Genomic DNA, 108254 nt, shown 5'->3' with positions numbered 1-108254 from the left:
GGAGGCGGCAGCCCGCCCAGCGGCGGCGGCGGCCCACCCAACGAGGGCGGCCCAGACATCATCGCCGCCCCGCTCGCGGAGTGCTGCACCGTCGCCGGCGCGTGCGGATCACGAGGCAGATCATCGAGGGACTGCACCGCCTGGATCGGCATGGTCGGCAGCCGCGGCGAGCGAGTCACGATGCCCGCGTGGGGATCCTGATCATAGCGGCCGCTGTGCTCGGACTCGGACTCCTCCCACACGAAACGCATCTCGAGCTTGCCAACCGTGACGCTCAGCCCGTCGCCAAGCTGAAACGACTGGTTGGCCTCGATCCTGCGCCCGTCGATCGCCGAGCCGTTGGTCGAGCCGAGATCCGTGAACGACCCGCCGTTCTCGTTGAAGTCGACCTTCGCGTGCCAGCCCGAGACAAAGCCGAAGCTCAGGCACAGATCGTTGCGGGGGTTACGACCGATCCGAACCGGTGAGCGCGTGTACCTTTCCTCGCGCGTCCGGCCGGTCTCCGAGTCATATACGTGGACCTTGAGCGATCGCACCGCTCACCGTCCTCCTCGTGCGTCTTCTTCTTCGAGCAGCTTCTTGGCCTCGTCGAGAGACACGATCACCCGGGTCTCTTCGCGTTGCAACTCTACATCGTCACCCTTCGCCAGCCATGCGTCGTCGCCGATCCGGCTCTTGCCCAGGATCGCCCCCACCTGCGACTCACGGCCCAATATCAGCTCGAGCTCGAATTCGATGAGCTCGTAGCTGAGCAGATCGAGCAGCTCGCGCACCGCGAAGAACGCGTCACCGCCGGCCATGAAGCGACGCAGGCCCTCTTGATCCAAAGGCCCAACGACGACCTGGGCCTTGCCCGCGCGGTGCAAGCACAGGTCCCCGATCACCGCGCTGACCCCCAGCCGCGAGTTCTCGATCGCCAGGCGGATCTTGTGGGCCGGATCGATGTCGGCGTAGGAGCCCTGGAACTGCTTGACCTTGACGTCGGCGCCCTCGAGCTGATGATCGAGGATCTCCATGACCGCGAGCTCGACGGTGCGCGCGGTCCGAGCGGGGCTCGCCAGCAGCGGAGCGATGCGCAGTAGATCCAGCGGCTTGATGTACTCGAGGGTGCGCGTCTCGTAGTCGTCGATGCCCAGCATCGCGAGCAAGCGCAGGCTCCACACGTCACGGCCGTCGGTCGAGAACTCGCGCGGCCAGTCGTACTTGCGGACGCCGCGATACAGCAAGCTGTGCAAGCGGTGGTGAAACAGATCGAAGAAGTCGGCCTTGATCCGCCCCTCTTCGTCCTGGCTGGCCGCTTCGCTGGCGAGGTAGGTTGGCAGCGGGCTGCTGGTGCCCATCAAGCCGACGATGTTGAGGGTCATCTCGACCAGGTCCGCCCGCTGGCCTTGGGCGTTGCGGCCGTCCGCGCGCAGCTCGACCGCCTCGACGTCGCCGGGCTTGAACGCGAGCGAGCGGGCGTGACGAAAGCGCACGGCCTCTTCGTCGTAGGGGCCATCGCCGCCGATCCGCTTGGCGCCGCGGGTGAGCTCCTCCAACAGGCCGATCGCGACGAAGGGATCGATCGCCCCGGGCTGATCGAGCAGGCGCTGGAACCACGCCGGGGGGTCGCTCAGAGAATCCTGTGGTGGCCGTTCCTGGGGTCCCATCGGAACTCGATCTTCGACGGGTGCAGGCGCACCCGCAGCTCGTGAAAAGAGTTGATGCTGCAGTAGGTCGAGAGCAGCTCGTCGAGCACGATCCCGAACAGGTGCGCGTCGCCGATGCTGGCGAAGCGGGTCTCATCGAGCTCGACGGTGGTCTCGGCCCCGCGCACGGGCGCGCCGTCGAGCATGCGGGTCACCGCGCGAAACTCCGTGCCACGGATCGCCTCGACCTTGAGCTCGTTCGCGCGGCCGGCGGGTGAGCCCGAGCCGGCGAGGAAGTTGTAGAGCGACAGCAGCAGCTTGAGGGTCTCGGGCTCGGTCACGCGGCGGCGGTTGAGCGCGAGGTGGCCGAGCAGCCGCCACTGCAATTCACTTGCGAGCGGGGCCCGGACCGCTGGGCTGACCGCGGTGATGTTGGCGAAGTCCGGGACCGAGCTGCCGCGGACCGGCTTGCAGATGTCACCGATCTGCAGCTCGAGCGGCAGCGTGCGATTCGTGCACAGCAGCTCGATCGACAGGGTCTCGTCCTCCTCGCTGGCGTCGGTGTCACGCGGGCGCGCGACCTGAACGTAGGTGTCGGTGCCCTCGTCGAGCGGGGACCGAGTCCGCCGCAGCACGTAGTAGCCGTCCGCGTCGGCGCCGATCTTGGTGTGCTTGAAGGTGTAGAAGTTGCTGTAGTTGCGCCGGTTGCCCCGGCCCGGCCGCACCCCGACCACGCTGTCGACGTCGTAGATCTCCATGTGCGCCGGCTTGGCTCCGGCCGCGCGCAGCAGGTGATCGGGCATCAAGGGGTCGAGCTTGACCGGCTCGGCGGTGGCCGAGAACAAGTTGACGACCGGCGTGCAGTGGAGCCGAAAGCTCTCGCCGCCGATCGGCGACGAGAGATCTGGCGGCCGCTCGAACACCATGGCCAGCTCGATGTAGTCGCCCGTGAACTCGAGCCCTTCGAGCCCGCGGATGTCGAAGAACAGGTACTTGGACGGGAGCGCGAAGTACTCCTGAACGAAGCGCGAGCCCTCGGGCGCGAACTTGGGCCAGGGCAGCACGGCCTCGTCGTCGCGCAGGCCGACCGGCTTGATCTTGTCGCGGTCGAGCACGCGCAGCGGCTCGCCGCGCGGGGTGTTGCGCTCTTCGGAGCAGCGCACCTCTACGTGCTTGCAGTGGCGAAGCACCCACAGGTGCAAGGTGGCCGCGAGCGAGATGTCGCCAGACAGGAACAGGCGAATCCCCTCTTCACGCGCGATGATCGGCCGCCCGGCCTCTGTGGTCTTGAGCTTGATCCGAATGATCGGCCGGGCCGCGACCGACTCGTCGTGGTCGATGTCGACGATCTCGATGGGCAGCAGATCCGTGTCGAAGCAGGTCTGGAACGTGCAGGCCGTGCCCTCGACCGGGACGCTGCCGACGGCCCGCCCACGCGGCACCGTTCGCGCCCCCCGCAGCGCGCGGATCTGCGGCTTGAACTCGATGACCGACATCGCCGGCAGCGGCCGCAGGTACTGGGGCAGCAGCATCTCGGCGAGCCCGTGCACGACCTCTGGGACCGCGTCGTCGACCCGCTCCCGGATGCGCGCGCTGAGGAACGCGAACCCCTCGAGCAGGCGCTCGACGTCGGGGTCGTCGCTGCGCTCGGACAACAACCCGGCGCTGGTCGGGTGCGTGGCCGCGAACTCGCGCCCCATCTCGCGCAGGTAGGTGAGCTCGCTTTGGTAGAACTTGGCGAACATGATCAGGACTCTGCGTAGCCTAGCGCCCCCCGCGGGTTGCTAGGCCCAAGATGATACGGTTTTAGACCTCCACATGCACCGTGGACTTTGGCGACGGCGAGCCAGCTCGCGGCGGGTCGCTTCGCGGCTCGCAGCCCGTGGTGCAATGCATCGTGTCGCCTCGCGCCGGAATTTTCGTCGAGGGCGCGAAGCCAAAACGCCGCTGTGGTGGGCCCACTGCAAGTTTTGGCGACAAAGCCCTCGGCGAAAAGGCCAAGCGAGGCGGCGCGAGGCATTGCACCACGGGCTGCGAGGGACTGTGCACGCGCGCGGGCACGCGTGGGCCCCCTGAACGGGCTCGAAGATAACGCTTGCGTGCGCGGGTATGGATCGGGGTTGCGCTCGCTCGTGGGCTTGCGTGCGTGGCCCTCGATCGGGCGGCGCTCGCTGCTGGGCTGGTCGTTGGGAGGGGGTCTCGGGGTTCGCTCAGGCCACGGTCACGCGACCACCGTGGGTCATCTCGCTGCGCAGACGAACGACGCCGCGGCGACGATCGCCGATCAGGCGGCCGGAGATCTCGAAGGTGAGCATGAGCGGGTCGTCGCTGGGTACCGTGCGCACGCTGACGTTGCGCAGGCGTGGCTCGTACTTGGCGATCGTCGCACGGATGCTGCGCTGCATGATCTGAGCGGCGGCGGGGAAGTCGTGGATGATGTCGACGAGATCGACGACGCCGAAGCCCTCGGCCGAGACCGCGTCGCCAAGCCGGGTGTTGAGCAGCGCCTGCAGGTTGCCAACGATCAGCTCGATGTCGTCGACGCCCCGCGTCGCCTCACCTGTGATCCGAGAAAGGATGCCCCGAGCAGCCATGGTCAGCTCGCCAATGATGGCCTAGCGGTGGGTCTGAGACAAGCTCAGTTCAGCTTCACGAGTGACCCCGAGATCGTCGCCACGCCGGTCGCGTTCACGTCGACCTTGGCCCCGGCCACGGTGACCCCTGAGGCGTCGATCTTCACCGAGTTGCCGCCAACGCTGATCGTGACCTCGCTGGGCGAGCTGATCGTGATCGCCCCACCTTCGATCACGACCGCCCCGCCGCTGTTGCTGAACTCCACCTTGGACGAGCCCTTGCCGGTCAACGCACCCCCGGTGGAGTCGAGCAGCAGGTCCCCATCCGCGACCACGCTGAACACCCCGCAGGTGTAGTGATCCGCGTTGCCACCCTCGAGCTTGACCGTTGCCGAGCCAGCCTGGCTGAGGAACACCTTGGTCGTCGCCGTGACCACGAAGTTGTTGGCGCAGTCGATGCTGCTGTCGCCCGGACCGGCCTCGCCTGGGTTGACGCTGATCTTGCTCGACCCGCCAACGACCTGCACGTAGTCCTTCTTGGCCTCGAAGTGGACCGTGTCACCCGAGATGATCGTGGTCTTGCCCAGGACCTCGAGCAGCTCGTCAACCTCGACGGTGGTGCTGCGGCTGGCGTGATAGGTGTTGGTCTCGTCCTCGGTGATCTCGGTCGTGCGGGTCTTGAGCACCGACATCGACTGATGACCTTCTACGGTCTCGGTCTGATCCACCTTGACGGTCTGGGTTTGGTTGCCGCTGACCGTGTTGCTCTGATCCGCGCCAACCGAGGTCGAGTGACAGTTCTCGACGACCTCGTTGTAGTCCTTCTGCGCGTGCACGAAGATCTCTTCGTTGCCAGCCGCGTCCTCGAAGCGCATCTCGTTGAAGCCGTCGCTGTCTGGCGAGCTCTTGGTTCGGATCGTGCTCTGGGTCTTGTTGTCGGGCACGCCAACGCTGATCGCGTTGTCGCCGTTGTAGACGCAGCCAGTGACCAAGGGGCGATCCGGGTTGCCTTCGAGGAACTCGACCACGACCTCCATGCCGACCCGCGGCAAGAAGAAGGTGCCGAACCCCGGCCCGGCCCAGTGGTGCGCCGGGCGGATCCACATGGAGGTGTCGTCGGTCAGGCCGTTGACGCGGTCCCAGTCAAACCGAACCTTCACGCGGCCGTGCTCGTCGGTGTGGATCTCTTCGCCGTCGGGCCCGGTGACGATCGCGGTCTGCGGCCCGTAGATGCGCGGGCGCGGAGTGACCAGCGGCGGCCGGAATGGTTTCTCGGGCTCGAGCACCAGGCACTCGAAGCGGTTCTGGTAGCGCGGCGACGCGCTGGAGTCACCCATGACCACGTCGGGGCAGTCGCCGGTGTGGACGACACGACGGACCAAGTACTCGCGGTCGAGATCGCTGCGCTGGTGCTCGACGACGGCGAACTTGCGACCGGGGAACAGCCCGGTGACGTTGCTGAACCCGCGGGCGACCTTGTCGCGCTGGGTCCGATGCACCAGCTTGCGGATCGTGCGGGGGTCCGGGTCGTCCTCGACGAAGCGGCCGTGGTGATAGACCTCGCGGCCCTTGCCACGATCGTCGGTGTTGGGGTCGCCCTCGGGCGGGGCGCCGGACTCGACCGGCTCGATCGGCGTGAGCCAGTCGAAGATCCGCTGGTAGACCGCCGTAGAGGTCAGCTCGCGGGTCCAGTCGAAGTACTGCAGGCTCTCCATCTCGATCCGATCTGGCCGGTCGACGACGATGTGGAGCTCTGGCTGATCGTCGATCGTGGTGAGATCCACGTAGTTGTCGTTGCTGTCCTCGAGGACCATCACCTCTTTGCCGGTCCCGCGATCGCAGTCGAACCAGTAGGTGATGCCCTCGGCCTCGAGCAGGCGGCTGACGAAGTCAAAGTCGCTCTCGTGGTACTGAACGATGTACTCGCGGCACGCGTAGGTGCCGGCGAGCCCGGTGTCGTCGAGCTCGCGCTCATAGTCGGCGAACCCGAGCTCGAGCACCTCTTTGACGACGTCGGTGACGCTGACGTCCTGCCACAGGCGCGTGTCGACCCGCTGCGTCATCAGGTACAGGGCCGGCACGATCTCCACGCGGACCTGCAGCCGATCATCGGCGACGCCGACGTACTCGACGAGGTGGATGATGCCGTTGACCGTGCGCACGATCGTCTCGCGGTCGATCGTCAGCTCGATGTTGGCGCCGAGCAGCAGCTCGGTGTCGGCCGCAAGTTCTTCGCTGACCAGGTCCAGGGTCAGGAGGTAGGGTTCGGACAGGGCCTCGACGAACTGGATGCTGCGCACGGTCCAGTGGGCATCGGGGCCGTCTTGGACGGTGAGGATGTAGTTGACCTTGGGCAGCGGATCGTCGCTGCCGATCAAGTCTGCGATCGCGTCGACGACACGCTCGAGCCCGTCTTCGACCACGCCGCCGAGCGCGTCGGCGCCCGCGCTGGCGATCTCTGGAGGCAGGCCCAAGGCCTCGAGGCCATGCTCGATCTGATCTTCGATCGCGTCGGCTGCCTTGGGCACGCCAGCGTGCATCGCATCGCCAACGAGATCACCGAGCGTGTCACCGTGGACCTCGGGCGCGCTCGATGAGCTTGGCGCGGCGGGTGTGTCGGGCACGTTCGGCAGGGCGCTGCCCGCCGCGGCCACAGCCGCATCGGTCGCCTGCTGTTCCAACTCGTGGGGCGCGTTGTCGTCGCTCATCCTCGGCCTCGCGTGGCGTCACGACAGCTTCACCGCCGACGGCCAACGACGCAGACGCTACCACGGACTTGGCTGGTTGATGCCCCCACGTGACGTCGACTTCGCCGACTGCAGCCGCCTCGAGACCGTTCGTTCGCGCGGGCATGTAGCCCCCCGCGAAGTCGGCTCTGAACCTTCTGCCCGCGAACTCCCTGCGAAAAAATCTAGCTGCGCTGCGCGGCGCTGGTGCGCTCACCCGCCACGCGGCTGGCCATCCTATCGACGCGCGCGTGCGAAGCTTGGCCACGAAATCCAACACGATCGGTGGGGCCACACCCAATCGCTCCAACTCGCGATCTGGCCATTTTAACCCAGAGATCGCGGCCCCGCGGGCAATTTCAATGGGCACCGGCGCGGGCGCGCCCCCCTCCTCCGTGGGCGCGCCCGCATCGGCACCGGCCATCACGTCCGATGATCGAGATGCCCATGCCGCGAGCTGCGAGAGCCCGACATGGACAACCTTTCTGATCCAACACTCGCGTCCAAGCGCGAGCGCGAGCCCGAAGAGATCACGCCCGAGCACGCGAGCGCTCGAGTCGAGATCTGTGAGCGGGACCCGACGACTTGCGTGACCCCAAGCCGACGCGAACGCGAGCGAGCTTGGTGAGAAGTGACGCGAGCGAAGTCAGACCAGACACCAGAGCAGCCAAGTGATCCGAGCACACCCAACACATGCGCGCGCGTGCTGGCGCGTGGTGTTGGTCGTGCGTGGCGTCGCTTGGTCATGATGACGTCGAAATCATAGGCCGATGATCTGCGATCGAGCCAGCGATTTTTTTTGCACCGCCGCGCGGACCCTCGCCGACATCGGTCGCGACGACGACACAACACCGATCGCGGCGCTCGAACTGCTCGACGCTCGGGCGAGCCTCGTCGTCGTTGCGGACTGCACTTCAGCTTGGGTGCGGCTTGTCGCTCGCGCCGAAACCAGGTCGGTGCCCACGGCGAACCGGTCTACGAATGCGACCGCGAGCAGCCGGGAAGCCTCGCCCGCGCTGCAACCAGTCCCGACGTCGGTCGTCGAGCGTGACGCCCGATCACCTGCGTCGCCGTGCATCACCGACGCGGCAGTCCTTCGGCCGCTGTGACCAACCATGCCCGGGAGGTCACCCGAGCCAGCAGGCGCAGCTCTCGCCAACGAGATGCGCGCAGTCGCTCAGCACTTCGCTGCCAAGCGGCCGAGTCGCCCTCGCCCGAGCTGAAACCATCCACCCAAACCGGCCAGAGAGCGGGGCTCGCGATGAACTTCGCATGCTACTGTGAGCGCTCGCGGTTGAGCGACAACCGACGACCACGAGAAGCAGCGATGATCTGCGGCAAGTGTCTTCGGCCGGTCGACGTAGGCGCCCAACGATGTCCCACCTGCCAGGGCGATCCCTTCGTCATGGCGCGCTACCGACTCGATCGGCAGCTTCGCGACGAGCCCAACGCAGCTGGTTACCGCGCCACGCGAACCGACGACGCGCTGCTGGTCCGCGCGCTCGCGTTGACCGTGCAAGACGCCCCGCTGATCGAGCCCGCGCTCGCCGACACGACGGCGCGCCTGCGAGCGCTACAGCACCCCGCACTGCCGCGCGAGATCGAGATCGAGCTCGAGCACACGATCGAGACGGGCCACGCTCGCCTGTGGTTGATCCGCGAGCAAGTTCGCGGCGAGACCCTCGCCGAGCGGCTCGAAGCTGGCGGCCCACGCGAGCCCGGGTTCGCGCTGCGGGTCCTGTTGGGCGTCGCCGAGGCGCTCGCGTACTTGCATGCCCAGCGCCCGCCGATCATGCACGGCCGCATCTCACCCACGACGATCCTGATCCGCGACGAGAGCCGCAGGCACACGAACCCCCACGGGATCTGCCTGCTCGATCTGCAAGCCACGCTGGCGTCGCCCAGCGACGCGCTGTCCCCCGCGACAGACCTGCGTGACCTCGGCCTCGTCGGCGCCGCGCTGCTCGAGCTCGACACGTCTGCACTCAGCTCGGGCGAGGCCCCTGGTCCGCGCGCGGACGGCCTTCGTGCACCGCTTCACTCCGGGCAGGTGGCCGCCCTCGCGACCCTCGTCGAGCGCATGCTCGAGCCAGACCCATCGCTGCGGATCACCAGCGCCGAGCTGCGCGACGCCCTGACCGCGCTGCAGTCGTCGACCCCAAGTCGCGAGCGCCGCGCCTCCCCGCCAACTGCTGCGCGAGCCACCACCCCCGGCCCGCGCTTCATGATGCTCGAGCCAACCACCCCCGGCCCGCGCTTCATGATGCTCGAGCCAACCACCCCCGGCCGACCCGGCCGACCCAGCCGACCTGACAACAACCCGCGATCGAACGCGAACCGGTCCACGAATCCGTCAGCGAGCGGCCGAGGGCCCCAAGCCCGAGCTGAAGCCAGCAGGCCCGTCCGTCCACGCACGGCCAGCCGCAGCCTCGGCTCCTTTCATGCCCACCTCGCAAAGCCCCAGGGTCCCGACATCCCGATCATGCGCCCCGAGGAGCTCAGCCGCGAGCTCAGCCAGGCCTACCAGGCCACCGCCGCCCTCCAAGATCGCCAGCGCAAACGCCTGAGCGTGGCGCGTGTGCTCGTGGTGCTGGTCGCCGCCATGATCGCCGCGCTGACCACCTACCTCGCAATTCACCTCTAAGCGCAGTCGTCGAGCTCCCCTTTCAGGGCGAAGTCCAAGGTCCATGTGGGGGTTAAAATGAAACAGCCGCTCTCCGAGGAGAGCGGCTGAAGCTGAACCTGTCGGTTCGGACTTGTCAGTTCGGACTAGTCGCGCCGACGCCGACGGATCAGGCCAGCGAAGCCGAGGGCCAAGAAGGTCCCAAGCAAGCCGCGGGTCTTGTCCGTGCCGGTGTCGGGCGTGCTGCAGTTGCAGCCGTCGTCAATGCCGACCTCAGCGCCAAGATCGCCGCCCGTGCCGGTGTCGCCGGTGTCGCCGCCGTCGCCGAGCGTGGTGTTGCCGGTGTCGCCGTCGCCGTCGCCGGGATCGCCGTCGCCGTCGCCGGGATCGCCGTCGCCGTCACCGGTGTCGCCGTCGCCGTCACCGGTGTCGCCGTCGCCGTCGCCCGTGTCGCCGTCGCCGTCGCCGTCGCCCGTGTCGCCGTCGCCGTCGCCGGTGGTCGGGTTCGGAACCGGGTCAGGCTCGTTGGTGGTCGGCTCGGGGTTCTGCGAGCAGTCGTTGAAGGCGCAGCAGGGGTCGAAGTTCAGGGTCCCGAAGATCGACGCCAACGCGGCCTCGAGGTCGGCCTGGTTGTTGGCGTCGAAGTACATCTCCGTGCCGCCCGAGCCCCAGTTCGCCATGTTGTCCAGCTGCGCGATGGCGGCGGGCTGATCCACGCCGTCACCGAAGCCGATCACGTAGGTCGTGATCCCGTCGTTGTACATCTGGGTCAACTCCGACATGACCTGAGCGTCGGTCGAGTACAGGTTGTACTGGCCGTCGGTGATCAGGATGTTGAAGTAGATCGTAGAGTCGTTCGCGGGGAACTGCGCGCCCATCATCTGGGCGTTGGCGTGGTAGGCCTGCTGGTTGGTCTTGACCAGCTGCAGACCAAGGTGCGTGTAGGTGCCCGAGCCCGAGCAGAACGCGGCGACGCCACCACACTGCGGCATGTGGCTCTCGGTCGGGTTGTCGAACCCTGGCGGATCCTCGACCTGCCCGTCCTTGAAGCTCCACGCGATCGGCGGACCGCCCCATGGATCGTCACAGCCCGGCATGTCGCACGAGGTCGCGGGATCGAGCGCCCAGCCGAAGTTGTCCTTCATGCAGGGGCCGTACTGGACCAGGACCTTCTGCTCACCGGGGGCGGGCTGGTTGTGCCCGAACACGGCGAGGCCGAGGTGCGTGACGTCTTCGGCGGCGCCGATGCCAACGTCGATGTCGAACAGCGACATGTTGCCAGAGAGGGCGTCGCGGGCCTGATCCCAGCCAGTCTCACCCATCGCGCCGGCAACCGTGCCGCCGTTGACGTTGAGCATGGAGGACGACGCGTCGAGCAAGATCATCACGCGCGGCAAGCCGCCGATGCACTCGGGCGCGACGACCGAGTTGATGATGTTGTTGACGACGCCGGTGAGCGCCATCGCGAGGAGCTCGGGCGTGGCGCCGTCGATTGCCTCGGTGGTACCACCAGCGGCGGCGGTCTCGTCGGCGGCCATCTCGGCGGCGGGATCACCAGCCACGGCGACGACGAAGGTCTGGATGTTGCTGTTGTCAAACAGATCCGCGGCGGTGATCGCCGGGTTCTGCTGCGCGGGCGACAAGGCCGAGGTGCCGTCGATGCCGGTCCACGCGCCGTCCGTGAGCAGCACGTTGACGTACGCACGCGCCGGCATGTCCTGGTCCTCTGGGTGATCGGCCTTGGTCTGGTTGATCTCGAGCTTGACCGCCTCGAGGGCGCCCCGGGTCCAGGTGCCGATGCCGAACGCCATGCCTTGCATGGGCGCGTCGACGTTCTGCAGCGAGTCGACCAGCTCCTGGCCGTTGCAGGGCACGTACTCGTTGTTGTCGTCGTCCCAGTGAACGTCGATCCGGTTGCCGTCGACGATGCCCGACTGGTCACCCTGGATGACGGTGTCGGCCGAGTTGGCGTTGGGATCGTGACCAAAGCGCATCAGCGCCAGGTGGGTGTTCTGGCTGAGGAAGCTGCCGGGCTGAATGACCTGCTGCACCGCGGCGACCGTGACCTCCCAGCGGGTGAGGTTGTTGTCGAGATCCCACAGCGTGTTCATGGACGTCGAGTAGTCCATGATGAACATCACGTTGGGCTTCTTGAAGGTACAGTCACCTTCTTCTGGGCAATCTGGATTGCCTCCAGCGGTCGCTTCGTCACCTTGGGTGCCAATTGCGAACGCGAGGCCGATCCCCATGAGGAGGCCCACTTGCAGTCCAATTCGTTTCCAGTTGTCGCCAAGTAGTCGTTTCATTTCAGTCCTTCGGTTTGCGGGCCTGTTGGGAGCCAGTTGGGGTGTGTGATGGGTGTCCTCCCGCTGCTCGTGGCACGAGCGAGTCATCGCGGGCGGATGAAAATTCGATTTTTCTCGAACGCAGGCCAAGGCCCGCGGGACACTGGGGGACATATTCGGTCAAAAGCGGCGGCGCTGTCGACCCCTAAAAATTTCCGAACGCGCATAATGCTCACGCTGTCGAACGAGCATCGACCACGGTTTGCGACCCTTCCATCGGAATTCCTGCCCGCGTGCGCTGGGAGCGGTAAGCCAAATCACTTAGGTCCGATCAACGTGACGTGCTAGGCAACAACACACCATGCATCGGGTCTGGAGACTCCTCGGCTTGTCCGCCTGCATCACCGCGTGTCTGGCCGACGACACGCCCCCCAAGCGAGGTGGCACTGCCTCGGGGGGGGTGACGATCTCCTCCGCGTCTGGTCCCGACACTGCGGACACAGACACGGACACAGACACAGGGGACAGCGGTGAGTCGGGAGATCTCGGCACCGACGGCGAGCTCGATCTCCCCGGTTGCGATCCGCTCGCCGATCCAATCGAGGCCTGCGGGCCAGCCATGGCCTGCGATCCCCAGACCCTCGCGTGTGTGCCAGCCAATGGAGCGGGGCTCGTAAACGACGGGTGCATGAACGACGGCGAGTGCACGCCCGGGCTGGTGTGCTTCGACATGCGCTGCCGGGAGCTGTGCGGCCCAGATATCCCTGGCGAGGAAATGTGTAATGACGATCGCGTGTGCACGCGGGCCAGTGACCCGCTGCCCGGTCTGTGCCTCGAGCCCTGCACGCTGCTCGAGCAGGCGTGCAGCGTCGCGTTTGATGCGTGCAACGTGGCGATCAGCTCCGGTGGATCGCTCGTGAGCGTGTGCACCGCAAACCCCGGCGCGGGCGTTGACGGGGACATGTGCGAAGCCGACGGGGAGTGCCTGCCGGGGTACCTGTGCACAGCCGCGGCTCAGCACTCGCTGCCCTGCTCGGGGGACGCCGCGTTCTGCTGCACGCCCACCTGCGACGTGTTCGAGCAGTCCTGCTTTGGGCTCGAGCCCATCTGTCACGTGTTGGGTCTGGCAGATCAACCCGGCGCTGGATTCTGCGGCCCCTAGAGCGCCAATCACGACGCGACTCCAAACTGATCGGCGCTCTAGCGCGACGCGGTCCCCAGGCCCAAGGTTGCAAACTCTTTCAAGTAGGTCGCCCGTCCCGCGTCGAGATCCACGATCGAGATCGTGCTGTCAGCGGTGTTCGCCACCAGGAGCCAGTCGCGCGCGTCGTCGATCAAGAGCTCGTTCGGCCCGTCGCCAAGGTCGAGCGTGGCGACCACGACGAACACGTTGAGATCCACAACCGCGATCTGGTCGCTGCCGTAGCAGCTGACCAGCGCGAGTGAAGGCCCAGGCTCGCCGTCGAGCCCCGGCCGATGCACGCTGACGAGGTTGGGGTTGGTGCACAGGCTCACCGTCGCCAACACCCGAACGAGCACGTTGTCGTCTTCGTCGAGGCTGGTGTCGACCCGGCTGAGCGCGGGCGGAGTCGTGTGCACGACCAGCAGGCGATCGCCCTGCTCGGGATCTTCGTAGGCCATGCCGCCCATCAGCGGCTTGGGCTCCGCGGCCTCGAGGTTGGGCCCGATCACCGTGGACTCGTTGCCAGCGATCAGCACGTCGAGCCCCGGCGCCACCCGAAACGATCGCAGGCCCCACCAGTAGCGCTGCGTCGCCAACAAGAACGGGCGCGTGCAGTCCTGCGACAGCGCGGGGACGTTGCCCGTGTCCAGATCACAGGGGCGCTGGATCACCGAGAACCCGCCGGCGAGGCCCGAGTCGAACAGAGCGTCCTCGCGGAAGAACTGCGTGTGAAAGTCGACGACCTCGGGGCCGCGATCGCCGTCGAGGGCGATCAGGGTCAGCCGACCCCCGAGCAAGTGCGGCAGGTAGGCGTAGCGAAAGCCCTGGTTGTCGATGCTCAGCCGCGAGGGATCGTCGCCGATCTCGCCGAGCCGATGCCCGCGATCGCAAGCTTGATCCTCTGCCTGCCCACAGTCGAGACGCAGCGGGCCAGCGTCGCCAAGGCCCTGGCCGAACACGTCGACCCAGGTCACCCCCGGCTCGACCCGGGTCGGGATCAGCAAGCGCAGCGGCCCCTGCTCGCCGCCGGGACGATCGATCGCGATGTTGCCCGCCCCCGAGGGCAGCCGGACCCCGAGCTCGGGATCGATCAGCAGGCTCGGATCACACTCGAGCCGATCATCGACAGCGTGGTCACGGCACGGGCGCGAGGCGTCGAGCGCCGCACCAGCGGCGCGAGGCTGGCCAAGCGCGACCTCGAGCGCGGCGAGATCGAGCACGACCAGGCCCGAGCTCGCGTGGCTGCGATCCCAGTTGCCGTTGGTCACGAACAGGTGATCGCCACTCGGGCTCTGGGCCAGGCCGGTCGGCTGCAGCAGACGATCGAGGGGCGCGAGCTCGTCCTTGCTGCAGCCCGTGACGTTCACGGCAGCCCCGATGAGGCCCATGAGCCCCATGAGCCCGATGCTCCAGCTGCGCGCCCGCACGCCGAGACCTTCTCACATCCCCCGGGCGAATGCCTCGGGATACGCCGACCAGGCCGCGCCCAGAGCCACCAGCGCCGCCGCCAGCCGCAGCCCCGGAGCCAGCGCCGCGACTAGATCAGCCCCGCCGCCTCCACGACCCAGGCTGACCACGCACACCTGCAGGACCGCCCGGGTCAGCAACACCGGGGTCGCCAGCGCCAGCGCCAGCACGGTGATCCCCGCCGCGTGCTGGATCAGCCAGCCCGGCAGGGCCGCGAGCGTGGGCAACCACGCGCCCGGATCCGCGAGCGCGAAGCGATCGAACAGCCCAAGCAGCCCGGCCAACAACGGCGCGTGCAGCCCCAAGCTCAGCCCCGCCGCCAGCGAAGCCGCGACCACCAACGCAGACAGCGACGCGCCCGCGTCCCCGCGGAGCCCCAGCGCCTGCTCGCTCTGTTCACCCGCGCCGATCAACGCCCAGCCCGGCAGCGACACCGCGAGCCCAACTACGCTCCCAAGCAGGAGCTCGAAGCCGACCCAGACCCCAAGCACGTACGGGTTGTCGACGGCCGGCGCGCCCACCTGCCCGCCCACCTGCCCGCGAAGTAACGCCAGGCCAGCCACTACAACCGCCAGCGCCGCGGCGATCCACCCCCAGGTGGGTCCGATCGCGCGCCGCCAGCTGGCCTGAACCCGCAGCAGCGCCCACACCCGCGCGCTCGCCAGCGCCAACCCAACCACCGTCGCGTTCACGGCTCGAGGTCGCCCCGCATTGTCCAGCAGCGCGACGCGAACTCCAGCGTCGACCCAGCCACGCTCGAGATCACCACCGCCAGCGCCAGGACCACCGCCAGCGCCCGCACGATCTGTCCCAGCGCCGCGTCGCGGATCCCCAGCGCCCCGCACAGCAGACCCAGCAAGATCGCGGCCACCGCAGCCACTGCGATCAGCGGCAGCACGCCTGTGATCACCAGCGCGAAGCCCTCGCGGATCGCCACGCCCAGCGCGTCGATCGTCTCGGTCATCGGTAGCCCTCGACCAGCCCAACGATCACCGTTGTCCAGCCATCGGCCGCCAGGAACAGCAAGATCTTCGCCGGCAGCGCGACCACGGCCGTCGGAGTTTGGTTGAGCCCAAGCAGCACCAGGACCTGCGCGCAGATCAGATCCACGACCACGAAGGGCAGCAGGATCATCACCGCCAACGACAGCCCCCGCGCGAGCTCGCTCAGCAAGAACGCCGGCACCAGCACCGCGGGCTGCTCCGGCCCGCGCTCGCTCAGATCGCTGAACACCTCGATCTGGTTGGGATCCGCGTGGTCCGCCAAGAACCCCCACAGCGGCGACAGCACCTGGCCCCCAACCTCCAGCGGCGCCACCATCACGGCTTCGATCCCGCCGGCCATGTCGAGCGCCGCCAAGCAGCCTTCGGCCACCGGCGCCATCACCAGGGTCGTCACCACCAACGCCAGCGCGAGCATCGAGCCATAGGGCAGCAGCCGCTCGGCCCCCAGCCCCAGGCGCAGCGCCGCCAACACCACCGAGATCTTCGTGAACGCCGTGCACGCCGCCAGCAGCAGCGGCAGCGCGCCGAGGATCAACCAGACCGAGACATTCGCTGGGAGCTCAGCGCCCACCCTCGACTCCAAAGCGCCCCAACAGCTCCGCCCACGGCCGCGCCAACGCGGGCTCCGGCCGCGTCTCCTTCAGCTCGACCTCCCCGAGCGTCGCCAGCACCGCTGGCGCCCCGCTCGGCCCGGTCCCCACCAACAATCGAACCCCGGCGATCTCGATCACCTGAACCGTGTGCTGGGCCGTCAACGCCATCCGCTCCCTGCTCCCCAAGGTCCCCAACGCACCGCCGCCACGAACCCGGCGCGTCAGCCAGGACAGCACCGCGAGCAGACAAACCAACGTGAGGCCCACGAACATGAGGGGATCGACACCTGCGCCCATGGTCACGGACCATACGGTCACCCATCCAAACCACGAATTTTTCGACAAGAACCGGCGCCCGTGCCTGCCCGCTCATCGCAAGCCCTTCACCAAGCCCTCCAAGCCGTTGTGCTTCACCTCCAGCGCCAACGCCATCGCCTCGCCCAGCCGCCCGTTTGGAAACCCCTTTTGCGAGAACCACACCAGGTAGGGCTGAGGCAGATCGATCAGCGTCACCCCTTCATACTTTCCAAACGGCATCCGCATCCGGACCAGATCCATCAGCCGCTCGGGATCGGGAGTAGGCAGCTCGCTCACCCCCGCAGTCTCGCACCCAATTCAGTTTTCAGCTCGGGCGAGGGCTTCTCGCCCGCTTGCAGGCGGCGTACGTAGACTGGTTCACCGTGGGCAGCGAAGCCCGCCAACCAAAAACAAAGCCCGCGTCCAAGGACGCGGGCTCTGTTCGAAGCAGCAGCGGTGATCAGCTGATGGAGTCGCCAGCGCCGTCGGACTCGGGGATCTTCCGATCCACGAGCTCGATGATCGCCATCTCCGCCGCATCACCCCGGCGCTGTCCAAGCCGGATCACGCGGGTGTACCCGCCGGGCCGGTTGCGCACACGCGGCGCGATGTCCTCGAACAGCTTGTGCACGATCTCGCGGTCTTGCACGGTCTTGGCCACGTGGGCCAGTGCGTGGGCGTAGCGTGCCTGCTCGTCGCGGGTCCGCTCGTCCTTGGGCTTGTCGAGCAGATCCCCCAGGCGGACGCCTACAGTGATCGCGCGCTCGACCTCACCACGCAGCTCCTTGGCCTTGGCCACGGTCGTGGTGATGCGCTCGTGCCGAAGCAGCGAGGTGACCATGTTGCGATACATGGCCTTGCGGTGTGAGGAATTGCGACCGAGTTTACGGCCGGATTTTTGGTGACGCATGGGTCATTCCTCCCGGGCGGGGGGTGGCCCCTGCCAGCCTTCGATCTTCATGCCGAGCGACAGTCCCATCTGCGCAAGGATCTCTTTGATCTCCTTGAGGGACTTACGGCCGAAGTTCTTGGTCTTGAGCATCTCGGCCTCGGTGCGCTGCACGAGGTCGCCGATGTAGTGGATGTTGGCGTTTTGCAGGCAGTTCGCGGACCGAACCGACAGCTCGAGCTCGTCGACGGAGCGCCACAAGATGTCGTTGAGCTTGTCCTGCTCCGACTGCGTGGGCGCGAGCGTCTCTTCGATCTCTTCGTGGTTGATGAAGATCGACAGCTGCTCCTTGAGGATCTTGGCCGCGTAGGCGACCGCGTCATCGGGCCGAACCGAACCGTCGGTCCAGACCTGCAAGCTGAGCTTGTCGTAGTCGGTCTGGTGACCGACGCGGGCGTTGGTCACCCGGTAGTTGACCTTGCGGATCGGCGAGAACAAGGAGTCGATTGGGATCACGCCGATCGGCATGCCCTCGGTCTTGTTCTGGTCGGCGGTCGCGTAGCCGCGACCCATCGCGCACGTCATCTCCATGTGCAGGCGGCCGCCCTTGCTGAGCGTGGCCACGTGCTGATTGGGGTCGAGCACGTGGACGCCGGCGGGCGCTTGAATGTCCGACGCGAGCACCGGACCCTCGCCGGTCTTGTCGATCAGCAGGGTGCGGGGGGTGGCGTCATCCATGCTCAGGCGCAGGGCTTTGACGTTGAGGATGATGTCGGTGACGTCCTCGACGACGGCCGGGATCGAGGTGAACTCGTGGAGCGCCCCTTCGATCCGAACCGTGGTGATGGCCGCCCCTTGCAAGCTGCTGAGCAACACGCGTCGCAGGCTGTTGCCCAGCGTGATGCCGTAGCCACGCTCGAGCGGCTCGCAGGTGAACTTGCCGTAGGCTTCGTTCAGCGAGTCGCTGTCAACGTCTAGCTTCTTGGGGCGAATCAGATCCCGCCAGTTGCGGGCAATGGTGTTGTAGTCCTGCATGCGGTCCCCTTACTTGCTGTAGAGCTCGACGATGAGCTGCTCGTCGATGTCAGCGGCGACGTCCGTACGCTGTGGAACGTTCTTGATCTTGCCCTTGTAGTTGTCGCGATCGATGTCGATCCACAACGGCAGGGGCGAGCGGTCGAGCTTGGCCAGCGCCTCGTTGATCTTGGCGATCTTGCGGCTCTTCTCGCGGACCAAGATCTCGTCGCCCTCGCGCACGAGGAAGCTGGGGATGTTGACCCGCTGACCGTTGACGGTGAAGTGACCGTGACGCACGAGCTGGCGCGCCTCGGCGTGGCTGCTGGCGAAGCCGCAGCGGACCGCGACGTTGTCGAGGCGACGCTCGAGCAAGCTCAGCAGGTTCTCACCGGTGATGCCCTTCATGCGGGCAGCCTTGAAGTAGTAGCCGCGGAACTGCTTCTCGAGCAGCCCGTACATGCGCTTGACCTTTTGCTTCTCACGAAGCTGGTGGCCGTAGTCGCTCGGGCGCCGGCGCCGACCCTGGCCATGCTGGCCCGGTGGGTACTGACGACGGTCGTAGGCGCACTTCTCCGAGAAGCAGCGATCACCCTTGAGGAACAGCTTCTGATCCTCGCGCCGGCACAAGCGGCACACAGGTCCAATATAACGTGCCATGGCTTAGACCCTCCTCCGCTTGGGTGGACGACAACCGTTGTGGGGGATCGGCGTGACGTCCTTGATCGAGGTGACGCGCAGACCCGCGGACTGGATCGCCCGCAGCGCCGACTCGCGCCCGGCACCGGGGCCGGACACGCGGATCGCCACGGTCTGCATGCCGTGATCCTGGGCCGCGCGCGCGGCCTGATCCGCGGCGAGCTGCGCCGCGAACGGCGTTGACTTGCGCGAGCCCCTGAACCCACGGATGCCCGACGAGGCCCACGAGATCGCGTTGCCGTTGACGTCGGTGACCGTCACCAAGGTGTTGTTGAAGGTTGACTGAATGTGAACGATCCCGGTGGGGATGTTCTTTTTGACTTTTTTCTTGCCGCGTGTGGATGCCATCGGGACTACCTCGTCATTTCTTCTTCATGGCCACCTGGCCACGCTTGGGACCCTTGCGGGTGCGCGCGTTGGTGTGGGTTCGCTGGCCACGGACGGGCAGACTTCGGCGATGACGAAGGCCGCGGTAGCAACCGAGATCCATCAGTCGCTTGATCTTGGTTTGGACTTCTCGGCGGAGGTCACCCTCGACCTTGTAGTCCGTCTCGATGACCCGACGAATCGCCGTGAGCTGCTCGTCGTTGAGGTCGTCGGTACGGATCGACTGGCCGACGCCAGCCTTGTCGAGGATCTGACGGGCGGTCGTGTTTCCGACGCCGTAGATGTACGTCAGCGCGATGACGACGCGCTTGTTACGAGGAAGGTCGACTCCAGCTACGCGTGCCATGTCAGCCCTGCCTCTGCTTGTGTTTGGGGTTTTCGCAGATGACCCGAACGACTCCTCGTCGCTTGATCACCTTGCACTTGTCACAGATTTTCTTGACGCTTGATCGCACTTTCATTTGCTCTGCTCTCGCCGGGTGGGAAGAGGGTGCTCTCGCTAGCGCGCGAGACCGAGGATCACACCGCGGCCCGGATCGAGGCTGGCCCTGCGGCACAGCACACGTTGCCCCGTCCGAACGGGAACCCCCAGACGCTTACACTCCTCGGATGGGCCAGCGACGAGCTGGCCTTCGGAGGTATCGAGACGAAACAGCTGCTGGGGCAACTCAGCGACGACGGTCGCCTCGAAGGTGGGGGTGGGTTGCATGGAAAAGCCAAATCCCCGGTCGGGGCCGGGGGCGGTGGAGGATGCCACTGGGGGTGGGGGGTGTCTAGGGGATCGGGGTTTGGGCATGGGAGGATCTTCACGGGGTTTGGGGGCGGATGGGGCGCTCTTGGTTGGGGTTGGTGGAGGGTTGGTTGAGGGTTGGGTGGTTGTTTGCGGGGAGTGGGGTGCCGGCGGTGCACCGCGCACTGGCTGCAGACAACCCCAACCGGGCTACGGTCTACTTCAGTCTCGGTTTGCAGCTTCCTGCTGGGGGGTGGGTTGGCCCGACCTTGGGTGGCTTCGATAACCTCCACGTGCGTAGATACGCCCGGTTGGGGTTGTCTGCGGCCTTTCGTGCGCTCGTCCTCGGGCCGAGGGTCTCTCCGATCCCTGCGGGCGGGGGTCGTGTTCACGATCCCTTCGGGGGTGTTCACGATTCCGGCGGGCGGGGCGTGTGCACGATCCCTCAGGGCGGGGGGCGTGTGCACGATCCCTGCGGGGGTGTTCACGATTCCGGCGGGCGGGGCGTGTGCACGATCCCTGAGGGCGGCGGGCGTGTGCACGATCCCTGCGGGGGTGTTCACGATTCCGGCGGGCGGGGCGTGTGCACGATCCCTGAGGGCGGCGGGCGTGTGCACGATCCCTGCGGGGGTGTTCACGATTCCGGCGGGCGGGGCGTGTGCACGATCCCTGAGGGCGGCGGGCGTGTGCACGATCCCTGCGGGGGTGTTCACGATTCCGGCGGGCGGGGCGTGTGCACGATCCCTGAGGGCGGCGGGCGTGTTCTCGATTCCGGCGGGCGGGGCGTGTGCACGATCCCTCAGGGCGGGGGGCGTGTGCACGATCCCTGCGGGGGTGTTCACGATTCCGGCGGGCGGGGCGTGTGCACGATCCCTGAGGGCGGCGGGCGTGTGCACGATCCCTGCGGGGGTGTTCACGATTCCGGCGGGCGGGGCGTGTGCACGATCCCTGAGGGCGGCGGGCGTGTGCACGATCCCTGCGGGGGTGTTCACGATTCCGGCGGGCGGGGCGTGTGCACGATCCCTGAGGGCGGCGGGCGTGTTCTCGATCGGGTGTTCACGATTCCGGCGGGCGGGGCGTGTGTACGATCCCTCAGGGCGGAGGGTGTTCACGATCCCGGCGGGCGGGGGCGTGTGCACGATCCCTCAGGGCGGGGCGTGGGCACGATCCCTCAGAGCGGAGGGTGTTCACGATCCCGGCGGGTGGGGGCGTGGTGGCGCGAGCGTCATGCCGCTCGGGGGGGCCGCGATTTTTTTGCGGTGGGCGTGCGGACTCCGAACTACTTGCGGCCGCGGATGCGGGGGCCCTTGGGGCCGGCGAAGCCTTCGTAGCTGCGGGTCACCAGGTGGCTCTCGATCTGCTGGGCGGTGTCGAGGGCGACGCCCACGACGATCAGTAGAGAGGTGCCGCCGTAGTAGAACGGGACGTTGAAGTCCTTCTGCAGGAAGACCGGGAGCACGCAGACGGCGGAGATGTACCAGGCGCCGGCGAAGGTCAGGCGGGTCAGGATGAACTCGATGTACTCGGCGGTGCGCTTGCCGGGGCGGATGCCGGGGATCGAGGCGTTTTGCTTCTTCAGGTTGTCGGCCAGGTCAACGGGGTTGAACTGGATCTGCGTGTAGAAGTAGCAAAAGAAGATGCACAGCGCGACGTAGACGGTGAGGTACAGCCAGTTGCCGTAGTCGAAGGCGGCGGCGAAGCGCTGCAGGTAGGGGTTGCCCGTCATGCCGGCGATCTGGGCCGGGAACATGATGATCGACGAGGCGAAGATCGGCGGGATCACGCCGGCGTTGTTGATGCGCAGCGGCAGGTAGTTCTGGCTGCCGCCGAACATTTTGCGGCCGACGACGCGCTTGGCGTAGATGACGGGTATCCGCCGTTGGCCGCGCTCCATGATGACCACGAAGGCGATCACGGCGATGACCACGACCAGCAGGATCGCGAGGGGGACCGGGCCGAAGTTCTCGGGGTCGTCGATCGCTTTTTGGTAGAGCTGGTAGCTGCCGGCGGGGAGGTCCGCGATGATGCCGGCGAAGATGATCAGCGAGATCCCGTTGCCGATCCCGCGCTCGGTGATCTGCTCGCCGAGCCACATCAAGAAGCAGGTGCCTGCTGTCAGCGACAGCATCGTCATGAGCTTGAAGCCCAGGCCGCTCTCGAGCACCAGCATCTGGCCGGGGGTATTTTGGCTCTCGAGCCAGCTACCCATGAAGTAGCCCTGGACCAAGGCCAGGCCCACGGTGCCGTAGCGGCTGAACTGGTTGATCTTGCGGCGGCCCGACTCGCCCTCTTTTTGCAGCTGCTCGATCTTGGGGACGACGACCGTCATCAGCTGCATGATGATGCTCGCGCTGATGTACGGCATGATGCCGAGCGCGAACACGGACAAGTTCGAGAGCGCGCCGCCCGAGAACATGTTGAAGTAGCCGAGGAAGCCGCCGGTCTGCTGCGAGACCAGCTCCGCCATGACGTTGCGATCAACGCCGGGCACGGCAACGAACACGCCGAAGCGGTAGACCGCGAGCATGGCCAGGGTGAACAACACGCGGCGCCGAAGCTCGGGCAGCTTGAAGATGTTGATGATGACGCCCATGGCAGATGACGAAGGTCGAGTCCGAGTCCGGCGAGTTGCGCGGAGAGTGAGCTATTGTGCCGGCCGACTCGGGGTATCTGACGTCCGAGCTGGCCTTGCGTGGCCCGTATGTACACTGTCAGGCGCGCGCATGCAGCGCGACGCGCAAAGTCGGCCCGGAGCTAATGCAAAAGCCCCAAGACCGACGGTGTTGGGGCTCTGCTTGGCTCCGAAGAGCGCTCAGGTGCCGGCTTTGGCGGCAGGCTCGATGAGCTCGATCGTGCCGCCAGCGGCCTCGATCTTGGCGCGGGCGCTGCCGCTGATGCGGTGCACGCGGATCGTGAGCTTCTTGCCGAGCTCGCCGTCGGCGAGGACCTTGATGATCGTCGCCTTCTTGGGCACGTAGCCGAGCTCGTGGAGCAGCTCGGGGGTGACCACGGTGCCGTCCTCGAGGTTGTCGAGGCGACCGACGTTCACGCCGTGAACCTCGACCCGGTGGATGTTGACGAAGCCGCGCTTGGGCACGCGGCGGTGGATCGGCAGCTGGCCGCCCTCGAAGCCGGGCGCGACGGTGTTGCGCTTGCGCGTACCCTTGGAGCCTCGGCCGGCGGTCTTGCCGTTGCCCGAGCCAGGACCACGGCCGATCCGCTTTTTGCGGTGGCGGGCGCCGGCGGGCGGCTGGAGCGTGTGCAGTTCCGTACCCATTTGCGTGTCTCTTTCTGGCCTGGGGTTCAGGCGGCGTCGTCGGCCGGAGCGACCGCGACGAGATGCTGAACCTTGCGGATCATCCCGCGGATCGACGGCGTGTCCTCGAGGACCACCGAGTGGTGAAGGCGTCGTAGGCCGAGGCCGCGGACCGTGTCTTTTTGCTTCTGCGTCCGATCGATTGCGCTACGGACGAGCGTGACCTTGAGCTTGAGCGCCATGTCCTAGGCCTCCATCAGCTGGGCGACCGTCATGCCGCGGCGACGGGCGACCTGCTCGGGGCTGCGAAGCTCCTGAAGCGCGGTGACCGTGGCTTGGATGACGTTCAGCGGGTTGTTGCTACCGATGCACTTGGTCAGCACATCGTGGATGCCGGCGCACTCGACGACGGCACGAACGGCGCCGCCGGCGATGACCCCAGTACCGGCCGAGGCCGGGACCAACAACACCTCGCCAGCACCGAAGTGACCGACGACGCGGTGAGGGATCGTGGTGCCCTGCAGCGGGACCTGAAACATTGCCTTGCGAGCGATCTCGTTGGCCTTGCGGATGGCCTCTGGGACCTCGCGGGCCTTGCCGTAGCCGAAGCCGACCCAACCGTTTTCGTTGCCAACAACGACCAGGGCAGAGAACGCAAAGCGGCGTCCACCCTTGACCACCTTGGCCACGCGGTTGATGTCGACGACGCGGTCGACCAAATCTCCGAGTGATTCGACGTCAATCATGAGCTTCTCTCAGAAGTCGAGGCCAGCCGCGCGGGCCGCTTCGGCGAGGGCGCGCACGCGCCCGTGATAGAGGTAACCGTTGCGGTCGAACACGACCTTCTTGATGCCCTTGTCGAGGCAAGCCTTGGCGACCGCGGTGCCCACGACCCGAGCGCGACGCATCTTCGCGCCGTCGGGGGAGGTGCCCTCTTCGGTCTCTTGGGTCTCGGCGGGCGCAGCCTTGGCCGCTTCGAGCTCGGCCGCGAGGGCCTTGGTCAGATCCGAGACCAACAAGATCGAGCGCGAGTCGGTGTCATCGATGACCTGCGCGTAGATGTGCTTGTTGCTGCGGTACACCGACAGGCGAGGACGCTCCTCGGTGCCAGCGATCCGCTTGCGGATGCTCTTCTTGCGACGCGCCCGCGCTTCGTTCTTGTCTTTCTTCGACATGGTCCTGGTCTCGTCTTTGGATACCGCTGCGAGCTGTCGTCAGCGGGACTCTCGTGTCGCCCGGTGGCTTCGCACCGGGTGACTAGGCTATTTCTTGCCGCGCGCCTTGCCCTCTTTGCGGATGATCCGCTCGCCCTGGTAGCGCACACCCTTGCCCTTGTAGGGCTCCGGGGGACGATAGCGGCGAATATCAGCGGCGACCGAACCGAGCAAGGCCTTGTTGGCCGAACTCAGGTGGAGTTTGCCCTCTTTGTCGACCTCGGCGTCCACACCGTCGGGCAGCGGGTAGCTGATCGGGTGTGAGAAGCCCAGGGTCAGATCGATGTTGCGGCCCTTGACCGTGGCGCGATAGCCGACGCCGATGATCTCGAGGGTTCGCTTGAAGCCCTCGGAGCAGCCGACGACCATGTTGTTGGTCATCGCGCGGGCCATGCCGTGCAGCGCGCGAACGGTGCGCTGGTCATTGGGCCGCTTGAAGCTGATGACCTGGTCCTCGATCGCAAAGCTGATCGGATCGGGCACGACGAAGCTGAGCTTGCCCTTGGGCCCCTCGACCCCGATGGTCTGGCCCTCGGTCTGGATCTTGACCCCCTTGGGGATCGCTATGGGTGCGTTGCCGATGCGTGACATGCTTGGCTTCTTTCAGGGATGGGTGGGCGGCGCGAGCTCGTGAGCTCGGCTCACCACACGCTGCAGACCAGCTCGCCGCCGATGCCGGCGCGACGAGCGGCGCGGTCGGTCATCATGCCCTTGGGGGTGCTGATGACCATGATGCCGAGCCCGTTGCGGACCTTGGGAATGTCTTTGCTACCAGCGTAGCGACGTTGGCCGGGCTTGCTGACCCGAGCGATGCCTTCAATGGCGGGCTGATCACCGACCCAGCGCAGCTGGATCGTGAGGCTGCCTTGACGGTCATCGTCGGCCCACTCGAAGCCCTCGATGTAGCCCTCTTGCTGAAGAATCTCGGCGATGTGCCGCTTGCTCTTCGAGCCAGGGATGGTGACGGTACGGTGGCCAGCCTGCAGCGCGTTGCGGATGCGGGTCAGCATGTCGGCGATGGGATCAGTCATGGACATGGTGCACGCTCCTCATGATCGGAAGGGCATCCCCAGCTGCTTGAGCAGGGCCCGGCCTTCGTCGTCCGTTTTCGCCGAGGTGTGGATGCAGACGTTCATGCCCGGCACCTCGTTGAGCTTTTCAATGTCGACCTCGGGGAAGATCAGGATCTCTTTGACCCCGAGGGTGAAGTTGCCCCGCCCGTCGAAGGCCTTGCGGCTGACGCCGCGGAAGTCACGGGTACGCGGGAGCGCGACGATCAACAGACGGTCGAGGAAGTCCCACATCTGCGTGCGTCGCAGCGTGACCATCGTGCCGATCTTCATGCCTTCGCGCAGCTTGAAGGTTGCGATCGACTTCTTCGCGCGGGTCACCACCGGCCGCTGGCCCGTGATGTTGCCGAGGCACTCGAAGGACTGCTCGAGCAGCTTGGGCTGCTTGATGGCCTCACCGAGGCCAATGTTGAGCACGATCTTCGTGACCCGCGGAACCGTCAACCGGTTCGTGTAACCAAACTCCTCGATGAGTGCCGGGACCGCCTTGGTCTCGTAGCGCTCGAGGATCTGGGATCGGAACCCACCACGCTCTGGCATGGCGGCTCGGACCTGGGGAAATTTGAAGGCGTATCCCGCCTCCGGCTTCTTTTTGGGGGTCGGAGCCCCACCTTTCGCCTTGGCCATCGCTATAACCTCAACTGTCGATCTGTTCGCCTGATTTGACGGCCACGCGGACCTTGCGGCCGCCCTCGAGGGTCTGAATTCGGACCCGGGTCGGCTCGCCGGTCTGCGGATCGGCGATCATGACGTTGGAGATGTGAATCGGGGCCTCGCGCTTTTCGATGCCGCCGCGTTGGTTTTGCCGAGTGGGCTTGACGTGCTTGGTGACCACGTTGACCCCGGCGACCAGGACCCGCTTGTCGGCGGGGATGACACGCAGGACCTTGCCCTTGGTGCCCTTGGATTTTCCGGCGATGACGACGACGTCGTCACCTTTGCGAATCTTCTGCATTACAACACCTCCGGAGCGAGGCTGACGATCCTGAGGAAACGCTTCCACCGCAGCTCGCGTGCGACCGGCCCGAAGATGCGGGTACCGATCGGGTTGCGATCGGCGCCGATCAGAACGGCGCTGTTGGTGTCGAAGCGGATCAGGCTGCCGTCATGGCGACGCATGCCCTTTTTGGTCCGCACGATCACGGCCTTCATGACCTGCCCCTTCTTGATCTTGGAGTTGGGCAGGGACTCGCGGACCGAGACCACGATGACGTCGCCGATGCCGGCATAGCGGCGCTTGCTGCCGCCGAGCACCTTGATGCAGCGGAGCTTGCGGGCGCCGGAGTTGTCGGCGACGTCGATGACTGATTCGACCTGGATCATTGGCTACACGATGCCCTTCTCGAGAATCGCCTGGACCGCCCAGCGCTTGTCTTTGGACCGGGGCCGCGACTCGATGATGCGGACCTTGTCCCCGATCTTGGCCTGGTTGGCCTCGTCGTGAGCCTTGTAGCGGATCCGCTCCTGCACGTACTTCTTGTAGCGGGGATGGCGGTAGCGACGGATGACCTGCACGACGACGGTCTTGTCCATCTTGTCCGACACGACCTCGCCGAGCAGGATTCGGCGTCGAGACTTAATTGCTGTTTGTGTTTCGCTCATGGCGGCACCTACTCAGGCTGGTGTTTCAGCTGCTTCAGCCTCAGCTGGGGTCAGCCGCGCGCAAGCCGTTCGCGCGCTCGTGCAGGATGGTCTTGATCCGAGCGATATCCCGACGGATTCGCGGGAATTCGGAGGTGTTGGAGGCGCGGCTGGTCGCCTTGGCGACCTGCAGCTTGACGAGGCGGCCGCGGAGTTCGGCCTCGAGCTCGGTGAGCTCTTCGTCGGTCTTGTCTCGTAGTTCGGAGGGCTTCATCGCGTTCACTCTCTAGACCACGCGCTCGCGCTTCACGAAGCGGGTCTTGATCGGCAACTTGTGATGGGCGAGCAGGAACGCTTGACGCGCCAGGGTCTCTTCGATGCCCTCGATCTCGTAGAGCACGCGACCGGGGCGGACGACGGCCACCCAGTACTCGGGTCCACCCTTACCTTTACCCATGCGGGTCTCGGCAGGCTTCTTGGAGATGGGCTTATCGGGGAACACCCGAATGTAGAGCTTGCCGCCACGCTTGACCTTGCGGTTGATGGCGATACGAGCGGCCTCGACCTGGCGGGCCGTGAGCCAGCCGCACTCGAGGGCTTGCAGGCCGAAGTCGCCGTACGACACCTGGGTGCCGCCCTTGGCTTGGCCCCTCATCCGGCCCTTGTGGACCTTGCGATACTTGACTCGTGAAGGCAGAAGCATGTTGACCTCGTTTGGTAGCTAGAGCGCGTTACTAGCGCTTGCCTAGCGCTTGGTAGCGGGGCGCGGGAAGCGGGGGTCGACGCCGGACATGTGCCCGTAGACCTCACCCTTGAAGATCCAGCACTTGATGCCGATCCGGCCTGCTGGCGTGCGTGCCTCGTGGAAGCCGTAGTCGATGTCGGCGCGGAGCGTGTGCAGCGGCACCCGACCTTGCAGGTACCACTCGCGGCGACCCATCTCGGCGCCGCCGAGGCGACCGGCTGCGTTGACGCGGATGCCCTTGGCCCCGAACTTCATCGCGGTCTGGACGGCCCGCTTGAGCGCGCGGCGGAACGCGATCCGGCGCTCGAGCTGCTGGCCGATGTTCTCGGCGACCAGCTGCGCGTTGACCTCGGCCTTGCGGACCTCTTGGATGTTCAAGAACACCTTCGAGTCCGTCATCTTCTGGACCTCGCGGCGGATCTTCTCGACCTCGGCGCCACGCTTGCCAATGATGATGCCGGGCCGCGCGGAGAAGATGTTGATCTTCACCTTGTTGGCGGCGCGCTCGATCGTGATCTCGGAGATCGACGCCGAGTGGAGCTTGCGCTTGAGGAAGTTGCGCAGCTCGAGGTCCTCGTGCAGCCACTGGCGATAGCGGCCTTCCTCGAACCAACGCGAGTTCCAGGTCTTGACGATTCCGAGGCGGAACCCGATTGGATGAGTCTTCTGGCCCATGAGTGTCTCTAATCCTGAAGTCGGAGTGTCAGGCGGCCTTGACGGCCGTGACCTCGAGGGTGATGTGGCTGGACTTCTTCTCGACCCGCGTGCCGCGGCCCTGGGCGCGCGGGCGCCAGCGCTTGAGCGTGGAGGCTTGATCGACGGTGACCTTGGAGATCACCAGGGTGTCGACGTCTGCCTCGCCCTGGTCTTCGGCGTTGGCGACGGCCGAGACGATCAGCTTGAAGAACTGTTGGGCCCCCGCCTTGTTCATGAAGCGCAGGGCGTTGATCGCCGAGGTCACGTCCTTGCCGCGAACCAGGTTGGCGATGATGCGAGCCTTGCGTGGCGCGAGGCGAATGTGACGAAGCCGTGCGACAGCCATGACTAACGCCTGCCCCTCTTGTCAGCCGCGTGCCCCTTGAAGGTGCGCGTTGGCGCGAACTCGCCAAACTTGTGGCCGACCATGTTCTCCGTCACGTAGATCGGGATGAACTTGTTGCCATTGTGGACCATGACGTTGGCCCCAACGAACTCTGGCGAGATGACCGAGCGGCGCGACCAGGTCTTGATCGGCTTGCGCCCGCCCTCTTTCAGAGCTTGCATGATTTTGTTGTAGAGGCTCTGCTCGATGAACGGCCCCTTCTTAATTGAACGCGGCATGACTACTTCTTCCTCCGCGAGACGATGTACACGTCAGTTCGCTTGTTGTGGCGGGTGCGGTAGCCCTTGGTCGGCTTGCCCCACGGGGTGACCGGGTGACGACCACCGGAGGTTCGGCCCTCACCACCACCCATCGGGTGATCGACGGGGTTCATGACCACGCCGCGGTTGTGGGGGCGACGGCCGAGCCAGCGGGTCCGGCCAGCCTTGCCGATGTGCACGTTGCCTTGCTCGCCGTTGCTCAGGGTGCCGATCGTCGCGCGGCACTTGACGTGGACGCGGCGAACCTCGCCGGACGGGAGCCGAATCTGGGTCCAGCTGCCCTCGCGGGCCATGAGCCGGGCGCCGACGCCAGCCGAGCGGACCATCTGCGCCCCGCGGCCGATCTTGACCTCGAGGTTGTGGATGATCGTACCGACCGGGATCGCCGAGAGCGGCATGCTGTTGCCAGGCTGGATGTCAGCCTTGGCCGAGCTCACGACCGTGTCGTTCACCTTCAGCCCCTCGGGGGCGAGGATGTAGCGCTTGTCGCCGTCGGCGAAGTGGATCAGCGCGATGTAGGTCGTACGGTTGGGGTCGTACTCGATCGTGGCGACCCGTCCGGGCACGCCGTAGTTGTCGCGCTTGAAGTCGATCGTCCGATACAGCCGCTTGTGCCCGCCACCGCGAAACCGCGAGGTGATGCGGCCGTAGTTGTTGCGACCGGCCGGGTTGTGCTTGTTCGAGACGAGCTTCTTGAACGGCTTCTTGGCCGTGACCTGGACCTTGTCCACAGTGGTCATCCCACGGCGGCCAGGAGAGGTCGGCTTGTACTTCTTGATGCCCATGGCTCTGCTCCTAGTCCTCGCCGTAGAAGTCGATTTGGTCGCCCGGGTGGAGGCTGACCACGGCCTTTTTCCACTGCCGGGTCTTGCCGTGAAAGCGGCCGACGCGACGCATGTCCCCGCGCACCACCATGGTGCGGACCTTGTCGACCCGCACGCCAAACACGATCTCGACGGCCTTGCGGATCTCGATCTTGTTGGCCTGCTTGTGGACCTCGAAGGTGTACTGGTTGAGGTCCGCCTCGAGCTCGTTGGACTTCTCCGTGAGGATCGGACGCAGGATGATTTGTTGCGGCAACATCAGGCGGCCCCTTCCTGGATCGTGTCTGAAGCACCCGCGGCCAGCAGTCGACGCTCGACCTCGCGCAGGGCGGCCTCCGAGATCAGCAGCTTGGGAAAGCGCAGGATGTCGTAGACGTTGAGCCCCTCGGGCACGAGGTGCTGCGCCGTCGGCAGGTTGCAGGAGCTGCGACCCAGCGAGACGTTGCCCGCGGCGTCGACCAGCAGCGCCTTGCGGGCGTCGAGCTTGGTCAGCGCGGTCACGAGGTTGCGGGTCTTGCCGCCCGCGACCTGGAAGTCACGGATGACGGTGAGGTTGCCCTCGGACGCGCGCAGGCTCAGCGCCGAGCGCAGCGCCCCCGCGCGGGCCTTCTTGTTCATGCTGAACTCGTAGCTGCGCGGGCGCGGTCCGTGGACGACGCCGCCGCCACGGAACACGTTGACGCGGGCCGAGCCGTGACGGGCCCGACCGGTGCCCTTTTGCTTGAACATCTTGGCGTGCGTCCCGTGGACGTCACTGCGCTCTTTGGTGGCTGCCGTTCCGGCGCGGGCTTTGGCCCGCTGCCAGCGAACGACTTCCCAAAGAAGGTGCTCTTTGACCTCGGTCGCGAACACCTCGTCGGCGACGTCGATGCTATCGACGTCGTTGCCCTCTAGGTCTTTGACGTTGAGCTTGGCCATGGCTGTTGCCTCAGGTCTTAATCTCGACGTCGACGCCGGCGGAGAGGTCGAGCTTCATGAGCGCATCCAGGGTCTGCTGGTTGGGCTCGATGATGTCGAGGAGACGCTTGTGGGTGCGAATCTCGAACTGCTCGCGCGACTTCTTGTCGATGAAAGGTCCACGCAGGACCGTGTACTTGTTGATCTTGGTCGGCAGTGGGATCGGTCCCACCACCTGGGCCCCAGCCCGCCGCGCGGTCTCGGAGATCTCGGTCGCCGACTGCTCGAGGAGCTTATGGTCGTACGCCTTTAGTGTGATGCGAAGCTTGTTGGCCACGATGAAATCCTTGAGTGAGGTCTCGAATGTCCAGCGGGGCTATTCGATGATCTTGGTGACGACGCCGGCACCCACGGTGCGGCCGCCTTCGCGGATGGCGAACTTCGAGCCCAGCTCGCACGCGATCGTCTTGCCCAGCTGCACCGTGAACGTCACGTTGTCGCCTGGCATCACCATCTCCGTGCCTTCCGGCAACGTCACCGCTCCCGTCACGTCCGTCGTGCGGAAGTAGAACTGCGGCCGGTAGCCCTTGAAGAACGGCGTGTGGCGACCGCCCTCGTCCTTCTTCAAGATGTACACCGACGCCTCGAAGGTCGTGTGCGGCGTGATCGAACCCGGCTTCGCAAGCACCTGCCCGCGCTCCACGTCCTCACGCTTCACGCCACGCAGCAGGCACCCGATGTTGTCCCCTGCCTGACCTTGGTCGAGCAGCTTGCGGAACATCTCGACGCCCGTGCACACGCTCTTTTGCGTCTCTTTGAGCCCGATGATCGAGATCTCTTCGCCGACCTTGACGACGCCGCGCTCGATCCGACCGGTCACGACCGTGCCACGACCCGAGATCGTGAACACGTCCTCGACCGGCATCAGGAACGGCTTGTCGAGCTCGCGCGCGGGCTCCGGAATCCAAGCGTCGCAGGCTTCCATCAGGTCGAAGATGCACTTCGCCTCCGGCGCCTCCCACGAGTCCGCGTTCAACGCCTTCAGCGCCGAGCCACGGATGATCGGGGTGTTGTCACCGTCGTAGTCGTACTTCGACAGCAGCTCCTGGACCTCGACCTCGACGAGCTCGAGCATCTCCTCGTCCTCGTCCTCGAGCTGGTCGACCTTGTTCAAGAACACCACGATCTGCGGGATGCCGACCTGACGACCGAGCAGGATGTGCTCGCGCGTCTGGGGCATCGGGCCATCCGGCGCCGACACGACCAGGATCGCGCCGTCCATCTGCGCCGCGCCCGTGATCATGTTCTTGATGTAGTCGGCGTGCCCGGGGCAGTCGACGTGCGCGTAGTGGCGCTTGTCCGAGTTGTACTCCACGTGCGCCGTCGAGATCGTGATCCCGCGCTCGCGCTCCTCGGGAGCCTTGTCGATGTTGTCGAAGTCGACCTTCTCGGCCCAGCCGCGCGACGCCAGCACCTTCGTGATGGCCGCGGTCAGAGTGGTCTTTCCGTGATCCACGTGACCGATAGTCCCGATGTTCACGTGGGGTTTATCCCGGACGAACTTTTCCTTCGACATGACTGGACCTTTTGTCTTCCTGAGTGGGGACTTGGGATCCGCGCTAGTAGCCGCGGACCTTCGTGATGATTTGTTGTTGGAGGTCCGTTGGGACTTCCGAGTAGGCGGCGAACTGCATCGAGTGGCTCGCCCGGCCCTGGGTCACAGAGCGAAGCGAGGTAGCATAGCCGACCATCTCTGCCAAGGGCACATGGGCCTGGACGACCTGAGCATTTCCTCGCGGGCCGAGACCCAACACACGACCGCGCCGGGTGTTCAGGTCCGTGTGCACGTTGCCAATGAACTCTTCGGGGCCCACGACCTCGACTGACATCATGGGCTCGAGCAGGCGCGCGCCGGCTTGCTCGATCGCCTTGTTGGTGCCCATGGTGGCCGCTGCACGGAAGCTAGCCACGCTGGAGTCACCTTCGATGAAGGTCACCGCCAGCAGCCGCGCGCGGACGTCGACGACTGGGTAGCCGAGCAGCGGGCCGCGCGACAGCGAGTCGCCGATGCCCTCGAGTGCCGCGGCGAGGAGATCCTTCGGGAACTTGAGGATCTCCTCCGTCGCCGGCAGCGCGTTCTCTACGCTGTTGCCCGATCCGCGCTCGCGGGCCTCGAGCTCGAGGGTCAGCTTGGCGTAGGCGCGCTTGTTGCCAACTTCGCGGTCGTACTCGAACTCGACCTGGGCCGGACCCGCGATCGACTCGCGGTAGGCGACCTGCGGCCTGCCGACCCGGGCCTTGACCCGGTAGTCGCGCTCGAGCTTGTTGACGATGACCTCGAGGTGCAGCTCACCTTGACCGGCCATGAGCATCTGACCGGAGTCGGGATCTTCGTAGACGGTGAACGAGGGATCTTCGAGCTGGATGCGCGCGAGCGCCTGGTCGAGATCCTTTTGGTCGCCGGCGCTCTTGGCCTCTACGGAGCGGAAGATCACCGGGTCGGGGATCTGCATGCCCGGGAGCACGACCAGCTGCTTGTCCTTGCTGAGGATCAGCGTGTCACCGGTGACCGTGAACCGCAGACCGACGGCGGCGGCGATGTTGCCGGGGCCGATCTCCTCGATCTCTTCGGTCTTGTTGGCGCGGACCAACAATAATTTGTTGATGCGCTCTTTTTTGTCGCGGGCGACGTTGAGGATCTGATCTTTGACCCGGAGCACGCCGGAGTAGACCCGGAACATCACGACTGGGCCGCGGTGCGAGTCCTGGACAACCTTGAAGGCCAGCGCCAGCAGCGGCTCGGTGGGCTCGGGCTTGCGGGTGACGAGCTCGCCGGACTTGCTGCCGGTTGTGAGCACGGCCTCGACCGGGGGCATGTCCAGGGGCGAAGGCAGGTAGTGGACCACCGCGTCCAACAGCGGCTGGATCCCGCGGTTCTTGAGGGCCGAGCCGCACAAGACCGGGAACCCGCGCAGGCTCAAGGTCGCGCGGCGCAGGCCGGCGCGGATGTTGGCGATGCTCTGGGGGCTGAGCTCGCGCAGCTCGTCGACGGCGTCACTGAGGAACACCTCCATCAGCTCGTCGTCGACCTCGGCGAGGGACTCGAGCATGGACTCGCGCGCGGCCGCGGCCTCGGCGAAGATCGGATGATCGGCGCTGAGGAGCGTGCGCTCGAAGCTGCGGCCCTTGTCCTGCTCGTCGTCGGCCAGCGGCCAGGTCACGAGCTCCATCGTGACGAGATCCACGACCGCCTCGAACTCGCTCTCGGCCCCGACGGGGAGCATGACGACGATCGGGTGGGCCCCGAGCCGCTCGCCCATCATCTCGACCGTGCGGGTGAGGGTTGCGCCGACGCGATCGAGCTTGTTGACGAAGCAGATCCGCGGCACCGCGTAGCGCTCGGCTTGGCGCCACACCGTCTCGGACTGGGCCTCGACGCCGGCGACCGCGTCGAACACCGCGATCGCGCCGTCGAGCACCCGCAGGGATCGCTCGACCTCGATCGTGAAGTCCACGTGGCCGGGGGTGTCGATCAGGTTGATGCGGTGCGCGCCGGACTCTGGGGTGTGGGCCTCGGGCTCGCCGGGCTTCCAAAAGCAGGTGGTGGCGACCGAGTAGATCGTGATGCCGCGGCGCTGCTCTTCGGCGTCGAAGTCCGTGTGCGCCGCCCCGTCGTGGACCTCGCCGATGTAGTGCGAGCTGCCCGTGTAGAACAGCACCCGCTCGGTCGTTGTCGTCTTGCCGGCGTCAATGTGCGCCATGATCCCGATGTTGCGGGTCATGCCAATGCCGGCCGCCGTGAGGGCAGCTGAGTCGGCGGTGGCTGGGGTCGAGGCGGCCATGGCGAAGGACGGGTTCAGGGGTATCGAAAAATTGCGGGACGCACATCAGGGCCGCGAGAGCTGCCACCCGGCTCCAAATGGGGAGGGGGTATGACAGGCGCCGGGCCCGGTGAGGCTGAGCCCTGGCACCTGCGGAGCGCGGTGCGAGGGCGACATCGCCATCGAAGAATGTGCGGTCGGTGGGGTCAGCTTGGCGAGATCACCACCGGTAGTGGGCGAATGCCTTGTTGGCGTCCGCCATCTTGTGCACGTCCTCGCGTCGCTTGACGGCGAGGCCGCGGTTCTGGGCGGCGTCGAGCATCTCGTTGGCGAGGCGCTCGCGCATGGTCTTTTCCGGGCGGTTGCGGGCGAAGTTCACCAGCCAGCGGAACGCGAGCGCTTGGCTCCGCTCGTTCCGAACCTCCATGGGGACCTGGTAGTTCGAGCCACCCACGCGGCGAGCGCGAACCTCGAGCCGGGGGCGAACGTTGGCGACGGCCTTCTCGAACACCTTGACCGGGTCGTCTTTGGTCCGGGCCGAGATGATCTCGAACGCCGAGAACACGATCTTTTCGGCGATGGACTTCTTGCCATCGTGCATCACCACGTTCACGAACTTGGCGATGTTGCGGTTCACATCCGCGGGGTTGTCAGTGTAGCGGACATCGTAAGTGATCCGCTTCCGCTGCTTGGCCTTGATTCCCTTGCGCGACATATCAGTTCTCGAGTTGGTAGCCGATCACTTCGGACGCTTGGTGCCGTACTTGGACCGGCGCTGACGCCGACCGTCGACCCCAATGGTGTCCAGGGTGCCGCGCACGATGTGGTAACGAACGCCCGGAAGGTCCTTCACGCGACCGCCCCGGACCAGCACGATGCTGTGATCTTGGAGGTTGTGCCCCTCGCCGGGGATATAGCTGGTGACCTCGATACCGTTGGTAAGCCGCACGCGGGCGACCTTGCGCAGGGCCGAGTTCGGCTTCTTGGGGGTCGAGGTGTAGACGCGCACGCACACGCCTCGCTTTTGCGGGCAGCCCTTGAGGGCCGGGGCCGTCTCTTTCTTGGGCTGAGCCGTGCGTCCCTTGCGGACGAGCTGCTGGATCGTGGGCATGTGTGTCTCTTGCTTGCTTCCGGCGAACTTGGCGCGATTGTCTCTGAAGACCAACCGTGCGCTGTAACGAAGTGCCGCCGCGGCGGGGCCACGGCGGTTGGGAGGCGGAGTATATAGAAGGGCGGATGTTGATCAAGGGGATCAAGGCCGCTCAACCGGGGGTTTCACACGCTTTTCCATTCGGCTCGCGGATCTCGAAAGCTGCGCTAGATCCGCTGTGTGCTACGTTGCGCTGCGTGGCGCGACTGGTCGAACTTCGGGTTCGCGGGCTCCGAACGCTGGCAGACGTGACGCTGTCGCTCTCGGGGCTCACCGTGTTGATCGGTGACAACGGCAGCGGCAAGTCTTCCTTGCTCGAAGCGCTTCGTATCGCGCAGTTGGTGGCAGGGGGCAAGTTCATGGAGAGCCTGAGCCGCGAGCACATGCTCGGCTCGGCGGTCCGGGCGGACGTTGGCGAGCTGAAGCTCGACCTTCGCGTCGAAGCGGGCGGACACAACCTCGTCTATTCCATGTCGGTCAACCCGGCGGGACAGTCCATCACGCATGAGGCCATTCACGAGCTTCCGATTGGGCTGGATTTGGCTCGCGGGGCAGCTTCATCGTCCGTCGCTCGGCCATTGGTTGTTCGCAGTCCCGAAAAGTTTTCGGTTACCGACGTCGGTCGTGAGCAATCCGTTAGCCCGCTCAACACGATCTTCGAGTATTTCGGCCGCGCACCCGACATCGAGAGCGTCGCTATCATTCGCGAGGCCCTCGAGGGCATCGATGTCCACCTTCCCTTCGAGGTCTCCGCGACCTGGGCAGCTCGGGCTTTCGGCCGAGGGGCGGGAGCTCGCGAACCGCAGGTGATCCAGCCCAGCGACCGGCTCGAGCTGTTCGGAGCCAACCTCGCCAACGTCTATCAGACGCTCAAGAACTCTGGCTCTGATCGTTGGCGCGAGACGATGGAATTGCTGGGACTCGGGCTCGGGCCAGAGCTGAAGGATGTCCTGCTTACCGCCGTCGCCGGCGGTGGGCATCTAAGCCTCGGCCTCGAGCTTCGTGGCCGCGGCCGTGTCCCGGCCTTCCACCTCGCCGATGGTCAGCTCACCTATCTGGCTTTCGTTGCGCTGGTTCAGCTCGAACGCGGCCGCACGCTGCTGACATTCGACGAGCCCGAGCAACACCTTCACCCAGCCCTGCTCAACCGCGTCATGCAGCTGTTCGAGGATGCGAGCACGCGCTACCCGGTCATCCTCGCCACGCACTCCGATCGACTGCTCGACTTTCTCCCCGATCCCGCCACCACCGTCCGAGTTTGTGAGCTCGACGCCCAGTACCGTACCCACTTGCGTAAGCTCGACGCCACCCAACTCGACACGTGGATGCGACGGTACAGCGGTCTCGGTGAGATTCGAGCAGCGGGTCAGCTTCGCTCGATCATCTTGGCCGACGAGGACGCTGCATGAGCAACCGGTCGGTACCGATCCTCTACGAAGACGATCGCGGCCCGGTGAAGGAGTTCGGCCTGCACGAGCTGATCGTCGCCTGCGTCGCAGATGAGTGGGGACAAGATTGGTGGGCGGTCAAAGGCCAATTTGACGCGATCCCGTTGAAGGGCGCTGCCAAGCTGCTCGCGGCCTGTGAGCGCGATGTCCCCGACATGCCCGATGCACTGATCTTCGCGGTCTTCGACGCCGATAAACTCCATCGTCTTCTGTTCACCTCTGGCCGCCCCAGCTCCGATGAGCTCCTCGCGGAGCTCCGTCGTCGCTGCTCAGACCCACGGCTCAGCATGTTCTTGCTCGACCAGAACACCGAGACTGTCGTCGATGCAGTCGCAGATTGCCTCGGCGAGCCTCGCCCTGAGAAGCGCAAGCTCCTCCGCGACCGATTTTTGAACCGCACTGCCAAGGGTCTCCGTCAGCATCGTGACTGTGTGCGTGCGGCCGTTCCCACGCTTGACGCGTGCGTCCGCGAGATCGCGGCGCTCACTCGTCAGTGATACGTCCGGGTGCTCGTGATCTGTCCACGAACATGATCACGAAAAAGGGCCACCCGCCGAAGCGGATGACCCTCTCGAACGAAGCAAGCAGCGCCCTACTCGAGCCCAGCGAGCTCGCGGTCGGTCGCGCGGCGAACAACCGGCTCCCCAGACTCGCCAGTGCGATCGTCGGTCTCCATGTGCAGGCGCTCGTAGACCGACAACCCAGTACCAGCTGGGATCAGCCGGCCCATGATGACGTTCTCCTTGAGCCCGCGCAGGTGATCGACCTTGCCCTGCAGCGCAGCCTCGGTGAGCACCTTCGTGGTCTCCTGGAACGACGACGCCGAGATGAACGACTCCGTGCTCAGCGAGGCCTTGGTGATCCCGAGCAGCAGCGGCTGCGCGGTTGCCTGGGTCCCGCCAAGCGCCGAGACGCGCTGGTTCTCTTGCCGGAACAGCTTGCGCTCGACGTGATCCTCCGCGAGGAAGTTGGTGTCGCCCGGATCGATGATCTTCACGCGCCGCATCATCTGGCGGACGATCGTCTCGATGTGCTTGTCGTTGATACCGACGCCCTGCAGCCGGTAGACCTCTTGGATCTGGTCGAGCAGGTAGGTCGCCAGCGCCTTCTCGCCGAGCACCGCCAGGATGTCGTGCGGGTTGGCCGGGCCGTCCATCAGGTGCTCGCCCGCGCGGACGCGGTCGCCCTCGCGGACCTGCAAGTGACGCAGCTTGGGCACGAGGAACTCGTGGATCTCGCTGCCGTCGTCGGGCGTGATCAACACGCGCCGCTTGCCGCCCTTGTCCTTGCCGAACGACACGATCCCGTCGGTCGTCGCGATGATCGCGTGCTCCTTGGGCGTGCGGGCCTCGAACAGCTCGACCACGCGCGGGAGACCGCCGGTGATGTCCTTGGTCTTCTGCGCCTCGCGCTGGATCAGCGCGAGCACGTCGCCGGCCTGGACCTTGGTGCCCTCTTGGATCGTGAACTCGGCCCCGACCGGCAAGAAGTAGCGAGCCTCGTGGCGGCCGATCATGATGGTCTCGCCGTCGTCGCCCTTGATGACCAGGCGCGGACGCGCGTCCTTGTCGCGCGACTCGACGATCATGTTGTGGCTGTGGCCGGTCTGATCGTCGGTCGCAACCCGCATGGTCACGTTCTCGATGATGTCGCCGTACTCGATCGAGCCGCTGGCCTCGGTGAGGATCGGGATGACGTGGGCGTCCCAGCGCGCGAGCGTGGTCTTCTCTTCGACCTTGCTGCCCTCGGCGACCAGCAGCTGGGCGCCGTAGAACAGATCGTAGCGCTCGCGCACGCGGCCGCGCTCGTCGAGCAGCTGGATCTGCGAGTGGCGGTTCATGACCACCCAGTAGTCCATCTGCTTGCCGGTCTTGGGATCGACGCGGGTCCGGTGGACGAGCTCGGCGTCGACCATCTTGACCTCACCACCGAAGCGGGCCTCGAGCTCGGTCTTGGCCGCTTGGGTGATCGACGCGCCACCAAGGTGGAAGGTACGCATCGTCAGCTGGGTGCCGGGCTCACCGATCGACTGCGCGGCGATGATGCCGACAGCCTCGCCGATGTCGACGAGCTGCCCGCGCGCGAGGTCACGGCCATAGCACTTGGCGCAGATGCCCCGCATCGCGTCACAGGTCAGCACCGAGCGCAGCGCGACGGTCTGGATCCCGGCCTCGTCGATGTCGATCGCGGCCTTCTCGTCGATCAGGTCGCCCTCGTCGACGATCACCTCGTCGGTGCCGGGCTTGTAGATTGGCTCGAGCGCGACGCGACCCAGGATGCGATCGCCGAGCGCCTCGATGACCTCGGTGTCCTCCATCAGCGCCGTGCACTCGACGCCCTGGATCGTGCCGCAGTCGAACTCGGTGATCACGGCCTCTTGGGCGACGTCGACCAAGCGGCGGGTGAGGTACCCGGAGTTGGCGGTCTTGAGCGCGGTGTCGGCCAGACCCTTGCGCGCGCCGTGAGTGGAGATGAAGTACTCCTGGACCGTCAGGCCCTCACGGAAGTTGGTCGTGATCGGCTGCTCGATGATCTCGCCCGAGGGCTTGGCCATCAAGCCACGCATGCCGGCCAGCTGCCGCATCTGCTGCTTCGAGCCACGCGCGCCAGAGTCGGCCATGATGTAGACCGAGTTGAACGACTTTTGCGTGACCTTCTCGCCGCTGCGCGAGTCGACCATCTCTTCGTTGGAGATGCCGTCCATCATGGCCTTGGTGATCTCTTCCGAGACCTTGGCCCAGATGTCGACGACCTTGTTGTAGCGCTCACCAGAGGTGATCAGACCCTCGGCGTACTGCTCGGAGATCTGCCGGACCTCGGTGTTGGCCTCGTCGAGCAGCTTGGCCTTGGCGTCCGGGATCGCCATGTCGTCCATGCAGATCGAGATGCCGGCCTTGGTCGCCTCGGTGTAGCCGGTGCTGCGCAGGTAGTCGGCCATCAGCACGGTGGCCTTCTGGCCGCACACGCGATAGCAGTGGTCGATCAGCGCGCCGAGCTGCTTCTTGCCGAGCGGCAGGTTGACCATCTCGAACGGGATCTGCTTGTTGATGCCGCCCTCGTAGAGCAGCACGCGACCGCAGGTCGTGTCGATCATGTCGCCGCCGGGGACCAAGCGGACCTTGATGCGGGCCTGCAGGTGCAGCGACTGGTGGTCGTAGGCCATGCGGACCTCGGCGGGTGAGCCGAAGTATCCGACGTAGTAGCCATCCGACTTGGGATCGGGGTTGCGCTCGCCCGGCGCGAAGTAGCGCTCGCGGGTCATGTAGTAGAGCCCAAGCACGATGTCCTGCGAGGGCACGATGATCGGCCGACCGCTGGCGGGGCTGAGGATGTTGTTGGTCGACATCATCAGCACCCGGGCCTCCATCTGGGCCTCGATGCACAGCGGCACGTGAACGGCCATCTGGTCGCCGTCGAAGTCGGCGTTGAAGGCCGTGCACACCAGCGGGTGGAGCTGGATCGCCTTGCCCTCGATCAGCACCGGCTCGAACGCCTGGATGCCCAAGCGGTGGAGCGTGGGCGCGCGGTTGAGGAACACCGGGTGCTCCTTGATGACCTCTTCGAGGATGTCCCAGACCTCTTCGGCCTCGCGCTCGACCATGCGCTTGGCGCTCTTGATCGTCGTGACCAGGCCGCGCTGCTCGAGCTTGTTGTAGATGAACGGCTTGAACAGCTCGAGCGCCATCTTCTTGGGCAGCCCGACCTCGTGGAGCTTGAGCTCGGGGCCAACGACGATGACCGAGCGGCCCGAGTAGTCGACGCGCTTGCCGAGCAGGTTCTGGCGGAACCGGCCCGACTTGCCGCGCAGCATGTCCGAGAGCGACTTGAGCGGTCGCTTGTTGGGCCCGGTGATGGTCTTGCCGCGGCGGCCGTTGTCGAACAGCGCGTCGACGGCCTCCTGCAGCATCCGCTTCTCGTTGCGGATGATGATCTCTGGCGCGGCCAGCTCTTGCAGGCGCTTGAGCCGGTTGTTGCGGTTGATGACCCGGCGGTACAGATCGTTGAGATCCGACGACGCGAACCGGCCACCGTCGAGCGGCACCAGCGGGCGCAGATCCGGCGGCAGCACCGGGATCACGTCGAGCATCATGTGCTCGGGCTTGTTGCCGCTGTTGCGGAACGCCTCGAGCACGCGCAGGCGCTTGGCCAGCTTCTTGCGCTTGGCCTCCGAGGTCGCCGCGGCCAGCTCGGCGCGGGTCGTGCGGGCCTCGACCACCGGGTCGATCCGCGCGAGCAGCTCCTTGATCGACTCGGCGCCCATGCCAGCGTCGAACGCGTCGGGGCCGATCTCGTCATAGAGCTGATCGAAGCGCTCTTCTGACAGGATCTCGCGCTCCTCGAGGCCCGAGTCCTTCGGGTCGATCACGATGTAGGCCTCGCAGTAGAGCACCTTCTCGAGCTTGGTCAGCGGGATGTCGAGGATCGTGCCGATCCGCGAGGGCAGGCTCTTGAGGAACCAGATGTGCGCGACCGGGGTTGCGAGGTCGATGTGGCCGGCGCGCTCACGCCGAACCTTGGAGTGGATGACCTCGACGCCGCACTTCTCGCACACGACCCCGCGGTGCTTCATGCGCTTGTACTTGCCGCACAGGCACTCGTAGTCCTTGATCGGTCCGAAGATCTTGGCGCAGAAGAGCCCATCTTTTTCCGGCTTGAAGGTCCGGTAGTTGATGGTCTCGGGGTTCTTCACCTCGCCGTGAGAGCGCTCGCGGATTGATTTGGGTGACGCGATTCCAATGCGCAAGGCGTTGAAGACCGCGGCCTCCTTGGGCTTTTCGAAGAAGCTGAAGATATCCCGCATCTGAGGTTCCCTTCCGGTAGTTGCTGACCCTGGTCGCCTGAACTGAAAAAATTGAAGTCACGGGCGAGCGGCGCGCTCGCCCGTGACCAAGCGCCGCTACTCGGCGGCCGACAGCGGACCACGGGTCCGATAGCCGGGGTCCTCGACGTTGATCAGCTCGACGTCGAGGCACAGCGCCTGCAGCTCCTTGAGGAGCACGTTGAAGGACTCGGGCACGCCGGGCTGCATGGTGGGCTGGCCCTTGACGATCGACTCGTACATCCGCATGCGACCGACGACGTCGTCGGACTTCACGGTCAGCAGCTCTTGCAGCGCATACGCGGCGCCGTAGGCCTCGAGCGCCCAGACTTCCATCTCGCCCAAGCGCTGGCCGCCGAACTGGGCCTTGCCGCCAAGCGGCTGCTGGGTGACGAGCGAGTACGGGCCAATGCTCCGCGCGTGGATCTTGTCGTCGACGAGGTGGTGGAGCTTGAGCATGTACATGATGCCCACGGTCACATCCTCTTCGAACGCCTCACCGGTACGACCGTCGAACAAGATCGCCTGGCCCGAGGTCGGCAGGCCGGCCTTGGTCAAGAAGCCCTTGACCTCGGTCTCGAACGCGCCGTCGAACACGGGCGTGGCGACGTGGACGCCGCGGCGCAGCTTGTCCGCGAAGCTGATCACGTCGTCGTCGGGCAGCGTGTCGATGAAGCGCATGGCTTCCTCGGTCTCGTAGATCTTCTTGAGCTGGTTGCGGAGCACCTCTGGCGAGTAGTTGGTCTCCATGTAGGCGTTGATCTGGTTGCCCAGCTCACGCGCCGCCCAGCCCAAGTGGACCTCCAAGATCTGACCCACGTTCATGCGTGACGGCACGCCGAGCGGGTTGAGCACGATGTCGACCGGGGTGCCGTCCTCGAGGTAAGGCAGATCCTCGGTCGGCAGGATCCGCGAGATCACGCCCTTGTTGCCGTGACGGCCGGCCATCTTGTCGCCGACCTGCAGCTTGCGCTTGATCGCGACGTAGACCTTGACCATCTTGATGACACCGGGCGGCAGCTCGTCGCCCTTGGTCAGCTTGGCCAGCTTCTCGCGGTAGATGGTCTCGATCTCGTCGAGATCCTTCTCGAGCCGGCGGCCGAGCGCTTCGATGAGCTCGGTGTCCTCGGCGGTGGTCAGCGAGAACTGCGGCCAGTACTTGCGCGGGACCTTGTCGATGTCCTCGAGCGCCAGCACGGCCCCCGAGTCGATCAGCACGGCGCCGCCGTCGTCGACGAGCTTGGCCGCGGTGGTCTTGCCGACCAGGATCTCCTTGATGCGGTTGTAGTAGCCGGCAGAGACGATCCCGACGTTGTCGCGATGGTCCATGCTGAGCTTCTCGCGCTCGGCGTCCTCGATCTGCTGGGCGCGGACGTCCTTGTCGACGCCCTTGCGAGCGAACACCCGCGCGTCGATGATGATGCCCGAGACACCCGGCGGCAGGCGCAGCGAGGTGTCGCGCACGTCGCCGGCCTTCTCGCCGAAGATCGCCCGCAGCAGCTTCTCTTCCGGGGACAGCTGGGTCTCGCCCTTGGGCGTGATCTTGCCGACCAGGATGTCGCCTGCGTGGACCTCCGCGCCGATCCGCACGATCCCGGCCTCGTCGAGGTTCTTGAGCGCCTCTTCGCCGACGTTGGGGATGTCGCGGGTGATCTCTTCTTTGCCGAGCTTGGTGTCGCGGGCGACACACTCGAATTCTTCGATGTGGATCGTGGTGTAGACGTCCTCGCGGATCAGCCGCTCGGACACCAGGATCGAGTCCTCGAAGTTGTAGCCCTGCCAGGGCATGAACGCGACGAGCAGGTTCTGGCCGAGGGCGAGCTCGCCCCGCTCGGTCGCGGCGCCGTCGGCGATCACGTCGCCGCGCTTGACCCGGTCACCGACGTTGACGATCGGCTTTTGGTTGAGCGCGGTGTTCTGGTTGGAGCGCCTGAACTTGACCAGGTTGTAGATGTCGGGCTTGGCCCCGAGGATGCCGCGGTCTTCCTCGCCGCGGTTGGCGACCGGCTTGACCACGATGCGGCCGCCGTCGACCTGCTCGACCACGCCATCGCGGACCGAGACGACCGTGGAGCCACTGTCACGCGCGACGTGGGTCTCCATCCCGGTGCCGACCAGCGGCGCGTCCGTGCGCAGGCACGGAACGGCCTGCCGCTGCATGTTGGAGCCCATCAGCGCCCGGTTGGCGTCGTCGTGCTCCAAGAACGGGATCAGCGAGGCGGCGACCGAGACCAGCTGGTTCGGCGAGACGTCCATGAGCGTGACCTCGGCAGGCGAGACCATCTCGAACTCCTCGTTGTGCCGACACTGGACCATGTCGTTGACGAAGCGGCTGTTCTCGTCCATGGCCGAGTTGGCCTGGGCGATGTAGTGACCCTGCTCCTGCAGCGCCGAGTAGTACGCGACGTCGGTGGTGGCCTGGCCACCCTCGACGCTGCGGTAGGGCGTCTCGATGAAGCCGAACTCGTTGATGCGCGCGTAGGTGGAGAGCGACGCGATCAGGCCGATGTTTGGACCTTCCGGGGTCTCGATCGGGCAGATGCGACCGTAGTGCGTGGCGTGGACGTCACGAACCTCGAAGCCAGCGCGCTCGCGGGTCAGACCGCCCGGCCCGAGCGCCGAGAGCCGCCGCTTGTGGGTGACCTCGCTCAGCGGGTTGGTCTGATCCATGAACTGCGACAGCTGCGAGCTGGCGAAGTACTCCTTGACCACCGCCGAGACCGGCTTGGCGTTGATCAAGTCCGCGGGCATCAGCGCGTCCATCTCTTGGGACATGCTCATGCGCTCTTTGATCGCCCGCTCCATGCGAACCAACCCGATGCGGTACTGGTTCTCCATGAGCTCGCCGACGGCGCGGACGCGACGGTTACCGAGGTGATCGATGTCGTCGATCTTGCCGCGGCCGTTGCGAAGCTCGATCAGGTAGCGGACCGTCTCGATGATGTCGCGCTTGGTCAGGACCTTGGTCTCGAGGTCCTCGTCGATGCCGAACTTGTGGTTGAGCTTGAGCCGACCGACGGTCGAGAGATCGTAGCGGTCCGAGCGGAAAAACAGCGACTCGAACAGGTTGCGCGCGGTGTCGATCGTGGGCGGATCACCCGGGCGCAGGCGCCGGTAGATCTCCATGATCGCGTCCTCCGAAGAGGTGAGCTTGTCGGCGATCAGGGTGTCACGCAGGAACGGCCCGACGTTGAAGTCGTCGATGTAGAGGATCCGCAGCGACTCGACGCCGGTGTCGCGCAGCGCGGCGAGCAGCTCCTCGGTGATCTCTTCGTTGCAGTTGAGCAGGACCTCGCCGGTGTCCATGTCATAGACATCTTCGGCGGCGACCTTGCCGATCAGCTCCTCGGGCTCCATCGGGATCTCGGAGATCCCGGCGTTGCGCATCTTCTTGATGTTGGCCTTGTTGAGCTTCTTGCCCTTCTTGACCAGGATCTCGCCGCTCTCGGGGTCGCGGATGTTCTGGGTCGCGCGCTGACCCGAGATCAGGTCGTAGTCGATGTCGCGCGTGATCTGATCGTCCGCTTTGAGGTGGATCAGCTCCTTGTCGTAGTACATGTCGAGCAGCTCGGCCGTGGAGTAGCCAAGCGCCCGCAGCAGCACGGTCCCGTGCAGCTTGCGACGACGATCAATGCGGACGTAGATGAAGTCTTTGTGGTCGAACTCGAAGTCGAGCCAGCTACCGCGGTAGGGGATCACGCGGGCCGAGAACAGCTTCTTGCCAGACGCGTGGGTCTTGCCGCGGTCGTGATCGAAGAACACGCCGGGCGAGCGGTGCAGCTGCGAGACGACGACGCGCTCGGTGCCGTTGATGATGAAGGTGCCGTGCTCCGTCATCAGCGGGATCTCACCGAAGTAGACCTCCTGCTCTTTGACGTCGCGGATCGACTGGGTGCCGGTGTCGTCGTCGACGTCCCACACGACCAGGCGGACCACCACCTTGATGGGCGCCGCGAAGGTCATGCCGCGGGCGCGGCACTCGTCGACATCGTACTTGGGTCGGTCGAGCGCGTAGCTCACGAACTCGAGCGAGGACGTCTCACCGAAGTCCTTGATCGGGAACACGCTGGTGAACACGGCCTGAAGGCCCACGACTTCCCGCTCGTCAGAGGGGACATCGGCCTGAAGCAGCTTGTCATACGAGCGCTTCTGGATGTCGATGAGGTTCGGGACCTCAATGATCTTCTTGAGCTTCCCGAAGTTTTTCCGGACCCTGAAGTTGTTCTGGATTCGCGCCATGCGGTGTTCCTCGCTCGTCTGTCGGTCTTAGACCGCCCTAGCGGGTAATTCAGTTGTAGGCGTGGAAGATTGGACTGCTGAAAAATGGGATCGCGGGGGCCCCCCATCCACACGGGGAGCCACCGCGACAGTCGAGCTCACTTGAGCTCGACTTCGCCGCCGGCCTCTTCGAGGGCCTTCTTGAGCTCTGCGGCCTCTTCCTTGGACACGGCCTCTTTGACCGCGACCGGAGCGCTCTCGACGAGGGTCTTGGCCTCCTTGAGGCCGAGCCCGCTGATCGCGGCGCGGATCGCCTTGATCACGTTGATCTTCTTGTCGCCGAAGCTCTTGAGCACGACGTCGAACTCGGTCTGCTCCTCGACGGGGCCGGCGTCTGCCGCCGGGCCCGCCATCATGACGGCGCCGCCGGCTGCAGCCTCGACGCCCCATTTGTCCTCGAGCTCTTTGACGAGGTCCGCCATGGCCATGACGGAGAGGTTGCTGAGGAAGTCGATGACCTGTTCGCGGGTGATGTTCTCGGACATTGTCTTGTTCTCTTTCGTAGGAAGCTGAAGTGAGGGACTGGGGAACCTGTGACCACTGAGTGGTTAGGCCGCCGCTTCGTCCTTCTTCTTCTTGGCGTTGAGCACACGGAGGAAATCCCGCGGCGCGGCCTGCATGACCTGAACCATGCGGGTTGCCGGGGTCTTGAACAGCATGAGCAGCTTGGCCTTGATCTCGCGCGGGCCGGGCATGTCCGCCAACTTGCCGGCGTTGTCACCGGCGAGCATTTGACCCTCGACGACCGCGCCCTTGAGGCGAAGCTTGTCGTTGGTCTTGGCGTACTCCCGAGCGACGCGGGCCGGAGCCCCTGGATCGTCGGCGTTGTACGCGAGCCCCGAGACGCCCTTGAGCAGCGGCGTGATGGGCTCGTGACTGGTCCCGGTCACCGCGTAGCGGATGACCGAGTTCTTGAAGACGCGATAAGTGCAGCCAGCCTCACGAAATTTGCCGCGGAGCTCTTCGGACTCTGCAACCGTGAGACGGGAATACTCCACGAGCACGAGGGCCGTGAGGTCCTCGACTTGCTCGCGCAGCGCGGCGGATTGGGCGTGTTTGGTGTCTTTGTGCATTCGGGTCTCCCTGCTCCGCTCTTGGTCCGGTCGGCCTTGATGGGTCCTCTCGCGGGGCCGCTCGCCCGGGGGCGAGTTGGTGCGAGAAGAGGCCGGCCGCTGCACTGGTCGCCCCACTTGGTGTGGGCTTCCAGCCGCTCTGCCGTTCGAAGTTCCTCTCCCCCACCTCGGCCGGTTGCAGCGCCATCCCCGAAGTTCGGGTAGGGAGCGCCGCGATTGAGGTCCAAAATGGACCGCCGGCTGTCTCGAGCAGGAGTGCCCCCGATGAACGGGCCCAACCATTGAATGATCGGGTGCGGGGGCGTGTGGGTTCTATACCGTTGAGTTCACCTTGCGGTGTGTGGCCTCCTGTTAGTCGTCGTCTGTCTGCGGGTCTCGGTTACTCGGTCACCATGGCCTGGACCTCGTTGGTGTCGAGGCGGATGCCCGGACCCATGGTCGTCGACACGGTGACGCTCTTGAAATACTTGCCCTTGGCCGTGGACGGCTTGAGCCGCTGCAGGGTGCGCAGCAGCGTGGCCAGGTTCTCGTCGAGCTTGTTCGCGTCGAAGCTGACCTTGCCGATTGGGGCGTGGATGATGCCGGTCTTGTCGGTGCGGAACTCGATGCGGCCTGCCTTGCGCTCGGCGACGGCGTTGGCGACGTCCATCGTGACGGTTCCGACCTTGGGGTTTGGCATCAAGTTACGCGGCCCGAGCACGCGCCCGAGCCGACCGACGAGACCCATCATGTCCGGCGTGGCGATTGCGACGTCGAAGTCGAGCCAGCCACCCTGGATCTTCTCGACGATGTCGTCGGAGCCGACGAAGTCGGCGCCAGCTTCGGTCGCCTGCACCGCGCGGTCGCCCTTGGCGAACACCAGCACGCGGACGGTCTTGCCGGTGCCGTTGGGCAGCGCGACCGAGGACCGGATCATTTGGTCGGCGTGGCGCGGGTTGACCCCGAGCCGCACCGCACAATCGACGCTCTCGTCGAACTTGACGAAGGAGGTCTCTTTGACCAGCGCGCAGGCGTCGCTGAGGCTGTAACGTTTGTCGCGGTCGACCTTGGCCAACGCTGCTTTGTATTTCTTGCTCATCTTGCTGTGCTCCCCGGGGTCCTAGCGGACTCGCGTCCTCCCCCGCTCTCGAACTGAGCTCGGCAACTGCACCGAGTGGCGGGCGCAGTCGTTGCTGCGCCCAAAAACCTGGCTAGAAAATCAGTTGACCTCGAGGCCCATCGAGCGCGCCGTGCCCTCGATGCTCTTCATGGCCTGCTCGATCGTGAACGCGTTCATGTCTTGGATCTTGGCCTCGGCGATCCCGCGAATGTCGGCCTGCGTGACCTTGCCGACCTTCTTCTTGTTGGGCTCGCCCGAGCCCTTCTCGATGCCGGCGGCCTTGAGCAGCAGCACCGCCGCTGGCGGGCTCTTGGTGACAAACGTGAACGAGCGATCCGAGTAGACCGTGATGACCACCGGGGTGACCATGCCCACGTCCTTCTGCGTCTTGGCGTTGAACTGCTTGCAGAAGTCCATGATGTTGACGCCCTTGGCGCCGAGGGCTGGACCGACGGGAGGGGCTGGATTGGCCTGGCCCGCCTTGATCTGCAACTTGATTTGCCCGGTGACCTTCTTCATGAAAAATCCTGATGATCTGAACTGACGTGACGTGACGCGGCGAGCGGCCGTGTACGGAGTGACTCGAGCCGGATGACTGGCAGGGTGAGGACTGACGGCCCAGCTCAGCCGGGCTCGACCTCGTTGAAGTCGACCTCGACCCGGGTCGGACGCCCGAAGATCGAGACGGAGAGCTTGATCTTGCGCTTGTCGGTGTTGAGCTCTTCGACCTCGCCGCTGAAGTTGGCGAAGGCGCCGCTCTTGACGCGCACTTGCTGGCCGACGAAGTAGTGGACGTCGGGTTGCTCGACGGCCGCCTCTTCTTTGGGCTCCGTGCGGCCGAGCATGCGGTCCATCTCTGACTGAGAGACCGGCTTGGGGGTCTTGCCGCTGCTGAGAAAGCCGCTGACCTTGGGGGTGTTCTTGACGAGGTGCCAGGCTTCTTTGGTCAGCGCCATGCGCACGAACAAATAGCCGGGGAAGAACTTGCGGGTCTGCTTGACCTTGCGCTTGCCACGTTGCTCGAGCACCTGCTCGGAGGGCACGAGGATCTCCTCGAAGCACTCCTCCAAGTCGTTGGCCTTGATCCGGTCTTCCAGCGACTTCTTGACCGTGTTCTCATACCCCGAGAAGGTGTTCACGATGAACCACTGCATCGGCTGGACGGTCTGCGCTTCGGTCGACATGAGAGCTCGAGTTGGGCGGTCGGTGATCGGGTGATCAGATGATCAGCAGGTCAGGCTATAGACGGGCTATAGCGAGTAGAGCCAGTCGGTCACGCGAGACCAAAATGCGTCCATCAACGAGAGGATGCAGGCACAGATCAGCGTGATGACGATGACGACGATCGTCGCGGCTCGGGTTTCGGCGCGGGTTGGCCAGATAATCTGCGAGACCTCGGTGGCGGTCTCGGCGACAAATTTGAAGTAGCGCTCGCGCGACCACACCCAGATCATCAATGTGATCCCGATGATCGCGCCGAGGCCTTGGGCGTAATACTCGTTGGGCCGACCGATGTAGAGCGGCCAGTTGGCCCAGCTGAAGCCCCACAGGTCCTCGACCATGTGCCCGAACATCCACGCGGCGATGCCCGCGAAGACTGCGAACACTGCGTGGGCCCAGCGCGACGGATCGAATTCCTTCGAACCGGTTCCGGATCCGCCTGCTCCACCTGGCTTGTTTCGTTTGCGCGCCATGCTCGAGTTCACTCCCGCGGCCAAGATGGCACTGCTGTGCCCGGATCTGACTTGCGGTGGGTGGGGTTTGGAACCCCAGTCAAAGGCCGGATGGCCCTAGAGCCGCGCACGTCCTGATGCCTGGTGGCATGGACGGGGCGGCCTGCTGATGGAAGGTGGGGGATCGGCTGAAGAATCTGTTTAGAGGTAGCAGGGCGTGCAGGGATCGAACCCGCGGCCTGCGGATTTGGAGTCCGCTGCTCTACCAGCTGAGCTAACGCCCTTGAAGAGAAGTGAGATGGCGCGCCGAGACCCCAGAAGAAGTGAGGTCCCGGACGCTCTGGACCGTAGCCCCGAGCCGGGAGTGACCCCGACGAAGGAGTTACTTGGTCTCCTTGTGCTCGGTGTGGCGGCGACAGAAGGCGCAAAACTTCTTGAGCTTGACCTTCTCTGGAGTGGTCCGCTTGTTCTTGGTGGTCGAGTAGTTGCGACGTTTGCACGTCTGGCACTCGAGCGAGAAAATGATTCGGTTGCCAGCTTTGGCCATTTGGAGTCCTCGGCTGAAGGGAGGAGGCTTGTAGCAAGCCCCGTTCCAGCATTCAAGGTGTGGGGATGGTTTTTTGTCAGAGCCGTGGTTGGGCCTGCTCGGAGCCCGTTCACGCCGTTTCTGACAGGTTCTGAGATTGTCAGTGAAAATTGCGCTGCGGGGTGGTGAGCATCGCAGCAGGGAAAAGCGAAATCCGCGCGCCCCGAGAGGTAGAACGCGGAAGACGTGACGCTGTGGGCGCCACGTCTTCGGCAGGTCGAAGCCCGAAGGCTATTCGATGATCTTGGTGACGACGCCGGCACCCACGGTGCGGCCGCCTTCGCGGATGGCGAACTTCGAGCCCAGCTCGCACGCGATCGTCTTGCCCAGCTGCACCGTGAACGTCACGTTGTCGCCTGGCATCACCATCTCCGTGCCTTCCGGCAACGTCACCGCTCCCGTCACGTCCGTCGTGCGGAAGTAGAACTGCGGCCGGTAGCCCTTGAAGAACGGCGTGTGGCGACCGCCCTCGTCCTTCTTCAAGATGTACACCGACGCCTCGAAGGTCGTGTGCGGCGTGATCGAACCCGGCTTCGCAAGCACCTGCCCGCGCTCCACGTCCTCACGCTTCACGCCACGCAGCAGGCACCCGATGTTGTCCCCTGCCTGACCTTGGTCGAGCAGCTTGCGGAACATCTCGACGCCCGTGCACACGCTCTTTTGCGTCTCTTTGAGCCCGATGATCGAGATCTCTTCGCCGACCTTGACGACGCCGCGCTCGATCCGACCGGTCACGACCGTGCCACGACCCGAGATCGTGAACACGTCCTCGACCGGCATCAGGAACGGCTTGTCGAGCTCGCGCGCGGGCTCCGGAATCCAAGCGTCGCAGGCTTCCATCAGGTCGAAGATGCACTTCGCCTCCGGCGCCTCCCACGAGTCCGCGTTCAACGCCTTCAGCGCCGAGCCACGGATGATCGGGGTGTTGTCACCGTCGTAGTCGTACTTCGACAGCAGCTCCTGGACCTCGACCTCGACGAGCTCGAGCATCTCCTCGTCCTCGTCCTCGAGCTGGTCGACCTTGTTCAAGAACACCACGATCTGCGGGATGCCGACCTGACGACCGAGCAGGATGTGCTCGCGCGTCTGGGGCATCGGGCCATCCGGCGCCGACACGACCAGGATCGCGCCGTCCATCTGCGCCGCGCCCGTGATCATGTTCTTGATGTAGTCGGCGTGCCCGGGGCAGTCGACGTGCGCGTAGTGGCGCTTGTCCGAGTTGTACTCCACGTGCGCCGTCGAGATCGTGATCCCGCGCTCGCGCTCTTCAGGAGCCTTGTCGATGTTGTCGAAGTCGACCTTCTCGGCCCAACCGCGCGACGCCAGCACCTTCGTGATGGCCGCTGTCAGCGTGGTCTTTCCGTGATCCACGTGACCGATCGTCCCGATGTTCACGTGGGGCTTGTCCCGAACGAACTTTTCCTTCGACATACGCTGGATCTCCGATTTTCTTCTGAGTTGGAACCGAGTGAAGTGGTGGAGCCCTCGAGCGGATTTGAACCGCTGACCTCATCCTTACCAAGGATGCGCTCTACCAACTGAGCTACGAGGGCTTGGGGGGTTGTCCCAGTGACCTGGGCACTATGCGCGAAAAAAGTAGCGGGAGACGAGGGTCGAACTCGCGACATTCAGCTTGGAAGGCTGACGCTCTACCAACTGAGCTACTCCCGCGAGGTGATGGATGGGGAAGGATTCGAACCTTCGAAGCGATAACGCGGCGGATTTACAGTCCGCTCCCTTTGGCCGACTCGGGCACCCATCCAGAGGTCTGAGAGTTAGAAGTTGGCGGTGGTTTCAGCTTGAGCGGGAAGCCAATTTTGCGGCGGTTGCGTGAGCTGACGAAGGGAGTCGAACCCCCAACCGCCTGATTACAAATCAGGTGCTCTGCCAGTTGAGCTACGCCAGCGAAAGGATCCGTTGTGTTGGTCTTGCTCCCGAGTTGACTGACGCTTGGACGGCAAACGCGCCACCGACCGCGCAAAGTGGGGCGCTGTATAGCGCCGGTTTTCACGGGGGTCAAGGCATGCATAAAAGCGCCAAACTCGGCCGTACCTGAGCCACAGTCTGGCAGTGCCCGCTTCGGCCCCACAAGCGACGCCAGCCGTTTCTCGTCGCGCCCGGACGGCCGCGCTCGTGTTCGTGATCACGTGGCTGTGGCTGTGGCTGCGGCCGGCGTCGCCGCTGCAGGAGGACACCAGCCGCGATCTCGCGTTTGCCCGGGAGCTGGTCGATGGGACCCAGCTACACCTGCACGGCGCCTGGGCCAGCTTTGCCGCGCTGCACCAAGGGACCACCTGGATCGACTTTCTGGCCCTGTGCCAGCTCACGGGGCTCGGGATCTCGGGGATCGAGACCGTCCTGACGACCCTGCTGGCGGGGACCGTGGCGGTCGCCTACCTCGGATTCGGGCACTTGCTGCCGCGGCGCGAAGAGATCTCGCCCCCGAATGCTGCCCTGGTTGGAGATCTCGCGCCGCTCATCGCCGCGGTCGTGGTGCTGGCCGCGCTGCCCATGACCTGTGAGATGCCGCTGCTGTGGCAGCCGATCTTGCTGCCGGTCCCGATCGTGCTCGCGCACCTGTGCCTGTGGCGGCTGCTGCGAGACGGCGAGCTGATCGACGCGCTCGCGCTGGCGGTGCTGTGCGCGTTCGCCCTCGACGTGCACGTGGTGAGCTTGGCGATGGTGATGCTGGCGGTGGTCGCGGTTCCGCTCGCGAGCAAGCGGCCGTGGCTGGCGACGCCAGCTGCCCTCGCGCTCGGGCTTGGCACCCTGGCGCTGTGTTCACCGGCTGCGCTCAGCGGCAATTTTGGGATCTTGCGCGAGCACGGCTGGCTGGTCCCGATCGGCGTCACGCTCGGGGCGGCCGTGCTCGCGGGTGTGCTCGCGCGTCGGCGGTTCGCGGCGCTGAGCTGGGAGACCAAGCTGCGCGTCGCGTTGGGCGGCGAGCTCAGCGCGATGGCGATCGTCATCGCGGCGTCGCTGCACCCGTCCACGCCGGCGCTCACGGGTCGCTACTTGTTGCCCTTCGTTCCCGCCGTTGGGCTCGCGCTTGGCTTCACGGCGAGCCGGGCGAGCTCGCGGGGCTCGCTGCTGACCTCGACCGCGCTGTCGCTTGGCCTGCTGCTGGCCAGCTGGTCGTGGCTGCGTCCTGACAGCGCGCGCATGCTCCCGATCTACCCGGCCTGGCGCGTCGACGAATTCGAGCCAGTGGCCAAGCTGCTGCGCGAGCGCGGGCTGACGTGGACCGAGCTGGCCGGGCGGCTGCAGGGCCCCAGTCACGCGATGGTGCTCTCGCATCTGTCTTCGCTCGTCGATCCTGGCTCGCCAGAGCCCGCCCACGCGCAGACCGGGCTGCTGCTGGTCGCGCTCGATGCCGATCAAGCGCAGCAGGTGCTGGCGGAGCTGCCCGAAGGTTCGCAAGCAGATCCGCAGCGCGTGACGATGCTCGAGCTCGGCCAGCTGCGGGCGCTGCTGCTCGAGACCTCGGCCCGCGCGGATCGTCTGGGGGTCGAGCTGTGCCGCGACGGGCAAGACTGCACTGCCGTCCGCGTTGCGACCGACAGCCGGATCCATCAGGCCCATCCAAACACGTGGGTTGGGCGGGCGCCGGCGCAGCAGTGGCTGACCGCGGACGGACGTGAGCCGTCCGAGCAGCTGCTGTGGCGGTTCCCGATCCAACCCGGCCCGCGCGCGATGCTGTTGCTCAGCTCCACGCTCGCCCAGCCGTGCGCGTGGATGTTCGTTGCAACCGAGGGATTCGAGCCAAGCGCGTCGTTGCCAAGCGCGTCGCTCGAGCTCGACGAGGACGCCAGCGGGTTCGTGCTCGTGTCGCGCCGACTCGCCGCCGATCAAATGGCCTGTGGCGAGCACGGCCTGTTCCCGCCCTCGATCATCGAGACGGCCCCGGAGTGGGTGCGCCTGCGCGAGCTGCTGACGCCCGCGTGGGCGGCTGACGGCACGGTCGGGCCCTGAGCCAGGAGCCAGGAGGAGCCAGGAGCCAGGCGCCCGAGCTCATGGCCCAGCCGCCGCGCGCTCAGCGATCTTGTTCCACGCGGCAGACCTCGTCGGTGTCGAACGCGGCCTCGTAGTCGACGCCGTCGATCTCGAACCCGCGGGTTCGCGCGTACTCGGCCATGAACCGGCGGTACAGCGCCGGGTCAAAGCTGTCGCCAACCTCGAGACCAGCGAAGCGCACGGCCAGCGCCGACTGGACCGCTTCGCTGAGCTCGCGGTCGTCCATGCGGATCAGACACTCATCGTCGGGCTTGGGCTCGGCGCCCATGAAGTGGGTGTGGAACATCCGGCGCATGCTCGCGAGCGGATCTTCGTGTTGATCCCCCATCACGTCGAGCAGCAGCGCCATGTACAGCGGCACGCCTGGGATCCCCCCGGATGCCTCGGTCACGACGGCGGGCCCCTCGACCGCGAACGCTTGGCCGTTCACGTGGCGGTGCAAGCTAGACGACAGCGCGCGGGTCGTGAACTCCAGGTCAGCCTTGGCCAAGCCGATCAGCCCGTCGCGGTACAGCGGAGCGTTCAGCGGGCTGCCGCGATACGAGATCGTGAGCAGCGTGTGCCCTTCGTCGAGCAGATCCGCGGCGAGCAGATCTCGAGTCCACTCCTCGACCACGCGCCCGCCCATCACCCACACGGTTGCGACGGCCTCTTCCGGGGTGCCCTGGGGAACCTCGAGCTCGAAGATCTGCGGGGGCTGGTCACCCTCGGGACCACCAAAGGTCTTGATCGTCGCTGGTTTGCCCAGCGGCTTGAGCGTGCTCGACACCGTCTTGCCCGTGCGTGGATCGAGCCCGCGCGGGGCCGCGAGCGCCCACACCAACCCCGCCAGCTTGCGACCGGGAAACCGGGCGCGGATCGTGTCGATGACCATGGCGCGGGCCAGCGGATCAAAGGCGTCGGCGCTGAGCGAGACGGCCTCGCGCCCCTGGTTTCGCAGCTCGCGCTCGATCGCCACGTTGCGGTGCCACGCCGGCGAGCCGATCTTGCGGATCTTGTTGCTGCTCTCTGGGTTGGGCGCCGCGTCCAAGCTGACGTTGATCGTGTCGGCGCCGTGATCGCAGGCGAGCGCGACCCGAGCCGCGCTGCCGAACCCACCGGTGCCACCCACGATCAGCCACAGACCGCCCGCGCGTTCGCCAGCCGTTGGCCGGTCGAGCGGGTTGTCGAGCGCCCGCGCGACCATCTGCTCGGCGTCGCGCTGGGTCCCGATCGGGTGGAAATTACCCGGAAAGATGACGTTGCCCGCGGCACGCATGAAGCGAAATTGGAACTTCGGAAGAGCGAGCTTCATCGGGTCGGCTGTACCATGAAACCCGTGACTCGGCGCCCTGGCAGGATCGGCAAACCGCTCGGCAATCTCGGCGCTGACGGATCAGCGCGGGCACATGTTGCGGCGCGGGTGGCCGGGTGCGCGCTGTTGTTGCCGCTCGCGTCGGTTGGGTGTGGCGACGCTCACTGGGACGCTGTGCGCTGGCCTACGCAGGAGCCCGGCGCCCCCGCGCAGCCGCACAGCGAGTCGGCCGCGAGCGGGGTCTCGCTGCGCGCGTTGGCGATCGAGTGGGAGCCCGACGCGGTGGTCGTCGAGCTCGAGATCTCCAACCAAGCCGAAGCCCCCCTCACGCTCGAGCCCGGCGCGATCTTGTTGGCCTGGGCCGAGCTCGAGTACGCCCCCGAGCCGCCCGGCCCCGACGAACCCGCGCGGCCCCAGTCGATCGAGATCCCCGCAGCCCGAGCCGCGGTGACCAAGCTTCGCTACCAACTGAGCCGCCCGCTCAACGGCCCCGGCGCCCGCTTGGTCGTACGAGCCTCGAGCCGCGGAGGGGTCGCGATCGTCGACCTCCCGCAGCTCGAGCTACCCCCGTTCTCAGACCACGACACGTAAATGGAGCGCCCGCCGATGGCCCTCAGCGCCCAGACGAGAGCCCCCTTCCAGGGCTTCCAGGGGGCCACACATACCCCTGCGACCAAACGGCCCGTTGGGAGCGAGCGAAGCGAGGGTCATTGCCGCTTGCGGCGGGGCCGACGTAGCGCCATCACGAACAGCGGCAGGGCCAGCAGCGGCGGGAGCAGACGCAGGACCTCGAGCATGAAGCTCATCCACGCGGCGTCGCTGGCATCGCGGCTCGGCTCGACCTCGTGATCGACCCAGACCCCGCCGCGCGCCTGCACCTGCAGCTCGTCGACCCAGGTGGCCACGCGCTTGGGCGCCTCGACCCCCGGCTCACATGCGCTGTCCGGCTTGGGGATCTCTTCACCCGCGAGCGTCCCGGCCTGCCAGACCATGTCGAGGAACTGATGCCGGTAGCAGCGGGTGTCGGCGCCCAGTGAGCCCTGCGCGAGCTCGAGGATCTCCGCGTAGCGGACGTCGCTCTGGGTCCCGCGCAGCGCCTCGGCGAAGCCCGCGACCGCGGCCGCGAACCGATAGTCCGTCGAGGTCTGGGCCATCCGCCGCCCGCTGTCGCTGACGGTGGTCGTGAGCTTGTGGCTCTGATCCGCGTCAGGCTGCTTGTAGCGGAGGTTGAGGGTCATCAGCGGCCCCGCGTCGTGGTTTGGCGTTGGCAGGACCTCGTAGATCGCGGTGACCGTGTGTCCGGCCCCGATCTCGCCAGCGTCCTTGCTGTCGTCGTCGAAGTCGCGATGCGCGAGGACCCGGTTTTCGTAGCCAACCAGGCGATGCTCGGCGACCTGCTCGGGGTCGAACTCGACCTGGATCTTCACGTCCTTGGCGATCGTCTGCAGCAGCGCACCCGACTCGTCGACCAACACCTTGCGGGCCTCGGCCATCCCGTCGATGTACGCGTAGTTGCCGTTCCCCTTGTCGGCGATCTGCTCCATCATGTGATCGTTGAGGTTGCCGGTGCCAACGCCGAGCACCGACAAGAACACGCCGGACTCGCGCTTGCGCTCGACCAGGCGCACCAGCGCGTCGTGATCGCTGAGCCCAACGTTGAAGTCCCCGTCGCTGGCCAGGATCACCCGGTTGATCCCACCTTTGATGAACGAGCGCTCGGCCAGCTCATAGGCCAGCTCGATGCCCTCGGCGCCGTTGGTTCCGCCGCCGCTGGTGAGCCGATCGAGCGCGGCGAGGATCGTGGTGCTCTTGGCGCCAGAGGTGGGAGGCAGCACCGCCCCGGCCGCGCCCGCGTACACGACGATCGAGACCCGATCCTCGGCGCCAAGCTCGGCGGCTAGCGAGGCGAGCCCATGCTTGATCAGCGGGAGCTTGTCGGCGTTCTGCATCGAGCCCGAGACGTCGATCAGAAACACCAAGTTGCGCGGGGGAACCTGCTCGACGGCGGGCACGTAGCCTTGGATACCCACGTGGACCAGCCGGTGCTCGGCGCTCCATGGGCTTGGGCCAACCTCGGTCGTGACCGAGAACGGCGCGCCGTCACCCGAGGGCATCGCGTAGTCGTAGTCGAAGTAGTTGACCAGCTCCTCGGTGCGCACAGCGTTGGGTGGCGGCAGCTGGCCGCTCTCGAGCAGGTACCTGCGGGTGTTGGCGTAGCTCGCCGTGTCAACGTCGATCGAGAAGGTCGACTTGGCGTCGCGCTTCGTCGCAATGTACGTGTTGGGCGGCAACTGACCGTAGCGCTCCCGCTCGCTGGCCCGCTCGCCACGACCAAGACCTTGCCCAAGGCCGACTCCACCGCCGCCGCCCTGCCCTGATCCCACCAGACCCAGCCCACCCACGCCGTACATATCGCCGACCTCGGTGCCGACCAGGCCGCCCCAGACGTCGGCGTCGTCACTTCCAACCGCGAGCGCCCCACCGTGGGGGGACGCCAGGAACTGCCCAGATTGCTGCTCCATGACCCCCATGATCCCCGCGTTGCGTGCGGCCATGTTCGGATCAAACTCGCGGGCCATCTGCGGCAACACGTCGTTGGGCCCCTTCATCGCGTACATGCCAGACCCCGACTTCGAGGTTGGCTTGCCCATCTTGCCCTCTTCACCCTTGTGGCGAACACCGTCAGCGCTCGCATACTCGTCCGCTTCCTCTTCTACTTCTTCTTCGGGCGGCAGCTCGACCTCGGCTCGGCTTGACGCGGACGGTTCGTCCGCGGTGTGGAGCCGGGGAGCGTTGAGATAGACCCCGAGCGCGAGCAGTGACAGACCAGATATGAACAGCGTGGGGCGACGCCACTTGGGCTGTGACGGGGTCGACAGAACTTCGGAGGAATCGAGGTTGGGATCAGCCATCGCGGGCACACGACGCGATGATCCGGCGAAGGTTCCGAACGAGTCGCTGGCAGCCAAAGCCCACCAACTCCACTCAGAGCCACATTCCTGGTGAGGCCGTAGCCGGCTAAGCCAGCCCGGCGACCCGCAGGACATCTTTTCGGAGCTTGCCGAGCGCGGCGCGGCTCTCGGCGTAGACGACGTCCATCACTTGCTCGAGGGCGTCGTCTTCACCCCACGCTTCGCTGAGCACGTTGCGAGGCAGCTCGCGACGCAAGATCTTGTACACGTGGGCGGCGAGGTACAGATCATCGAGCAGACCGTAGGGACCAAGCTCGGCCTCGGGCAAGACGTCGTCGGGGACCACGAAGTAGGCGAGCACGCAGGCCACGTGGACCCGGGCGTTGCCGGACACGCGGGTGTCGATCATCAGGCGCGCGTAGAAATCGAACACATCGCCAGCCCGAAGGATCGCGTCTTGGTGCGCGCCGACGTAGCCGTGCACGAAGCGGCGGATCTCCGCACGAAAGTCGGGCGCTTCGAAGCTCATCAGGTTCCTCCATCGATCGCAGAGCACAGCAGCGCAGCCAGTCTGCGTCGCCGCGGCCGAGTGTAGCGCGACTCGAATCATCCCGGCGCGACGGTCGTTGCTTCGGTCGAATGCCTGCGAGTCGTCGTCAATTCATGTTGGTGTTGGTCGGCCTACCGGTGGGCGCCGCGTGTGGCCGCCACCAGCAGACGCCCGCACCCGCCAAAGAACAGCATTCAAGCCCAAAGCCGAGCGAGGCCGCGTCACCCAGCCCGCCGCCCAAGGACCCAGACGGGCTCGACCCGGCCCTCGCCGCTCACATCGAGCACCTGCGCGCGCGCTTTGACCCCCGCGGCTGGACCGTCGTCGCCGAGCCCCCGTTCGCGGTCGTTGGCGACGGCACCCGCCTGCAGGTCAGGGGCCACGCGATGACCACGATCCGCTGGGCGGTCACGCAGCTGCAGGCCGCCTACTTCGAGCGCCCGCCCGGCGAGATCATCACGATCTACTTGTTCGAGACCGGCGAGAGCTACGACCAACACGCCCGCGAGCTGTTCGGGGATCCGCCCGACACACCCTACGGCTACTACTCGCCAAGCGACCGAGCGCTGGTCATGAACATTGGCACCGGCGGCGGCACCCTCGTCCACGAGATCGTCCACCCCTACATGGCCACCAACTTCCCAGACTGCCCGTCGTGGTTCGACGAGGGTCTGGCCTCGCTCTACGAGCAGTCGGCGGAGATCGACGGTGAGATCATGGGCCTGACCAACTGGCGGCTCCCGGGGCTGCAAGCGGCGCTGCGGGCCAAGCAGGTCCCCTCGTTTCAGGACATGTGCGAGAGCGGCGGTGGCTTCTACACCGCTGACCCGGGCAGCAACTACGCGCAGGCCCGGTACCTCTGTTACTGGCTGCAAGAGCGCGGGTTGCTGCGCCGCTACTATCAAGAATTTCGCGCGGGGGTTCAGCGCGATCCGCATGGATACGACACCCTGGTCGCCATGGTTGGGCCCGACATGAGCGCGTTCCGCAGCGAGTGGGAGCAGTTCGTGCTCGCGCTTCGGGTTGGATAATTCGATCGCCGAAGGCCGAACGATCTAGCATCGTGGTCCATGTCTGGCGTCGACGTCGAGATCTCCGGGACGGGGCCTAGCATGCCCGGCTACGCAGCGCTGCCCGAGAGCGCCACGCGGGGGGTGGTCGTGATCCACGAGATCTTTGGCCGCCAGCCCGAGATCGATCGCGTGATCGATCGCTTCGCCGCAGCTGGCTACGCCGCCGTCGGACCCGACCTGTTTCACGATGGGTCCAAGCTGGGCTGCATCCGCCGCTCGCTGGCAACGATCTCGTCGGGCGAAGGCCCGATCGCCGAGCGCATCCTGCAGGCGCAGCGGTGGCTGATCGAGCACGCCAAGCTCGACGAAGCGCGCGTGGGCGTGATCGGCTTTTGTATCGGCGGAGGGCTCGCGCTCGCGGTCGGGCGGCAATTTGCCGCGGTCTCGACCAACTATGGCGACCTCCCGCCCGCGCAGGTGCTGCGCGGGAGCCCGCCGATCATCGGCTGCTATGGCGGCCGCGACCGGGTGTTTCGCCGCAACGCCGATCGCCTGCGCGAGCGGATGAGCGCGCTGGGCCATGAGCCACAGATCCACGTGTTCCCCACCGCCGGTCACTCGTTCTTGACCGACGGCCACCACCCAATTGCGAACGCCGCGAGCTGGCCGCTGTTCCAAATTCGCTGGGATCCGCAGGTCGCCGAGGACGGCTGGGCGAAGATCCTCGCGTTCTTCGAACAGAGCTTGTGACCACCGCGCTGAGCGGTCCCGGTGAACGGTTGCTCAGGACCAGGGCCGCTGTGGCAGATGCAACAATTCCACACTCGCGGCCGGTCCGGGCGGATGCGCCTAAAACTCGGACAATCTGGATCGGGCCTGCAGCATCGGCGCCGTGGCCGAAGTAAAGAGCTCGACCAAACGCAAGAAGACCAGCGCAGCCAAGCGCGCGAGCCTGCCGGCGAGCCCGCCCACGCGGGTCCGCAGCGCCCCGCCGCCGCGCGAAGCGACCGCCCCGCCGCCCGTGCATGGCAGCGAGTGGTGGCGCTCGCACGATGGCCGCGCGCAGCTGCTACAGGGTGACAGCCTCGAGCTGCTGGCCGAGCTGCCCGAGCAGAGCGTCGACGTGATCTTCGCCGATCCGCCCTACTTCTTGAGCAACGGTGGCAGCACCTGCCAGGCGGGCAAGCGCGTGGCCGTGAACAAGGGCAAGTGGGACGCGAGCATGGGCGCGCAAGACAACCACACCTTCAACCGCACCTGGCTCGAGGCCTGCCAGCGGCTGCTGACCAAGGACGGCACGATCTGGGTGTCCGGCACCTCGCACGTGATCTACTCGGTCGGCTTCGCCATGCAAGAGCTCGGCTTCAAGCTGCTCAACGACGTGGTCTGGGAGAAGCCCAACCCGCCGCCAAACCTCTCGTGCCGCTACTTCACGCACAGCACCGAGCTGGTGCTGTGGGCCGCGCGTGGGCCCAAGAGCAAGCACCACTACAACTACGCCGAGATGAAGTCGCGCAACGGCGACAAGCAGATGAAGAACGTCTGGCGGTTCACCGCGCCCGGCAAGTCGGAGAAGAGCCATGGCCGGCACCCGACCCAAAAGCCCCTGACGCTGCTCGATCGTGTGCTCGTCGCCAGCTGCCCCGCGGGCGGCCGCGTGCTCGACCCCTTCAACGGCAGCGGGACCACCGGCGTGGCCGCGGCGCGACTGGGGTTGTCGTACACGGGGATCGAGCGCGAGACCGAGTACCTCGAGCTCACCAAGTCGCGGCTGGTCGAAGAAGTCCCCGAGTGGGCCGCGCGTCCGGCTATCGCTGCGGTTGGCTGAGAGCTGCGAGCGCGGGACGGCAAGCCGTCCCGCTCGTCATCCCATCAACGCTGAAGAGGGACGGCGGGGCGGGGCGGTCTCGCCGAGCTCGGCGGTGGCCTCGGGGTGGATGTCGAGCTCTGCGACGCCGCCGCTGAGCAGCAGATCCGCGGCGGGGGTGCCTTCGGGGATCACCGTGCCGTCGTGCCGCGCGATCACGGGGATCGGGTGGCCCTTCTCGTGTTCGGCCAGCTGGGCCTCGAACTGCTCGCGCTTGTCCTCGTCGATCGCCTTCCAGGCATGCCGGCCGCGGCACTTGGGGAACCGCGAGCAGCCCAGCCACGGGCCGCGCTTGCCCCGACGCAGGTTCAGCGGCGCCTCGCACTTCGAGCACTGAATCCCCTCTTCAACGGGGATCAACAACGGCGGCACCGCCGGGTACTTGACCGCGCCCTTGCGGTCCAAGTTGAGCACGAAGGTGCTCTCTGGGTAGTTCTCCGAGGCCAGGAAGGGTCCGAAGCGACCGTTGCGGAGCTCCATGCTCGAGCCGTCTTCGGGGTTGCGAACGTCAACGCGCTCGGGCAGCAGCGGGCGGCCGCGGCGATCGATCGGCGCTGCGTAGTCGCACTCGGGGTAGGTGGTGCACGACAAGAACCGGCCGTTGCGGCCAAACCGGTAGCAGGTCCGCGAGCCGCACTTGGGGCACTTGTAGAGCGCCGGCTGAATCTCGGCCTTGGCGTGGGCCATGCCCTCGTGCGCCTCTTCGAGCGAGGCCGCGAAGCTGCCGTAGAAGCGGCGCAGCATCGCGACCCAGTCGACCTTGGCCTCTTCGACCTCGTCGAGCTCGCTCTCCATCTGGCGCGTGTAGCCAACGTCCATCAGATCGGGGAACGCCTCGATCAGCTTGTCGGTCACGACCTCGCCAAGGTCGGTCGCGTAGAACCGACGGTCGCGCTGCTCGACGTAGTTGCGGCTCTGCACGACCTGAATGATCGAGGCGTAGGTCGAGGGTCGGCCGATCCCAGCCGACTCGAGCGCCTTGACCAGCGATGCCTCGGAGTAGCGCGGCGGCGGGCTGGTGAATTTTTGCTGGGGCTGGATCTCGAAGGGCGCGTAGACGTGGCCCTCGGAGACCTCGGGCAGGGTCTGCTCGTCGCTCGCCGTTGGGACCCCGGTCGCGCGATAGAACCCATCAAAGGCCAGCACGCGGCCCGAAGCCTTGAGCACCGCGCCGGTGTCCTTGTCGCTGCGGCGCAGCAACACGGAGGTCGAGTCCCAGCGCGCGGGGGTCATCTGGCAGCCCACGAACCGGCTCCAGATCAGCTTGTAGAGCTTGTAGTGCTCCTCGGCGCGCGGGCCATGCAGCTTGGCGCGGATCGTCTCGGGATCGCGCGGGACCTCGTTGGGTCGGATCGCCTCGTGGGCTTCCTGCGCGTCCTTGTTGCTCGAGGAGTACTGCTTGGCCTCTTTGGGCAGGTAGGCCTCGCCGTAGGCCGAGCCGATGTAGTCACGCGCGCTGTTGATCGCCTCGGGCGACAGGTGCGTGGAGTCCGTCCGCATGTAGGTGATCAGCGCGACCTGGCCCTCGCCCGCGAGGTCCACACCTTCGTAGAGATCCTGGGCCAGCCGCATGGTCCGCTGGGCCGAGAAGCCCAGCTGGTTGGCCGCGGCCATCTGCAGGGTCGAGGTGATGAACGGCGGCGACGCCTTGGTCGAGGTCTGGCGCGTCTCGATTGAAGCGACCTCGTAGCGGGCGCCAAAGTCGACGCTGCCGCTGACGCTGCGAATGAAGCACGCGGGGCCCTTGCCCTCTAGATCCTCGACCGTCGAGATCTGGACCTCGCGCAGGCCGACGGCCTCGACCACGAGCTGGACCTTGTCCGACAGATCCACGGGCTCATCGGCCTTGCAGCCCAGCTTGAACCGCTCGCCGCCGATCTCGTACAGCTCGGTGGCGATCGAGGCTTGCTCGGCCATCCACTTGTTCTGCAGCCGCTTGTTGGGGCCACGCCCCTTCTCGTCGGTGGTCGCGAGAAACTCCCGCCACTGCTCGGCCAGCTTGGGCGCGGCCGTGACATCGCTGGCCAAGCGCACGTCGACGCGCCAGTTCTCGTCGGGGACGTGGGCCTCGATCTCGTGCTCGCGCTCGACGACCAGCCGAACCGCGACCGACTGCACGCGACCCGCCGAGAGCCCGCGCGCGACCTTCTTCCACAGCAGCGGCGACGCCTGGTAGCCAACGATGCGATCGAGGATGCGCCGGGCCTGCTGGGCGTTGACGCGATCGACGTCGATCGCTCGCGGCTTCGCGAACGCGCGCTTGATCTCGTCTTTGGTGATCGCGTTGAACACCACGCGCTTCGCGACGGTGGGATCAATCTCGAGAACCTCGGCGAGGTGCCAGGCGATGGCCTCTCCCTCGCGGTCGAGGTCCGTCGCAAACCAGACGACGTCGGCCGCCTTGGCGTCGCGCTTGAGCTCCGCGACGGTCTTGGTCTTCTGGCTGAGGATCTCGTAGGTCGGCGCGAAGTCGTTCTCGATGTCGACCCCGGGCACGGGCTGCTTGGTGCCCTTGGGCGCGCGACTCGGCAGATCGCGAATGTGCCCAACCGAGGCACGCACGACGAACCCGTCGCCAAGGTACTTGTTGATCGTCTTGGCCTTGGCCGGACTCTCTACGATGACCAGCTGCTTGCCGATCGCCACCGACTTGCCCGGCGCGGCGCGGACGGTCTTGACCGTAGCCTTGCGGTTGGACGCCGCCGCGCTCTTCTTCGCGGTGGTCTTCTTCTTCGCCGCCTTCTTGGTGGTGGTCTTCTTCTTGGCCGCAGGCTTCTTCTTGGCCGCAGGCTTCTTCTTCGCCGCAGCCTTCTTGGCCGCAGGCTTCTTCTTCGCCGCAGGCTTCTTCTTCGCCGCAGGCTTCTTCTTCGCCGTGACCTTCTTCTTGGCGGCGACCTTCTTCTTGGCGGCGACCTTCTTCTTGGCCCCAGCCTTGCTGGTCTTCTTGCTGGGCTTCTTGGTGGCTTTTTTGGCCATGAGGGGCTGGGCTCTCGACTCACCGGGTGGCGTCGGTGACGCCTCGGGCCACCGACTCAGGACACGCGCAGATCACGCAAGGTGCCCGCTCGTGGGGCATTAATTGAAGTTAGGAGGGCCGAGGTTCCGGCCGTCGGGGCAGCATCGATGCGCCGAGCGCTTGCCGCTGTCAAGCCGTCCCCGCTCGTCACCCCTGAAACCGCCGATTTTCGGCCGATCAGCACCAGGCGCATGATTCGCCCACACAACTCGGCGCGCATTACGCACCCTATTCGAGCCCCGCGAGCAAAGCGAGTGATCTGAGAAGCGCGCTGTGGGGGCTCCCAGATGGAGCGCCCTACGGTGGCCATCAGCGCCCAGACCAGAGCCCCCTTCTAGGGGGCCACACATGCGACCGCGAACAGCCAGCCCCTCGGGAGCGAGCGAAGCCAGTGACCTGCGAAGTGCGAAACTGGCTGTGGGGGCTCCCAGATGGAGCGCCCTACGGTGGCCATCAGCGCCCAGACCAGAGCCCCCTTCTAGGGGGCCACACATGCGACCGCGAACAGCCTGCCCCTCGGGAGCGAGCGAAGCGAGTGACCTGCGAAGTGCGAAACTGGCTGTGGGGGTAATGAAGGTCACCCGCAGTCGAGGCGGCCTTCGGCGTCGTTCTTTTGCTCGCAGGCGTCGCGATGGGCAGGGTTCGCCAGCGGGCAGTCCATCGCGCCCTGGCAAAACCCACGCTGGTTGGCGACGCTCAGCTTGCGGAAGCACGCGAACAGAGCGTCGTTGGTGCTCAGCCCAGCAGCCGAGATCGCCCCGGCCTGCGCGGCGACGAACGCCTCGCAGCCGCCACCACCTGGATCCTGGTGGGTCGCATGATCGCTGGCGCTCCAGTCGGACACGTCGATGCCCTTGAGACCTTGAATGTCGCCGCCGGTGACGGGCCGCCAGCAACCGTTGGCGCCCAGCGACATGTCGAGGCCGCAGTCCGACTCTTGCAGCTCCACGGTCGCGCAGCACGAAGTCGCGGTGCCACACACCGCGGTGATGTCTGCCTTTTCCCAGGTGGGGTTGCACGGCAACGGACAGCCTTGGCCCGGGCCGACTTCCATGATGCCGGCGGCCGGTGGAACGCTCGAGGTGTCGATGCAAAACCCCGACGTGCCGTTGTTGTTGTTGGCCGACGCGTACAGCGGGATGCCGGGTCCGCCGCCGTAGCTGGGCAGCGCGACAGCGTCGACGTCACTCAGATCGATCGCGGCGGGATCATCGGAGCAGCACACGTAGGTGCCAACGCCGTACTTGGTCGGGCAGTCGCCCGCGCTCGGGTCACAGCGGAACGAACGGATCCCGTAGCTTGGGTCGCACGCGGTAGCGAACACGGCCGCGCTAGCGAACGCGGAGGTGTAGAGGAAGGCGGTCTTCAACCAGCTCGGCACGGGACGAAGATATCAGGAATCCAGCCGACGTGAACCCTTGGCCAACCGCTATCAGCCCACGAAGCTGGCAGCTCAGCCGCAGCCTTGGCGCAGCTCTAGATCGTTGCGCTGCTCACAGGCGTCGCGGTAGTTCGGCTGCGCGAGCGGACAAAACACACCTGGCCCGCCACCAAGGCAGAAACCGCGCCGGTCGGCGACCGTGAGCCGGTGATAGCAAGCGCGCAGCGCGTCGCCCGGATCGATGCCCTGGCCGCTGTACACGGACGAAGGCAGACCCGCGACGAACACCTCGCAGTTGGTGCCGCTGGGATCTTGGTGGGTGGCGTGCTTGCTGCCGCCCCAATTGGTCAGGTTGGTGCTGCTGTTGGTCCCCATGATGTCGGTACCGACGACGGGGCGGTAGCAACCGTTGTCACCCATGTTGGGATCCAGCACGCAGTCTTCAAACTCGATCTCGGTGGTCTGGCAGCAGATCGTGCCCTGACCGCACACGGCGTTGAGATCGTTCGTGCCCCAGCTGGGGTTGCAGGGGATCGGGCAGCCTGCCGCGTTGACGTCGGCGAGCGCGAGCGTTGGGGGCACGCTGCCAACCTGAACGCACATGCCAGACTTGCTCAGCGGGTTGTTGCCGCCCGAGAAGATAGGCGTTCCCGTACCACCCCGACCTTGATACTTCGGCGACACGGTCGCATCGATATCGCCGCCGTTGGCCGATGAGCGCAGGTCCAGCGCCGCTGGATCATCTGAGCAACACTGGTAGACAGCCCCGCTCTCGGTTGGGCAATTCGGCGAGTCCCCACCCGGCGAGCAGCGAAACGCCGTCGGGGGGTAGTTGACGCCGCAAGAGGACGACACGAGGATCGCGACGCCGAAGACCACAGTATGACCGAGCAGTATTTTCAGAAGACGCAAGGCATCCGCCTCCTCAGGCCGCCGAAACGTGGCACGTGGCCCGACGCTTGTAAAGTTCTGTGTTTCCCGGATTTTTGAGCCGTTTTGGTCCGTCTGCGGACCGAGAGCTAAAGTCATGCACGTGCCAGCCCCCCGTCACACGAAGGCCGCCGCGCCACTTGCTCGCCTCGACGCCCCGCGGACCTCGGGTCCCGCTCGCGGTCCGCATCTGCGCCCCAATCTGAACATGCGCTCCGCGCAAGGGCGATCTCATGCGGGCCTCGCCGCGTTCGCGCTCATCGCGGTCTTCCTGGGCGCCTGCTCCAACGACGCCACCCGTGAGACCGCCATCGATCCGGTTCATGGCACCGCGGGCGAGGTCAACAGTCCGGAGTCGAGCGCAGCCAATACCTGGGAGCAAGAGCTCGACGCCGGGCCGCCAACCAAGACCAGCCTGCGCGAGCACGCCGTCGGCAACGCGTTTGTCATCGACCCCGAGCAGCTCGACGAGCCGCGCGCCTTGAAGATCGCCCAGGCCGAGGCCCGCGGCTACACGGTCATCGATCTGGGTGACAGCTGGCGCCCCTACATCTTCTCGCACAAGACCCCCGGCGCCGAAGACTTCAGCGACAACACCTACGCGGCCCGCTACATCGACCTCGCCAACGATCGCAGCGATCACGACGGCGACGCCCTCGACCCGCACGAGCACAACTATCTAGAGCTCTACGGGATCCCGCCCACGTTGTCGGTCGTGCTGCAAGAGTGGCGCGCGCTCCCGCAGATCGAGCAGTGCCTGACCGACGCCGGCTACGACGGCAGCAAATTCGATCCAACCGTCGGGACCATGCCGTACACCAAGAAGGGCGGCGCCAAGCGCCTGCGCGCCTGGAAGGGAGCCAGGAACCGGCTCGAGAAGGGCATGCGCAAGGCCAAGCTCGGCGACGCCGTGGACGCCGGCAACTACGCCGCGGCGGCCGAGGTCGAGGATCTGCAGCGGGCCTACGAAAAATTCCACGCGCTCGACCGCGAGGTCCAGATCATCCGCAACGCGCAGATCCGGTTTCGCTGCGAGGAGCTGTTCAACGAGAAGGAGGGCCAGGGCAAGTTCGAGGCTGGCGTGTTCGACAGCAGCACCACCCACGCCCTCGCCAACTTCGAGAAGAAGCACGACGTGATGGGCTGGGGTCACTTCACGTCCGACAACGTCGCGGTCTTGGCTCTGTCCCCGCGCGACGCTGTCTACGCCCGACTCATCAGGGTGCTGCGCGAGCGGGTCGTGTCCTCGGCCGGCATCGTCGAAGACGGATCCGCGCGAGACTGGAAGCCAGACTTTCGCTACACCGACAAGAGCGGCGCTGAGCACCAGCTGCGTGATCTGGCCACCGAGTTCACGCAAGCGGCGATCGTCGCGCTCGAGCTCGATGATCCCGAGTCCGCGCTCGCCTCGCTCGAGGCCCTAGAGAAGCTCGCAACCGACGACCCCGAGCACCCCGACCAGTTCGGTGAGCTGCTCGTGGCCGTGAAGCTGCCGGCGCTCCCGGCTTACTACTCCGATGACATGGCGTTCTCCACGGTCATCGATCGCGGCGATGTCTGGTACGACTTCCCCTACTCCGAAGACGGCAAGAAGAGCGCGCAGCCGCGCAAGCGTCACCCCAAGCTGACCTTGTATGTCACCTACGAGAACCAGCGCATCCCGCTGGTCCACTGGCGCACGACGATCGGCTCGTGGCGCTCGGAGCTCGTCGACGGCAAGGAGTACTACGCCTACAAGAACTCCGACGTGGGCGATCGGGTGTGGCAGACGATCATGGCCGCGCCGGTGTGGATTCCGCCGGACGGCACGCCAACCAAGTCACTGACCAAGCTCAAGTACGTCAACGGCAAGATGCGACGGGTCGTGAACTACGACGAGACCGGCCCAGGCTACATGTCTGCCTATGGCCTGGTCGCCGGCTACCACGTCAAGCTGCACGAGAAGAACGACGGCACCACTTCGGTGTTCGACAACCAGATCCGCACCCACGGTAGCGTTGACTACATGTCGATCCTGCGCCGCTACTCGCATGGCTGTCATCGGCTCTACAACATGAACGCGGTCCGGATGTTCTCGATGATCCTGCAGCACCGCGCCTACACCCGCGAGGGTCAGACGCAGATCGGCGCCGGCAAGAAGTTCGAGTACAACGGCAACCAGTATCAGATGCGGCTGCCAACCCGCGGGTACAAGTACGAGCTGATCGACCCAATCCCCGTGACCGTCACGGAGGGCCGGATCCGCGGCACCCGCCAGCAGCCCTACAAGGACATGATGCCCAAGCCCGGCGTCGACTACTCCGAGGGCGACGACGAGGATGAACTCACGCCGCTCGAGCCCGACGAGGACAACTGAGCTCCGCGTCGGGGCCGCCGTCGACCAGGTCACCAGGCTTGTGGGGGGGCCACCACCCCCCTATAGTCCCGCACCGTGTCGAGCGAACACCGCAGGTTTCAGCAGGCGTACCAGACCTATCTTCTCCCAGCCCAACGGCGGGAGATCCTTCGGGCGCTCCGCGAGACCCTGGACCCGGAGACGACGCTGGGTGAGGTGGTCGACGCGGCCGAGCTGCTTGGCTGGGGCGAGCCCTTCGCCGACATGAGCCTCGCCGAGCTCGCGGACGCCCTGCTCGATGAGAGTGATCGCCCCAGCGCAGCGCCGGCCCCGAGCCGGCGTCCCGAGGCCGTCGTCGAGGTCGCCCCTGCCGAGGTCGATGATCAAGATGATCAAGATGATCAAGATGATCAAGATGATCAACAAGACGATCAGGACGATCAGGACGATCAGGACGACGCGCCCGAGATCGAGGTGGCGGCACCCAAGATCTCGAAGCGGGTCGCCAAGAAGAAGACCTCCAAGAAGATCCCCAAGAAGGTCTCGAAGAAGGTCTCGAAGAAAGTCTCCAAGAAGGCCGCAAAGAAGGTCGCGCAGGTCCAGACCTCCAAGAAGTCTGCGAAGAAAAAGACCTCCAAGAAGGCCGCAAAGAAGAAGACGACCTCCAAAAAGGCCGCGAAGCAGCAGACGTCGAAGAAGGCCGCGAAGAAGAAGACGACCGCCAAGAAGAAGACGACCTCCAAGAAGGCCGCGAAGAAGAAGACGACCTCCAAGCAGGCCGCAAAGAAGAAGCCGACCGCCAAGAAGGCCGCAAAGAAGAAGACGACCGCCAAGAAGGCCGCGAAGAAGAAGGTCGCAAAGAAGAAGACGAAGAAGGGCGCGAAAAAGAAGTCGCGCCGCTGAGCGCTCGCTGGTTCGCGGCGGATCAGCTCATCGATCTGCTCATGGTGTGGGGTCCCCCGCCTGGCCATGACCGACCGCCGCGAGCAGCTTGCGGGTCAGGCTTGGGACGCCACCGTCTGGCTGCGACGACTCGCCCAACCACATGAAGTTGCGCGCGTCGGCGCGTTGCCGGGTTCGCACGGCCCGACGCGCACGCCCGGACCACGGGAGCAGGTGCCACACGCGATGGGTGAACACGTGCTTGACCGCGGCAGCCGGGCGCGCGTCGAGGGTGATCGCCACGCCAAGTTGCTCGCTCGCCGCGGCCGCGAGCGCGTCGCGCTGGGCGTCGAGATCACCAGGCTCGCCCTGCAGCTGCCGCTCGAACAGGGGCAGACACCACAGCCCCGCGAGGAGCCCTTCGGCGGGTCGCCGCTCGAGTAGCAGCCGCTGACCGTGACCGAGCGCGAGCGCGTGAAAGTGCAGCTCGGGCGACTTCTTCTTGACCCGCACCGCCGGGATCAGCCCTTGGGTACCGCTGGCGTGGGCACGACAGACACGCCGCACCGGACACTCGGAACAGCGCGGGTTCCCGGGTGTGCACACGGTCGCGCCGAGCTCCATCAAGGCCTGCGCGAGCACCCGCGGACGACCGTGCTCGAGCACGCGCTCGACGAAGCGCCAGTGCTGGGCGGCCTTGGCGTCTTGCTCACGGGGCTGCTCGATCTGGGCCAGGCGCGAGTGGACCCGCGCGACGTTGCCGTCGACCAGCGGTGCCCGCTGATCAAAGGCGATCGAAGCGATCGCGCCCGCGGTGTAGGGACCGATCCCCGGGATCGTGCGCAGCTGCTCGGCCGCGCTTGGCAGTGCGCCACCAAGCTCCTCGTGCACGTGCTTGGCCCCGCGATGCAGCAGCCGCGCGCGCCGGTAGTAGCCGAGCCCACTCCACTGTTGGAGCACCGCGTCTTGGTCCGCGCTGGCCAGCGCGTGAACGGTGGGAAACCGGGCGAGGAAGCTGCTCCAGTAGTTCTCGACGGTCTCGACCCGGGTCTGCTGCAGCATGATCTCCGAGACCCAGATCGCGTAGGGGTCGCGGGTGCGGCGCCAAGGCAGGTCTCGCGCGTTGGTTGCGAACCACCGGCTCAGCTCGCGGGCGATCACCTCGACGCTGGCGTCATCGAGTTCCTCGTCGATCGCGGCCACCCGCGAGGGAATGCCGGGCAGCTCGCGGCGCGTCAAGTTGGGGTGCGACCGACAGCTTTTCGGGTTCGGCCTCAACAGGTAGAGTTCGCCGATCCCCGCATCGCTTCGAGCGCTGCTTTGGGCGCCACGTTGGGCCCCACCATTCGACCTCGCATGTTCCGCAAGCGCGACACACATATCCACTTCGTCGGCATCGGCGGCATCGGCATGAGCGGCATCGCCGAGGTCCTCGTCAACCTGGGCTACCGCGTGACAGGGACGGATCTCAGCGACAGCGAGACCACCCGCCGGCTCGTGGGCCTTGGCGCCACCGTGCACCGCGGCCACGACCAAGCCCACCTCGACGACGCCGACGTGGTCGTGATCTCCAGCGCGATCCCGGCGACCAACCCCGAGGTGCTCGCCGCTCACGCGCGCAAGATCCCCGTGATCCCCCGGGCCGAGATGCTTGGCGAGCTGATGCGGCTCAAGCAGGGCCTGCTGGTGGCCGGCTCGCACGGCAAGACAACGACGACCAGCATGGTCGCGGCCGTGCTCCACGAGGCCGGGCTCGATCCCACGGTGGTCATTGGCGGCAAGGTCAACAGCTTCGACTCCAACGCGCGGCTTGGCTACGGCGAGGTGTTCGTCGCAGAGGCAGACGAGAGCGACGGCAGCTTCCTGGTCCTGTCGCCCACCCACGCGATCATCACCAACATCGATCTCGAGCACCTCGATCACTACGGCGATCTGGCCGGCTTGCTCGACGCGTTCGTCGGCTTCGCCAACCGCGTGCCGTTCTATGGCATGGCAACGATCTGCCTGGACGATCCAAACATCCGCTCGATCCGTGCACGGCTGACCAAGCGGACCGTGACCTACGCGATCGATCACGTCGACGCCGACTATCGGGCAGCCGAGATCGTGATGAACAACGGCCGCAGCAGCTTCACCGTGCTCGCCCACGGTGAGGATCGCGGCCGCGTCGAGCTGGCCATGCCGGGTCGCCACAACATCCTCAACGCGCTCGCCACGATCGCCCTGTGTGACGAGCAAGGCGTGTCCATGGCGGTGTGTCGCAAGGCCCTGCGCGAGTTCTCGGGGGTCCAGCGGCGGTTCACGCTGCGCGGCGAGGTTGGCGGCGTGACGGTCGTCGACGACTACGGGCACCACCCCACCGAGCTGCGCGCGACCTTGTCGGCGGCCCGCGATGCGTACCCGGACCGGCGGATCGTCGCGGCGTTTCAGCCCCACCGCTACACCCGCGTGCGCGACCACATCGAAGACTTCGCGGCTTCGCTCGACGACGCGGATCTGATCGTGCTCACCCCGATCTACCCGGCCGGGGAGGCCCCGATCCCCGGCATCGACAGCGAGCGGCTCGCCGCGTTGGTACAGGCCCGCAAGCCCGAGCGCCCGGTGCTGTTGGTCGGCGCAGATCTAGATCCGGTGGCGGCAACGACGGCGCTGCTGCGTGCCCACGCGCGGCCCGGGGATCTGACCCTCACGCTTGGCGCGGGCAGCATCACCAAGGTCAGCCACGCGCTCGTGGATGCCCTCTCGCGCCCCCCTGAGCCAACGGAGCGCTGAGCCGTGCGCGCATCTTTGGGCCAAGCCGTGCTGGCGGGACTGGTGGAGGGACTCGGTGCGCTGTCCGTCGCCGAGTCCCCAGAGTCGGTCCGCGCGCTGGACTTGCTGGAGATGGATCCGGCGTTGCTCGAGCTGCGCCTCGATGAGCCCATGGCCCGGCACACGACCCTGCGCCTGGGCGGCCCGGCCGACGTGTGGGCGCGCCCGGCCAACATCCCGACCCTCGCCGCGCTCTTGGCCCGCTGCGAGGCCAGCAAGACGCCGGTCCACTTCGTCGGCAGCGGCACCAACCTGCTGGTCCGCGACGGCGGCCTGCGGGGGGTGGTGATCAACTTGGGCCGGATCAACGAGGTGTCTCGGCCCGATCCCGAAGGCCAGCCAACCCGCGTGCACGTCGAGGCCGGCGCGTCGACGGGCCGCCTGTTGTCCAAAGCCACGGCGTGGGAGCTTGGCGGCGTGGAGTTTCTAGGTGGCGTGCCAGGCAGCGTCGGCGGCGGGCTGATCATGAACGCCGGCACCTACCTGGGCGAGTTCACCAACGTCGTCACCAAGGTCCGCAGCTTGGATCTGAGCGGGCGCGAGCGCCTGCGTGATCACGCCGCGTGTGGGTTTCGCTACCGCGACTCGGATCTGCCCAAGCACGAGATCGTCGTGTGGGCCGAGCTCGAGCTGCGACCGCGCCCGCGCGCCGAGATCGACGCCGAGGTCGCCGCGCTGCGCAAGCGCCGGGACGAGCGCGAGCCCAAGAAGGTGCCGAACAACGGCAGCACCTTCAAGAACCCAACGGGCGACCACGCGGGCCGGCTGATCGAGGCCGCCGGGCTCAAGGGCACGCGGCGCGGGGGGGCGATCGTCTCGCCCAAGCACGCGAACTGGTTGGTGGTCGATCGCTCGATCGACCCCGCGTGCACGGCCGCCGACATGCTCGAGCTGATCGAGTTCGTCCGCGCCGAGGTCGAGCGGGTCCACGGCGTGCGGCTCGAGACCGAGGTCAAGGTCATCGGCGAGCCTGGCTGAGTCGCTCTGCTATCGTCCGGTGGCGGGAACGTGCCCGCGCCATGACTGTCGGGGACGGGCGATGGGAACCACCAGCGACGACGAGCATGCACCCGAGCCCCTCGAGCTGGGCCGCGCCCCCGTCGACCGCTTGTTGTTTGGCTGCGTGCTCGCGGCATCTGCTGCGTACATTGGGTTCCTGATCGTCATGCAGTTTGCCCCGCGCGACGCCGAGCGCAGCGACAAGCAGGGCTACCTCGGCGTCGTCAGCGGCGAGTCCCAGCCAAGCGGGGGCGCGGGGGAACAGGATCCGGCGGCTGGCGTCGCCGAACGTGGTGGCCGCGGCTCGGCGTACTACGCTGGCGGTGGCCAGACACCGCGACCGGTCACGATCTCGGAGACCGAGACCAAGCGCAGGGCATCCGCCACGGACCCAACCAAGCAAGACCGACCGACGAGGATCCCCGCCGCGCACGTGCAAGCCAGCGCGTCGTCGCAGCTTGGCCAAGTCACCGGCGGCTTGGCCAAGCTTGGCCTGAGCGAGCTGGTCGCCGCCCGGGTCGAGCAGCTGGTCGCCGCCCCTGCCCCCGCCCTGCCCCCGGCCTCACCCCTGGGGCCCGCAGGCGGCGCTCTGAATGCCCCACCCGGTCATGTCCGAGTAGGTGTAGGGCCCAACTAGCTGACTATAGGTGTCGATCTGCAGCGTGTCGGGGTTGAAGCGGAACGCAGTATTGCTCGCCATCGAGGTCGACCAGATCATGCCATTGAGATCCACGCTCATCCCGCGGCACGTGCTGGATTGGCAGCCAAGGTCGAAGGGCTCGCTGACCTGCATCGTCTCCATGTCGATGTACACCAGCCCGCCCGTGCCCATGTTCTGGCCGTCGTAGGTCCAGTAGTTCATCCACATCCGGCCGTTCGCGTCTTCTTGGATGCCCGACAAGCTGTGCGCGACATGGTTGTTCGCGTACGACCAAGTCTCTGTCTGCACGTCGAACTTGGCCGCGCTCGCTTGTTGGCTGCTCGACCACGAGGCGATCCACGGGTTGCCGTCGTGGTCGACGGTCATGCCGTAGGGGGTGATCGGCATGTTCCACACCTGCGTCTCTTGGGTCAGGCGATTGACGAAGCCAAGCCGATCGCTGCCCGGGACCAAGTTCGTGAACCAAAAGTTGCCCTCGGCGTTGACGGCCCCGCCGTAGGGCGAGAGCGAGGAGCACTCGAAGCCGGGCACGCTGACGGTGAACTCGATGTTGCCGGTGTCGCCGTCGATCAGGCTGACCTTGACCACCGCGTCTTGACCGGGCTTGCAGCCCGCCGTCCACAGCTGCTCGTTGGAGTAGGTGCAGGTGCTCATGTCCAAGATGCCCGGCGCCCACGCGACCGGGCGCTGGGTCGTGTAGTCGAAGGGCACGAACCAATCGACGCAGTCGTCCTCGCCCCAGGGCAGGTAGTTGAGATCCGTCGAGGTCTGCAGGCCCGGCATCCCGTTCTTGTTGGGGTCGCAGTCCTCGTGCTGCGAGAACACCTTGACCACGCCGCCGTTGCGGTTGGCGACCGCGACCGCCCGGCCCGAGAGCGAGACCGAGGTCCGCGAGGGGCTGCCGTTGCCGTCGGCGCGCGTCAAGAACCGGCCCTCCTCCTCCATGGTCTCGGTGTTGAGCTTGGTGACCGTGCTCTGGGTGCTGTTGGCGATCCAGATGTAGGAGAAGTCGAGGCTGGTGCCGCACTGGCAGTCGAGCTCGCCGTCGGGGATCCCCGCGATGTCGAACTTGGGGCCGCCGCTGGTGTCGCCGTCTCCGTCGCCGGGGTCGCCGTCGCCGTCTCCGGTGTTGGTCGTGTTGGTCGTGTTGGTGTCCGCGTCGCCGTCACCGGTGTCGCCGTCGCCGTCGCCCATGCTGCTCTGGCTGGTGATGCCGTCGCCGGTACCGTCCGCGCTGGCGGTGAAGCCCGTCGCGTTGGTGCTCGTGCCGTCACCCCGGCCGTCACCGCAGCCGCTCGCGGCCAAGACGCCCACGGTGAAGCACGCACTCAGACCCGATACAACGCGACGACTCGACATTCGCCGAGGGTATCAGAAGCGGGCGGCGACGGGCATGGCCGCGCAACCGCCGAAACAGCCACCCTGCGGGGGGGGAGGAGGCGGCCCTACTCCCGGGAACTGCCAAGGGTGTCGAGGATCGACACCGCGATCGCGTTGCGCCGCTCGATGTTGCCGACCATCTCGTCGACCTGCTCGGCGAGCCCGGCCACCAAGCGCGCGAGGTGATCGACGGCCGCGTGCCGGATCGCCCGCGGTGCCTCGAGCAGGGTGACGACGCGGCCGGGCTGCTCCCCGGAGGAGCTGCGACCCTCGAGGATCTTCAAGGTCTTGACCCCCAGGTGAAATTTGGCGACCCCGCTCGAGATCGACTCGCCAGGGTCGCCCCCCGCGTCCATGCGCAGATAGCCCAGGTAGCTGACCTCGATCACGCGCTTGCCCGCGTTGTCATGATGCACGTGCTCCGCGATTGGTCGCGGCAGCTGATACTCGAACCCGAGCATCAAGCGTGCGAGCGCGCCGTCGATCTCGGACAGCGTGCGATCGAGCTGATCCGAGCCGTCGTTGAGCCGGCGCGCGGCCTGACCGAGTCGATACAGCTCTTCGGTGACGCCCATCTCGGCATGATACCGCCCCGGCGACCGCGCGATCGCCCCGTTTCGCGACTGTGCACATCCGTTGATCCCCAACCCGGCCCTGCGTACGCTCCGCCGCTTCACTGGGAGTCCGAGTCCGTGCAAGAATTTTTCAAGAAGATCGCCAACGCAGCCTGGTTTCAAAATTCGATCACAGCGGTGATCGTGCTTGCCGGTGTGCTGGTGGGGCTCGAGACCTACCCGGGCCTCGTCGAGCGCTATCACAACGCGCTGCACATTGGCGACCAGCTGATCTTGTGGATCTTCGTGGCCGAGATCGTGGTCAAGATGGCCGCCGAGGGCAAGCGCCCGTGGCGGTACTTCCTGGACCCGTGGAACGTCTTCGACTTCGTCATCGTCGCCGCGTGCTTCCTCCCCTTCGAGGGCAACGCTGTCACGGTCCTGCGGCTGCTGCGACTGCTGCGGGTGCTGAAGCTGGTCAAGGCCCTGCCCAAGCTGCAGATCCTCGTTGGCGCGCTGCTCAAGAGCATCCCTTCGATGCTCTACGTCAGCGTGCTGCTGTTCATGCTGTTCTACGTGTACGCGGTGGCCGCGGTGTTCTTGTTTGGTGAGAACGACCCGCTGCACTTCCAGTCCCTGGAGATGGCGATGCTCTCGCTGTTCCGCGTGGTCACGCTCGAGGACTGGACCGACGTCATGTACATCAACATGTACGGCTGCGATCGCTACGGCTACGACGCGGACTCGGTCGTGCTGTGCAGCTCACCGGTCGCCCAGCCCCTCGTTGGCGCGCTGTTCTTCGTGTCGTTCGTCCTGATCGGCACGATGATCATCTTGAACCTGTTCATTGGCGTGATCATGAGCGGCATGGACGAGGCCCAGTCCGAGGCCGTGGAGCTCGCGCGGGCCGCCCACGAGGGCGCGCCCTCACTCGAGCTCGAGCTCGATCTGCTGCAACAACAGGTCGCCGAGATCCAAGCGCGGATCGGTTCGCTGGCGAGGCTGGCCAAGCACAAGGAGTGAGCCTGGGTACGGCTCCCGCGATCGAGCCGAAAAAATCCGTACCGCCCCGTCCCCCATCGCGTAGGATTCACTAGATGCGGGGTTGGGTGGCCGTGTGTGCGTGTGTGGGGCTCAGCGCCTGTCGTGCGGCCGGCAACGACCCCAGCGGCACAACCAACTCTGGGACCGACACCGAATCGAGCAGCGAGTCTGGTGAGCCCGCCGCGTTCGCGCTTGCCGAGCCCACGATCATCCACCACCCAGGCCAGCCCATGATCATCGACGTGGTCTGCGAGCTCACCGCGCCGGGCACTGGCGAGCTCACCCACCTCACCGATGACGACGTGCGGGTGTTCCTGCTCGGTCCTGGCGAGGGCGAGCCGGCGACCAGCTTGCACTTTCGCGTGCGTGGCCTGCGACCGGGCACCGTCCACGGCTTGGCATTGACCGTCAGCGAGGCCAACGGCGATCGCACGGCGCAGTGGCAGGGCGAGGTCACCACCGATCCCGCGCTGCCCGGCTACGTCGCCAAGTTCGAGATCGACTCGCTCGGCGCGGCCGCGGTCGACCCGAGCTGGCGGCTGTTCGACATGACGCAGCTGTTCACCGCGTCCCCAAGCGGCGTGTTCTTGGTCGACGACGAGGGCACGACGCGCTGGTACCTTGGCGACGCCGACGACTACACCGACATCGCGGACATCTTCACCGGCGTGAAGCTGCGACCCGACGGGACCGTGTCGTACCTCCGCCGCAATTCCGCGTATGTCGTCGATGAGTTCGGCGGCGTGGTGATGCAGGTCGAGGCCGCGTCGATCGGCGCGCCCGCGGGTCTCCACCACGATCTCATCGAGCTCCCAAGCGGCAACTTCATGGCGCTCGGCTACTCGTTTCAGGACGTGGACTACCAGGGCGAGGGCACGCTCCACGTCGCGGGCGACACGATCTTGGAGTTCACCCCCGCGGGCGAGCTGGTCTGGAGCTGGGACACCTTCGATCACCTGGATCCGCAACGGCGGCGCGACGGGTTCTTCATCCCCATGATGATCCCCGACCCCAACAGCCCCGAAGACGGCCACGACTGGACCCACGCCAACGGCCTGGTCTACACCGCCAACGACGACACGATCCTGCTGTCGATGCGGCACCAAGACTGGATCATCGCAATCGACCATGGGACCGGTGAGGTCCTGTGGCGGCTCGGTGACGAGGGCGACTTCTCGCTCGATGGTGATCGCTGGTTCTTTCACCAGCACTCACCGCAGTGGCAAGCCGACGGCAGCCTGATGCTCTACGACAACGCCGTTGGCAACCCCGCGCAGCCCGACGACGACGCCCACTCCCGCGCGGTCCGATTCGCCCTGAACTTCAACAGCATGACCGCGAAGCAGGTCTGGACCGACGACGACTCGCTGTTCAGCTCGCCGATCGCCGGCGACGCGGACGTGACCCCAAGCGGGCATGTGCTGCGGCTCGACTCGACCTGGACCTCCGCCGAGCACCCCGACACGGCGTCGCGGCTGCGCGAGCTCGACCCGGCAGCGTCGCCCCAGGCCGTGTGGACCTTGTTCATGCCGCCGGGGCAGTTCAGCTACCGCGCGGTCCCGGTCTCGCGCTTCGTGGGCGTGGCCGAGTAGGCGCGGGGCCAATGTGTCCGCGCCCTCGTGTATGTTCGGTCCATGCATCGCCAAGCTCGTCTACTTGGGTTGAGTCTGACCGCCGCGCTCGCGTGCGCCGACGACGGAGCCTCGTCGAGCGCGAGCCAGACCACGACGAGCGACAACGGTGACTCGCTCAGCACCGAGAGCGGCGAGAGCGTCGGGGAAGAGACCCCCGGCGACGGCGACGGTGACTCGGGCGACGGCGACGGTGACGGTGAGCCGGGCGACGGCGACGGTGAGCCAGGCGACGGCGACGGCGGCACCAAGTTCGACCTCGCGCTGCCAGACTCCGAAGACGGCCGGCCCATCGACATCTGCAAGGTCAACGAGGTCGGCGACGGCACGACCCCCTGCGAGATGCAGTCGCCACCCGACGCGTTCGTGCCTCAATCGGAATGGTCGTGGTCCGGCGACGCTGGCTACGTGCACTCGATCGTCACCCCGCTCGTCGCCAACCTGACCGACGACAACGACGACGGCGAGATCGATCTGTGCGACACCCCCGACATCGTCGTGGTCGTCAACACGGGCAGCTGCGCGTCGGCCCGCATCTACGTGCTCGACGGCGCCAGCGGGGCGGTCCACTACATGCTCCCCGGCCCGTTCGCGCGCGCGAGCACCCCGGCGATCGGCGACATCGACGACGACGGCCTGCCCGAGATCATCGTCCAGAGCGGCGCCGGTTCATGCGCAGGCGACAGCCTGTCCGCGTTCGAGCACGACGGCACCCCGAAGTGGCAGAACAACCAGCTGGGCCTTGGTGGCGAGCACGCGATCGCGCTCGCCGACCTCGACAACGACGGCGACGTCGAGATCATGATCAACCACATGGTGGTCGATCACTTGGGCCAGCTGGTGTTCGCCGCGGCCGACACCGCGGGCGTGCAATTTCGCTGGACGACCACGACCGCGGCCGACCTCGACGGCGACAACGACCTCGAGGTCATCCTGGGCCGCAGCGCCTGGCACGACGACGGCAGCGAGTACTACTTCGACAACGCGCTCGGGGCCGGGCAGCCCGCGGTTGGCGACATCGACGACGACGGCCTGCCCGAGATCATCGTGGTCCACAGCGGCGGGTTCTCGATCCTCGAGCACGACGGCAGCCAGAAGATCATCAACCAGAACCCGACCGGTGACTCGGACTACCGCCGGCCGGCAACCATTCATGACCTCGACGGCGACGACCTGTCCGAGTTCGCGCTGAGCTCGAGCAACCACTACACCGCGTTCGAGGGCGACCTGACCCAGCTGTGGAGCAACAACGTCGCGGATCTCAGCGGCCTCGCTTCGGGGACGGCCTTCGACTTCTTGGGTGACAGCGTGGCCGAGGCGATCTACGGCGACGAGTCCAAGCTGTGGGTATTTGACGGTCAGACTGGCGCGCAGCTGCTCCAGGCCCCGCGCGGGAGCATCACGATCGTCGAGTACCCGGTCGTCTCGGACGTCGACAATGACGGCTCAGCGGAGATCATCGTGGTCAGCAACCACGCCAACAACCAGCCCACGGTGCAGGTGTTTGGCGAGGCCGAGAACCGCTGGATCCAAGCCCGGCGGATCTGGAATCAGCACACCTATCACGTCACCAACGTGCGCGAAGACGGGACCATCCCGCAGGTCGAGGGCCATCACTGGGAGCTGCTCAACACCTTCCGCACCAACGCCCAGATCGAGGGCGGCGCGGTCTGTGATCCGGTAGGCTGAGGGCTTTTTATGACCCCCACAGCCGCCTTCGCACTTCGGGTCACTCGCTTCGCTCGCTCCCAAGGGGTCGTTTGTTCGCAGGGGTATGATTGGCCCCCTAGAAGGGGGTTCTCGTCTGACCACCTGCAGTCAATGGGTACCTCTCCAACTACGTGTCCGCCTATGACCTCTGCGTGGACATCGCCTCGGGGAGCGGGTGCGGGGTTCGATGTGCTGATCGGGCAGCGCGCACGACCCGTGAGGGTCCCTCCGGGCACGGAGGGCTCAAGACGCTAATTTGCGTTGTCATGGATCGCTGTCGGCGAGGTCGGGCTGTGGCTTCGGTGATGCACTCGCAACGCCCTCTTATTGTGCCCGGAGCGACCCTCACGGGTCTTCTGTGCGCTTTTCGTCGTTCGAGACGGCGGCTACGCGCTCGGGATCGGGCAGTTCTTGGTCAACCACTGCTCCACTCGAGCGGGCGACCTTCCACGCCTGCTGGCATCCACTGGTTTCGCGGGCATACCTCGGGCATCGCCTGCGCACGCCCGGCTCCGGTTGCGAGCGAGTTGTCATCGGTGGCTTCTTGGGCGACCGCCACGCCGGGCCGCTGCACGCCGCTCGGATGCTCGGATGCTCGGATGCTCGGATGCTCGGATGCTCGGATGCTCGGATGCTCGCGTGCGACAGCGCCCGGGTCGACGTCGTTCTCGGAGAGCACGGGCCGCAGCACGGGCCGCAGCACTCGGAAATCCCATCGGCGCTCGGACGCGCGCTGTCGCTGCACCTGCTCGACCACTCGAAAGCGTTCGATCGACCACTCGCAAGCATCGAGTGCAACCACCGCAACCCGCATTGTGTTGGACCCCAAGACGCCCCCTCGATCCCGAGCGCGTAGCCGCCGTCTCGAACGACGAGAAGCGCACAGAAGACCCGTGAGGGTCCCTCCGGGCACAATAAGAGGGCGTTGCGAGTGCGTCACCGAAGCCACAGCCCAACCTCGCCGACAGCGATCCATGACAACGCAAATTAGCGTCTTGAGCCCTCCGTGCCCGGAGGGACCCTCACGGGTCGTGCGCGCTGCCCCATCAGCACATCGACCCCCGCAGACCCCAAAAGCACGACTCGGCTCCCAACTCGCGCGAGACCACGGCTCCTCCACGCCACTAGTCATCGGCGGACTGACGTTCACGGCCTCTGTCGCTCACCCAAAGCGACCTCGATTGCGGGGAGATCCATGTTTGTTCGGGTGTGCGGCACTAGGTAGCCTCGCGATCGGCGGCGGTCCAGGGCATCGAGTCCTGCTCGCCTGCGTCGATCATCTCGGTGGGCACCGTCAGCTCGCCGACCAACGATTGTTGCATCAGCCGCTTGACCCGGGTGGGTGAGAAGCCCTTCTCGAACAAGTAAAACAGCTTGGCCAGCGCCGCCTCGGTGGTCATGTCGAACCCGCTGACCACTCCGACCTCGAGCAGCATCCGGCCCGTCCGGTAGATCGAGAGGTTCGCCGACCCCCGGGTTGGCTGCGTCACGGCGACAACGACCACGCCGCGCGCGGTCGCGGCCTCGAGCACCCTCATGAACGCGGCGTCCGAGGTCGGCGCGTTGCCGGCCCCAAAGCACTCGATCACCACCCCCTGAACGGGCGGCGCGAGCACGGCCTCGAGCATGGACGGCTTGAGGCCCGGGAACAGCCGGAACGCGCCGACCGTGGCGCTGCCGAGCTCGACGATCTCGAGCATGTCGAGCGCCGGTGTGCGGGCCCGCGCAGGCAAGATCAAGTCCCAGTTGATCTTGATGTCGATGCCGACCCGCCCGAGCGGCGGGTAGTTTGGCGAGGCGAACGCGTCAAACGAATCAACCGAGACTTTGCTAGTTCGGTTGCCGCGAAACAGCTGGTTGGCGAAGAACACCATGACCTCGGACAGCCGCGCGTGGTGCCGGCCCAGGATCAGCAGCGAGGTCAGCAGGTTGTGCTGGGCGTCGTTGCGAAGCTCCTCGAGCGGGACCTGCGAGCCGGTCAACAACACCGGCTTGGCGAGGTCCTCGAGCATGAAGCTCAGGGCCGCAGCGGTGAACGACATGGTGTCGGTCCCGTGAATGACCAAGAAGCCGTCGTAGGCGGCGTAGTTGCGCCGGATCATGTCCGCGATCCGCAGCCAGTGGCTGGGGTTCATGTCCGAGCTGTCGAGCAGCGGATCAAACTCTTCGATGTCGAACAGCGGCAGCTCGGCATCGGAAAAGTGCGGGATCCGATCCAGCAGATCTTGCAGGTAGCCGGGCTCGGGCCGGTAGCCAGTCGGGGTCTTGCGCATCCCGATCGTTCCGCCGGTATAGACGATGAAGATCTTCGCGCGGGCCGACATTCGCTCCGACCTTATCCGAGCGTCCAAGCCGCAACCAGCTGCGCGATCCGATCGACCCGAGTATGCTCGCGCCGTGGCCAGTTCGCCTGATGACTCAGCTCCGCCCGCGTCCAGGCGGCATTCCGGAACTGGTTCACTGTTGGCAGCGGACGCAGTCGACGAGACCTTGGCGTCGCTCGGCGCGGGCGCGGCGGGCTATCCGAATGACAGCGACCTCGCGCCGGATCGCGGGGACCTGATCGGCCGCTACGTGGTCCTAGAGGAGATCGGACGCGGCGCCGTGGGCCAGGTCGTCGCGGCCTACGACCCCGAGCTCGATCGCAAGGTCGCGCTCAAGCTCATGCAGGTGCGGGGCACGCAGCAGGTCAGCAGCGTTCGGCTGCTGCGCGAAGCCCAAGCCATGGCTCGGCTCTCGCATCCAAGCGTGATCACCGTGCACGACGTTGGCACCGTCGACGACGACGTGTTCATCGCGATGGAGTTCGTAGAGGGCGGCTCGCTGCGCGAGTGGCTGCGGGCCCAGCCCCGCAGCTGGCAAGAGATCGTCCGCATGTTCATCTCGGCCGGCGAGGGCCTCGACGCCGCGCACCGCCAGGGCATCGTTCACCGCGACTTCAAGCCCGACAACGTGTTGGTCCGCGACGATCGGCGCGCGTGCGTGGGGGACTTCGGGCTCGCGCGGTGTGACGAGGGTGCGCCGACCACCGTCGAGATCGAGGATCTCCGATCGACGCTCGATACCCTGTCAGTCAGCTCGGCCAGCGCGCGCTCTAGGCTGGGCATGCCTGGCATGACCCGAACCGGGGCGACCATGGGCACGCCGGCCTACATGGCGCCCGAGCAGCATCTGCGTGTCACCGTCGATCACCGCAGCGATCAGTTCGCGTTTTGCGTGGCGCTGTGGGAGGCGCTCGTCGGCGCGCGGCCCTTCGCTGGGACCACGCTGGGGACCATCGCGCTCAGCGTCACGAGTGGCCAGCGCGAGCCGTTTCCGCGCGACTCGAAGGTCTCGGCAAGGGTCCGCGCGGCGCTCGAGCGGGGGCTCTCGATCGACCCCGCGCAACGGTTCCCAAGCATGGCGAAGCTGCTCGAGGAGCTGCGGGCCTCGCTGCGAAGGTCGGGCCGCTGGTCTCGCGGCTCCCTGATCATGCTGGGCATGCTGGCCCTGTTGACCGTGGCGACGCTTGGCGGGGCCGCAATGATCGCGGCCGGCGTGATCTCCCTCAGCGACAGCAACGCGCCTGCGTCCGCGAGCGGTCCTGCGCTGTGTTCCCGCGCCGACCTGCAGATGCGCGGGGTCTGGGACGACGAGCTTCGGGGTCAGGCCGAGCAAGCGTTCGCCCGCGCCGAACAGCCCTACGTGCGAGACAGCTTCGCCCGGATCGCGGCGTCGCTCGACGCAACCCGTGACGCGTGGGTCAACGCCCACACCCGCGCGTGCGAGGCCACGCGCGTGTACGGCGAGCAGTCCGAGGAGCTGCTCGATCGTCGCATGATCTGCCTGGCCCAACGTCGCAACGAGATCGAAGCCGTCGGCGCGGCGCTGGTGTCGGGCGATCCAGAAGCGAGCGAGGGCGCGGACAAGCTGCTCGCAACCATCGCGCCGATCAGCGACTGCGACGACTCGACGCTGCTCGAGGCCGGGCTCGCGGCGCCGCCCAAGCAGGCGCGCGAGCAGGTCGAGCGGTTGCGGGCGAGCTTGGCCGAGCTCACGGTCATGCGCCGCACCGGCGACCCAGCCGAGGCCAAGCGGCTCGCCGCCGCGCTGGTCACCCAGGCCGAGGACGCCGGCTACGACCCGGTCCTGGCCGAAGCGCTGTATGCCCAAGCTTCGCTGCTCGAGGCCATCGTTGGCCCGAGCGAAGCGCTCGAGGTCGCCCGCCGCGCTGCCGTCACGGCCACCCGCTCGGGCCACCGCTTCGAGCTGGTCCGGGCGCTGACCTTGATCGCGTGGGTCGAAGGCACGGGCCGGGCCAATTTCGAGGTTGGCCTGTGGCTGCTCGACCAAGCCCAGGCCGAGCTCGCCGCCCTCGGCGATCCGGTCATCCTCGTGCTCCAGGTCAAGTCCGATCGCGCTGCGATCCTGACCATGCAGGGCGAGTATGAAGCTGGCCTGCGCGCGTTCGAGCAGGCGCTGGAGTTCGCAGAGGCCAAGCTTGGACCCGAGCACGTGCGCGCCGCGGATCTGCGCTTCAACATCGCCGCGAGCATGCACTACCTCGGTCACTATGAGCAGGCCGAGCAGGCGTTTCGCGCCTCGATCAACGTCTACACCGCCCTCGTTGGGGCCGCCCACCCCGAGGTCGCGCAGTGCCACAATAACCTGGCAGCGACCCTGCTCGCCCGTGGTCAGGCCGACGAGGCCGAGCGACACGTCGACCGAGCAATCGAGATCTGGGAGACCAACGGCGTCAACTCTCAGCTCGGCGGCGCCTACGGCAACCTCGCCGAGGTCTCGCGGGTGCGTGGAGATCATGCGGAGGCGCTCGTCATGTTCGAGCGGGCGTACGCGATCAAGCTCGAGGTGTTCGGGCCGGATCACCCCATCACGATCAGCGCGGGCGGGGCGGTCGCCAACGCCCAGCTACAGCTTGGCCGCTACGACGAGGCCGAGTCTCGCTTCGTCGATGGCATCGCGCGACTCAGCGAGATCGCGGGCCCCGAGCATCCGCAGGTGCTCGAGCTGCGGCTGGGCTTGGCCGAGCTCGCGCACCTGCGTGGCCATGAAGCCAACGCGCTCGCGCAGCTCGACACCCTGCAGCAATTCGCCGCGACGACCGGCGCTGATGGCCGCCATTACCTGCTCGCGGCAACGATCATGCAAGCAGAGATCGAGCGCGAGCGCGGCCGCACCCAGCAGGCACTCGCCGCGCTCGCGCGGGCAGAGGAATTGTTCGAAGCCGGCGCCGACGAGCAGCTGCGAACCGCCGCGACGAACCTGCGGGCTCAGCTCGAGGCCGCGCAGCCGCGCCGGTGATAGAAGAATGGGGCGATGCCTCGGCACACAGCCATTGGACTGGTGTGGGTCGCCTCGGCTTGCTCGGGCGCGGGTGACGGCCACCCTGGGACCCATGGCGAGGGCATCGTCGGCACCGGGCCCCACTTGGACCCCACAGAGACCAGATCCGACAGCGGAGGCGAGACCGGCAAGAGCAACACCGAGACGGGCGGTGACAGCGACGGCACGCCAACTATCAAGTTCGACCTTGGCCCGATCCCCGACGCCAACACCAATTGCCATGCGGGCGCGGACGAAGCCGCGTTTCGCTACATCTGGGTGGCCAACAGCGGACAGGGCACAATCTCGAAGATCAACACCGACACGTTGATCGAAGAGGGTCGCTACCGCGTGCGCCCAGACTCGGCTGGCAGCCCGTCCAGGACATCCGTCAACCTCTCGGGTGACGTCGCCGTCGCCAGTCGCCTCGGCGGCATCACCAAGGTCCACGCCCGCACCGACGACTGCCAGGAGCACAACGGCCAAGTCGGGATCCAGACCTCGTCGGGCCCGAACGACATCTTGGACTGGGGCACCGAGGAGTGCGTGGCTTGGTACACGCCAATGAAGGTCAGCTCCCAGCGACCGGTCGCCTGGGATCAAGGCGACTTCGACTTCAGCACCTGCGAGAGCCACAACGCCAAGGTCTGGACCGCGACCGCCACCAACGGTGTGGTCACGGTCGCCAAGCTAAACGGCGACAACGGCACGATCGAGGCCGCGACGGTGATCAACGGGATCGTTGCAGCGGGCTACGGGCCCTACGGTGGCGCGGTCGACGGGAACCGAGATTTTTGGTTCATGCATCGCGACAGCTCGCCGGCTCCGCTCGTGCGCGTTGGCGCGGACACGCTCGACTACACAGTCTGGCCAGTGCCCGGGTCGGTGAAGCCCTACGGGTTCGCCATCGACCCCAAGGGCCGCCCGTGGATCGCCGGCTACCAAGGCGGCACCGCGCGCTTCGATCCCGCCAGCGAGAGCTGGCAGATCAACCCCGACGTGACCGGCGTCGGCATGATGAGCGACGGACTTGGCGTGATGTGGATCGCCCACTACCCCTGGACCTCCGAGGGCGTGGCGGCGCTCGACACGGAGACGATGGAGCTGATCGATTTCATCGCCGTGCCCGCGAGCCTGGGCAAGGGCGTGTCCGTTGATTTCGCTGGCTACGTGTGGCTAGTCGACATGACCGACAGCGCGTTCCGGATTGACCCTGGGACCCATGACCATGTCGTCTACACGGGGCTGACCGGGCCCTACACCTATAGCGACATGACCGGGTTTGGCCTGGCTAGCGTGCTCAAACCACAAGGCTGACTGAGCCGGCCGCGTGCGCGTGCGCGTGCGCAGCCGGGGATCGACCCAGGAACGGCGGATGTGCGTCAACACCGAATTCGTCACAGGAGCCCAGCGCGCAGGTTTACGCGAACTCAGGCGCCCATGTGCGCACCAAAGTTTGGATTCGCGTGCCAACGACGATATATCTCGCCACGATCCGATGCTTCGCCCCAAGCCTCAGCGTGTTCTTGTCTGTCTCGCCCTCGCCGCCTCCCTGACGGGAGTCGCAGGCTGCGGCGGCAGCCTCACTCGTGCCCATGACGCCCTCTCGATCGGCGACGAAGCCGAAGCCGAGGTCCAGCTTCGCAAGTCACTCAAGAGCGAGTCGACGCGGGTCGAAGCCGGAATGCTGCTCGCGGTCATGCTCGCCAATCGCGGCGACAAGATCGGCGGCGATCAACCAAAGGAAGCCGAGGAGTTCTACCGCGAGGCGCTCGAGCTCGACGTGCGCAACGAGTCCGCGCGGATCGGCCTCGCCCGCCTGCTCATTAAGCGCGGGTTCATGACGGAGGCCAACGAGCTGCTGGCCTTCGAAGGCTGCCGCGGCTGTGGTCGCCTGACCTCCATGATGATCCACGAGAACGCGGTCAACGCCCTGGCAACCGGCGACGTGTTGGGCGCTCGTGCCCTGTTCGCAGAGGCGTTCTCGCAGGGCAACGATCCAATGGACGCGCTTGGGGTTGCCCAGACTTGGCTGGTCCCCGCGCAGCGTGACCTGGCCCAAGCCCAGGCCGCGCTCGAGGCCGCCGCCCCGCTGATCGGCCGCGGCCAGCTCGAGGCCGAGCGGCGGTTTCAAGAGGTCCGTGTCCAGCTGCTCGGGGCCGCCGCCGCCGCCCGCAACAACGACATGGTCGAGGCCCTGTTCCGCGTCCGCACGGAGACCCTGCGCGACGAGCCAGAGTTTGACCTGCGCTTTCGCATCTCGCAGGCCCAGTTTCGCAACGGTGACTCCGACTTCGCGATTCAGCGCATGACCAGCCTGCTCGAGAACTCGGGCCAGTACCTCGAGCCAACCCAGCGCCAGGTCATGGATGCTGCGCTGGTCGTCATGTACTCGGCCCGGGCCGCGCAGTACCTGCAAGCCGGCGACCCCGTCGGCGCGGTCAAAGACGTCGCCAACGGGCTCAAGATCGATCCCGGCAACAACCGCCTGAAGCTGCAGCAGGTCCTGGCGATCGCGGCCAACCGCCTGCCGCTCGCGTTCACCGAGCTCGAGAAGGCGAGCAAGGGCAAGGATCGGACCGAGGTCGAAGCGATCCTCTACGCGCTCGAGGTGTTCGAGCAGATGGACGCGCAGAAGATCTCCAAGGCCTACGACGCGCTGGAGAAGGCCGAGCGCCTGAGCCCCAACCTGCCGGAGGTCGTGTTGGCGCGGGCCTACGTGCTCGCCGAGTCGCGCAACGAAGACGTCAAGCTCAAGGACGACATGCGGAGCGCCCGCAACGAGGGCGGCATCAGCTACCCCAAGGGCCGCATCAACCAGTACCCCGGCGCGCTCGCGTACATCGCCCGCGCCAAGGCCGGCGTTCGTGAGCAGGGCGTGCTGCATGCGTTCCGCGGCCCCGGCTTCGCCCCCCGGATCACCGCGCTCGAGGCCAAGATCCGCGAGTTCTACCCCTACAACGTGGAGTGGTACGCGGACAGCGGCGGCATGATCGAGATCATCTCCGAGGGCGCGCAGAGCAGCGTCGAGTACAACGGGCCGCACTGGCTCAAGGGCACCGCGATCGCCTCGACCAACAGCCCCGCGCAGATCCCCGTCCCGCACATCGGCCTGGTCTGGCTCGAGTACAACGGCACGCGCGTCGCCGTGGTCGTCGAAGACCACGCGCACATCAAGATCAACGTCGGCCCCACGCCCGCGGCAGCTCCCCCGGCTCCACCCGCGGCGCCCGCCCCAGCGGATCCAGCACCCGCCGCGCCCGCGTCTGACGACGGCCTGCCCGACTGAGGCTGACAGCCCTCAGGGGATCAGCAAGATCCGGCCCTGCTCGACGAACATGTCGAAGTAGGCGCCGGTTGGCTGCCACCAGCTGTTGCCGCCCGGGTCGGCCCCGGTCTCGACCAGGATCCCGGCGGTGGTCATGCCCAGCGCCAGCGAGTGGGTCTGCGGTCCGGCCGGCGCACAGAAGCTGCAAGCAAAGTCACCACCGCCGCAAGCTGCAGTCTCGAAGTCGAAGTGTTGGGCGCCCACGATCTTGATCACGGGCGCGCCGACGATCTCATCGTAGACCGGCAAGAAATTGTTGTTGGTGTTGCACTGGCCCGGCTCGGCGATCGAGCCGCGCACGGGCACGTCGAGCTGACCGGCCGCGGCAAGCCCAATGCCGTTGTTGTCGACCGCGTCCAGACCCACGTACGCGACCGTGTTCGAGGCCTCGGCCGCGGCGACAAAGGCCGCGAGCCCGCCCGCAGAGAACCCGGCATACACGGCGGCGTTGGGCTCGAGCGCGTCGCCAAGGGCCGCGATCGCCTGGCCGTTGAGCTCGTGGTCGATCGAGAAGCTGTTGGTGCACAGCGGGACCGCGTAGACCTTCACGCCCCAGCTGGCGATGTGCTCGGCGGCCTCGGCCATGTCGTCGACGCTGCGCATGAACCCGTGCGCGAGAAACACCGGCACTTCGCTGGCGAGCGTCTGCGGGGTGTAGACCTCGTAGTCGAGATCGCAGTCGGGCAGCACCTGCATCGAGCCCGATGTCACATTGACGGTGTTGGGGCCCGGCTGATCGTAGTCGTCACCCAAGGGATCGCCGTCTCCGTCTCCATCGCCATCGCCATCGCCGTCGCCATCCCCGTCCCCGTCCCCGTCCCCGTCCCCGCTCGTGTCGGCTGGGTCGCCGTCGCCATCCCCGTCCCCATCCCCATCCCCGGTCGTGCCGTTCGTCTCACTGCTGTCGCTGGTGCTCTCGTCGGTGCTCGGCATCGGGTCGTCCGAGCAGCCCGCGCCAGACACCAACGAAATAGCGAATAAACACCGTACTGACCATGACAAACACCGTTCCGTTTCCATGACACATCGGGCCACAGGCGCGAGACTGCGTCAACCCCGAACACTCACACGCCAACGCCAGCCGACTTTCGGACCAGGCGGCTCACCCCTTGTTCACGGATCGTTCGCTGCTCGCAGCTCGTACTCGCGACCGGGTCTGCGATCTCAAACCCCGCCCGCTCGAGCTCGCGCCGCTTGGGTGAGGCAGGATCGAGCGTGGGGTTGCAGCGTGAGATCGAGCGCGCCCATGTGCCGGCCCGTGGTGACCCAAGCCACCCACGCTCGCCGGGGTATTCGCTAGGTTTCGCCTTGGCATGTCGCAGCCCGCAACCCAACTCGAGCAAGAGGTCCGCGCGACCATTCCCTGTACGGATCCGGCGACCGGTGAGCGCCTAGGGGACGTCCCGGCGCTGACCCACGACGAGGTCCACGAACGGATCGCGCGCGCCCGCAAGGCGCAGGTCTCGTGGCGGCTCACGCCCTTCGCCGAGCGGCGCAGGGTGCTCGCGCACCTGCTCGAGATGCTGCTCGAGCACGCGGACTCGCTGTGCGAAGAGATCTGTCGGGACGCTGGCAAGACCCTGCACAACGCGATGCTCGGCGAGATCTGGCCGCTCGCCGAGAAGCTCCGATGGACGATCGCCCACGGCGAGACCCACCTGCGCAGCGAGACCGTGTCGTCGGGTCTGTTGCAGCACAAGCGCGCCCGCGTCGAGTACCACCCGCTGGGTGTGATCGGCGTGATCACCCCCTGGAATTTTCCGCTCCAAAACATTCTGGGCCCCACGATACCCGCGCTGTTCGCTGGCAACGCGGTGATCATCAAGGTCAGCGAGTGGACATCGTGGTCGGCCGAGCCGTTCGAGCAGCTCCTGCATCGGTGCCTGGCGGACTGCGGCTACTCGGCGGACCTCATCCAGATCATCACGGGCTACGGCGACACCGGTGCCGCCCTGGTCTCGGGTGGCGTCGACAAGATCGTGTTCACCGGGTCGATGCGCAACGGCAAGCGCGTGCTCGAGGACAGCGCCAAGACGCTGACCCCCGTGATCCTCGAGCTCGGCGGCAAAGATCCCATGATCGTGTGCGACGACGCGGATCTCGATCAGGCCGCCCACGCCGCGGTGTCGGCCGCGTTCATCGCTTCGGGCCAGATGTGCCTCGCCGCCGAGCGCGTGCTGGTGTTTGACGCCGTCTATGATCAATTCATCGCCAAGGTTCAGGACATTACCCTGCGCATGCGCCAAGACGCGCCGCTGTCGGGCAAGCTGGTCGACATTGGCGCAATGACGATGCCCGCGCAGCTCGAGATCGTCGAAGAATTGGTGAAGGACGCGGTCGCCAAGGGTGCCTCGCTCAAGGCGGGTGGTCGCCGGACCAAGGGCAAGCCCAGCAAGCACTACTTCGAGCCCACGATCCTCGCCGACGTGACCGACGACATGCGGATCATGCACGAAGAGACCTTTGGCCCGGTGATGTCGATCATTCGGGTCGAGGACGAGGCGCAGGCGGTTGCCGTCGCCAACGAGACGGCCTATGGGCTGAGCTCGTCGGTGTTCTCAAAAGACCCGGTCCGCGGGCGGCGGATCGCGGATCAGATCGTCGCGGGATCCACCTGCATCAATGACTGGGCGCTGATGTACATGGTCCAGGATCTACCCTTTGGTGGGGTCAAGGGCAGCGGGTTTGGTCGGCTCAACGGCCGCGAGGGGCTGCGGGCGTGCACCAACACAAAGGCCGTCGTCGAGGATCGGCTGCCGATCCACCGCGCGATCCAGCTGTTTCCGGGCCGGCATCACGACTACGACGTGACCCGCGAAGGTGTGCGGCTGCTGTACAGCAAGGGCTTGGCCAAGAAGTTCGACGCGCTGGTGGGCCTGGGCAAGGCGCTGCGCAAGCGGGCGTTGTCCTAGGCCCGAGTCGAGCGCGCAGCGCTTGATTCGGGCCTAGCCGCCCACGCTCACGTGCACGCCAAAGTCGACGGGGCCCGCGTCGACCGGCACATGAAACTGGACGAGATAGCGCCCGGTGGGTAGCTGCGCCTGCGACAGGTTCACCGGGTCGTCCCCGATCCGGTTGTAGACACCGCCCTCGGAGCACGGTCCGCATCGACGCAACAGCATGTTGCCGCCCTTGGCGATCCCGTCGCCGGTCGCGTGGACGAGGTATCTACCCTCGGTCGACGGTGCGATCTCGATGATGTCCTCGGTGTAGGCCATACCTTCGTACGGGCCCATGACGTCCGCGGCCGCGCAGTCGATCCGGCGCTCGAACACGGCTCGCTGCTCGCCGAGCCTGGCCACCGGATTTGCCGCACACACCACGCTGGTATCGACATTGCCGTGGCACTCGGGGTAGTCGGCGTATGCCGTCAGCAGTCGCTCGCGGCCAAGCCCAAAGATCGCCTCGAGCGCCGCCTCCACCTGCGCTGGCGAGCTGTCACGGCCGAGCGCCGCGTCGAGCAACAGTAGCTGCTCGCGCCCGTGGGACTCCGAGAGGAACGCCAGGAAGTGCGCGACGCGGGCGTAGTCGGCGACCCCGCTGATCTCACCAAGATCGCCCATGAGCAGCTCCGTCAGCCGCTCGCGCGAGGCCATCTCATAGACGGGATAGGGATCCCCAAAGTGAAAGGCAAAGCCCTCTTCGAGCACCACCGGCAGCCGATCACCCGCGCGCGCGTGAACGATCTCGTGCATGTGCGGCACCCACTCGGAGAACACCAAGCCCTCGGCCCCGCAGCCAATGATCGACGGGCTCTCGGGGCAGTGATCCGCGACATTGTCCAGCCAGTAGTACTCGATCTGGATCGGGCTGGAGTTTAGGCTCGCGAGGGTCTCGCCGGCCCGCTGATCTAGGTAATGTCTAGTGCCACCACACAATTGCTCTGGGTGGTCTGCCCCAAATGTGACGTGCTCGCCCTCCCACGCGACGTCCGGGAGCGACGGGCAACCTGGGAGCAGCACGATCATGCACCCGATGCCAAGCAGCGTGAACCATCTACCCAGGAGCTGCGCCACTGGGGGTGTCTATCACGCGCTGGCGATCGGACAATCGCGGCGCAAAACGTTCCGCCAATTCGCGCGCGTGCTGTTGGCCAGTAAACTAAATGTCTTCCGGGTTGAGGCGACCCTGACGACGAAGCTCGCTCGCCAGGAATGGCTCGTCTGTCTCCAGCGCCCAAAACGGAAGTGGTGGACAACCCCGTGGGGCCCTCCAATAGCGCTCCGCCGCTCGCCTTCGCGTGACGGCCAGCGCACGCCCATCGAGCTTGAGCGTGGCAATGCTGTGCACAATGGCTTCGCGATGGCGAGGCGGCGCACCGGGCCCAGGGATGGTCTTGAAAGTCCCGAAATCGATGGCGAACCATCCGTGGTCGATCTCGAAGGGATCCAACACATCGGGGATCGCCGACTTCACGCTGTTCACGAAGGCGTGGGCGAGACGGTAGTTTGACCACGTATACGCGAGCGCGGGATCCATCGTGTTTCGAAGCGCGATGAAGTGATCCGTGGTCGGCGTCTCGACCGGCTCGATGTATCGCGCAAGGTAAGCACAATAGCCCCCGTATGCTCGATGCAACGCCGGCATCGCTCGTTTCCAGTAAGCGTAGCGGCGCAACATGCTGGGGTTGACATCTTCAATGCGAGCAACCTGAGCGGCGATGTTCTTGCCCTTCCACGCGTGTAAGGGAGCAAGCCCCGCGAGCTGGCGGATCGCGTCTAGTCCCCGGTCATGGACATCGTGGGCAAAGTCAAAGTCTGGAGCTTTGGGCTGCGGCTGGGGGGCGACTGGAATCACGGCGTCCACCCTCGCGCGCGTCGCCACGCCCTCCAGTTCAGCCAGAAGGGATCTGTATCTGCAAGAACTTCGCGCAAGCGGGTTCGCAGCTGGTCCGCGCGATGCTCGGTTGCATTCTCGTCCGTCATCAACGCGGCCGCGTCCTTCATTGCGGCCTCCGCCTCCCGCGAATAGGGCGCGGTCTCGTTGAACACGTCGGACTCCAACCACATCAGGGCATCGCCGCGTTTGTGCCAGACGTCCCGCTCGATGACCACCGCCCCGTTCTCGAGGTCCAACTTCCACAGGGCGTCCTGCCTGGGATCAAACAGCGGCTCAATCGACGTGAGAACCAAAGGTGAGTGCGTTGCGACGATAATCTGCACATCCGGCGAATCGCCTTTTCGCCAGCCTGCGATCGCCCTCAGCAGCCCCGGGAGCACCGTGCGTTGCCACCGGGGATGCAAGTGGGTCTCGATCTCATCCACGAGCATGATGATCTGTCGTGACGGCGCGATTGCACGCCGATTTGACTCGGCCTCGTGCTCGGACATCGCCCAGGCCAACAGGTAGGCGAGCTTGCACATGCGCCTGACACCCGCCGGTGCATAGGTGATTGGGACGTCCTGCCCATATGGCATGCGGATGGTCGGGAGCTCCCGAACGTCATCGAGCGAGGGCCGCACGAGCTCGCCGGGCTCGAGCGGTTGGTCGTCGGGGCCAAGCGTTGCGAGCAGGCGCGCGAGCAGCTCGAAGCGCGGATCCGCGGCGCGCTGCCACTCGCGCCACTCGTCGATGAGGCCTAAACACAGCGTCTCTTGCCGCTCCTGCCCCGCGACGGTCGCCCGCCTGCGAAGCCCCCACAGAACCTCTGCTGAGCTGAACTGGTACGCGGTTGGCGACTCTGCCTCGCCACCGTCGGCGCGCGCATAGAGCCGATAATTGCGGGCTGGATCCCAGACCGAGAATGAGCCATCGACCCGCGCATACATGACCAGTCCGGGATTGGGCGGCCGCCCGGCCCGACGCTTCCAGTATTGGCCGTCAGGCATCCACTTCGACTCCGAACGCGAGATGCTGGATTCGCCGTCGAAGTCGTGCCCAATACGGGCATCCGGTGCAGACGGAACCGCCGGCGCTTCATGCCAAGTTCGGGTGAGCGACCACCACGCTGCTTCCAACAAGAACGACTTGCCCAGACCATTGTCGCCGGTCAGCAAGTTGAGGCGAGGAGCCACGGGGCTCAGGACCAGGTCCTTCGCAGGACCGACGTTGTGGAGCGCGAGCTTGCGGAGCATCAGAGTCCCGCCCGGAGGTTAGCCCCACTCACGCTGGCAATCACGTACCCAGGCGTGAGTGGCGCCAACAGGATCGTGTGCGTGCTCACCCTTGACCTTGGGCGCCATGCACCGCGAGGTCGCGCCCCCTGTGAATGCGCCCAAGCTCGAGCCCTCGCCGGGTCCCGCGGTGATCCACGCGGGTGATCGCGTCAACGCTGTCCCACCCGTCCGCCGGCAGCGGCACGGTCACCACGACCGTCTCGGCATCGCTCAGCAGCTCGACCTGCGCGAGCTCGGCCGCGACCAACTGCCCGTGATCCCAAAACTCCACCGTTTGCCCACCCGAGCGCTGGGTCGGCGCCGCCGCGTCATACACCCACCAATCCTCGGTCCCGTCCGCAAACAGCATACCCACCAAAATCTGGCCCGTCACGCCGGGCGGCTCGGCGGCGCCGCCATTCCACGAAGTGAGGGTTTGAATCCGCTCATAGGTCTTGTTCCACGTCCAGTCAGAGACCCACGCATTGCCACAATAGCTCATGTAGTCATGCGCGGCCGTTGGCGTGTACATGTGATAGTCGCGGATCCCAAATCCGAACACCCCGATCTTTCCATCTTGGTAGGGGTACGAAGGATCCGGTCCCGCCGAGTCGGCGCCGGGGCAGTACACGTGGCTCAGGCCTTGATTGTGGCCAACCTCGTGGACCCACGTGCGCGCGCTGTTGATCGGGCTGAAGGTCTGGGGCTCCTCGCCCTCCTCGGGATCGCCGGGATCGTAGTGCTTGTAATACACCGTTGCCGCGACCCGGCGATCGCTGTCGTTCATCCCCGGACCGGCCAGGTTGGCGATGCCGGCGACCATGTTGACCCCGGATCCGCCAACATCGACGAGCGCGTGGTAGTACACGTTCGCGGCCGCGCCATCGTTGATCTTGAGCGCGCGCGTGGGCCCAAGCAGCGAGCCCAGGTTGGTGATGCGCTCGTCCCAGACCAGCGGCTCGTCACGAAACTGGATATTGATGGTCTGGACCGGGTTTTGTTGCAGCAACAGATCGTGAAAGATCTGCAGGTCTTCTGCGGTGATGTCGGGATAGCGCGGCGGGTCCGGCCACTGGTAGTCAACCGGAACAATCACGATATCGAGCTCGAGCGACGTGTCCTCGAACCCGAACGGCTGGGACTCTGCTGGCGCCGCGCTCACGCCCTCGCTCAGGCCCGAGACGTCGATCAGCTTGTCCGACTCGCGCAGCTCGACCCAAAACCGGGCCCCAGGCTTGGCGTCCTTGGCCAGCAAGCTGAAGTAGAAATTGGTGTCGAGGTTGCGTGGATCCGAGTCAGCGGTGACGAACAGCTTGCGCTCGCTGATGATCTCTTCGCCGCCGTCGGCCGGATACACGTGCAAAAAGCCCGTTAAATCACGATCGATCCACGCGGCCGGATCCTCGATCACGTGCTGGAAGCGGATCAGCGTGTCACGGTCGCGGACCAGGTAGGCGTTGCGGTTGTCGGGGCCGATGTAGTCCACCCCGTTGGTCAGGGCGACCGCCGTGCCCTGGTTGGCCTCGATCCCCACGATCGAGATGCCCATCGCCGCGCCCCCGAGCTCGGGCGGGGGCGGCTCGTCGGTGTCGGTGGAGGTCTCCGTTGCGTCGCCATCGCCATCGCCATCGCCGGCCTCGTCGGTTGCAGCGACCGTATCGTCACCGCAGCCGGCCGCCAACGACATCAGCGCGAGTGAGGCGGCGCCTGCAGCGAAGATCAGACGAGTCGAACAGCTCATGCGGGGAGTTTACGCGGTTTCGCGCAGCTCGAAACACGACGCTTCGAGGATCGCGGCGCCAGGCCAAGAAACGCGCCCCAGACCGCGCTCGCGTCGAGTCCGCGCGGAAGCCCGATCGCCAAGAGCCCTCGCTAGACCCCACACACCCCCACGCACCAAGTTTTTTCCCGGTTCAGGACGGTTGCGGGCCGGACCGGACATGATCCCGACAGTGCCCGCATCCGAGCAGCACGCGCTCCTCGCCGAGTTCGAGGCGCTCTACCGAGCCCAGCTCGGGTTCGTGTGGCGATCGCTGCGACGCTTTGGCGTGCCAGATGCCGCGCTCGACGACGCGACCCAGGATGTGTTCGTGATCGTGCACCGACGCTTCGGCGTCTGGGATCAGGGCGGGTCGGTTCGGGCGTGGCTGTATGGAGTCGCGCGCCGGGTCGCTTCGGCGCATCGGCGCACGGACGATCGTCACCAACGCAAGCTGGCCGCGCTGCCAACCAACGACGCGGTCGAGGGCCTCGAAGATCGCCTGGGCGCGCGCGAGCAGCTCGAACAGATCGCGGCGCAGATCGAAGCGCTCGAGCCCCGACGCAAGCAGGTCTATGTGCTGATCGAGCTCGAGGGCCTCAGCGCCCCAGAGGCCGCCGAGGCGATCGGCTGCAAGCTCAACACTGTCTACTCACGCCTGCGGCGGGCGCGTGCGGACCTCGACGCGGCGTTGACCAGCGCAGCGTCACCACAACACGACCCGCCGCACGCACGCGAAAGTAGGAGCCATGATCGAACTGGATGAAGCCATGCGCCAAGCACTGCTGGCGCGCGACGGACCACCTCCGGGCACGAGCGAGCAGATCCTGGCGGCCCTGCGAGTACGGCTGGGCGGCCCCGGATCGGACGGATCGGACGGATCGGACGGTTCGGATGGATCGGGTGAACCAGGCGACCCCGGCAACGGCGGAGCCGAGGCGCTCGGGGGTGGTGACGCGGTCGCTCACATCGCAGAGGCCGGCCGCGCCGTGTGGGCGGCCAAGATCGTCGCGGCCACGGTCGGCTTGACCGGCGCCGGGCTGCTGGTGCTGAAGGTCGGCGCCGTCACGGTTGCTGCGCTCGGAGGTGATGCCACGCACGCCGCACACACGCAGGCGCCGATCGAGACGCCAAACGCCGAAGTGGTCAGCAACGAGCCCGCGCTGGCGCCAACGCCCAGCCCAAGCTTGGACCCGCAACCGAGCGCCGCCGACACGCCAGCTGCAGCCAAGGGCCCGCGCAGTCCATCCAAGCTGCCTGCCCCGAGCGAGCCAGCCAACAGCAACTCGGACCTCGCAGCCGAGATCGCGCTGCTCCGCGACGCCAAGCAGCTGCGCGCGACGGCGCCCCAGGCCGCGCTCGACCAGCTCGACCGCCATCGTGACCAGTTCCCGAGCGGCACCTTGGCGCCCGAGCGCGACGCGCTGCGCGTCGAATTGCTGTGTGCACTCGGCGACGTGACCCAGGCCGCAGCCGCGCGCGAACAGTTCTCGATCGCCCATCCAAGCTCGCCGCTGCGGGCCCGGGTGCAAACCACCTGCGTCGGGACGGATCCCCAGCGTGGTGGTGACTGACCAGCTAGAGACCCCAAACATGACTGCTTCAAAGCTATTTTTCTTGACCACGATCCTGTCCCTCGCAGCTTGCGACATCCCCGACAAGTCGATCGGCGACGGCGACGGCGACGGCGGCTCGACCACCGATAACGGCGACGGCGATGGCGATGGCGGTCCGGTCGACTGCGAACTTCAATGCGGCAACACGGGTCGCGAGTGTGAGCTGGATGCGTGCTGCAGCTGCGCCATGGCGGGTGGCCAGCTGTTGATCCTCGAGAGCTTTCCGCCGCAGTACGCGTGCGAGCATCCAAACGGTCCGGTCCCCGGCTGGGAGCCGCCAGACTGCGACTGGGGCGGCTGCGAGGACCAGGTGTCCGAGCTCGAGATCGACGAGGTCTTTGAAGCTGTCGGCGTGAGCCCGCAAGAGGTCATCAACACGATCGGCGCGCCGATGGACGCCCCCCACGAGTGGATCGAAGACGACCTGCAGCTCAACGTGCCGGGGCCGATGACCCTGGTCTCGCTCACCGCGATCCCAACCGGGACCTACCGCGGGATCGAGCGCATCTGGGTGCCGCCGGCGGATCTGCCGGATCTCGAAGGCAGCTGCGAGTCGCGCGTCGAGGTCGACGTGGACGTCACCCTCACCACGGCCGACGGCGCGCTCGATGAGTCGTTCGCCGCGGTCGCGCAGACCGCGTTCAACGCCAACCCCGACTTCAACCCGCCGACCGTCGTGCTCTACCACTACTTTGCGTCGCCAAACGGGTTCAACGGCACGCTCGAGCTGAGCACCGACGACCCCCACGGAACCCTGGACCCCGAGGCCGAGCTCAGCGTGCAGTTCGGCCGGACCGACGGCGACGTCGAGGACATGCGCGGGGGCTCGCTGTCGATCGGCCTCGAGATCCTCACCGAGGAGTGGGCCGGCTACGGCTGGCTCGAGTTCGGCCGCTGGTTCGAGGGCGGCTGAGGCTGTTGGGCCCAGCGAGGGTCCCTTGGGCGCGGGCAGCTCGGTTTACCCGAGCGCTGGTGAGCTGCGACAGCTGTCTCAGCTCATCAGCTTGTCAATCTCGATCTGCCAGTGCTGCGCGAGGTCTTGCACCGAGGCCGCGCGCAGCCGATCGAGCGCAAACGTGAATTCCTGCCGCTTGTCGAACGAGAACAGCTTGCTCTTCTCGACCTCCATCATGACTTTGACATTGGTGCCGAAGTACTCGATGTCGAGGTTGATGTCGGTAATGTTGAGCTTCTGCCGCAGGTGCATCGGCGGGTTGAACTTGCCGCGGTACTTTTGCCCGAGCGGCTCGGCCTCGAGCTCGGCGATGCGAAAGTCGAGGGTGCCCAGCGCGTCGCGCATCTTCTCGATGTCGGTGTTGCGCATGGTGATCGGCGCCGTCGCTTCGATGTCGCGCGCCCACTTGATGTCGACGTAGGCGCGCAGCTGCCAGTGACAGATCGGGCTGGACGCCGAGGTGCCCGAGGGCACGCGCAGGCGAAACTGCATGGGCAGCACGTCGTTCTTCTTGGTCTTCCACGGGCCTTGGCGGACCAGGCAGCGATCCCACACGTGGCCGTTCTTGTGCCCGCGCTTGTGGACCTCGATGAGCTCGATGATCACCGAGGCGACTGTCTCGGAGTCGGTCGCGGTGTACTCGAGGAAGCCGTCGAGGGTCGACTCGTTGGCGAAGGTGTCGCCGGGCAAAGCGATCAACAAGGTGCCGTTGTCGTTGCCGCCCTGGCGCCGGTAGGTGAGCTCCGCGGGCATCGGCGTGGCCGAGCCGCCAACGCCGACCGTTGCCGCGACGCCAACGCCCGCTTGCGCGGCTGCCTGCGCGGCCTGGTACGCGGCCGGTGAGTTGGCGTGGGGTTGCTGGGCTTGCTGTTGCTGCTGCGCGTACTGTTGCTGCTGCGCGTACTGCTGCTGTTGCTGCTGCGCGTATTGCTGTTGTGCGTGCGCCTGTTGCTGCTGCGCGTACGCCTGTTGCTGCTGTGCGTGCGCCTGCTGCTGTGCGTACTGCTGCTGCTGCTGTGCGTACGCCTGCTGCTGCTGCTGCGCGTGCGGATGCTGGGCCGGCGCATACGCGTAGGCCGGCTGGGCGGGCACGGCCGCCTGCTGCTGCTGCTGCGCGCGGGCTGCCATCATGCCGGCCAACGCGGCGGTGATCGGGGCGGTGTTGGTCCGCGCCTGCCCCCCACGGGCCGGCCACTCCACGCCCAGCGGCGTGTGCCCCACGAAGATCGTGTGGCCGGGCTCGATCGCCACGGGCACGGCCCCAAGCGGTTGGCCATTGACCCACGTCCCGTTGGCCGAGCCGAGATCGCGAATGTAGACGTTGTCGCCGTCGAGCCAGACCTCGGCGTGGCGCCGCGAGATCTGACCATCAGCCGCCCACAGCTCGGAGCCTTCGTCATCGCGGCCAACGATCGCACGCGACTTGAAGTGGTTGAGCTGATGAGAGGTGCTGCCAAATTTGAGCTCTACGATCATGGGTGAATCTCGACTGCGCGGAGTCTATCAGGCTCGCCGCAGTCCCGCGTCGAACATGCGACGCTGACTCGGGCCATCCACCGGTCACCCGTTACACGCCCGTTACACCTCTAGACCTGGTCACCGCGTAGCTTGGGAGCATGTCCAGCTCCGGCGACGTCCACGGTGATCACCTGCCCCAAACGCCCAATCGCGTTGGCCAGACCGGCCGCGCGATCGAGACGATCCTGCTGGCGAGCACCGCCTGCTTGCTCGCCGCGGTCGCCTGGCCGATCGTGTTTGATGGGGCTCCCGTGCCTACATACGCCGGACAGGTCGCCGCGCCAGCTCCCGCCGCGCCATGTCAGGCCAACGCGCCGCAGGGATCGGCACCAACAGCGAGCGCCCCGGTGATCCAGATCGCCTTGTTGCTCGATACCAGCTCGAGCATGGACGGCCTGATCGACCAGGCCCGCACGCAGCTGTGGAGGGTCGTCAACACCCTCGACGGCGCGACCTACCACGGGGATCAGCCGCGCCTGGAGATCGCGCTCTACGAGTACGGCAACGACAGCTTGGCGGGCGAGAGCGGGTGGATCCGCCGGGTCCAGCCGTTCACGTCCGAGCTCAACGACGTGTCCGAAGCCCTGTTCTCGCTGACCACCAACGGCGGCAGCGAGCACGCCGGGCAGGTGATCGGCCGCTCGATTGACGAGCTCGAGTGGCGTGCTGGGGACGGCGCGCTGCGGGTCGTCTACATCGCGGGCAACGAGGCCTTCGAGCAGGGACCGGTCCGCTCCGAACAAGCGATCTCACGGGCCAAGCAGCAAGGGGTGGTGGTCAACACGGTGTTCTGCGGCAGCCCCGATGAGGCCGACGCGGCCGGCTGGCGCGAGGGCGCGACCGCGAGCGGCGGCCGGTTTGTCAGCATCGATCCCAACCACGTCGTGGTTCACATCGACGCGCCGCAAGACGCCGAGCTCACCCAGCTCGGCCAGGAGATCAACGCGACCTACATCCAATACGGCGCAGAAGGCCAGCACGGGCTCGACAACTTGGTCGAGCAAGACAACAACATGGCGGGCTACGGTCTGGGCGGCGTGGTCGAGCGCTCGGTCTCGAAGTGCTCGGGCATGTACCGAAACGACAGCTGGGATCTCGTTGATGCGATCGACGCCAACAAGCTCGACATCTCCGAGGTGGACCGGAGCGGCCTGCCCGAGCCGCTGCGGGGCCTCGACGACGAGCAGCTGCGCGCGCACGTGGCCGCCAAGCAAGCGCTGCGCGATGACCTGCAGCAGCGGATCGCCACGCTGGCCAAGCAGCGCGAGGCCCACGTGGCCGCCGAGCGTGCCCGGCGGGCCCAGGACCCCGACAGCCTCGACACCGCGATCATCGAGGCGATTCGCGAGCAAGCCGTCGCGGCTGGGTTTACCCTCGACCCGTCATGACCCTGCGTGGCCGCCAGCTCGAGCGCCCCACGATCCTCGTGATCGAGGATGACGGGGCAATTCGTGAGGGTGTCGTCGACGCGCTGCGCTTCGAAGGGTTCGAGGTCGAAGAGGCAACGACAGCGCCCAAGGGTGAGGAGCTGGCGCTGCGCTCGGTCTGCTCGCTGGTCTTGCTGGATCTGATGCTCCCCGGCGGCGACGGCTTCGAGGTGCTCAAGCAGATCCGCCGGGCCCGACCGCGACTGCCTGTGATCATCTTGACGGCCCGCGGTCGTGAGGCCGACCGCGTGTTGGGCCTGCGACTGGGCGCGGATGACTACGTCGTCAAGCCGTTCAGCGTGCGAGAGCTGCTCGCTCGGGTCGAGGCGGTCATGCGACGAACAAGTGCCCAGCCCGAGCGGGTCCATGGCCCCGCGTCGCTGCGGCTCCCCGAGGGGCGCGTGGATCTGCAGCGGCGAGAGCTGCACTTCGACGATGGCAGCCTGGCCGCGCTCTCGGAGCGGGAGGCCGAGCTGCTGGGCTACCTCGCCAAACATCCGGCGCGCGCGGTCAGTCGCGACGAGATCCTGTCGCAGGTCTGGCACCTGAACCCCGCGCGGTTTCAGAGTCGCACCATCGACATGCACGTCGCGCGTCTGCGCGAGAAGCTGCGCGACAACAAGTCTGCGCCGCACATCATCGTCACCGTGCGCGGCAAGGGCTACATGCTCGGGCACGCGATCACGGCGCAGTCAGGACTTGGCCCATGAAGCCGCGGGCAACATGGATCAGCGCCGCCGCGTCGCTGCTGGTGGTCGTCGCCGTGATGGCGTGGGTCAGCAGCAAGCTGCTCGAGTTCGACGCTGACCGGGCGCGATCCCACCAGCAGGCCGTTGTAGAGGAGCAGAGCCGGCTGGCGCTGTGGAGGATCGACTCCGCGATGACGCCGATCCTCTCGCGCGAGGTCGCGGCGCTCGATGAGCCGCCCCACGCCGAGCTCGCTGCGCCGCCGCAGGGTGTGGTCATGCGCTTCGAGCTGACCCGCGAGGAGCTGTCTGCCCTGACCCGCGTCGACGCGGGTGCGCTCGCGCAGCTCGAGCGCTCGCTGAAGAGTGACGATCTGTTTGTGCGGGTCGAGGCAGCGGCCCCGCGAGAGGGCCTTGCGAGCCAAAACGGCCAAGCCACTCCCTACGCGCTCAAGTCCCAGTCGGTGCGCAACGAAGACGAGTGGACGCAGCGCAAGGCCAGCGTCGAAGACAACCTGATCGCGTGCGGGACTTTGGGCCAAGCGGGCCAACCCGCGCCGGGGGCTCAACCCGCATCCGGCTCAACCTTCGAATTTTGGCCAGACAGCGCGACCCATGCTGGACCCGAACCCCGCCGCGAGTTCACCACCGTCATCGAGCCAATGTGGGTGGATGACAAGCTCCTGCTGGTGAGTCGGGCGAGCGTTGCGGGGTCCGAGCTCATTGTCGGTACATGGCTCGATTGGCCGGCCTCGCGCGCGCTCCTGCTCGGCGAGATCGAGGATCTGCTCCCGGGCGCCGACCTCATCCCGGTCCCGCGCGCCTCCGAGGCCCAGACCGAGCGCCTGCTCGCCACGCTCCCCGCTCGGCTCGAGCCTGGGGCCTCGATCGTGGTGCCAGTGGTCTGGAGCCCGCTGCGTGCCTCGTTGTTGGCTGCGTGGCTGATCGTCCTCGCCGCGTTCGCGGCGCTCATGTTGCTGGTTCGCGCGTCGCTGCGGCTGTCCGAGCGCCGCGCGACCTTCGTGTCGGCGGTGACCCACGAGCTGCGCACGCCGCTCACGACCTTTCGCATGTACACCGAGATGCTCGGCGAGGGCATGGTCGAGCACAAGCGTGATCGCTATGTTGCGATCCTCCGCCGCGAGGCCGACCGACTCGCCGGGCTGGTAGAGAACGTCCTGGCCTACGCACGGATCGAGTCAGAGCACCCCGTCGCCAAGCCCGAGGCGATGTCCGTGGGCTTGCTGCTCGACCGCGTCCTCGACCGGCTGCGCGAGCGCTGTGCGGCCGCGGCCATGCAGCTCGAGTGCGAGGCCAGTGAGCGTGATCGTGACATTCAGCTCGAGGTCGATCCGGCGGCCGTCGAGCAGATCTTGTTCAATCTGGTCGACAACGCGACCAAGTACGCTGGCGCCAGCGCGGAAGATTCACGCGTGCGCCTCGAGCTCGAGATCACACCGCGCAGCGTGGGCCTGCACGTGCGCGACTTTGGGCCTGGTGTGGCGGCTGATGATCTTCGCCGGATCTTCGAGCCATTCACCAAGGCCAAGGCCGACGCCGCCGGGACTGTGCCCGGCGTGGGATTGGGCCTGGCCTTGTCGCGCCGCCTTGCCCGGCAGATGGGCGGCGAGCTGACCGTGACCTGCGAGGGACGAGGCGCGGACTTTGTGCTGACCTTGCCGCGCGCGTGAAGCTGATGCCCGACGGCTCGGCATGCGCCGTCACGAATGAACTGCTTTCAATCGAAGTTCCACTCACGTGGAAGATCAGTATCGCAAAAGACACACACGAACCAATCTTCTTTGACTAGATTGCGCTCACCACAGCTGGGACATCGTCGGAATTCGTATGCCGACGTCAGGTGCTCCGGGCATGCAATGGCAATGGCGCCCAGCGCTGCGCGAGCGACATCCCAGCAGGACGGTTGCGGGCAATAGCCGGTCGACTGATTCGTCGCCGCGATGATCTGAACCTGGGGCGCGAGGCAGATCGTGAGCTCACCGGCAGCGAGGACCGCCCCGTCGAGCGCACACCCAACGTGCTCGGAGCGGCGCGGCGCCACGCGAAGCGTACCGTCGGGAACAACGACGAAGGTCGCGGTGAGCGAGTCGCCATCCCACTCGGGCTGGTTGCGGACCCAAGCGGCGAGTTCCTCGGCGGAGCGGACCGAGACGCCGAGCTGCTCACGCTTGGCGGCGGCTCTGATCTCGGGGGGACCGACGTATTCATAGGACTTGGGCATGTGCGGGGGCAGTATAGTCGGGGATTCGAGTCCGCTCGGGAGATGCCGGAGATCGGGCGTAGGTCAGCAGCGAGCACAGCATGGCCAAGGGGAGCGCCGCAACCCAGAGTCACAACACGCTCCGGACAGAGGTCCTCAACCAAACGCCCCCGAGGAGCGAAGCGACCAGACGCGTCAGCGGCTGCGGTCGGCGAAGGGCCAAGGTCTCTGCGGGGGTCATTAGCGGGGCGCCTGTCGGCCAGTGCAAATTGCGGGTGCTGGACGCATACGCGATTTGGTCCGCGACGCGATCGCGGAGCGCGTTTTTCAGCCCGCTAGCGACGCGCTCGAGAACTCTCTGCGAGGCTCGTGGTCGTTCATTGGCACTTGACCTGAACATCGGACTATGTACAATGTACAGATGTCCGATTCCGCGACATTGCATGATTCGTTGAACCAAGAACAGCTTCAAGCGATAGGCGATGAGATCGCTACATTTGCCGCACGAATCGACGTCGCCGAGCATGCCCTCATCACGCGGCTTCGGGTCTTCGATGCCCACGAAGCCTGGGGCGGCACGGGGTTTCTCTCATGTGCGCACTGGCTCAGCTGGCGGATCAGCATTGGGCTCAAGGCGGCACGCGAAAAGGTCCGGGTTGCGCGGGCGCTCGGCACATTGACAGCGGTTGATGCGTTGTTTAGCCGGGGTGAGCTCAGCTATTCAAAGGTCCGGGCGATCACCCGCGTCGCCACGCCCGAGAACGAGCAAGAGTTCATTGACGCTGCGGTCCACGCGACCGCGTCGCAGATCGAGCTTCTGACCCGGGCCTACAAGCGCTGCCGCGTCGAACCTGAGATCCCCGGCGAGCTGCCGCGAGACCAGCGCCGCTTCGTCCGGCGAGCCGAGACCCTTGGGGGCATGGTCCGCATCGAGATGCAGTTGACCCCGGAAGAAGCTGCTGTGGTCTGGGAAGCCATGCAATCAGCCATGTCGACCGGCCAAGCCGAGGCTTCCGCAGAAGCCTCAGTGGCGCCGTTACCGACCGATCAGGCGTCCAACACAGAGGCTTCCGCGGAAGCCTCCGCTGATCCGACCCAAGCACAGGCTTCCGCGGAAGCCTCCGCAGGCATGCCTGCAGATCCCCTGTCCGCCACCTACGGCGAGCAGCTGCAGCAACAGCAGGCCGACGCAATCGTCAATATCGCGCGGGCCTATCTACAGCACAGCCCCCGCACGCTCAGCTCCGGCTACGAGCTGGTCGTCATCACCTCAAAGGACCAGCTCGAGCACGGCCCCGGTGGGGTCGGTGGGTTCTTGCGTGACGGCACGCCAGTCCCGCTGCACGTGG

At 66.3% G+C, this 108254-nt stretch carries 99 protein-coding genes and 5 tRNA genes; 29 read left to right on the top strand and 75 right to left on the bottom strand.

Annotation, left to right across the window (positions count from 1 at the left end; translation table 11 throughout):
* From DB30_RS19515 to DB30_RS19495, 5 genes are all read right to left on the bottom strand, one after another.
* Positions 1-536, bottom strand: a 536-nt coding sequence (locus DB30_RS19515; RefSeq protein WP_146659659.1) for an FHA domain-containing protein, incomplete at its 3' end; no start/stop codon positions are given.
* Between the two features lie 3 nt (positions 537-539).
* The gene (gene tssG, locus DB30_RS19510) at positions 540-1649 is read right to left on the bottom strand and encodes a type VI secretion system baseplate subunit TssG (protein ID WP_052551150.1); all 1110 of its coding nucleotides are present in this window, start codon (positions 1647-1649) and stop codon (positions 540-542) included.
* Positions 1613-3373, bottom strand: a complete 1761-nt coding sequence (gene tssF, locus DB30_RS19505) for a type VI secretion system baseplate subunit TssF (protein ID WP_052551147.1) — start codon at positions 3371-3373, stop codon at positions 1613-1615. Before tssF ends, tssG begins: the two co-directional genes overlap by 37 nt.
* Before the next feature lie 465 nt (positions 3374-3838).
* Positions 3839-4222: a type VI secretion system baseplate subunit TssE gene (gene tssE / locus DB30_RS19500; RefSeq protein ID WP_052551144.1), complete on the bottom strand. Its 384-nt coding sequence runs from the start codon at positions 4220-4222 to the stop codon at positions 3839-3841.
* A gap of 44 nt (positions 4223-4266) precedes the next feature.
* Complete coding sequence (locus tag DB30_RS19495; RefSeq protein WP_052551143.1) at positions 4267-6909, bottom strand: type VI secretion system Vgr family protein; 2643 nt, start codon at positions 6907-6909, stop codon at positions 4267-4269.
* Positions 6910-7399: 490 nt separating this feature from the next.
* On the opposite strand from DB30_RS19495, the gene DB30_RS19490 reads away from it, so the two are divergent.
* Together DB30_RS19490 and DB30_RS19485 are read left to right on the top strand one after the other, a co-directional pair.
* Positions 7400-7555 carry a hypothetical protein gene (locus DB30_RS19490; RefSeq protein WP_153258366.1) on the top strand — a complete coding sequence of 52 codons (156 nt, stop codon included), beginning with the start codon at positions 7400-7402 and terminating at the stop codon, positions 7553-7555.
* 777 nt (positions 7556-8332) lie between these two features.
* A complete protein-coding gene (locus DB30_RS19485) occupies positions 8333-9571 on the top strand; it encodes a protein kinase family protein (protein WP_146659657.1) in 1239 nt (412 codons plus the stop codon).
* A gap of 125 nt (positions 9572-9696) precedes the next feature.
* Here the strand turns inward: DB30_RS19485 and DB30_RS19480 are convergent, their stop codons facing one another.
* Positions 9697-11856 carry an MYXO-CTERM sorting domain-containing protein gene (locus DB30_RS19480; RefSeq protein ID WP_240480275.1) on the bottom strand — a complete coding sequence of 720 codons (2160 nt, stop codon included), beginning with the start codon at positions 11854-11856 and terminating at the stop codon, positions 9697-9699.
* A gap of 367 nt (positions 11857-12223) precedes the next feature.
* On the opposite strand from DB30_RS19480, the gene DB30_RS19475 reads away from it, so the two are divergent.
* Positions 12224-12997 carry a hypothetical protein gene (locus DB30_RS19475; RefSeq protein WP_146659655.1) on the top strand — a complete coding sequence of 258 codons (774 nt, stop codon included), beginning with the start codon at positions 12224-12226 and terminating at the stop codon, positions 12995-12997.
* A gap of 38 nt (positions 12998-13035) precedes the next feature.
* Here the strand turns inward: DB30_RS19475 and DB30_RS19470 are convergent, their stop codons facing one another.
* The 36 genes from DB30_RS19470 to rpsL form a co-directional block, all read right to left on the bottom strand.
* Positions 13036-14445, bottom strand: a complete 1410-nt coding sequence (locus DB30_RS19470) for a YncE family protein (protein ID WP_052551130.1) — start codon at positions 14443-14445, stop codon at positions 13036-13038.
* A gap of 12 nt (positions 14446-14457) precedes the next feature.
* Entirely contained in the window at positions 14458-15177 is a 720-nt protein-coding gene (locus DB30_RS19465) for a hypothetical protein (RefSeq protein ID WP_052551128.1), read from the bottom strand.
* The gene (locus DB30_RS19460) at positions 15174-15449 is read right to left on the bottom strand and encodes a flagellar biosynthetic protein FliQ (protein ID WP_052551125.1); all 276 of its coding nucleotides are present in this window, start codon (positions 15447-15449) and stop codon (positions 15174-15176) included. Before DB30_RS19460 ends, DB30_RS19465 begins: the two co-directional genes overlap by 4 nt.
* The gene (locus tag DB30_RS19455; protein WP_052551123.1) at positions 15446-16060 is read right to left on the bottom strand and encodes an EscR/YscR/HrcR family type III secretion system export apparatus protein; all 615 of its coding nucleotides are present in this window, start codon (positions 16058-16060) and stop codon (positions 15446-15448) included. Before DB30_RS19455 ends, DB30_RS19460 begins: the two co-directional genes overlap by 4 nt.
* Positions 16050-16379 carry a flagellar biosynthetic protein FliO gene (locus DB30_RS19450; protein WP_146659649.1) on the bottom strand — a complete coding sequence of 110 codons (330 nt, stop codon included), beginning with the start codon at positions 16377-16379 and terminating at the stop codon, positions 16050-16052. The genes DB30_RS19455 and DB30_RS19450 overlap by 11 nt, the downstream gene beginning before the upstream one ends.
* A 72-nt stretch (positions 16380-16451) precedes the next feature.
* Positions 16452-16676: a DUF3820 family protein gene (locus DB30_RS19445; protein WP_240480274.1), complete on the bottom strand. Its 225-nt coding sequence runs from the start codon at positions 16674-16676 to the stop codon at positions 16452-16454.
* Between the two features lie 163 nt (positions 16677-16839).
* On the bottom strand, positions 16840-17289 hold the full coding sequence (gene rplQ / locus DB30_RS19440) for a 50S ribosomal protein L17 (protein ID WP_052551118.1): 450 nt from the start codon (positions 17287-17289) through the stop codon (positions 16840-16842).
* Positions 17290-17292: 3 nt separating this feature from the next.
* Positions 17293-18303 (bottom strand): DNA-directed RNA polymerase subunit alpha, encoded by a 1011-nt coding sequence (locus DB30_RS19435; protein ID WP_052551116.1) that lies wholly within the window; start codon positions 18301-18303, stop codon positions 17293-17295.
* Positions 18304-18312: 9 nt separating this feature from the next.
* Positions 18313-18942 (bottom strand): 30S ribosomal protein S4, encoded by a 630-nt coding sequence (gene rpsD, locus DB30_RS19430; protein WP_052551115.1) that lies wholly within the window; start codon positions 18940-18942, stop codon positions 18313-18315.
* Between the two features lie 3 nt (positions 18943-18945).
* Positions 18946-19329: a 30S ribosomal protein S11 gene (gene rpsK, locus DB30_RS19425; RefSeq protein ID WP_052551113.1), complete on the bottom strand. Its 384-nt coding sequence runs from the start codon at positions 19327-19329 to the stop codon at positions 18946-18948.
* Positions 19330-19342: 13 nt separating this feature from the next.
* Positions 19343-19714, bottom strand: coding sequence for a 30S ribosomal protein S13 (gene rpsM / locus DB30_RS19420; protein ID WP_052551111.1), 372 nt, complete (start codon positions 19712-19714; stop codon positions 19343-19345).
* Between the two features lies 1 nt (position 19715).
* The gene (gene rpmJ / locus DB30_RS19415; RefSeq protein ID WP_106090284.1) at positions 19716-19829 is read right to left on the bottom strand and encodes a 50S ribosomal protein L36; all 114 of its coding nucleotides are present in this window, start codon (positions 19827-19829) and stop codon (positions 19716-19718) included.
* Positions 19830-21377: 1548 nt separating this feature from the next.
* The gene (gene secY, locus DB30_RS19410; protein WP_052551106.1) at positions 21378-22691 is read right to left on the bottom strand and encodes a preprotein translocase subunit SecY; all 1314 of its coding nucleotides are present in this window, start codon (positions 22689-22691) and stop codon (positions 21378-21380) included.
* Positions 22692-22910: 219 nt separating this feature from the next.
* Complete coding sequence (rplO, locus tag DB30_RS19405) at positions 22911-23375, bottom strand: 50S ribosomal protein L15 (protein ID WP_052551104.1); 465 nt, start codon at positions 23373-23375, stop codon at positions 22911-22913.
* A 26-nt stretch (positions 23376-23401) separates the two neighbouring features.
* The gene (gene rpmD / locus DB30_RS19400) at positions 23402-23596 is read right to left on the bottom strand and encodes a 50S ribosomal protein L30 (RefSeq protein WP_052551102.1); all 195 of its coding nucleotides are present in this window, start codon (positions 23594-23596) and stop codon (positions 23402-23404) included.
* Positions 23597-23599: 3 nt separating this feature from the next.
* Positions 23600-24100: a 30S ribosomal protein S5 gene (gene rpsE, locus DB30_RS19395; protein WP_052551100.1), complete on the bottom strand. Its 501-nt coding sequence runs from the start codon at positions 24098-24100 to the stop codon at positions 23600-23602.
* A gap of 9 nt (positions 24101-24109) precedes the next feature.
* Complete coding sequence (gene rplR / locus DB30_RS19390) at positions 24110-24529, bottom strand: 50S ribosomal protein L18 (protein WP_052551098.1); 420 nt, start codon at positions 24527-24529, stop codon at positions 24110-24112.
* Positions 24530-24616: 87 nt separating this feature from the next.
* Complete coding sequence (gene rplF / locus DB30_RS19385; RefSeq protein WP_052551096.1) at positions 24617-25159, bottom strand: 50S ribosomal protein L6; 543 nt, start codon at positions 25157-25159, stop codon at positions 24617-24619.
* 50 nt (positions 25160-25209) lie between these two features.
* Positions 25210-25605: a 30S ribosomal protein S8 gene (gene rpsH / locus DB30_RS19380; RefSeq protein ID WP_052551094.1), complete on the bottom strand. Its 396-nt coding sequence runs from the start codon at positions 25603-25605 to the stop codon at positions 25210-25212.
* A gap of 12 nt (positions 25606-25617) precedes the next feature.
* Complete coding sequence (rplE, locus tag DB30_RS19375; RefSeq protein WP_052551164.1) at positions 25618-26178, bottom strand: 50S ribosomal protein L5; 561 nt, start codon at positions 26176-26178, stop codon at positions 25618-25620.
* 97 nt (positions 26179-26275) lie between these two features.
* The gene (gene rplX, locus DB30_RS19370) at positions 26276-26593 is read right to left on the bottom strand and encodes a 50S ribosomal protein L24 (RefSeq protein WP_052551092.1); all 318 of its coding nucleotides are present in this window, start codon (positions 26591-26593) and stop codon (positions 26276-26278) included.
* A complete protein-coding gene (rplN, locus tag DB30_RS19365; RefSeq protein ID WP_052551090.1) occupies positions 26593-26961 on the bottom strand; it encodes a 50S ribosomal protein L14 in 369 nt (122 codons plus the stop codon). Before rplN ends, rplX begins: the two co-directional genes overlap by 1 nt.
* 3 nt (positions 26962-26964) lie before the next feature.
* Positions 26965-27240 (bottom strand): 30S ribosomal protein S17, encoded by a 276-nt coding sequence (gene rpsQ, locus DB30_RS19360; RefSeq protein WP_052551088.1) that lies wholly within the window; start codon positions 27238-27240, stop codon positions 26965-26967.
* Between the two features lie 40 nt (positions 27241-27280).
* Positions 27281-27493 carry a 50S ribosomal protein L29 gene (rpmC, locus tag DB30_RS19355; protein ID WP_052551086.1) on the bottom strand — a complete coding sequence of 71 codons (213 nt, stop codon included), beginning with the start codon at positions 27491-27493 and terminating at the stop codon, positions 27281-27283.
* Positions 27494-27505: 12 nt separating this feature from the next.
* A complete protein-coding gene (gene rplP / locus DB30_RS19350) occupies positions 27506-27922 on the bottom strand; it encodes a 50S ribosomal protein L16 (RefSeq protein ID WP_052551084.1) in 417 nt (138 codons plus the stop codon).
* Between the two features lie 42 nt (positions 27923-27964).
* Positions 27965-28639 (bottom strand): 30S ribosomal protein S3, encoded by a 675-nt coding sequence (gene rpsC / locus DB30_RS19345; protein ID WP_052551082.1) that lies wholly within the window; start codon positions 28637-28639, stop codon positions 27965-27967.
* Positions 28640-28667: 28 nt separating this feature from the next.
* Positions 28668-29006, bottom strand: a complete 339-nt coding sequence (gene rplV / locus DB30_RS19340) for a 50S ribosomal protein L22 (RefSeq protein WP_052551080.1) — start codon at positions 29004-29006, stop codon at positions 28668-28670.
* A gap of 2 nt (positions 29007-29008) precedes the next feature.
* A complete protein-coding gene (rpsS, locus tag DB30_RS19335; RefSeq protein ID WP_052551078.1) occupies positions 29009-29284 on the bottom strand; it encodes a 30S ribosomal protein S19 in 276 nt (91 codons plus the stop codon).
* A 2-nt stretch (positions 29285-29286) separates the two neighbouring features.
* Positions 29287-30111 carry a 50S ribosomal protein L2 gene (gene rplB, locus DB30_RS19330; RefSeq protein WP_052551076.1) on the bottom strand — a complete coding sequence of 275 codons (825 nt, stop codon included), beginning with the start codon at positions 30109-30111 and terminating at the stop codon, positions 29287-29289.
* Positions 30112-30121: 10 nt separating this feature from the next.
* Positions 30122-30409: a 50S ribosomal protein L23 gene (gene rplW / locus DB30_RS19325; RefSeq protein ID WP_052551074.1), complete on the bottom strand. Its 288-nt coding sequence runs from the start codon at positions 30407-30409 to the stop codon at positions 30122-30124.
* Positions 30409-31068: a 50S ribosomal protein L4 gene (gene rplD, locus DB30_RS19320; RefSeq protein WP_052551072.1), complete on the bottom strand. Its 660-nt coding sequence runs from the start codon at positions 31066-31068 to the stop codon at positions 30409-30411. Before rplD ends, rplW begins: the two co-directional genes overlap by 1 nt.
* A 10-nt stretch (positions 31069-31078) precedes the next feature.
* On the bottom strand, positions 31079-31387 hold the full coding sequence (rpsJ, locus tag DB30_RS19315) for a 30S ribosomal protein S10 (RefSeq protein ID WP_052551071.1): 309 nt from the start codon (positions 31385-31387) through the stop codon (positions 31079-31081).
* A 36-nt stretch (positions 31388-31423) separates the two neighbouring features.
* Positions 31424-32623, bottom strand: coding sequence for an elongation factor Tu (gene tuf, locus DB30_RS19310; RefSeq protein ID WP_052551050.1), 1200 nt, complete (start codon positions 32621-32623; stop codon positions 31424-31426).
* A 43-nt stretch (positions 32624-32666) separates the two neighbouring features.
* Positions 32667-34889, bottom strand: a complete 2223-nt coding sequence (gene fusA, locus DB30_RS19305; RefSeq protein ID WP_146659643.1) for an elongation factor G — start codon at positions 34887-34889, stop codon at positions 32667-32669.
* A 199-nt stretch (positions 34890-35088) separates the two neighbouring features.
* Positions 35089-35583 carry a 30S ribosomal protein S7 gene (gene rpsG / locus DB30_RS19300; protein ID WP_146659641.1) on the bottom strand — a complete coding sequence of 165 codons (495 nt, stop codon included), beginning with the start codon at positions 35581-35583 and terminating at the stop codon, positions 35089-35091.
* 24 nt (positions 35584-35607) lie between these two features.
* Positions 35608-35979 carry a 30S ribosomal protein S12 gene (gene rpsL, locus DB30_RS19295; RefSeq protein ID WP_052551158.1) on the bottom strand — a complete coding sequence of 124 codons (372 nt, stop codon included), beginning with the start codon at positions 35977-35979 and terminating at the stop codon, positions 35608-35610.
* Between the two features lie 125 nt (positions 35980-36104).
* On the opposite strand from rpsL, the gene DB30_RS19290 reads away from it, so the two are divergent.
* Together DB30_RS19290 and DB30_RS19285 are read left to right on the top strand one after the other, a co-directional pair.
* On the top strand, positions 36105-37427 hold the full coding sequence (locus DB30_RS19290) for an AAA family ATPase (RefSeq protein WP_146659639.1): 1323 nt from the start codon (positions 36105-36107) through the stop codon (positions 37425-37427).
* The gene (locus DB30_RS19285) at positions 37424-37963 is read left to right on the top strand and encodes a hypothetical protein (RefSeq protein ID WP_052551068.1); all 540 of its coding nucleotides are present in this window, start codon (positions 37424-37426) and stop codon (positions 37961-37963) included. Before DB30_RS19290 ends, DB30_RS19285 begins: the two co-directional genes overlap by 4 nt.
* Positions 37964-38058: 95 nt before the next feature.
* On the opposite strand, the gene rpoC is transcribed toward DB30_RS19285, so the two are convergent.
* The 15 genes from rpoC to DB30_RS19210 all read right to left on the bottom strand — a co-directional run bounded on the left by rpoC (position 38059) and on the right by DB30_RS19210 (position 52900).
* On the bottom strand, positions 38059-42267 hold the full coding sequence (rpoC, locus tag DB30_RS19280) for a DNA-directed RNA polymerase subunit beta' (protein WP_052551066.1): 4209 nt from the start codon (positions 42265-42267) through the stop codon (positions 38059-38061).
* Between the two features lie 96 nt (positions 42268-42363).
* On the bottom strand, positions 42364-46524 hold the full coding sequence (rpoB, locus tag DB30_RS19275) for a DNA-directed RNA polymerase subunit beta (RefSeq protein WP_052551064.1): 4161 nt from the start codon (positions 46522-46524) through the stop codon (positions 42364-42366).
* Positions 46525-46661: 137 nt separating this feature from the next.
* Positions 46662-47048, bottom strand: a complete 387-nt coding sequence (rplL, locus tag DB30_RS19270; protein ID WP_052551062.1) for a 50S ribosomal protein L7/L12 — start codon at positions 47046-47048, stop codon at positions 46662-46664.
* Between the two features lie 63 nt (positions 47049-47111).
* On the bottom strand, positions 47112-47636 hold the full coding sequence (gene rplJ, locus DB30_RS19265) for a 50S ribosomal protein L10 (protein WP_052551060.1): 525 nt from the start codon (positions 47634-47636) through the stop codon (positions 47112-47114).
* A gap of 379 nt (positions 47637-48015) precedes the next feature.
* Positions 48016-48714, bottom strand: a complete 699-nt coding sequence (gene rplA, locus DB30_RS19260) for a 50S ribosomal protein L1 (RefSeq protein ID WP_052551058.1) — start codon at positions 48712-48714, stop codon at positions 48016-48018.
* Between the two features lie 120 nt (positions 48715-48834).
* Positions 48835-49254 (bottom strand): 50S ribosomal protein L11, encoded by a 420-nt coding sequence (gene rplK, locus DB30_RS19255; RefSeq protein WP_052551056.1) that lies wholly within the window; start codon positions 49252-49254, stop codon positions 48835-48837.
* Positions 49255-49358: 104 nt separating this feature from the next.
* A complete protein-coding gene (gene nusG, locus DB30_RS19250; protein WP_146659634.1) occupies positions 49359-49919 on the bottom strand; it encodes a transcription termination/antitermination protein NusG in 561 nt (186 codons plus the stop codon).
* Positions 49920-49985: 66 nt separating this feature from the next.
* Positions 49986-50342, bottom strand: a complete 357-nt coding sequence (gene secE, locus DB30_RS19245; RefSeq protein WP_052551054.1) for a preprotein translocase subunit SecE — start codon at positions 50340-50342, stop codon at positions 49986-49988.
* Positions 50343-50619: 277 nt separating this feature from the next.
* Positions 50620-50692, bottom strand: a tRNA-Trp gene (locus tag DB30_RS19240).
* Positions 50693-50790: 98 nt separating this feature from the next.
* On the bottom strand, positions 50791-50955 hold the full coding sequence (gene rpmG / locus DB30_RS19235; RefSeq protein ID WP_052551052.1) for a 50S ribosomal protein L33: 165 nt from the start codon (positions 50953-50955) through the stop codon (positions 50791-50793).
* Between the two features lie 270 nt (positions 50956-51225).
* A complete protein-coding gene (gene tuf / locus DB30_RS19230; protein WP_052551050.1) occupies positions 51226-52425 on the bottom strand; it encodes an elongation factor Tu in 1200 nt (399 codons plus the stop codon).
* A gap of 46 nt (positions 52426-52471) precedes the next feature.
* A tRNA-Thr gene (locus DB30_RS19225) sits at positions 52472-52547 on the bottom strand.
* A 45-nt stretch (positions 52548-52592) separates the two neighbouring features.
* Positions 52593-52665, bottom strand: a tRNA-Gly gene (locus DB30_RS19220).
* Between the two features lie 7 nt (positions 52666-52672).
* Positions 52673-52756: transfer RNA gene (locus tag DB30_RS19215), tRNA-Tyr, on the bottom strand.
* Positions 52757-52827: 71 nt separating this feature from the next.
* Positions 52828-52900 (bottom strand) — tRNA-Thr (locus DB30_RS19210).
* Positions 52901-53127: 227 nt separating this feature from the next.
* Here DB30_RS19210 and DB30_RS19205 point away from each other — a divergent pair.
* Positions 53128-54966: a hypothetical protein gene (locus DB30_RS19205; protein ID WP_052551048.1), complete on the top strand. Its 1839-nt coding sequence runs from the start codon at positions 53128-53130 to the stop codon at positions 54964-54966.
* Between the two features lie 61 nt (positions 54967-55027).
* Here the strand turns inward: DB30_RS19205 and DB30_RS19200 are convergent, their stop codons facing one another.
* The gene (locus DB30_RS19200; RefSeq protein ID WP_052551045.1) at positions 55028-56302 is read right to left on the bottom strand and encodes a hypothetical protein; all 1275 of its coding nucleotides are present in this window, start codon (positions 56300-56302) and stop codon (positions 55028-55030) included.
* Between the two features lie 24 nt (positions 56303-56326).
* Between DB30_RS19200 and DB30_RS19195 the strand changes: the two genes are divergently transcribed.
* Positions 56327-56893, top strand: coding sequence for a hypothetical protein (locus DB30_RS19195; RefSeq protein WP_146659630.1), 567 nt, complete (start codon positions 56327-56329; stop codon positions 56891-56893).
* 116 nt (positions 56894-57009) lie between these two features.
* On the opposite strand, the gene DB30_RS19190 is transcribed toward DB30_RS19195, so the two are convergent.
* Together DB30_RS19190 and DB30_RS19185 are read right to left on the bottom strand one after the other, a co-directional pair.
* Positions 57010-59214 (bottom strand): vWA domain-containing protein, encoded by a 2205-nt coding sequence (locus DB30_RS19190; RefSeq protein ID WP_052551041.1) that lies wholly within the window; start codon positions 59212-59214, stop codon positions 57010-57012.
* 106 nt (positions 59215-59320) lie between these two features.
* Positions 59321-59743, bottom strand: a complete 423-nt coding sequence (locus DB30_RS19185; RefSeq protein WP_052551038.1) for a YkvA family protein — start codon at positions 59741-59743, stop codon at positions 59321-59323.
* A gap of 110 nt (positions 59744-59853) precedes the next feature.
* Here DB30_RS19185 and DB30_RS19180 point away from each other — a divergent pair, with 110 nt between their 5' ends.
* The 3 genes from DB30_RS19180 to DB30_RS19170 all read left to right on the top strand — a co-directional run bounded on the left by DB30_RS19180 (position 59854) and on the right by DB30_RS19170 (position 62605).
* Complete coding sequence (locus DB30_RS19180) at positions 59854-60795, top strand: gluzincin family metallopeptidase (protein WP_146659624.1); 942 nt, start codon at positions 59854-59856, stop codon at positions 60793-60795.
* 39 nt (positions 60796-60834) lie between these two features.
* Entirely contained in the window at positions 60835-61527 is a 693-nt protein-coding gene (locus DB30_RS19175) for a dienelactone hydrolase family protein (protein WP_052551033.1), read from the top strand.
* A 142-nt stretch (positions 61528-61669) separates the two neighbouring features.
* On the top strand, positions 61670-62605 hold the full coding sequence (locus tag DB30_RS19170; protein ID WP_420870675.1) for a DNA-methyltransferase: 936 nt from the start codon (positions 61670-61672) through the stop codon (positions 62603-62605).
* A gap of 36 nt (positions 62606-62641) precedes the next feature.
* Here the strand turns inward: DB30_RS19170 and DB30_RS42805 are convergent, their stop codons facing one another.
* The 3 genes from DB30_RS42805 to DB30_RS19155 all read right to left on the bottom strand — a co-directional run bounded on the left by DB30_RS42805 (position 62642) and on the right by DB30_RS19155 (position 67725).
* Complete coding sequence (locus DB30_RS42805) at positions 62642-65620, bottom strand: DNA topoisomerase family protein (RefSeq protein WP_153258364.1); 2979 nt, start codon at positions 65618-65620, stop codon at positions 62642-62644.
* A gap of 617 nt (positions 65621-66237) precedes the next feature.
* Positions 66238-67041: a hypothetical protein gene (locus DB30_RS19160; RefSeq protein WP_052551026.1), complete on the bottom strand. Its 804-nt coding sequence runs from the start codon at positions 67039-67041 to the stop codon at positions 66238-66240.
* Positions 67042-67113: 72 nt separating this feature from the next.
* A complete protein-coding gene (locus DB30_RS19155) occupies positions 67114-67725 on the bottom strand; it encodes a hypothetical protein (RefSeq protein ID WP_240480273.1) in 612 nt (203 codons plus the stop codon).
* A 454-nt stretch (positions 67726-68179) separates the two neighbouring features.
* Here DB30_RS19155 and DB30_RS19150 point away from each other — a divergent pair, with 454 nt between their 5' ends.
* Together DB30_RS19150 and DB30_RS43115 are read left to right on the top strand one after the other, a co-directional pair.
* Positions 68180-70327 carry a P-loop NTPase family protein gene (locus tag DB30_RS19150; protein ID WP_052551022.1) on the top strand — a complete coding sequence of 716 codons (2148 nt, stop codon included), beginning with the start codon at positions 68180-68182 and terminating at the stop codon, positions 70325-70327.
* 75 nt (positions 70328-70402) lie between these two features.
* Entirely contained in the window at positions 70403-71209 is an 807-nt protein-coding gene (locus tag DB30_RS43115) for a hypothetical protein (protein WP_205633024.1), read from the top strand.
* A gap of 39 nt (positions 71210-71248) precedes the next feature.
* On the opposite strand, the gene mutY is transcribed toward DB30_RS43115, so the two are convergent.
* The gene (mutY, locus tag DB30_RS19140; RefSeq protein ID WP_052551014.1) at positions 71249-72427 is read right to left on the bottom strand and encodes an A/G-specific adenine glycosylase; all 1179 of its coding nucleotides are present in this window, start codon (positions 72425-72427) and stop codon (positions 71249-71251) included.
* Positions 72428-72544: 117 nt separating this feature from the next.
* On the opposite strand from mutY, the gene murC reads away from it, so the two are divergent.
* From murC to DB30_RS19125, 3 genes are all read left to right on the top strand, one after another.
* The gene (gene murC, locus DB30_RS19135; RefSeq protein ID WP_052551012.1) at positions 72545-73960 is read left to right on the top strand and encodes a UDP-N-acetylmuramate--L-alanine ligase; all 1416 of its coding nucleotides are present in this window, start codon (positions 72545-72547) and stop codon (positions 73958-73960) included.
* A gap of 3 nt (positions 73961-73963) precedes the next feature.
* A complete protein-coding gene (gene murB, locus DB30_RS19130) occupies positions 73964-74977 on the top strand; it encodes a UDP-N-acetylmuramate dehydrogenase (protein WP_240480272.1) in 1014 nt (337 codons plus the stop codon).
* A gap of 61 nt (positions 74978-75038) precedes the next feature.
* Positions 75039-75635: a hypothetical protein gene (locus tag DB30_RS19125; protein WP_052551010.1), complete on the top strand. Its 597-nt coding sequence runs from the start codon at positions 75039-75041 to the stop codon at positions 75633-75635.
* Here the strand turns inward: DB30_RS19125 and DB30_RS19120 are convergent.
* Positions 75561-77018 (bottom strand): NHL repeat-containing protein, encoded by a 1458-nt coding sequence (locus DB30_RS19120; protein WP_146659618.1) that lies wholly within the window; start codon positions 77016-77018, stop codon positions 75561-75563. The two genes, DB30_RS19125 and DB30_RS19120, sit on opposite strands and share 75 nt — an antisense overlap.
* Before the next feature lie 86 nt (positions 77019-77104).
* The gene (locus tag DB30_RS19115) at positions 77105-77614 is read right to left on the bottom strand and encodes a hypothetical protein (protein ID WP_052551006.1); all 510 of its coding nucleotides are present in this window, start codon (positions 77612-77614) and stop codon (positions 77105-77107) included.
* Between the two features lie 117 nt (positions 77615-77731).
* Here DB30_RS19115 and DB30_RS19110 point away from each other — a divergent pair, with 117 nt between their 5' ends.
* The 3 genes from DB30_RS19110 to DB30_RS19100 all read left to right on the top strand — a co-directional run bounded on the left by DB30_RS19110 (position 77732) and on the right by DB30_RS19100 (position 81957).
* Positions 77732-78616 carry an ion transporter gene (locus tag DB30_RS19110; RefSeq protein WP_052551004.1) on the top strand — a complete coding sequence of 295 codons (885 nt, stop codon included), beginning with the start codon at positions 77732-77734 and terminating at the stop codon, positions 78614-78616.
* 74 nt (positions 78617-78690) lie between these two features.
* On the top strand, positions 78691-80229 hold the full coding sequence (locus tag DB30_RS19105; RefSeq protein WP_052551002.1) for an aryl-sulfate sulfotransferase: 1539 nt from the start codon (positions 78691-78693) through the stop codon (positions 80227-80229).
* 42 nt (positions 80230-80271) lie between these two features.
* Positions 80272-81957 (top strand): FG-GAP repeat domain-containing protein, encoded by a 1686-nt coding sequence (locus tag DB30_RS19100; protein ID WP_165703843.1) that lies wholly within the window; start codon positions 80272-80274, stop codon positions 81955-81957.
* Positions 81958-82393: 436 nt separating this feature from the next.
* Here the strand turns inward: DB30_RS19100 and DB30_RS19095 are convergent, their stop codons facing one another.
* Both DB30_RS19095 and ansA read right to left on the bottom strand, forming a co-directional pair.
* Complete coding sequence (locus tag DB30_RS19095) at positions 82394-82681, bottom strand: hypothetical protein (protein ID WP_146659610.1); 288 nt, start codon at positions 82679-82681, stop codon at positions 82394-82396.
* Positions 82682-83195: 514 nt separating this feature from the next.
* A complete protein-coding gene (ansA, locus tag DB30_RS19090) occupies positions 83196-84302 on the bottom strand; it encodes an asparaginase (protein WP_052550995.1) in 1107 nt (368 codons plus the stop codon).
* Positions 84303-84441: 139 nt separating this feature from the next.
* On the opposite strand from ansA, the gene DB30_RS19085 reads away from it, so the two are divergent.
* The 3 genes from DB30_RS19085 to DB30_RS19075 all read left to right on the top strand — a co-directional run bounded on the left by DB30_RS19085 (position 84442) and on the right by DB30_RS19075 (position 90589).
* Positions 84442-87279 carry a serine/threonine-protein kinase gene (locus tag DB30_RS19085; protein ID WP_165703845.1) on the top strand — a complete coding sequence of 946 codons (2838 nt, stop codon included), beginning with the start codon at positions 84442-84444 and terminating at the stop codon, positions 87277-87279.
* Between the two features lie 15 nt (positions 87280-87294).
* Positions 87295-88617, top strand: coding sequence for an NHL repeat-containing protein (locus DB30_RS19080; RefSeq protein WP_146659606.1), 1323 nt, complete (start codon positions 87295-87297; stop codon positions 88615-88617).
* Between the two features lie 181 nt (positions 88618-88798).
* Positions 88799-90589 carry a tetratricopeptide repeat protein gene (locus tag DB30_RS19075; RefSeq protein ID WP_052550989.1) on the top strand — a complete coding sequence of 597 codons (1791 nt, stop codon included), beginning with the start codon at positions 88799-88801 and terminating at the stop codon, positions 90587-90589.
* Between the two features lie 12 nt (positions 90590-90601).
* On the opposite strand, the gene DB30_RS19070 is transcribed toward DB30_RS19075, so the two are convergent.
* Entirely contained in the window at positions 90602-91561 is a 960-nt protein-coding gene (locus DB30_RS19070) for a lipase family protein (RefSeq protein ID WP_146659604.1), read from the bottom strand.
* A 380-nt stretch (positions 91562-91941) separates the two neighbouring features.
* Between DB30_RS19070 and DB30_RS19065 the strand changes: the two genes are divergently transcribed.
* Positions 91942-93540, top strand: coding sequence for an aldehyde dehydrogenase family protein (locus tag DB30_RS19065; RefSeq protein ID WP_052550986.1), 1599 nt, complete (start codon positions 91942-91944; stop codon positions 93538-93540).
* A 33-nt stretch (positions 93541-93573) separates the two neighbouring features.
* On the opposite strand, the gene DB30_RS19060 is transcribed toward DB30_RS19065, so the two are convergent.
* From DB30_RS19060 to DB30_RS19045, 4 genes are all read right to left on the bottom strand, one after another.
* Complete coding sequence (locus DB30_RS19060; RefSeq protein WP_146659602.1) at positions 93574-94596, bottom strand: hypothetical protein; 1023 nt, start codon at positions 94594-94596, stop codon at positions 93574-93576.
* A 133-nt stretch (positions 94597-94729) separates the two neighbouring features.
* Positions 94730-95452, bottom strand: coding sequence for a hypothetical protein (locus DB30_RS19055; RefSeq protein ID WP_146659600.1), 723 nt, complete (start codon positions 95450-95452; stop codon positions 94730-94732).
* On the bottom strand, positions 95422-96702 hold the full coding sequence (locus DB30_RS19050) for an AAA family ATPase (protein ID WP_052550981.1): 1281 nt from the start codon (positions 96700-96702) through the stop codon (positions 95422-95424). The genes DB30_RS19055 and DB30_RS19050 overlap by 31 nt, the downstream gene beginning before the upstream one ends.
* Positions 96703-96787: 85 nt before the next feature.
* On the bottom strand, positions 96788-98464 hold the full coding sequence (locus DB30_RS19045; protein ID WP_052550979.1) for a zinc metalloprotease: 1677 nt from the start codon (positions 98462-98464) through the stop codon (positions 96788-96790).
* A gap of 211 nt (positions 98465-98675) precedes the next feature.
* Here DB30_RS19045 and DB30_RS19040 point away from each other — a divergent pair, with 211 nt between their 5' ends.
* The 3 genes from DB30_RS19040 to DB30_RS19030 are packed head-to-tail and all read left to right on the top strand — an operon-like array spanning position 98676 to position 101011.
* Complete coding sequence (locus DB30_RS19040) at positions 98676-99248, top strand: RNA polymerase sigma factor (protein WP_240480271.1); 573 nt, start codon at positions 98676-98678, stop codon at positions 99246-99248.
* Positions 99232-100056, top strand: coding sequence for a superantigen-like protein SSL4 (locus DB30_RS19035; RefSeq protein ID WP_146659597.1), 825 nt, complete (start codon positions 99232-99234; stop codon positions 100054-100056). Before DB30_RS19040 ends, DB30_RS19035 begins: the two co-directional genes overlap by 17 nt.
* Before the next feature lie 19 nt (positions 100057-100075).
* A complete protein-coding gene (locus DB30_RS19030; RefSeq protein WP_146659595.1) occupies positions 100076-101011 on the top strand; it encodes a hypothetical protein in 936 nt (311 codons plus the stop codon).
* A gap of 78 nt (positions 101012-101089) precedes the next feature.
* Here DB30_RS19030 and DB30_RS19025 read toward each other — a convergent pair whose 3' ends face one another.
* Entirely contained in the window at positions 101090-102529 is a 1440-nt protein-coding gene (locus DB30_RS19025) for an FHA domain-containing protein (protein WP_052550972.1), read from the bottom strand.
* A gap of 140 nt (positions 102530-102669) precedes the next feature.
* Between DB30_RS19025 and DB30_RS19020 the strand changes: the two genes are divergently transcribed.
* Genes DB30_RS19020 through DB30_RS19010 form a run of 3 tightly spaced genes read left to right on the top strand, consistent with a single transcriptional unit; the run spans position 102670 to position 106375 of the window.
* Positions 102670-103959, top strand: a complete 1290-nt coding sequence (locus DB30_RS19020) for a vWA domain-containing protein (protein WP_052550970.1) — start codon at positions 102670-102672, stop codon at positions 103957-103959.
* On the top strand, positions 103956-104708 hold the full coding sequence (locus tag DB30_RS19015; protein ID WP_052550968.1) for a response regulator transcription factor: 753 nt from the start codon (positions 103956-103958) through the stop codon (positions 104706-104708). The genes DB30_RS19020 and DB30_RS19015 overlap by 4 nt, the downstream gene beginning before the upstream one ends.
* Entirely contained in the window at positions 104705-106375 is a 1671-nt protein-coding gene (locus DB30_RS19010; RefSeq protein ID WP_052550967.1) for a sensor histidine kinase, read from the top strand. The genes DB30_RS19015 and DB30_RS19010 overlap by 4 nt, the downstream gene beginning before the upstream one ends.
* A 47-nt stretch (positions 106376-106422) precedes the next feature.
* On the opposite strand, the gene DB30_RS19005 is transcribed toward DB30_RS19010, so the two are convergent.
* Complete coding sequence (locus tag DB30_RS19005) at positions 106423-106926, bottom strand: hypothetical protein (RefSeq protein WP_052550962.1); 504 nt, start codon at positions 106924-106926, stop codon at positions 106423-106425.
* Positions 106927-107326: 400 nt separating this feature from the next.
* Between DB30_RS19005 and DB30_RS19000 the strand changes: the two genes are divergently transcribed.
* On the top strand, positions 107327-108254 hold a 928-nt coding region (locus DB30_RS19000; protein ID WP_165703844.1), incomplete at its 3' end, for a DUF222 domain-containing protein.

Origin of the sequence: Enhygromyxa salina, assembly GCF_000737335.2 — a bacterium.
Taxonomy (GTDB): domain Bacteria; phylum Myxococcota_A; class Polyangia; order Nannocystales; family Nannocystaceae; genus Plesiocystis; species Plesiocystis salina_C.
The sequence above is the reverse complement of the archived record's forward strand: the minus strand, read 5'-3'. Positions and strand labels throughout refer to the sequence as shown.

Bases quoted from the DNA above. Each gene is read 5' to 3' on its own strand.
- tssG (WP_052551150.1), bottom strand. From the start codon at position 1,649: ATGGGACCCCAGGAACGGCCACCACAGGATTCTCTGAGCGACCCCCCG.
- tssF (WP_052551147.1), bottom strand. From the start codon at position 3,373: ATGTTCGCCAAGTTCTACCAAAGCGAGCTCACCTACCTGCGCGAGATG.
- tssE (WP_052551144.1), bottom strand. From the start codon at position 4,222: ATGGCTGCTCGGGGCATCCTTTCTCGGATCACAGGTGAGGCGACGCGG.
- DB30_RS19495 (WP_052551143.1), bottom strand. From the start codon at position 6,909: ATGAGCGACGACAACGCGCCCCACGAGTTGGAACAGCAGGCGACCGAT.
- DB30_RS19490 (WP_153258366.1), top strand. From the start codon at position 7,400: ATGGACAACCTTTCTGATCCAACACTCGCGTCCAAGCGCGAGCGCGAG.
- DB30_RS19485 (WP_146659657.1), top strand. From the start codon at position 8,333: ATGGCGCGCTACCGACTCGATCGGCAGCTTCGCGACGAGCCCAACGCA.
- DB30_RS19480 (WP_240480275.1), bottom strand. From the start codon at position 11,856: ATGAAACGACTACTTGGCGACAACTGGAAACGAATTGGACTGCAAGTG.
- DB30_RS19460 (WP_052551125.1), bottom strand. From the start codon at position 15,449: ATGACCGAGACGATCGACGCGCTGGGCGTGGCGATCCGCGAGGGCTTC.
- DB30_RS19450 (WP_146659649.1), bottom strand. From the start codon at position 16,379: ATGGGCGCAGGTGTCGATCCCCTCATGTTCGTGGGCCTCACGTTGGTT.
- rplQ (WP_052551118.1), bottom strand. From the start codon at position 17,289: ATGCGTCACCAAAAATCCGGCCGTAAACTCGGTCGCAATTCCTCACAC.
- DB30_RS19435 (WP_052551116.1), bottom strand. From the start codon at position 18,303: ATGCAGGACTACAACACCATTGCCCGCAACTGGCGGGATCTGATTCGC.
- rpsD (WP_052551115.1), bottom strand. From the start codon at position 18,942: ATGGCACGTTATATTGGACCTGTGTGCCGCTTGTGCCGGCGCGAGGAT.
- rpsK (WP_052551113.1), bottom strand. From the start codon at position 19,329: ATGGCATCCACACGCGGCAAGAAAAAAGTCAAAAAGAACATCCCCACC.
- rpsM (WP_052551111.1), bottom strand. From the start codon at position 19,714: ATGGCACGCGTAGCTGGAGTCGACCTTCCTCGTAACAAGCGCGTCGTC.
- rpmJ (WP_106090284.1), bottom strand. From the start codon at position 19,829: ATGAAAGTGCGATCAAGCGTCAAGAAAATCTGTGACAAGTGCAAGGTG.
- secY (WP_052551106.1), bottom strand. From the start codon at position 22,691: ATGGGCGTCATCATCAACATCTTCAAGCTGCCCGAGCTTCGGCGCCGC.
- rplO (WP_052551104.1), bottom strand. From the start codon at position 23,375: ATGGGTACGGAACTGCACACGCTCCAGCCGCCCGCCGGCGCCCGCCAC.
- rpmD (WP_052551102.1), bottom strand. From the start codon at position 23,596: ATGGCGCTCAAGCTCAAGGTCACGCTCGTCCGTAGCGCAATCGATCGG.
- rpsE (WP_052551100.1), bottom strand. From the start codon at position 24,100: ATGATTGACGTCGAATCACTCGGAGATTTGGTCGACCGCGTCGTCGAC.
- rplR (WP_052551098.1), bottom strand. From the start codon at position 24,529: ATGTCGAAGAAAGACAAGAACGAAGCGCGGGCGCGTCGCAAGAAGAGC.
- rplF (WP_052551096.1), bottom strand. From the start codon at position 25,159: ATGTCACGCATCGGCAACGCACCCATAGCGATCCCCAAGGGGGTCAAG.
- rpsH (WP_052551094.1), bottom strand. From the start codon at position 25,605: ATGTCCATGACTGATCCCATCGCCGACATGCTGACCCGCATCCGCAAC.
- rplE (WP_052551164.1), bottom strand. From the start codon at position 26,178: ATGCCAGAGCGTGGTGGGTTCCGATCCCAGATCCTCGAGCGCTACGAG.
- rplX (WP_052551092.1), bottom strand. From the start codon at position 26,593: ATGCAGAAGATTCGCAAAGGTGACGACGTCGTCGTCATCGCCGGAAAA.
- rplN (WP_052551090.1), bottom strand. From the start codon at position 26,961: ATGATCCAGGTCGAATCAGTCATCGACGTCGCCGACAACTCCGGCGCC.
- rpsQ (WP_052551088.1), bottom strand. From the start codon at position 27,240: ATGAGCGAAACACAAACAGCAATTAAGTCTCGACGCCGAATCCTGCTC.
- rpmC (WP_052551086.1), bottom strand. From the start codon at position 27,493: ATGAAGCCCTCCGAACTACGAGACAAGACCGACGAAGAGCTCACCGAG.
- rplP (WP_052551084.1), bottom strand. From the start codon at position 27,922: ATGCTTCTGCCTTCACGAGTCAAGTATCGCAAGGTCCACAAGGGCCGG.
- rpsC (WP_052551082.1), bottom strand. From the start codon at position 28,639: ATGGGCCAGAAGACTCATCCAATCGGGTTCCGCCTCGGAATCGTCAAG.
- rplV (WP_052551080.1), bottom strand. From the start codon at position 29,006: ATGGCTGTCGCACGGCTTCGTCACATTCGCCTCGCGCCACGCAAGGCT.
- rpsS (WP_052551078.1), bottom strand. From the start codon at position 29,284: ATGCCGCGTTCAATTAAGAAGGGGCCGTTCATCGAGCAGAGCCTCTAC.
- rplB (WP_052551076.1), bottom strand. From the start codon at position 30,111: ATGGGCATCAAGAAGTACAAGCCGACCTCTCCTGGCCGCCGTGGGATG.
- rplW (WP_052551074.1), bottom strand. From the start codon at position 30,409: ATGTTGCCGCAACAAATCATCCTGCGTCCGATCCTCACGGAGAAGTCC.
- rplD (WP_052551072.1), bottom strand. From the start codon at position 31,068: ATGGCCAAGCTCAACGTCAAAGACCTAGAGGGCAACGACGTCGATAGC.
- tuf (WP_052551050.1), bottom strand. From the start codon at position 32,623: ATGTCGAAGGAAAAGTTCGTCCGGGATAAACCCCACGTGAACATCGGG.
- fusA (WP_146659643.1), bottom strand. From the start codon at position 34,889: ATGGCCGCCTCGACCCCAGCCACCGCCGACTCAGCTGCCCTCACGGCG.
- rpsG (WP_146659641.1), bottom strand. From the start codon at position 35,583: ATGTCGCGCAAGGGAATCAAGGCCAAGCAGCGGAAGCGGATCACTTAC.
- rpsL (WP_052551158.1), bottom strand. From the start codon at position 35,979: ATGCCCACGATCCAGCAGCTCGTCCGCAAGGGACGCACGGCTCAGCCC.
- DB30_RS19290 (WP_146659639.1), top strand. From the start codon at position 36,105: ATGTTGATCAAGGGGATCAAGGCCGCTCAACCGGGGGTTTCACACGCT.
- DB30_RS19285 (WP_052551068.1), top strand. From the start codon at position 37,424: ATGAGCAACCGGTCGGTACCGATCCTCTACGAAGACGATCGCGGCCCG.
- rpoC (WP_052551066.1), bottom strand. From the start codon at position 42,267: ATGCGGGATATCTTCAGCTTCTTCGAAAAGCCCAAGGAGGCCGCGGTC.
- rpoB (WP_052551064.1), bottom strand. From the start codon at position 46,524: ATGGCGCGAATCCAGAACAACTTCAGGGTCCGGAAAAACTTCGGGAAG.
- rplL (WP_052551062.1), bottom strand. From the start codon at position 47,048: ATGTCCGAGAACATCACCCGCGAACAGGTCATCGACTTCCTCAGCAAC.
- rplJ (WP_052551060.1), bottom strand. From the start codon at position 47,636: ATGCACAAAGACACCAAACACGCCCAATCCGCCGCGCTGCGCGAGCAA.
- rplA (WP_052551058.1), bottom strand. From the start codon at position 48,714: ATGAGCAAGAAATACAAAGCAGCGTTGGCCAAGGTCGACCGCGACAAA.
- rplK (WP_052551056.1), bottom strand. From the start codon at position 49,254: ATGAAGAAGGTCACCGGGCAAATCAAGTTGCAGATCAAGGCGGGCCAG.
- nusG (WP_146659634.1), bottom strand. From the start codon at position 49,919: ATGTCGACCGAAGCGCAGACCGTCCAGCCGATGCAGTGGTTCATCGTG.
- rpmG (WP_052551052.1), bottom strand. From the start codon at position 50,955: ATGGCCAAAGCTGGCAACCGAATCATTTTCTCGCTCGAGTGCCAGACG.
- tuf (WP_052551050.1), bottom strand. From the start codon at position 52,425: ATGTCGAAGGAAAAGTTCGTTCGGGACAAGCCCCACGTGAACATCGGG.
- DB30_RS19200 (WP_052551045.1), bottom strand. From the start codon at position 56,302: ATGAAGCTCGCTCTTCCGAAGTTCCAATTTCGCTTCATGCGTGCCGCG.
- DB30_RS19190 (WP_052551041.1), bottom strand. From the start codon at position 59,214: ATGGCTGATCCCAACCTCGATTCCTCCGAAGTTCTGTCGACCCCGTCA.
- DB30_RS19185 (WP_052551038.1), bottom strand. From the start codon at position 59,743: ATGAGCTTCGAAGCGCCCGACTTTCGTGCGGAGATCCGCCGCTTCGTG.
- DB30_RS19180 (WP_146659624.1), top strand. From the start codon at position 59,854: ATGCCTGCGAGTCGTCGTCAATTCATGTTGGTGTTGGTCGGCCTACCG.
- DB30_RS19175 (WP_052551033.1), top strand. From the start codon at position 60,835: ATGTCTGGCGTCGACGTCGAGATCTCCGGGACGGGGCCTAGCATGCCC.
- DB30_RS42805 (WP_153258364.1), bottom strand. From the start codon at position 65,620: ATGGCCAAAAAAGCCACCAAGAAGCCCAGCAAGAAGACCAGCAAGGCT.
- DB30_RS19150 (WP_052551022.1), top strand. From the start codon at position 68,180: ATGCGCTCCGCGCAAGGGCGATCTCATGCGGGCCTCGCCGCGTTCGCG.
- murC (WP_052551012.1), top strand. From the start codon at position 72,545: ATGTTCCGCAAGCGCGACACACATATCCACTTCGTCGGCATCGGCGGC.
- DB30_RS19125 (WP_052551010.1), top strand. From the start codon at position 75,039: ATGGGAACCACCAGCGACGACGAGCATGCACCCGAGCCCCTCGAGCTG.
- DB30_RS19120 (WP_146659618.1), bottom strand. From the start codon at position 77,018: ATGTCGAGTCGTCGCGTTGTATCGGGTCTGAGTGCGTGCTTCACCGTG.
- DB30_RS19115 (WP_052551006.1), bottom strand. From the start codon at position 77,614: ATGGGCGTCACCGAAGAGCTGTATCGACTCGGTCAGGCCGCGCGCCGG.
- DB30_RS19105 (WP_052551002.1), top strand. From the start codon at position 78,691: ATGCGGGGTTGGGTGGCCGTGTGTGCGTGTGTGGGGCTCAGCGCCTGT.
- DB30_RS19100 (WP_165703843.1), top strand. From the start codon at position 80,272: ATGCATCGCCAAGCTCGTCTACTTGGGTTGAGTCTGACCGCCGCGCTC.
- ansA (WP_052550995.1), bottom strand. From the start codon at position 84,302: ATGTCGGCCCGCGCGAAGATCTTCATCGTCTATACCGGCGGAACGATC.
- DB30_RS19080 (WP_146659606.1), top strand. From the start codon at position 87,295: ATGCCTCGGCACACAGCCATTGGACTGGTGTGGGTCGCCTCGGCTTGC.
- DB30_RS19075 (WP_052550989.1), top strand. From the start codon at position 88,799: ATGCTTCGCCCCAAGCCTCAGCGTGTTCTTGTCTGTCTCGCCCTCGCC.
- DB30_RS19070 (WP_146659604.1), bottom strand. From the start codon at position 91,561: ATGCCGAGCACCGACGAGAGCACCAGCGACAGCAGTGAGACGAACGGC.
- DB30_RS19065 (WP_052550986.1), top strand. From the start codon at position 91,942: ATGTCGCAGCCCGCAACCCAACTCGAGCAAGAGGTCCGCGCGACCATT.
- DB30_RS19060 (WP_146659602.1), bottom strand. From the start codon at position 94,596: ATGATCGTGCTGCTCCCAGGTTGCCCGTCGCTCCCGGACGTCGCGTGG.
- DB30_RS19050 (WP_052550981.1), bottom strand. From the start codon at position 96,702: ATGCTCCGCAAGCTCGCGCTCCACAACGTCGGTCCTGCGAAGGACCTG.
- DB30_RS19045 (WP_052550979.1), bottom strand. From the start codon at position 98,464: ATGAGCTGTTCGACTCGTCTGATCTTCGCTGCAGGCGCCGCCTCACTC.
- DB30_RS19035 (WP_146659597.1), top strand. From the start codon at position 99,232: ATGATCGAACTGGATGAAGCCATGCGCCAAGCACTGCTGGCGCGCGAC.
- DB30_RS19030 (WP_146659595.1), top strand. From the start codon at position 100,076: ATGACTGCTTCAAAGCTATTTTTCTTGACCACGATCCTGTCCCTCGCA.
- DB30_RS19025 (WP_052550972.1), bottom strand. From the start codon at position 102,529: ATGATCGTAGAGCTCAAATTTGGCAGCACCTCTCATCAGCTCAACCAC.
- DB30_RS19020 (WP_052550970.1), top strand. From the start codon at position 102,670: ATGTCCAGCTCCGGCGACGTCCACGGTGATCACCTGCCCCAAACGCCC.
- DB30_RS19015 (WP_052550968.1), top strand. From the start codon at position 103,956: ATGACCCTGCGTGGCCGCCAGCTCGAGCGCCCCACGATCCTCGTGATC.
- DB30_RS19010 (WP_052550967.1), top strand. From the start codon at position 104,705: ATGAAGCCGCGGGCAACATGGATCAGCGCCGCCGCGTCGCTGCTGGTG.
- DB30_RS19005 (WP_052550962.1), bottom strand. From the start codon at position 106,926: ATGCCCAAGTCCTATGAATACGTCGGTCCCCCCGAGATCAGAGCCGCC.